Genomic DNA, 113,728 nt, shown 5'->3' with positions numbered 1-113,728 from the left:
GTCGAGCATCACGTCGCAGGCGTCCAACTGGGATCGCAGCAGGTATTCGTCCGGTTTGTGGCCCTGCGCCTCCATGTCGCCGGGCCCGCAGACAACGGTGGGGATGCCAAGGGCGTCAAAGAAACCGGCCTCTGTCCCAAAGGCGACCTTGGTCAGCGTCTGGGTACGGGCAAGGCGCTGGACAAGGCGTGTGACGTCTGTATCTGGCGGGGTGTCGAGGCCGGGATAGGTGGTGACCTGCTCCAGCGTAATCGCCGCGCCGTGGGTGGTGGCGATGTCGTCGGCAAGGGTCTGGATACGCGCCATCAGGGCGTCCGGCGCATCGGCAGCAAGGTGGCGGAATTCGAACAGAACTTCGGCCCGGTCGGGGACGATGTTCAACGCGGTGCCGCCTGACATCTTGCCCACATGGACGGTGCTGTAGGGGATCGCATAGCCGCCGTCCCGCGCGCCGTGTTTTGCCAGATCGTCCTGCATGGAGCGCAGCCCGGCCACCATATCGGCCGCAAGGTGCAGCGCGTTGGTGAAACGCGGGGCCAGCGCGGAATGGCCTGCCTCGCCGTGACAGATGGCGCGGATCGCGCTTTTGCCCTTGTGGCCCACAGCAACCTGCATCGAGGTCGGCTCGCCCACGATACAGGCGCGGGGCAGGCCGATGGCCGGTTGCAGCGCGTCGATCATCCGGCCGATGCCGACACAGCCGATTTCCTCGTCGTAGGAAATGGCCAGTTTCAAAGGTTCGCGCAGGGTGCGCTTGGATGCCTTGTCGGCGCAGGCCAGCATCGTCGCCAGAAAGCCCTTCATGTCGGTGGTGCCGCGTCCATAGAGGCGGTCGCCTTCGACGGTCAGGCGGAACGGGTCGCGGGTCCAGTTCTGGCCCTCGACCGGGACCACATCGGTGTGGGCCGACAGCAGGACACCCGCGCCTGTCGGCCCGATGCTGGCGAACAACCCGGCCTTGTCCTCGACCGGGTCGGGGACGCGGGTGACGGCAAAGCCGCGTGATTTCAGGAAGTCCTCGACATAGGCGATCAGCGGCAGGTTCGACCGCGCGCTGACCGTGTCGAACCCGATGAGCGTGTCGAGAATCTCAAGGCTGGTTGTCATGGCACCAGCGTTTTCAGCGTTTCCAGAACGACATCAGGGTCGGTCTGTGGGTTCACGATACACAGGCGGAACACCATCTCGCCGCGCCAGCGTGTCGGCAGGCACAGCAGCGCACCAGAGCGGCGATGCCCTTCGGCCCATGTGATCATGGCCTCTTCGCTCATGCCACTGGGGCGGAACAGGATCACCGTCAGTTGCGGGCCAAGCAGCAGGTCCAGCCCTTGGATGGCGGCAATCCCCTGTGCAATCTCCTCTGCCACCTCACGCGTGGCGGCGATGGCCTGCGTGTAGGCGCGAGTGCCATGTGTCACCAGCGCGTACCACAGCGGCAGGCCGCGCGCCCGCCGCGTCAGGTGCAGGGCGTAGTCTGATGGGTTCCAATGGGTCTTGTCCACGGTGTCCAGATAGACCGCCTGCTGCCCATGTGCCGCCGCGCCGTGGCCCGCGTCGCGGTAGATCAGCGCGCAGCTGTCATAGGGCGCGAACAGCCACTTGTGCGGGTCGACGATCAGGCTGTCGGCCCGTTCGATCCCGTCGAACGCGGGCCGCATGACCGGATCGGCCAGCGCCGCGCCGCCATAGGCCCCGTCGACATGTAACCACAGGCCGTGCGCCTTTGCGAGGTTCGCCAGCCCCTCGATGTCATCGACCGCACCGCAATTGGTGGCCCCGCCGTTGGCGACGATGGCAAAGACATGCTCGTCCATGTGGGATTTCGCGGCCTCGCCGGACATGCGTCCCGATGCGTCCGCAGGCACAAGGATCACCTCCACATCCATGATCCGCGCAACGGCGGTGATAGAGCTATGCGCCTCGGACGAACACAGGATGGCGCGGCGGTCGCGGCGTCCATGCGTGCGACGGTGCCATTCGCGTGCCGCGTGCAGCGCCGACAGGTTGCCCAGCGTTCCGCCGGCGACAAACACGCCGCCCGCGCTGTCCCCCCAGCCCGCAAGATCGGCAATCCAGCGCAGCGCCTGATTTTCCGCATGGATCGCGCCTGCGCCGCCGTCCCAATTGCCCGCAAAGATGCCCGCCGCGCCAAGGGCCGCGTCGAAACTCAGCGCCGCGCGGCTGGGGGCGGAGGCGACAAAGGACAGGCTGGTGGGATGCCCGAAAGGCCGGGTCGAGGGCACGATTGTGTCGGTGAACAGGCCGAAGGCGGCCTCTCCGCCAATGCCGTCTTCGGTGATCGACCCGCCAAGGATCGGCTCCAGCGCGGCAAAGGCCTGCGCGCCGTGTTTCGGGTCGGGGCCTTCGGCGATGCGCCGGGCGGTCCAGCCAAGGATCTGATCCGTTGCGGCGGGATCAAAGGGAAACGGGTCTTTCATTCCGCGGCCAGCCCGGTGATTTCACGGCGGAAGGGCAGGGCGTCGCCGATGTCCTCGCCGTCCAACTCACGCGCATAGCGGTGGCCCGCGTAGGTTGCCCATGCGATGGGGCCGGGGGCCTCGGCGTCGCCGATGATCTTGACCGATTTGATACCCGCATCGGCCCAATCACCCCGCCGCGCCATCAGATCAGTATAAAGCGCGTTGTTTTCCAGTTTGGAGGTGGCCACGACGACCGCGTCACAGCCAATCTCTGTCAGGCGATCCGTGTAGGTGCAGTTGGTCACGACATGCCCTTTGCCGATGGCGGTGACGCCCCGGTTCAGCACAATCTCAACCCCCATTTCGGCCAGCCGCCGGTGGATCGTGTGCTGTTCCAGCGTGTTCACCGTCCAGTCAGACAGATAGGCAGAGGGCGTGACGATGGTGACCTCACAGCCCTCCTGCCGCAACAGTTCAGCCAGAACGCCGCCCATGTAGTAGTGATCGTCGTCGTAGATCACCACATGGCCAGAGGGTCGCTGCCCGTCCATGATATCGTCAGGCGTGTAGATCGGCGTGGTGGCATCCATCGGGAAGGGCACCACATGCTGGCGGCCAACCCCGTCGCGCCGCCACTTCGCTCCAGTAGCGATGCAGATGTTCTCAAACCCAAACTCAAGGATGCTGTCGGCGTCCAACGCGCTGTCGAAATAGGTCTGCACGTTGGGTTTCTGCCCGATTTGGTATGCGCGGTAATCCGCCACGCGGCCCCATGCAGACAGGCCCGGCAACAGGCGTTCGCGCGCCACGCGCCCGCCGACCGCTGTGCCCGCCTCTGCCAGTGCCACGTCATAGCCGCGTTCAGCCAGGGCGCGCGTCGCCTCCAGCCCTGCCGGTCCAGCGCCCACCACCAGAACCGACTGGCTGTCGCCCTTTGTGTTCATCCGTTCCGGGTGCCAGCCCTTGCGCCATTCCTCCATGAATGTCGGGTTCTGGGTGCAGCGGCTGATCGACATGGTCATGTCGCCGGTGATGCAGATGTTGCAGCCGATACATTCGCGTATGTCCTCGATCCGGCCTTCTTCGATCTTTTTCGGCAGGAATGGATCGGCAATCGAGGGCCGCGCACAGCCGATGGCGTCCAGCGTGCCGCTGCGGATCATCCGTGCCATCACGTCCGGTGAGGTGAAGCGCCCCACACCCACCACCGGCTTGTCCGACAACTCGCGGATACCACGCACCAGCGCCTCTTGCGCGCCTTCCTCCTTGAAGCGCGACGGGCCGGAACAATCCTCCCACGTGCCGTGCGCCAGATCCCAAAGGTCCGGCAGATCCTTGTTCATCTCGACGAACTCACGCACCTCGGCGTTGGAAAAGCCAAGGTCGCCAATGGTCTCATCCAAGGACACGCGCAGGGTGATGCCCATTGTGTCACCCACTGCGTCGCGCATGTCAGCGATCACTTCGCGCGCAAATCGGGACCGGTTTTCAAGGCTGCCACCGTATTCATCGTCACGCATATTGGTCGCGCGCGACAGAAAGTGCTGGAAAATGCCAAAGCCATGCGCGCCATACAGGCAGATCAGGTCAAACCCGCCTGTCTTGGCGCGTTTGGCCGCGTTCACGAACCAGCGGCGCAGATCCTTGATCTCATCCTTTGACAAGGCGCGCGCTTGCATCGGGTCGTTGGTAAAGGTGCGGATCGGGCCGGGGGACACCGCGCGCGGCACCTCTTTGGTGTACAGGTTCGGGCCGTTGATTCCGGAATAGGCCAGTTGAATGCCCGCCAGTGCGCCGTGTTCCTTCATCTTGTCGGCCATGCGCGCCAGCATCGGGATGTCCTTATCCTCCCACAGGCGCAGCTCGATAAAGGGTGTGATTTCAGAGGTATGGTGCATCTCACACTGTTCGGTAAACACCACGCCCCAGCCACCTTGCGACTTGATCCCGCGCATCGCGGCGGCGGCAGAGGGATCGCGATAACCGCCGCCATTGCAGTGCGGCACTTGATAAAAGCGGTTCTTCGCGGTGACAGGGCCGATGGTCAGCGGCTCGAACAGGATATTGTAACGGGGATCGCGCAAGGTCTGCTCCATGATGTTTGGGCGGAGGATACCCATGCCGGGGCCGCCCGAAAGTCCGCCCTGCGAAAGCGTGGCTTAGGCAGGCACTAAGGTCAGACCATCGGCTCGCCACCGATGCGGGCCAGCTTGCCGCTGCGGACAAGATCGGCACCATATTCGATAAAGGCCCGCACCGCATTTGACCGGTCGGCATCCTGCGCGGTCAGGAACCCCATGCGCAGGGACCGCACGTTGCCTGTGATCGGCACGCAGCGCACCGGGTTGCCGTCGGGGGATATGTCACTCAGGGGCCGCACGTTGGCGATGGAATAGCCAAAGTCATTGGCGACAAGGCTGCGCATCACCGCCATGTCGCGGGTGCGTTCGGCAATGACGGGCTTGCCGCCCGCCTTGTCGAAGAAGGACAAGAAGTAGTCGGCGCTGAGCGGCAGGTCCAACAGGACCATCGGATGATCTTTCAATTCCTCGATGGTGACCGCATCCCTGTGCGCCAGCGGGTGCCCGGATCCCATCAGCGCAATGGGGGGCAGGCGCACAAGGCCGGTGAATTGCAGGTCGGCTGGCAGGTCCAGATCATAGGTCAGGGCGATGTCGATCTCTGACCGGCGCAGGGCGCTGAACAGCTCAACCTGATTGAGTTCGGCCTGCCGCAGACGAACCTCGGGGTACTGCGCCTCAAACCCGCGACGCAGACCCGGCAGCACCAGTTGCGCAAAGGTCAGCAGGCAGCCTATGGCCAGCGGCCCGCGCACCTTACCCGCGATGTCGCCTGCAATGTCGGTCAGGGCCGAAGCTTCGCGCAGGACCAGCCGCGCCTGTTCCATCATCTGCCGCCCACCTTGGGTCAGCGACAACCCCTGTGCATGCTGGCGCACAAACAGCGGCAGGCCGAATTCCTGTTCCAGCTGGGTGATCGCGGCAGAGATCGACGGCGAAGAGACATTGATCCGCTCCGACGCACGCGCAATGCTGCCCGCCTCGCCAACGGCAACGAAGTATTCCAATTGCCGGAGGGTGTACCTCAGCATCCTGTGTCCTTGAACGATTGGGTCGCTCAAGCTTTGTCCTTGATGGTCAGGGCGCGCAAGGGGCAGACACTATTCGTCCCCCGGAACGCCGTAAGAGGGCGCTTCGCGCGGGTCGAGCGCGCGCTGAATATAGGCATCCAGTTGCGGCTTGTAGATGTCCCATGCGGTGGCGACGGCCTCGATTGGGCAATCCTCGGTCCAGTCGATGCGCAGGTCGGCAACCGGCCAGCTGACCTTGTCCACCAGCAGCATACCCGCCGAATGCACTGGCCCCGCCTCGCCGCCCGCCGCCAGCCCGGCGCGCATGGCGGCAACCAGACGGTCGCCAAGATGCCCCTTGGAGTCCTCGAATGCCGCCACGATGGCCGCCGGGACGCTGTCATTGGCCAGCATATTGCCGCCCGAGGCCACATCCCGGCCCTGCGCCTGCGTCCAGATTCCCAAGGAGTTCGGCCCGGAATGGATCGCCGTTTCCCCCTGCCCGTCGACCGCCAGCACCTGCCGGTATTCGATGAATTTTCCGCGCCGTTGTACCTCGGCCACCGCCTCTGCCGCACGCATCCCGCCCTGCATCAGGTCCAGCGCCAGCGGCCCCAGCGCTGGGTCGGTGACATTCTGCGAGGCCACGGCCCCAACCCCCGCCCGCGCATAGGCGCAGCGCGCCGCCACGGCGGGGGAAGAGGATGAAATGGCCAGCCCGAACATGCCGGTGTCCGCGCAGCGCGCGACAAGCGAAAAGGTCATGACATTCCTCCGTGCTTCTTCTTGGTAAAAGTACTCAAAATCCGCACTCTCAATCCGGGATCACGGCTGTGGCGTCGATCTCGACCAGCCACTCGGGCCGCGCCAGTGCCTGCACGACCAACCCTGTCGAGACCGGATGCACGCCTTTGATATACTCACCCATCGTCCGGTAGACCGCCTCGCGGTGGCGCACATCGGTGATGTAGACCACCACCTTGACCAGATGCTCCATCTGGCCACCCGCCTCTTCGATCAATTGGCGGATGTTTTGCATGACCTTGTGGGTCTGCTCGGCCGGATCATGACTGTCGAGGTTCCGGGCGGTGTCCAGATCCTGCGGGCATTGCCCACGCATCCAGACGGTGCTGCCACCCCGCGTCACGACCGCCTGACAGAGGTCGTTATCAAGGTTCTGTTCCGGGTAGGTGTCGCTGGTGTTGAAGGTTCGGATGCGTGTGTGGGCCATGTCAGTCTCCGGCGGCGTCCTGATCGGCGCCCTTGGAGGCGTCGATCCGGGACATGAGGTATTGCGCAAAGTCGTAGTTGGGGCGTTCGAGGTGGCTCAGGTGGCCCGGTTGGGCGAGATCCGAACACAGACCGCGATAGACCTTTTCGGTACAACCTCGATCCTCGATGTTGACGTCATCCAGCAGGGTCTTGAGCGCGGTAAAGTTCTCCTGCGCGTCGGGATCATCTGCGTAGTCGTCCGACATGCCGCCGCCAAAGCGGATGTGGACCTGCCCCGGTCCCTTTGGATGCAGTGACAGATACCAGAAATACCCCGGTGTCAGCGTGATCATGAGGCTGGGGTAGATCGCCAACAGGAAAGTCGTGCGCCGCTCATCCCCCTTCAGGCGGTCGTTCGACGGGTGCGCCATGGCGATCCGCAGCTTATCGTCCTTGAGGATCGTGTGATAGTTGAACGCCGCGTGCCCCGGTGGGCAGATCATATCCTCCAGCCGCGACAGCCCGCCGATGGTGCCCGCATGGCAGACCGGCAGGTGGTAGCTTTCCATAAAGTTCTCGGCCAGCACCTTCCAGTTGGTATCCCAGACGTGCTCTTCGTAAAATGCTTCGGTGTAGTTGGTCATGTCGTAGCCAGCGACCATCGCCTCGACCTCGGCCAGCTTTTCGGCCACCGGCGCGGCGTTCGGGTCGAGAGAGACAAAGACCCAGCCCAGCCATTCCTCGCACCGGACTGCGGGCAGGGTATAGGCGTCCTTGCAGAACCCCTCGTTCAGCGTCATCGCGGGCGCGCCGCGCAGCCTGCCGTCCAGATTGTAGGTCCAGGCGTGGTAGGGACACACGATGGCGCGCGTATTGCCGCGCCCCTGCAAAAGCGTCGACATGCGATGCAGGCAGACGTTGCTGAGCGCGCGCAGTTCCCCCGCGCGGTCACGCAGGACGACAATTGGCTGACCGGCCAGTTCGCAGGTGACATAGTCGCCGGGGTTTTGCAGCGCGTCCGCCCGCCCGATGCAGTACCAGTCCTTGCGGAAGATATGCGCCAGTTCCTCATCGACAAAGGCCTGCGTGGTGTAGACATCCACCGGCATCGCGCGGGCGCGCTCAAACGGGACAGAGGTGTTCTGACGCAGTGCCTCGACGGGGTCGATATGATCCTTTGCCATTAGACATGCTCCTTGGGTGAACTGCGCCTGTTGGCGGTCTGGCCAAGAATGCGGCAGGGCGGCGCGGTTGGAAAGCAAAGCTGTGTCTTATCGATGATTAGCGCACCCCTAAGCGGGATTAGCCTGCCCGAAAGCAAGGCTTCATGATTGCCTAGTTTCGACGCCTCCCTGCCCGCGCCTAGGGTCCCCGGCAGTGATGGATCAGAGGACCTTGGGTATGGAACGCACGGATACGGTGGTGGTTGGCGGCGGACAGGCTGGCATCGCGATGAGCGAGCATCTGGGCAAGCAGGGCATTCCCCACATCGTGCTGGAGCGTGACCGCATCGCCGAACGCTGGCGCACGGGGCGCTGGGATTCACTGGTGGCCAATGGACCGGCCTGGCACGACCGGTTTCCGAACCGCGAATTTGCCTGCGACGCCGATGCCTTTCCCCACAAGGAAAGCGTTGCCGACTATTTTGTCGCTTATGCTGAACAAATCGGCGCGCCGGTCCGAACGGGCGTTGAGGTGCATGAGGTAGCGCCCTTGGAGGCGCGGGCCGGGTTCCGTGTGGCCACTTCTGACGGAGAGATCGAGGCGCGGCATGTGGTGGCCGCGACCGGCCCGTTCCAGCGCCCCGCGATCCCGCCGGTGGTTCCAAACGATGCTGGACCGATGCAAATGCATTCCAACGCTTATCGCAACCCCGACCAACTGCCCGACGGCGCGGTTCTGGTGGTGGGCGGCGGGTCGTCCGGCGTGCAGATCGCCGAGGAACTGTTGAAGGCGGGTCGCAGGGTCTACCTGTCGCTCGGGCCGCATGACCGCCCTCCGCGCCGCTATCGTGGGCGCGACAATGTCTGGTGGCTGGGTGTGCTGGGCAAGTGGAACGCGGATTCGCCGGGGCCGGGGACCGAGCATGTGACCATCGCGGTCAGCGGTGCTGAGGGTGGCCAGACCATCGATTTCCGCAAGCTGGCGAACCGGGGCATGATGCTGCTGGGGATGACGTCAGGCTATGAAAACGGCAAGGTCCGGTTTGCGCGGGATCTCAAGGAGAACCTCGACAAGGGGGATGCCAACTACCTGTCGGTACTGGATGAGGCCGATGCCTATATCGCCCGTCACGGGCTGGACCTGCCAGAAGAACCCGAAGCGCGGGTTATTCCCGAAGATCCCGACTGCGTCACCAACCCGATCCTTGAACTGGATCTGGCAGAGGCGGGCGTGGGCACGATCCTATGGGCGACGGGCTATGCGTTCGACTTTAGCTGGATCAAGGCAGATGTCTTTGATGAGCGGGGTGGACCGATCCACCAGCGCGGCGTCTCACAGGAACATGGGCTGTATTTCGTTGGCCTGCCGTGGCAGACCCGGCGCGGGTCGTCGTTTATTTGGGGGGTCTGGCATGATGCCAGATTCATTGCCGACCAGATCGCCATTCAGCGCAGCTACATGGCCTATGAGGGCTCAGCACGCCGGGTGACAGAGGATGCGTGACGCAGGATGAAGCTGGCAGTCTATCAGGGTGCGCCAACGGACGGCGATGAGGCCGGGGCCTTTGCCCGGATCGAACGGTGCCTTGCGGCGTCGGCGGCGATGGGGGCCGAACTGGTGGTGTTCCCCGAGTTGTTCCTGCCGGGTTACAACCGTCCAGACCTGCACCCTGAACGCGCACAGGCGCAGGGCGGCGATTGGGAGAAACGTCTGGCCGCGATGTGTGGCGCGGCGGGATGCGGTCTGGCCGTTGGCTGGGCGGAGCGGGATGGGCAGGACGTCTATAATGTGGCCAGTTGCTTTGACCGGACGGGCCATAAGCTGGCGCATTACCGCAAGGTGCAGCTCTTTGGTCCGATGGAACGGTCGGTGTTTCGACCGGGTGACGCCTATGCCCTGTTCGATCTGGGCGGATACCGCGCCGCCTTGTTGATTTGCTATGACGTGGAATTTGCGCATCATGTGCGCGCACTTGCCGACCAAGGCGCTGAGGTGATCCTTGTCCCCACCGCCAACCCCGCCGGGTTCGGGAATGTGTCGGATCTGCTGGTTCCCGCACGCGCGATGGAGATGGCGTTGACCGTGGCCTATGCCAACTACCACGGCTCAGAGGCGGGGTTGGCGTTTGGCGGGCGGTCGGTGATCGCTGGGCCGGATGGCAATATCCTTGCCAAGGCGGGGCCGGGAGAGGCGCTGTTGATCGTCGACCTTGCGGCGACAAAGGCGGTAGACGAAAACCTGCTTAGCACCCAGCAGCAGGACAAGCGCGATCTGCCCTGATGTGCGGTCAATCCGGATGAGATAAAACTTTCAGAAGAACTCTGGCAGGTAAAGGGTCGGGTCCAGAAAGACTTGTCCGTTCTGCATCCGGTCCGGTGCCTGATGTGCCTCGACCATCATGGCGATGGCGATGTTACTAAGCTGCTCCAATGGGGTGCCCACGATCAGCGAGACATAACCATCATCCATCGCCTGCTGGCTTTCCGGTGTCCATTCGTTGGCCACCATGGCGGTCTGACCCGGAACGCGTTCCTCTCGCAGCGCGGCAAACGCACCTTCCACCCCGCCTCCTGCCAGATACAGCCCGACAAGATCGGGGTGGCGTTCCAGCAGGTCAATCGTCGCCTCATAGGTCAACTGCCGGGTATCGAGGTTGATAAAGGTGTCGAGGAGCGTAAAGCCGGGGGCATTCTCGCGGAAGTGCGCGCGGAATCCGGTCTCGCGCAGTTCATGCCCATGCCATCGGTTGCCGCCTACAAAGAGTGCGATCTTCCCTTGTTCTCCGGCAGCAAAACTCAAAGCGTGCGCCGCTCCGCGACCAATTTTCAAGTTGTTGGTGCCAATGTAACTTCGGCGGGTTCCTTGCGCGAATTCTGAGAGCAGAGCAAAGGTTGGAACGCCGTTTGCGGACAGTCGGTTGACCGTTTCGGAAACGGCTGGGTGATTGACCGCAACAGCGGCCAGAACATCCACCCGGCTGGCCATGCGGTCAAGTTGTGCCGCTGCATCGCGCGGGGCTGCGGATGCGGCAAACTCCAAAACCAACTTGACCCGTGCTGTGGTGCAGTCTGCGGCCGAGCGGACAAGGTGATCGGCGAACCCGCGATAAAAGGACTGCTTTTCCTTTTGGAGCAGGACACCGATCCGCACTTCGGGCAGTAAGGCCGTGGCCTGCTGCGACATCAGAGTGTGCCCATGATAGCCGATCCGCGCCGCCGCCTCGGCGACCTTGAGCGCGGTTTCTTCGCGCACACCGGGCGCGCCCGCGACCACCCGGTTGACCGTGGCGATGCTGACTCCGGCTTCCTGCGCCACGTCACGTAATGTCGGTCGATTGGCCAAGACGTACCTTTGATAGTTTCAGATCATTGTTTGCTGCGCTGTCTGATACCTCAAGAGACGTTTTGTGTCTGTGGGTATGGCGCATGATCGGGTTTTTCGTTTCATTGCACCACCGACAAATGGACCGGGGAGGGCGCGAAATGGCAAGAAGGGACTATTCACTGCTGGGCGAGGACGCGCGGCGTGCTGTCCAAAACGGACTTGCCGCCGCCGAGTGGTATCACACCGACATTCCGCGCAAGGAAATGAAGGCGCTGATGCAACGTGCCGATCAACCGGCGATCCGCGACACATTTGTCCTGTTCGGATGCATGGTGGCCTTGGCCGGTATTGGTATTGCACTCTGGCCGTCGTGGTGGTCCGCCCCCTTCTGGCTGGCATACGGCGTGCTGTATGGGTCGGCGATGGATTCGCGCTGGCATGAATGCGGGCACGGCACAGCGTTCAAGACGCGCTGGATGAACGACTGGCTGTATCAGGTGGCCAGCTTTTGCATGGTGCGCAACCCCGTCACATGGCGGTGGAGCCATGCCCGCCACCACACCGACACGATTATCGTTGGGCGCGACCCGGAGATTGTCGCCATGCGGCCCCCGGCACTTTTCCGGATCGCTCTGAATGTCTTTGGTATCCTCGATGCGTGGAACGGCTGGGCGCGGATGCTGCTGAACGCCTCTGGCCGGGTGCATCCCGAAGAGGCGGATTACATCCCCGAACAAGAGCGGCCCAAGGTTGTGCGCATCGCCCGCATCTGGGTGGCCATTTACGCCGTCACGATTGGATTGGCGCTGTGGACAGGGTCGATCCTGCCTCTGATGGTCATTGGCCTGCCCCGGCTTTACGGCGCGTGGCATCATGTGATGACAGGCGTCCTGCAACACGCGGGTCTGGCTGACAATGTGACGGACCACCGGTTGAACTCTCGCACTGTCTACATGAACCCGATTTCGCGCTTTGTTTACTGGAATATGAACTATCACGTCGAACATCACATGTTCCCGATGGTACCCTATCACCGCCTGCCCGACCTGCATGAGGCGATCCGCCATGATTTGCCGACACCCAGCCCCTCGATTCTGGCGGCCTATGCCGAAGTGATCCCGGCGCTGCGGCGGCAGCTGGCCTACGAAGACTACTTTCTGAAACGCGATCTGCCGCCTCGGGCGAAACCCTACCGCGAGGATTTTCATGTCAGCGCGCTGGGCGTCCCGGCGGAATAAGGAGAGACATCATGCCTTGGATTGACGCCTGTGCCACCGATGACATCGACCAAGAGGACCTGATCCGCTTTGATCACGATGGCCGCACCTTTGCGCTCTACCGCAGCCCAAACGACGAGTATTTCTGCACCGATGGCCTGTGTACACATGAGCATGTGCATCTAGAGGACGGGTTGGTGCAGGACTATGAGATCGAATGCCCCAAGCACAACGCGACCTTTGACTATCGAACGGGGGAGGCATTGCGCGCCCCGGCCTGTGTCAACCTGAACACCTACCCGACACGGGTCGAAACCGGACGGGTCTGGATCGAGGTCTGAAAGCGCAGATTGATAAAGTCAGCTTCGTCCGCTTCGCAACGTCACAACCGCCCCGAACAGCGCTAGGCACACGATCAATGTCAAGGACAGGGTCGCGGGGATGCGGGGATAGAGGGCGGCTTGCGCGGTGCTGGGCGGGACAACGACCTGAAAGATGCTGCGGTTCAGCGCAGCTTCGCGGTTGGCCTCTGCCTGCGTTGCAATCGCCGTTCTGACCGCCTCGCGTGCCAGTTCTAGGTTCAGGGAGGCGCGTTCATATTCCATCAGCATGTTGTTGAGCGGCGTCGGAGAGGTGCCGTCCGGTGACACCAGTTGCGCGCGTTCCTTGTCGATCTGTGCGGCGATATGCGTGGCCAGCGCGATCAGCTTTTCGGTCTGGCGGCTGTCGCCGACTCCGGCGATCTGGGCCTTCTGGATGTCGTTGTCGATCCGGTAGGCCTCATTTTCGAGTTCCTTGATCCGGGCATATATATTCTCGACCCGGTTCTTGGGGTCGACGTCCTGATATTTCAGCTGCAAGGCAACCAGCGCGGTCTGCGCGTCCTGCACCTGTGTTTCGGCAATCCGGCGCATATCGGCGGCGTGGGATTGGCGTTTGTCGAACAACATCTGCCCCAGCCGGGACACCTGCGATTCCGCGTTTCTCAGCACGGCCTCAGACACCAGAATGGCCTGTTCATGGCTGTCGGCGCGCACAAACAGGGTCAGTAGGCCGCTTTGCACATCGACCGAGGATTCGACGAAACGGTCGAACTGCATCCGTTTGCTGACCGACAGCACCGGGATCGTGCGCAGGCGGCGGATGGGGTCGATTGCGTCACTGCTGAGTTCGGTGACGATGCCGATTTCCTCTTCGAGAGAGTCCATCAGCGCCTGACTGTTGATGTAAGTGTCGGCGCGGAACACTTCTTGCAGGTTGGCGGGTTTTTCAAGACCGCCCAGCAGCCCCGCCTGCACGCCCGATCCGGAATTGCCGGTCTTGGTGATGGCGATGACAGAGCGCGCCTCAAAAAGCGGCGTGGCCACGAACATCAGGTAAGCGGCGACCAGCAGGACGGGCAAAATGACGATCGCCCCGAACAGGGCCCAGGTCTGGGGAACTTTCAACCGGCGTTGTGGCCGCGTGGTGGCGTGGGCGGGTATCGGGTCGTCTGACGGGACTGACTGTAGAAACACCATCGCGGCGGACTTGGGGTCTTCTGCCACAGCCGGGGCGTCTGGTACTTTGGCGACAGGCGGCGGCTGCTGGCGCGCCGCTGTGTCCGCCGCCGCGATGGCCGCGCGCTTGTCTTTCCAAGCGGCTATTCCTGCGTCTTCTTTCGCTGCCGGGTTCGACATGTCACACCCTCAAATAAGCTCGGATTGGTTGGTTTTCTGCAGGTCCAGCGCGTCCTGCGCCACGTTCAGGTCATCGCAGGGCACAAGGCGTTTGTTGATCAACACGTAAAACCGGTCACAATACTGTTTGAGTTGCCGCACATTCCGCGACAGGAACACCAGACCGCCGTCGGACAGGCGCTGCGTCAGGATCTCGTCACATCTCTTGCGCTGAAACGGCTCACCCACGGTAATGACCTCATCGGCGATCCACATGGCCGGACCGGGGACGGAGACGGCACAGGCATAGGCGAGGATCGCGCGCTGGGTCGGGGTCAGGTCCTGCATCATCTTGCGCGGCAGGCCGGGGATGCCGGAAAACTCTGCGCAAAAATTTACGGCGGCGTCGGTCGGCATTCCGACCAGACGTTCAAAGATATGCAGGTTGTCGCGAACGCTGAGCGCGGGATGCAGGAAGCCGGCAAATCCGATGGGCCAACTTACACGGCCCTCGCGGTGAATTTGTCCCCGGTCCGGCTGGTCAATACCCGCCAACAAACGGGCGAGAGAGGACTTGCCGGTGCCGGGGGACGCCAGAATGCCGACACGTTCGCCGCGCCGGAACGTGGCGGATGCGTCGGTCACAATCGGTTCACGCCGGAAGAAGCCCGGCTTGAGGATGCTGACCTGATCAAGCGTTATCATAGCCGCCCCCGCATGATGCGCCGCTTGGTGGCGAACCGCTCCAGCGGAAGCGAAATCAGGAAAAAGGCAGCAGCGACGACGATCGGATACCAGACATTGGAGAAATGTGACGTAAAGCCAAGGAAATAGCCCTCACGCAGGATTTCCGTCACATGCAGGAAGGGGCTGTACCACAGGATGTCGCGCACCGGGCCGGGAAGCTCGGCGGCGGTGTAAAAGACCCCCGACAGCCAAAAGAACGGGCGCAGGATAAGCGGCACAGACCGCGCAAAGGTGTCGCTGAGTTGCGCGCCGATGGCCACGAAACGCCCCACTCCGCAGCCCAACATCCACGTGATCGCCAGCGCCAAAATGACAGTGGGCAAGGCGTGCGGAAGCGCGGCTCCAAAGAAAACTGTTACTGTCCCGAAGATCAGCAGAGCCGACACGATCAGGTTGAACCCTTCCAGCAGCATCGAGGACCAAAGGATGTCATCGTTGGACACGGTCGCGAAATAGCGCATGTAGCGATGCGCACTCAGCACCCGGCTAAGGGCGGTCACGGTCTGGCGGAAGGCCACATAGGGCAGGATTCCGGTGGCCACAAAGATCGCCAGTCCCGCGTCGATGGGTGGGGTCCGCTCTAGATAGACAAACAGCCCGACAATCAGGGCGATCCAGACGGCGGGCGTGATATAAGCCCAGAGATAACCCAGCATACCACCCGCAAAACGGGTTTTCCGTTCGCGGTTCAGCAGGACCATGATCCTGCCAAAGGTGCCCGGAGGCGTGATATGCGGAGCGGCGATCATCATTCAGACCCGATAATAATCCCGATACCAGTTGACGAAGTTGCGGATGCCTTCGGCCACCGGCGTATTGGGGCGGAAACCGGTCAAGGCCTCCAGCAGATCGGTATTGGCCCATGTCGCCGGAACATCCCCCATCTGCATGTCCATCATGTTCTTGGGAATCTCCCTGCCCAGCGTCTTTTCCAGCTCTGTGATGAACTCCATCAGCGGCACCGACGCGCCGTTGCCGATGTTCATCGTGCGGAAGGGGGCGACCGGGCTGAGGCTGTCACCGGGGATGGGTGTTGTGCGGCCCTCGACCTGCGGTGGGGGCGTGTCGACCAGCAGGCGGATGGCGTGAACCAGATCGTCGACATAGGTAAAGTCGCGCGCCATCTTGCCGTGATTGTAGACGTCGATCGTCTCACCGGCGAGCGCGGCGCGCACGAACTTGAACAGTGCCAGATCGGGGCGGCCATAGGTGCCGTACACGGTGAAGAACCGGAACATCGTCGTCGGGATGTGCCACAGGTGCGCATAGGAATGCGCCATCGACTCATTTGCTTTTTTGGTCGCGGCGTACAGCGTCAGGGGCAGGTCGGTCTTTTGCGTCTCTTCAAAGGGCATCTGGGTGTTGCCGCCATACACCGAAGAGGTCGACGCCATCAGCAGGTGATCCACTTTGGCCTCCCGTGCAGCCTCCATCAGGTTGAAGGTGCCGGTCAGGTTGGAGTCGATATAGGCACGCGGATTTTCAAGGCTGTAACGCACGCCCGCCTGCGCCGCGAGATGCACGATGGCATCCGGTTGTGCCTCTGCCACCGTCTTGGCCAGCAGGTTATTGTCTTCCAGCATCCCGATCTGCGCGCGAAAGTTCGGGTTCTTTTCAAGGATCGCGTGCCGGGTCTTTTTCAGGTTCACATCGTAGTAGTCGGTCAGCCCGTCATAGCCGACGACGGAAAACCCCTCATCCAGCAGATGCTTTGCCAGATGAAAGCCAATGAACCCTGCGGTTCCGGTGACGAAGATCGTTGCCATTCAGTGTGCCTGCTCGATTGTATTGAAAAGGTCGGTTGTCCTGTTCAGGATCGTTTCGACCGAAAAGCGATCTGTGGAATGGGCCATCGCCGTGGCCCCAAAACGCGCCAGCCGGTCGGGGTCCGACAATAGCCGTTCCAGTTCTGTGTCCAGTTCTTGTTCGGGGATCTCATTCGCATCGGATAGGATGACACCGGTCACGCCCTGTTCGACAACCTCATCGGTGCCGCCGGCGGGCGTGGCCAGAACCGGCGTCCCGACAAGCTGGCTTTCGATCAGCACGTTGGGCAAGCCCTCCATCTGGGCAAGGTGCATGAGCAGATCCGCGCGGTGCATGTAAAAGCCAACGTTGCTGCGGATACCTACCGCAAAGACGCGGTGCGAGAGGCCCAGCGTTTCGATCAGCGCCCGCGCCTCTGGCAACAGCGCGCCGTCGCCCAGCATCACAAAGCGCGTGTCGTCATGTTTCGTCAGGTAGCGCGCGGCGGTTTCGATCCATTGGAGAGGGCGTTTGTTGGTGTCGAAACGGAAGACGCCCAGCACGGTTTTGGTGCAGGGCTCTGTCTGGCTGAGGATGTCATACCACAGCGCCTTGTCGGTTTCGTCCCCGTCCGCCGCCATGACATTGACCGCGTTGGGGATCACCTGAACTGCGCCGGGCGAAAGCTTTAGCCATTCCTCATAGGCGGTCGCCGCTTTTTGGCTGTTGGCGGTGAATGTGACATGCGGCATCCGCGCAAGGGCGGAGTACAGCACCGGCAATTCCTCGCGGAAAAACGTGGGGCGCAGGTTGGGGGGCAGCCCGCGAAACGATGTGACGATGCGCGGGACACCGGCCAGAACGGCGGCGATGGCGGATTGAATGATACCACCGTCCTGCCAGAGGTACGCCACGTCGGTCTGGTGCGCGCGGAAATGGCGGATCAACTGGCAGGTATAGCGCTGCACATCCGGTGCCAGAAGATCGATCAGCTCGGCCAGTTCGTCAGAGATGTCTTCCAGTTCGGCAACCGCGATCTGTCGTTCCTCGGCCAGAACGCGGACCGGCACGCCCGCGTCATTCATCATCGGGCGATAGAAATCGGCCCCGGTGGCCGGATTGGCGTGTTTGACCCAAACCTCGGGTGAGGGGCTGGCGGTCTGCGTGCTGCGCTCTTTGAACGCGCAGGCAATGCGGGTCATCTGACGCTCGGCCCCGCCGGTGCCCAACTGCCCGCTGAAAAAGACGATGCGTTCGGGACATGCGTTCTGGCGCGGCGACGGCGCCCGCGCAAAGATCTCATCGATCACCGTCGCGGAATGCGACAGATTGAATTTGGCCATCATGCCTGCTTTTTGCTCAACTTTGGCGAGCATTTCTTGAGATGCTCTGCCCATACGTTCGCGGGCATAGACGCCTTTGGCAACCTCTGCAGCATCGATATATCGCGACTGTTCCAAAAGTGCCTTTATGTAGTCCATTCGAAGGGCCCGATCACGGGGGTGCAACACGGACAGGGTTTCCCAAAGCTGGTCAAGCTCTTCCCAGGCCTTGAGTTCCACAAGACCGGGCAATGCGATACGGGCCTGAGACAGCGTGCGCCAGCAATCGGGATACAGGCGCGCGATATGGTCGATGCCGTCGTCCACGCGCCCGTCGCGGCGATACCACCGCATCAGCATCCGCAGGGCCAGCGCGTCGTCGGGGTAGCGGCCTTGCAATTGGTCCCACAGGGACCGCATGTCACGTTCCGTGCGGGTTCTTTCCAGCAACAAACCACAGGCCAGCGCAATGTTCTTGTCGGCGCGGTAGTCTTTTAGCACCGGTTCCAGACGCTTGAGGATGTCCGCTGCCATTTCGGCCCGGGTGATGTTGCGGGACAAGTCAAAGATTTCTTGCGACACGCCGTCCGGCAACGGTTGACCGTTCCCGGAGAAGTCCCGCTGGTCCGCAAGCGTTACCATCGGTTACACCTCGGCGTGCAGTCTGCGCCGAACGGTTTCGGCTTCGGTCTTCAGTTTCGGCGTCTTCTCATCGGCTAGCCCGATGATCTTGCTGGCAGAAGTTTCGGCAAGAGCGTTGTTCCCGGTCTTGACCGCCGCACGCATGAGCAAAATCCACACATTGATCTTGGTCGGCATCTGATGGACTGCCGAAAGACCAAATTCGATAGCTTGGGCAAAGTTACCCTGATCGTATTGCACCCGGGCGCGCCAGAGATCGTATTCCGGCAGCGGGATCGCAAGCGCCGCAACCTCGGCCTCCAAGGCGGATAGAGCGTGCCAATCCCGCGCCTTGCCAGCCGCGCGGTACCGGGTCACGAGGTCGATCTTGGCCGCGCGCAGGGCTTGGCGGATGGCTTGATGTCGTGGGTCGGCTTGCTGTACGGCGGTCAGCGCCTGTACGCGCTCCAACGGCAGTTGCATGCGAGCGGCCTGTTCTGTCCAGCGGTCGAGCAGGGCAATCAATTCCTTGTCGCGTAGGCGGTCCAGGTCGTGCAAGTCGCGCCAGCGGGCGATGATTTGTGTGGCCACTTTGACGCCACGACGATTGGCGACCGAGGCGGCGATACGGGCTATGTCCGACGCGCACTGGCTGCGAAAGATCAGGGTCTTTATCGGAGCATCGACGTGTTCCAGCGCCGTCTCGATGGACTCCACGGAAAAGCGCATCTGGACCTTGCTCAACTGTGCGGGTTCCAGCGTTTCGGACAGATCCATCTGTTGCGAGACGACAAGGTCCGCCAACACCTGTGAGGCACGTTCTGCGGTATGGTGCTGGCGGCAGGCCTCGACGGCGAAAGCGGCGGCACTGGCCGTATCGCCGACAGCCGCCGCGCGCAGGGCCACATCGGTCAGAACCTGACAGGGCAGGGCGACGAAATTATCGTTCACATCCGTGGCCAACAGTTTGGCGGTCTCGAACAAGCCCAGAGTGCCTGCCTTGTCAACGCTCGCAGGGATGTCCAGCGCGTCCACCGAAGAGGTCGCTTTGGCAGACAGGTCGGCATGGAATTCCGCCTGCGCAGCCTTTTGGGCGCGACGCACCTTCTTTTGCAACGGGCGAAAGTCAGCGGTCGTGTCAGACAGGGCCAACAGGCGGGCGGTTGCGTCCGCGTATTGGCCAGCGGCGCAGGCGGCCTCGATCTGCGCCCGGAAGGTGTCGGGCCGTGCAGTGCCGCCGCTGACGGAGGCATCCGTCCGGGGGGCGATGAACCGCTTTATCCAGTCATCCATGACCGCAGTGCTGAACGACGTGGTGAAGTGCGCAAGGCTGGTGCTGTCATCCTCGATCGCCGCAGGCTGGCCGAATTCGGCCATCAGTTGCGTGGGATCATAGAGATCAAGCCCGGCGTTCCTGACCTCTTCGCCGACCAGATTGATGAAGGTCGCGCGGGATTTGATGGGTTGACCGTCCGGTTTGCAGGCATTGACGTGAGACACAAACACCACATCCGGCAACAGGCGCGACAGGGTCTGAATATCTTGAGCAAGTCTTTCACGCGTCACGTAGGTCAGCTTGATCCGCGACAGGACGGCAGAGTCGGCGCGCTGCGCGTCCGTGGCCGACCATGTCTTGTTCACGAAAGTCGCCGTTTTGGCGAAGTCGCCGCACTGGGCGGTGTCCCAGAAGGCCTGCATCCGCAGCGGATCGGCAAAGAAATCGGGGAATGTCGACTTGAGGTAGTTCAGTTGGACGGACACACCGTCGATGGTCAGTTCCTTGGCGGAGGCCAATTCGATCACGTACAGATCGGACGGTGTATGGGTTTCGGACGACAGCGTTGCGAGTTGATGGGACCGTGACACAAGCGGCCAGACATCCTCCGCAATTGTCACCTCACCCCGCAAAAAGCGTGCCAGTTGCACCGCTTCGGCGGGCGAGTGGCAATACCCATAACTCCGGGTCAGGTTCAGACGGATGCCGCGCGTGGATTGGCCCAGACGCAGCGGCGTCGCAATCCGGCACGAGCCGATCGGTGTGATAGTGAACATCACTTCGCGCCCCCGCGTTTGTCCGTTTATAGTGACCAGTAGGTCATACCTTCGGGTTTATCCGACTTCCGGTGAACGCCTTTGACATCCATCAGGACGCCCCCATCGCGGATGCGGCTCAGGAAGTTCCGGTCGTTCAGGTACTCCCGGTGGGCGGTGGCAAGGACCATCAGGTCCAGATCGGCCAGCTCTTCGGTGTCGCACAGGGTCACGCCATAAGCCTCTGCTTCGTCCTGATCGCAGTGCGGATCGTGTACCAGCAACTCGATGCCATAGCCGCTCAGCATCTTGATCAGGTCCAGCGCCTTGGAATTGCGCATGTCGGGCACGTCTTCCTTGAAGGTGATGCCGCAGATGGCAACGCGCTTGCCCGCGATAGCGCCCCCTTGTTTGAGCAGGAACCGTAGTGCCGCATCGGCCGTATGACGCACCATCGCCTCGTTCGTGCGACGTCCGGCCATGATCAGCTGCGGGGTGTGTCCCACCTTTTCCGCCAGCGTCGCCAGGTAGTAGGGGTCCACGCCGATGCAGTGTCCGCCAACAAGGCCGGGCGTCATCGCGACGAAGTTCCATTTGGTCGAGGCGGCCTCGATCACGTCATGGGTGTTGACGCCGATCTTGTCGCAAATCATCGACATTTCATTCATCAGGGCGATGTTGATGTCGCGCTGTGTGTTCTCCAGCACCTTCGAGGCTTCGGCCACCTTGATTGTCGGTGCGGCGTGCAGGCCGGCCTCGATCACGGTCTCATAGACGGCGCGGACCCGTTGCAGTGTGGACGGGCTGTCGCCGGAGATGACCTTGATGACATTGGTTACGGTGTTGACCTTGTCGCCGGGGTTGATCCGCTCAGGGCTGTAGCCAAGGCCAAAGTCCTCACCCATCTTCAAGCCGGACAGACGTTCAAGGATCGGGGCGCAGATTTCTTCGGTGGCACCGGGATAGACGGTCGATTCAAAGACCACCACGTCGCCCTTTTTGAGGTGCGGTCCGACGGTCTCACAGGCCGAGGTCAACGGGCCCAGATCGGGTTGGCGGGCGTCGTTGATCGGTGTCGGCACGGTGACAATATAAAAGGAGGCGTCTGAGATGTCTTTCAGGTCCGTGCTGGCCCGCAATCCACAGCGGCGCAGCAGCACTTCATCGACCTCGTTGGAGGCGTCATAGCCGCGAGCGATCTCATCCACGCGTCTCGTTGAGATATCAAGCCCTTGTACATGCTTGAACTTTCCGGCCAGTCGCACCGCCAGCGGCAGGCCGACATAGCCCAGCCCGATGACGGCGATGTTTTCGAAACTCGCCTTCGTCGGGGCGTTGTCCGCGACAAGATGGATCGCCGGTTCGATCCGAGTAACCCGTGCGCGCCGGTCAAGGCGGGCGTTCTGCAGTGTTGTGGAGACCATGAGACTTCATCCCTTAACGTTCTGTTAATGAAGATGAACAGCAAATGTGGCGAAAATTGGGGCCAATGTTGAAACATTGGGGCCGGCAGCGCCGAAGTGTTTCCGCTGCGGGAACAGTCACCTTGGAATGACGGGATTTTGGGCGTGTTTGGCCGGGTTGGGACCCCAACGCCTAGGGGCCGTAACACATCAGAGCCCCACATATACCCCAATAGCTTCATAAGCCAAACACATTCTCAGGGTTAATAAAGGCTTAATTAACCATCCGACGTATGAACGCGTGGTTTGAAACGGTCGGGCCAAATTGGATCGGTGGTGCAATTTTGCATCACTCCCCATGCCTGCCCGACCGTGGCTAGCCAACCGTGCGTCCCCAATCAGGAAAGGCACGTCATGTTTTCGTTTCACTACCCTGCCAGTGGTGTTTTTAATTTGTACGGTTCGTTTAACTACAAGGTCAGCTTCCAGTGGCCCTCTTCTCAACATGGAAACTGTGCCGATCAGTCGCTGCAGATATTTCAGCGCGAGACCGCGGACTATACGAAAAAGTCCATCTCGGGGAAGTTGCCGACGGACCTTCAGTTTGACGAAGACACAGCCGGGAATGTCGACCTCTCGGATATCAAGTTCAACAGCATCGCCAACAAGTCAGAAACCCTCACTCTGGAGTTCAAGACCGGGGCGGGAACCTTTGATGCGACGGGCACACAGAAAGTTACTGTGACCGGCACCGGGACCGGCACGCTTTACCTGACGGGCACCCGCAAAGATATCACGGACTACCTGAATGACGCGAACGCGGTGACCTACACCGGCGCGCAGGATGACTTTGGCGACAATGCAGCGACGATCTCTTTGCGCGCTGCGGTCGACGGCGACCTGATCGACCTTGGGTCGATGAATGCCGACATTGCCGATGTTACCGACGACTTCATGGGGACGCCGCAGGACGATACGCTCAGCGGTGATCGCGGGATGAATGCCATTGTCGGGCTGGCCGGAGATGACAGTCTGAATGGTCTGGGTGGTAATGACATCATCCAGGGAGACGCGGGTGACGACACGATCTCTGGTGGTTCGGGTGCGGACACGCTGAATGGCGGGGCCGACGAAGACGTTCTGTTTTACTTTGGATCGGTCGGCGGGGTCACCGTGGACCTGAACGAAGACGGGGCAGGGTTTCAGCAGGCGTCGGGTGGCGATGCCGAGGGTGACATCATCTCTGGCTTTGAGCACGTCTATGGTTCTGAGCATGCCGATGTGATCACGGGCAATGCGGGGCGCAACATCCTGTTTGGCTATGCGGGTGACGATGTCATCAACGGTCTGGACGGTGACGATGTGATCCGGGGTGGTCTGGGTGCCGACACGCTGGACGGCGGTAACGGAAACGACTGGGTCCGCTACGTCGAGTCGGCGTCCGGCGTTACGGTCAATCTGACGGTGGGCTGGGACGGCTTTCAGTCGGCCTCTGGCGGTGATGGCGAAGGCGATGTTCTGTCCGGGTTCGAGAATATCCAAGGATCCGATTTCGGCGACGATCTGACCGGCGACGCGGGCAAGAACTACATCCTTGGTTTTGACGGCGATGACATGATCGACGGCGGGGCCGGCAACGACACGATCCGTGGTGGCGAAGGGGCCGATACACTCGAAGGCGGCAGCGGCGCTGACGTGCTGCAATACACGGACTCCGCAGGCGGCGTAACGGTTGACCTCAACGCCGATGCCTTTGGGATGCAACAGGCCTCTGGCGGCGACGCGGAAGGGGACGTGATTTCCGGTTTCGAGCATGTCTATGCCTCCAACCACGATGATATGCTGACCGGCAACGCCGCCCGGAACATCCTTTATGGCTACGACGGGATGGACACCCTCAATGGCGGTGAGGGCAAGGACGTTCTGCGCGGTGGTGACGATGCGGACAGCTTTGTCTTCAACTCGGCGCTTGTTGCCGCGAACGAGGACCGGATCATCGATTTCGTCGCCGGCGAAGATGTGTTGGTTCTGGACAGCGCCGTGTTCACGGGCCTGACCAGCGGTACGTTGGATGCGAGCATGTTCGTTGCCAATGCCGACGGCGTGGCCACAACTGCCGATCAGCGCATCATCTATGAGACCGACACCGGCAAGGTCTACTACGACAGCGATGGCAGCGGCGGCGCCGAGGCTGTGGCCTTTGCCCAGCTTTCCTCATTGCCGACGATTGGCGCGGACGATTTCCTGATCGTGTAAAACGGTCTGCCGGGCGATCCTTCTCCCGGGACGTCACAAAAATGGCGGTGCGATTCTTCCGCGCCGCCATATTCTATTTATTGCATATCTGAATTTGGACCTGTATTCATCGGGCATTGAAATCGTCGGTCCATGCGGGGTTTTCCGTTTCGGGGCGATGTCCCGGCGCGGGGTCTGCGCCGCCGAAAGGGGAATACCCGATGCCCAAATTCATCAAGTGGTTCGCGCGCGCGCTGGCTGTTTCCGTTCCGGTGGCGCTGGGCGTGGTGACTGTTGCCTATTCAGACAACCTTCGGAAACCGCCCGCCATCAAAGAGACATCGCGCCCCACCGTGGCCGTGCGCGTGGTGACATTGGCCCCGATAGAGGTGGTGCCGCGCGTGACCGGGTTTGGAAGTGTCGAGCCCGCCCGGGAATGGCGCGCCGTTGCGCGGGTCGATGGCGAAGTGGTCGAGGCGGCCCCGGATCTGGCAAACGGCGAGGTCGTGTCAGAGGGTACGATGCTACTGCGGTTCGACGATACGGATTTTCAGCTGTCGCTGGCCCAGATCGACGCGCAACTTGGGGCCCTTGTGGTGAAGGACCAGACGCTGGGGGCCAGCCTTGGCATCGTGACCTCCGATCTGGAATTGAGCCGCGCCGAACTGACCCGTCAGGAAACGCTGGTCGAGCAGGGGGTGGCGACACAGACCCGGCTGGACACGGCGCGCAGGGCAGAACTTGCGGCGCGCGCCAAGGTTGTCGAGGTCGAGAACCAGTTGTCGCTCAACGCTGCCGAACGTGAGGTGCTCAAGGCGCAGCGGGCCGTCATCGCGCGATCGCTGGCGTTCACCCAGATCAAGGCCCCTTTTGACATTCGCATCGGCGAGGTATCGGCGGAACTTGGGCAGGTTGTGACACGGGGCCAGACGCTGGTGACCGCCGAGGGCATCGAGGCCGCAGAGATAGCCGCGCAGTTTTCGCTTGGGCGGATCGGGCCGTTGTTGCGCACGATGGACGAGGGGGCCACCGTTCGGGATCTCAAGGCGCGCGTGCGACTGCCTGCACCGGGGCACACGGTGATGTGGAACGCCACTGTGGATCGCGTGGGCGAGGCCATTGACGCGCGCACTCAAAGCACGGTGATCGTCGTGCGGATCGACGCGCCCTATGCGCAGGCCGAGGCGGGCAAGCGTCCGCCCCTGCGGCGCAATACCTTTGTCGAGGTCATCCTGACAGCGCCCAAGCGCAAGGCGCTTGTCGCGCCGCTGGACGCGGTACGTGGCGGTAAGGCCCTGATCGTTAGCGCCAAAGGCACGTTGGAGGCGCGCGCCGTGACCGTGGGATACACCATCGGGGACATTGCGATTGTGACCGAGGGTCTGTCCGAAGGCGACAAACTGGTTGTGACCGATCCCGCCATCGCGGTGCCGGGTATGGCGGTCAAGCCGGTCGAGGACAAAAAGGTGTTGGCCCAGATCGCCGCCGCGGCCTCTGGCAAAGGCGGCAAGTGATGATCCGTCTCTTTGCCGTTCACCCGACAGCCGCCAATATCCTCATGCTGGCGCTGTTGATCCTCGGACTGGCCGCGCTGCCGACGCTTCAGCGCGATACGTTCCCTCTGACCCCGCCGTCCGAGGTCGAAATTCGGATCGCCTATCCCGGCGCTTCACCCGCCGAAGTCGAGAGCGGCATCTGCAAAGTCGCCGAAGACCCGCTGCGCGCCGTCGAGAACCTGACCGAACTGTCCTGCCTGTCGCGCGACAACATGGCCGTGATCACTGCCGAAATTGTCGAAGGTGAGGACATGACCCGCTTTCACAATGACCTAAAGGCGGCGGTGGACGGCATCGGGCAATTCCCGGATCGGGCCGATGATCCCGTGACCCGCGTGGTGGAACGGGTGGCCTCTGTTGCCTCGATTGCGGTTACCGGGCCGGAAGACCCTCATGTTCTGTTGGCCTATGCCAATGCCTTGGCGGAGCGGCTCAAGGCCGATCCGGCGATCACGCAGGTCGACATTTCGGGGTTTTCGGACCGCGAGATTGTCATCTCCTTCGATACGGCGGCCTTGCAGCGGCACGGGTTGAGCATCGCTGACATTTCCGGGCTGCTGACCCGCGACAGCCTTGACGTGCCCGCCGGCACACTGGAGGGCAGGCAGGGCGATGCGGTGGTCCGGTTTCTGGGTGAAAAACGGCGTATCGCCGAATTTGCCCGCATACCGCTGACTGCATCGGCAAACGGGGCCGAGGTCACGCTGGGTGAAGTGGCGGATATCACGCTTGATTTCAGCGACCCGGCGCAGGCGGCCTATTTCAACGGCGAACGGGCCGCCATCGTACAGGTCAACAAGAGCGCCGCGCAGGACGCGTTAAAGGTCAAGGCGGCGTTGGACAGGGTCATGGCGCAGGCGCAGGCCGATGCTCCGGGCAACATCGCGCTGGCGATCTCGCAGGATTCCACGATGAACATTCGGGACCGCCTGCGGATCATTGGCGAAAATGGCGTGCAGGGCCTGGTCCTTGTGTTAGCCGTGATGTGGCTGTTCTTTGGTTTTCGCTTTTCGTTTTGGGTGGCGATGGGGCTGCCGGTGTCCTTTTTGGGCACCATCTTTGCGATGCAACTGTTCGGCTATACCATCAACATGATGACCATGGTGGCCTTGCTGGTGGCCATCGGCCTACTGATGGACGACGCCATCGTGATCTCGGAAAACATCGTGCGGCGGCGGCAGGCGGGCGAAAGCGCGATGGAGGCGGCGGTGAACGGTGCCCGGCAGGTGGCACCGGGGGTGGTGTCCTCTTTTTTGACCACTGTCATGATTGTCGGACCTCTGGCCTTCATGACGGGCCGCATTGGCGAGATCCTCAAATTCATTCCAATTGTTCTGGTTCTCACCCTGATCGTCAGTCTGATCGAGGCCTTCCTGATCCTGCCCAACCACATGCACCACTCGCTGTCCGGCGACCTGCGTCCCAACCGGGTCAGCCGCGCCGTCAATGGCGGTTTTGAATGGTTGCGTGACCGGATCGTTGTACCGCTGTCCGGGGTCAGCCTGCGGGCGCGATATTTGACGCTGGGGCTGGCGGTGTTTTTGGTGCTGCTCTCCGTCGCGCCTTACACCGGGGGATTCATCAAGTACCAAAGCTTTCCGGTGCTCGAAAGCGATACCGTCGAGGCGCGGTTGCTGCTGGTTCAGGGCTCACCTCTGGACCAGACGGAGCAGCGCGTGGCCAAGGTGGTCACTGCGCTGGAACAGCTGAATACAGAGATGTCACCGGACCAGCCAGAGGGTCAGCCGCTGGTGCAAAGTTACACCGTGACCTACAGCGCCAACGCCGACTCGCCGGAAACCGGCGCGCATATGGCGACCGTCAGCGCCAAGCTGCTGCCCGCCGGGGTGCGCGTGACAGAGGTCACGCAGATCATCGACCGCTGGAAAAAGCTGGTCGGCCCGCTGCCGGACATGGCAGCCTTTCGCGTGACGGACAAAGAGCGCGGGGCAGGGGGCAAACCCATCGACATCCGTTTGCAGGGCGACGACCTGACCCAGCTGCGCGCCACGGCCAAGGAGATGGGCAAGTTCTTTCGCGAGTTTCAGGGTGTGCGCGATGTGACCTTTGACCTTCAACCCGGCAAAACCGAATACATCATCACCCTGCGTCCCGCTGCGGCCTCGGCCGCAGGGGTGACGGCGCAAATGGTCGCCACACAGCTGCGCGCCGCCTTTCGCGGCGATACCCCGCTGGAGGTGCAGGACGGGCTGGGCACGCTGGACATTGTCGCGCGCCTTTCCGCGTCAAGCCGGATGAGCCTGCAGGACATCCTAGACCTGCGGATACCCGCCCAAGACGGCGCGCTGGTGCCTCTTGTCGCGGTGGCGGACGTCGAGGTCGGTCGCGGCTTTGCCTCGATCAACCGGGTTGATGGTCAACGCACCGTGGCCGTTCAGGGCGCGATCAACCCCGCCGTGGCCAACGCACGCGAGCTGATGGCGGCGCTGAAGGCGGACTACCTGCCGCAACTGGCCGAAAAACGCCCCTCTGTGTCGGTCAGCATTCTGGGTGAGGCCGAAGACACCGCAACAACCGGGTCGTCGCTGGGACGCAATATGGCCATCGGCCTGATCGGCGTCTACCTGATCCTGTCCTTTCAGTTTCGCAGTTTCGTCCAGCCCATTGTGGTTATCGCGGCAATTCCTCTGGGACTGATCGGGGTGATGTGGGGGCACATGGCGTTGGGCCTGCAAATATCGCTGCCCAGCCTCGTCGGTCTGGCGACTTTGGCGGGGGTGGTTGTGAACGACTCCATCCTGCTGGTGGCTTTCATGAAAGAGCGCGTCGGTGATGGCGAAGACATTGTTGCGGCGGGACAGGCCGCTGTGCGCGACCGTTTCCGCGCGATTTTTCTGACATCTCTGACGACTGTAGTGGGTCTGGGGCCGCTGTTGTTCGAGCAAAGCACGCAGGCGCAGTTTCTGCGTCCCATCGTGGCCAGCCTGGCCTTTGGCCTGACCGGCGCGACGCTGCTGGCACTGTTCGTCAGCCCGGCGGTCTACGCGATCCTGCACGATTTCGGACTGGCCAGAGCATCGGATGGGAATGCGTCCGGCGGATCGCTCAGGACGGAGGTTTGACTTTAGGCGGAAAGCGGTTTGCGCAAGAGCCTCTGAAACCGGTGTCTCGAAACAGCATGTTTGGGTCGCCGGGGAAGGTCGATATGTCCGGGGTTATCCCGGGGCTTGGGCAGATGGCATTCGGCCTACCGGCGTGCCATGGGGGCGAAGCCGGCGACAACTGGAAGACACACACCTCCCGCGTGGTTGGCATGTACATGCACATGAGTGTCGCCAAACCGGAATGGCCTCAGTAGCGGCCTACGCCCGGCCGGCGGGCACGTCATTCAGGTGCAAACGACAACTTCGGTTCCCCAGTTTGTGCATTGTGACTGCAGGTCGGCGGGCAGGGATTTGTCGGTAAAGAAAACATTCACGCCGGAAAGCGAGGCGATCCGGGCCGGGGCGCTGCGCGCAAACTTTGTGTGGTCCGCAACAAGGAAGGTCTTGCGTGACTGGCGCAAGATGGTCTGGCTGACGCTGACCTCTCGAATATCGAAATCCAGCAGGTCGCCGTCGCGATCAAGGGCGGAACAGCCGATCACGGCAAGATCGAACTTGAACTGACGGATCGTCTCTGCGGCCAGATTGCCGATCAAGGCCCCATCGGCACGGCGCAACTGCCCCCCTGTTACAAGGATCTCGCAGGTCGGATTGGCCACAAGGATATTGGCGACATTCATGTTGTTAGTCACCACCATCAGGTTCTCATGGTGGAGAAGCTCCCTTGCGACGGCCTCTGTCGAGGTGCCGATATTCAGGAAAAGCGAAATACCGTTGGGAATGCGCGCCGCGCAGGCCCGCGCGATGGATTGCTTGGCTGCGGGGTTCAGCGAGCGGCGCTCTTCATACCCGATATTGGTTGTCCCAGAGGGCAGGACCGCGCCGCCATGCACCCGTTCCAGCCGACCGGCCTCTGCCAGATCGGTCAGATCGCGGCGGATGGTCTGGTGCGTGACGCCAAAGTGCTCTGCCAGATCCTCGACCGTGACCTTGCCCTTGCGACGGGCGAATTCAAGGATCTCTGGATGGCGAAAGGTTTGTGACATCGGTTGGTGTGTTCTGACTGGTTGTTAGCGGGCTTGGTCTTGGCGTTCAGGGGGCATCACCTGAAATTTGGTTCAGATACAGTTGCGGGCGCGATCCTAGATGGCAACCGGAAACGGAAGGTTGTTCCGCGTATCGCGATGGATTTTCTATATTCGAAAATGGGAATGGTTCGAGTTTCGCTGAAAATTCGCCAAAACGAAAAGAAACGAACATTTTTGTATTGCGCGGTGTGTCGCGGGTTGTCATAAGACTGTCAGTGCGGACCTGGGGGAGATTCGCGTCGTGCACCCGGCAAACAGCGATACAATTGACCTCTTTATCATTGGGGGCGGCATCAACGGATGCGGAATTGCGCGGGACGCCGCCGGGCGCGGTCTTAGCGTTGCCCTGGCAGAGATGAACGATCTCGCTTCGGCTACGTCGTCATCCTCGACCAAACTGTTTCATGGTGGGCTGCGCTATCTCGAATACTTTGAGTTTCGTCTTGTCCGTGAGGCGCTGATCGAACGTGAGGTATTGCTGCGAGCGATGCCGCACATCAGCTGGCCGATGAGATTTGTTTTGCCATATCATAAAGATATGAGGTTTGAGTCGGATACGCCGACATCAAAGCTATTGAGCCTTTTTATGCCGTGGATGAAGGGGCGCAGGCCCGCTTGGCTGATCCGGCTGGGCCTGTTCATGTATGACCACCTTGGCGGTCGTAAAATCCTGCCGGGCACCACGACAGTGGATCTGACCACCTCGAAAGAGGGCGCGCCGCTACAGGACCGTTTTGCCAAGGCCTATGAGTACTCCGATTGCTGGGTCGAGGATTCCCGCCTTGTCGTGCTGAACGCCCGCGACGCCGAAGCGCGTGGCGCGCAGATCATGACGCGCACCAAGGTTGTCAGTGCAACCTGCGAAGATGGTCTTTGGCGCGTGGAAACGCACGATACCGAAAGCGGTGCATCGCGAACCTTTTTCGCCAAGATGCTGATCAATGCCGGCGGCCCTTGGGTGGGTGACATCATCCAGACCAAAGTGCGTCTGAATTCTCGCGAAGGCGTCCGGCTGGTCCGCGGCAGCCACATCGTGACCCGCAAGCTGTATGACCACGGCAAGTGTTACTTCTTTCAGGGTACCGATGGGCGGATCATCTTTGCCATTCCATATGAGACGGATTTCACCCTGATCGGCACGACCGATGCCGACCACGCCGATCCATCGCAAAAGCCCGAATGCTCGCCCGAAGAGCAGGACTATCTGCTGAACTTCGCCAACCAGTACTTCAAGGATCAGATTGGCCGGGGCGATATCGTCTGGACCTATTCCGGCGTGCGCCCGCTGTATGATGACGGGGCGAGCAGCGCCACGGCGGCCACGCGGGACTATACGCTGAAGGTCGATACAAGTGGCGGCGCCCCTTTGCTGAATATTTTTGGCGGCAAGATCACCACCTACCGTCGGCTCGCAGAAAGCGCGTTGGAGAAGGTTGGGGAGCATCTGAACCTTCAAAAAGGCAAATGGACCGCAGGCGTCCCTTTGCCGGGAGGGGATTTTCCGGTGGACGGGGTGACAAGCCTGGTTGCCGAACTGAAGGCCGCTTTCCCGTTCCTGTCGGATTTCTGGGCCCTGCGTCTGGTGCGGGCCTATGGCACGCAAGCAGCAAGCATACTGGGCGATGCCAGAGAGTCAGGTGATCTGGGCCGCGATTTCGGAGCGACACTGACCGAGGCCGAGATCGACTGGCTGATTGATAATGAATTCGTGCGTACCGCAAATGATGTCGTCTGGCGGCGCAGCAAGCTTGGGCTGCGCCTGACAGCCGAGCAAATCAGCACACTTGATGACTGGATGGCGCATCGACGCCGAGCCGCCGCCGTCGCGGTCGTGGATTGAGGAGGAGGACGCGATGACGTTGGAACTGCGGGGCGTTTCAAAGATCGTGGACGGTAAAACCCATATCCACCCCACGGATCTGACGCTGGAAAATGGCACGATGAACGTGCTGCTTGGACCGACCTTGTCGGGCAAGACGTCCCTGATGCGCCTTATGGCGGGGCTGGATGCGCCCAACAGCGGGCAGGTCTTTTGGCAGGGCGACGATGTCACAGGCATGCGCGTTCAGGATCGCAAGGTCGCGATGGTGTACCAGCAGTTCATTAACTACCCGTCCATGACCGTTTACGAAAACATCGCCTCGCCGATGAAGCTCATGGGCATCGACAAGGCCGAGATTGACCGCCGCGTGCGCGAAAGCGCCGAGTTGATGAAGCTGACCCCGATGCTGACCCGCAAGCCGCTGGAACTGTCCGGCGGGCAGCAGCAGCGCTGCGCGCTGGCGCGTGCGCTGGTCAAGAATGCCGGTCTGGTTCTGCTGGATGAACCGCTGGCCAACCTTGATTACAAGCTGCGTGAGGAATTGCGGGTCGAGATCCCGAAAATCTTTGAGGCGTCCGGCGCGATCTTTGTCTACGCCACGACCGAACCCGAAGAGGCGCTGCTACTAGGCGGCAACACCGCCGCGCTTTGGGAAGGACGGGTAACACAATTCGACCTGACGCCGCGCGTTTACCGCCAGCCGGTGGATGCCACGACCGCGCGCGTGTTCAGCGATCCGCCGATGAATTTCCTGCAAATCTCCAAGACGGGCAACCGCATCATGTTCGGTGACGGGCAGAGCGCCGAGGCAGTCGGAAAGCTTTCCGAGTTGGCGGATGGCCGCTACACTGCCGGGTTCCGTCCAAACCACCTTGAGATCGGCAAACACGCCGCTGACGCGGTGGAGTTCAAGACCACACTGAACGTGACGGAACTGACCGGGTCGGAAACCTTTGTGCATCTTGACCACCACGGCGAACGCTGGGTTGGCCTGATCCACGGCGTTCACGACCTGACGTTGGGCGCGCCGCTGTCGGTCTGGCTGGACCCGCGCCATGTCTACATTTTCGGCGAAGACGGCAGGCTGGTTGCACCAGCGGCCTACGCGCTGGCCGCCTGAGGGGGATACCGATGGCCAAGATCACACTCGACAACCTCGCACATTCCTACTCACCCGCGCCAAAGTCCGAAGATGATTTTGCGCTGAAAGAGCTGAACCACGTTTGGGACGACGGCGCGGCCTATGCGCTGCTGGGGTCCTCGGGCTGTGGAAAGTCCACGCTGCTCAATATCATTTCCGGGCTCCTGCAACCCAGCCAGGGCCGCATCCTGTTTGATGACAAGGACGTAACCCACGCGCCGACTGCGGAACGCAACATCGCGCAGGTGTTCCAGTTTCCGGTGGTCTACGACACGATGACCGTGCGCGATAACCTTGCCTTTCCGTTGCGCAACCGGGGCAGGGATGAGACCTATGTGGCGGAGCGCGTTCAGGAAATCGCCCGCATGATCGGCATGGAAGAGATGCTGAACAAGAAGGCGCGTGGTCTGACGGCGGATGCCAAGCAAAAGATCAGCCTTGGCCGGGGCATGGTGCGTAAGGACGTGAACGCGCTGCTGTTCGATGAACCGCTGACTGTGATCGACCCGCACATGAAATGGGAACTGCGCACGCAGCTGAAAAAGCTGCACCACGATTTCGGCCACACCATGATCTACGTGACCCATGACCAGACAGAGGCGCTGACCTTTGCGGACAAGGTGGTGGTGATGTACGATGGCCGTGTCGTGCAGATCGGCACGCCCGAAGAGCTGTTTGAGCGGCCAGAGCATACCTTCGTGGGCTATTTCATCGGCTCGCCGGGCATGAATGTGATCCCGGCGCAAATCGACGGCAACAAGGCCTACATCAACGGCTCACATGTGGATCTGGCCAGCGGCTACGCCGCGCTGGATGGCAAGGTAGAGATCGGTGTGCGGCCCGAGTTCGTGCACCTGAGCCAGACCGATGGTCTGCCGGTCAAGGTGCGCCGGGTCGAAGATGTCGGTCGGCACAAAATCATCCGGGCCGAGTTCTTTGGCCATGACATCAACATCATCGCTGGCGAGGACGACCACGTCAGCGCCGACATGAACCGGGTCAGCTTTGATGCGGCGCATGTGAATGTCTACGCCAACGATTGGCGCGTCGCGCCAACCGGACCGGTCGGGGAGGCCGCGTGATGGAAAAGACAGTCAACCAAAAGGCATGGTTCCTCGTCCTGCCGGTCCTGCTGCTGGTGGCCTTCTCAGCGGTGATCCCGCTGATGACGGTGGTCAACTATTCCGTTCAGGACACCTTCGGGAACAACCAGTTCTTCTGGGCGGGCCTCGAATGGTTCGAGGAAATGCTCGCGTCTGAGCGGATGTGGGATGCGCTGGGGCGGCAGTTGATGTTCTCGGCCATCATCATCGCCATCGAAGTGCCATTGGGCATCTTCGTGGCCCTGAATATGCCCAAGTCGGGGTTCTGGTCGTCGGTCTGCCTTGTGCTGATGTCGCTGCCTCTGCTGATACCGTGGAACGTGGTTGGCACGATCTGGCAGATCTTCGGTCGCGTCGACATTGGTCTCTTGGGCTATACGCTGGATGCGCTTGGTATCAACTACAACTACACGCAGGACACTGTGGCCGCATGGATCACCATCGTGGTGATGGATGTCTGGCACTGGACCTCGCTGGTGGCACTGCTGGCGTTTGCCGGGCTCAAGTCGATCCCCGACGCCTACTATCAGGCGGCCAAGATTGACCAGGCGAGCAGATGGAAGGTGTTCCGCTACATCGAGCTGCCCAAGATGGCGGGCGTGCTGATGATCGCCATCCTGTTGCGTTTCATGGACAGCTTCATGATCTACACAGAGCCGTTCGTTGTCACCGGCGGTGGCCCGGGCAACGCCACCACACTGCTGTCGATTGACCTTGTGAAGATGGCGCTGGGGCAGTTCGACCTTGGACCGGCGGCGGCGTTCTCGCTGATGTATTTCCTGGTGATCCTGCTGGTGAGCTGGGTGTTCTACACCGTGATGACCACTCTTGAGAAGCGGGAGACCTGAGCCATGACGGACATGTCCGCAAATCAATCCTCGTCCCGCGGGGTCAGCCTGCCCAAGGTCAACAGCCGCGCCGTCGTGATGACGCTTTACCTGTTGTTCCTGCTGCTGCCGATCTACTGGCTGCTGAACATGAGCCTGAAGACAAACACGGAGATACTGAACTCCTTCACGCTCTGGCCGCGCGACCTGACCTTTGACAACTACGCGACGATCCTCACCGATCCGGCGTGGTACATGGGGTACGTGAACTCGCTGATCTATGTGGTGATGAACACGGTGATTTCGCTGGCTGTGGCCCTGCCTGCTGCCTACGCCTTCAGCCGCTATCACTTTATGGGCGACAAGCACCTGTTCTTCTGGCTGCTGACCAACCGGATGGCCCCGCCTGCGGTCTTCGCCTTGCCGTTTTTTCAGCTGTATTCAAGCGTGGGCTTGTTCGACACGCATATCGCGGTGGCGCTGGCGCATTGCCTGTTCAACGTGCCGCTGGCGGTCTGGATCCTTGAGGGGTTCATGCGCGGCGTGCCCAAGGAAATCGACGAGACGGCCTATATCGACGGCTACGGATTTGGCCGGTTTTTCGTCAAGATCTTCATGCCGCTGATTGCCAGTGGCATCGGGGTCGCGGCCTTCTTCTGCTTTATGTTCTCATGGGTTGAACTGCTGCTGAGCCGCACGCTGACCACCGTCGACGCCAAGCCCATCGCCGCGATCATGACCCGGACCCAAGGGGCCAGCGGCATCGACTGGGGTGTGCTGGCCGCCGCTGGCATCCTGACCATCGTGCCCGGCGCGCTCGTGATCTACTTCGTCCGCAACTACATCGCCAAGGGCTTTGCCCTCGGGCGGGTATAATCCGGGAAAAGGGAGGAACTCCAATGGACTGGATGGCATGGACCTGGCCGACCGCAATCTTCTTCGCCGTTATCGCCACGCTGCTGATCACCTTCACCTTTCTGGCGATCAAGTTCCCGGAAACGCCGCGCACCGGCATTCTGCGGATCGAAACCACGCGCGGTGATCGCCTGTTCATCACGCTTCTGGGCTCGGCCTTCATCAACCTGGCCTGGCTTGGCCTTGTCGGTGTGCAACAGCCGCTGGCCCTTATTGTTTGCCTGATCTACGCCGCTGCGGTTTTTCGCTGGGTGTAGGTCGGACTGCGTGTCCGGGAAAGGAGGAGCCCGGGCACCAAAGTGAACTTCCTCAATAAAAATGGTTCCAATGGGAGGATACCAATGAACCTTAAACTCAGATCCACAACAGCGGCACTGCTGATCCTTGCGGGTCCGGCATTTGCCGACATGGACGCGGCGCGCGCGTTCCTGGATGCAGAGATCGGCGATCTCTCGTCCCTGCCGCGCGCTGCGCAAGAGGCGGAGATGCAGTTCTTCGTCGACGCAGCCAAGCCCTTTGAGGGCATGGAGATCAAGGTTGTCTCCGAGACCATCACCACGCACGAATATGAATCGCAGGTTCTGGCGGCGGCGTTCACGGCGATCACCGGCATCAAGGTCACGCATGACCTGATCGGCGAAGGTGACGTGGTCGAAAAGCTGCAAACGCAAATGCAGTCCGGTCAGAACATCTATGACGCCTATGTCAACGACTCCGACCTGATCGGCACCCACTGGCGTTATCAGCAGGTGCGCAACCTGACTGACTGGATGGCGAACGAAGGCGCGGACGTGACCCTGCCGACGCTGGACATGGACGATTTCATCGGCCTCAGCTTTACCACCGGGCCGGATGGCAAAGTCTACCAGATGCCAACCCAGCAGTTCGCGAACCTTTATTGGTTCCGCTACGACTGGTTCAACGACGAAAAGAACAAGGCCGACTTTATGGACCAGTTCGGCTATGAGCTGGGCGTTCCGGTCAACTGGTCGGCCTATGAGGACATCGCCGAATTCTTTACTGGTCGTGACCTCAGCCACATGGGCGTGGATGGCGACATCTTCGGCAACATGGACTACGGCAAGAAAGACCCCAGCCTTGGCTGGCGCTACACCGATGCGTGGATGTCCATGGCTGGCATGGGAGACGTCGGTGAACCCAACGGCCTGCCGGTCGATGAATGGGGCATCCGTGTCAACGACAAGTCTCAGCCGACCGGGTCCTGCGTGGCGCGCGGCGGGGCGACCAACTCTCCTGCGGCGGTCTATGCTGTGACCAAGGCAATCGAGTGGCTCAATGCCTATTCGCCCCCCGCAGCGGCAGGCATGACCTTCTCCGAGGCAGGCCCGATCCCCGCACAGGGCAACGTGGCTCAGCAGATGTTCTGGTACACCGCCTTTACCGCCGACACGGTCAAGCCCGGCCTGCCGGTCATGAACGAAGACGGCACGCCCAAGTGGCGCATGGCACCCTCGCCGCACGGCGTCTACTGGAAAGAAGGCCAGAAGGTCGGCTATCAGGATGCCGGGTCTTGGACGCTGATGAAATCCACGCCCGAGGATCGTGCCAAGGCGGCCTGGCTCTACGCCCAGTTCGTCACCTCCAAGACCGTGGATGTGAAGAAGTCCCATGTGGGGCTGACCTTCATCCGCGAATCCACCGTGCAGCACGACAGCTTTACCGAGCGTGCGGACAAGCTGGGTGGCCTGGTCGAGTTCTACCGCTCGCCCGCCCGTGTCCAGTGGTCGCCCACCGGCACCAACGTGCCTGACTACCCCAAGCTGGCACAGCTGTGGTGGCAGAACATCGGTGACGCCATGTCTGGCGCAAAGACACCTCAGCAGGCCCTCGACGCACTCTGCGCCGATCAGGAAAAAGTGCTGGAGCGTCTGGAGCGTGCAGGTATCCAAGGCGATATCGGTCCCAAGCTGAACGAAGAGCGTGACGCCGAATACTGGTTCGCCCAGCCCGGTGCGCCCTACGCCAAGCTTGCCGAAGAAGACGAAGAGCCCAAGACCGTCAGCTACGATGAGCTGATCAAGTCCTGGCAATAAGCGTTCCTCCCCGGTCGGGGCCCTTTGGGGCCTCGGCCACCTTCATTAAGACCTTGCCAAAGCCCCATCCGGCGCACCCCTTTCGAATTGTCAAAGAGATGCACCCGCCACCGACAGAGGCGCAGGCTTTGCAAGAATTTGGCTGCTTTTAGATGCGGCGACCTTCGGAATCGAACAGCATCGCATCGTCATCCGTCCAATCGACACCAATACGATCACCCTCTGCCGGGATCGGGTGTGACGCGTCTTGGCGCGCGGTGATCTGGCTGCCATCTGGCAGACGGCAATGGATCAGCGTCTCGGCCCCCAGCGCCTCTGTATAGGCGACCGTCGCCTGTAGACGGCCCTCTTTGCCCAATGACAGGTGCTCTGGCCGGATGCCAAGGCTGGTTCCTGCGGAGAGACCGGGCACCAGTCCCCCATCAAGGAAATTCGTCGGCGGGGACCCGATGAACCCGGCCACAAAGGCGGTTTGTGGATTGGCGTAAACGTCGAGAGGTTTGCCGATCTGGTCGGCAACACCGCCGTTCATCACCACCATACGATCGGCCAGCGTCATCGCCTCGACCTGATCATGGGTGACGTATAGCGCGGTGACGCCCAATTCACGCTGCAACGCCTTTATTTCCAGCCGCATCTGAACCCGTAGCTTGGCGTCGAGGTTGCTCAGCGGTTCGTCGAAAAGGAACACGGCGGGTTTGCGTACGATGGCACGGCCCATGGCAACGCGCTGTCGTTGCCCCCCGGACAGTTCGCGCGGCTTGCGCCTCAGATACGGCTCCAACTGCAAGAGTTTGGCGGCGGCGGCGACACGGTCCTCGATCTCTGACCGGGCAACCTTGGCGATCTTTAGGCCGTAAGCCATGTTGTCAAAAACTGACATGTGCGGGTAAAGCGCGTAGTTCTGAAACACCATCGCGATATCGCGTTCCATCGGCTCTTGGTCATTGACCACATTGCCGTTGATGCACACCTCGCCGGATGTGATGGTCTCTAGGCCCGCAACCATGCGCAGCAACGTGGACTTGCCACAGCCCGATGGGCCGACAATCACGATGAACTCGCCGTCCGCAATGTCCAGATCAACGCCGTGGATGACTTCGGTTTTGCCGAATGATTTCCTGACGTTTTGAAGCGTGACAGTCGCCATTATTTCTCACTCTCCACCAGTCCGCGCACGAACAACCGCTGCATGCCCACAACCACCAACACCGGCGGGACCATCGCCAGAATCGAGGTCGCCATGATCACCGGCCAGTCGGCAATGTCATCGCCACTTGGGAACATCTGTTTGATACCCATGACAATTGTGTTCATTCCCGGGTCCGTCGTGATCAGCAGCGGCCAGAGATATTGGTTCCAGCCATAGATGAACAGGATCACGAACAGGGCCGCGATATTTGTTCGGCTCATTGGTAGCAGGATGTCAAAGAAGAACCGCATCGGCTTGGCCCCATCGACCCTTGCGGCCTCGGCCAGTTCATCCGGGACCGTCATAAAGAACTGGCGGAAGAGGAAGGTCGCGGTGGCCGATGCGATCAGCGGCAGGATCAGGCCCTGATAGCTGTTGAGCATCTTGAAGTTCGCGATCACCTCATAGGTGGGCACAATCCGTACCTCGATCGGCAGCATCAAGGTCAGGAAGATCAGCCAAAAGAACAGCTTTCGCAGCGGAAAGCGGAAGTAAACGATGGCAAACGCCGACAACAGCGAGATCGCAATTTTCCCCAGCGCAATGCCCATCGCCATGATCAGCGAATTCAGCAACATGGCTGCGACAGGCGCATTCACCCCGGATTTGAGGGCGCGCGAGTAGTTCTCAATGAACTGGTCGCCGGGCCAGAGTGGCATCGGAGGGCGCACGATTTCTGGCTGCGTGACGGTTGAGGCGACAAACGCCAGCCAGATCGGAAAGAAGATGAACAGAACGCCGATGATCAGTCCCAGATGGGTCAGCCAAAGACCGATGCCGCGCTTTTCCACCATGCCGCTTGTCTGGGCCATCAGTAATGCACCCTGCGTTCGATGAATTTGAATTGCACCACTGTCAGGATCGACACCAGCACAAGCAGCACAACCGATTGCGCCGCAGACGAGCCCAGATCCTGCCCGACAAACCCATCGGAGAAGACCTTGTAGACGAGGATCGTCGTCGCCTGTTGCGGCCCGCCGCTGGTGATCGTGTGGATGACGCCGAAGGTTTCAAAGAAGGCGTAGATGATATTCACGACCAGCAGGAAAAACGTGGTGGGCGACAAGAGCGGGAACACGATGGTGCGAAAGCGCGTCCAGAATTGCGCGCCATCTATGGCGGCGGCCTCTATCACCGATTTCGGAATGGCCTGCAGGCCCGCAAGGAAGAACAGGAAGTTATAGCTGATCCGGCCCCATGCAGAGGCCACGACAACAAGGCCCATCGCCTCGCCCTCGTTCAGGACATGGTTCCAGTCATACCCCAAAGTGCCAAGATACCAGGACACGACGCCGACGCGTGTGTTGAACATGAACAACCACAGCACACCGGCCACCGCCGGGGCGACCGCGTATGGCCAGATAAGCAAAGTCCGATACGCGCCCGAGCCTTTGATCAGCCGATCCGCCAAAAGCGCGAGGTACAGCGCGACCCCCATGGAGACGAGCGTGACGAGGATCGAAAAAACCGCTGTCGTCACAAAGGACGCGCGGTAATACGGATCGCCAAACAGGTACTCAAAATTCCCCAGACCCACCCATTGCATCGACAGGCCGAACGGGTCGGGAATAAAGAGCGACTGCCAGATCGCCTGCCCTGCGGGGTAGAAGAAAAAGACAGCCGTGATGATGATCTGCGGCAGAACCAGCAGGATCGGCAACCAGATGCCTTTGAAGGTGACGCGCTTTTCCATGTCTTGATATGGCTGCCCCGGCGGACCGGGGCAGCCGTTCTCCGATTAACGCGAGGCTTGCTCGAACCGGCGCAGCAGCGCGTTGCCGCGTGTCACGGCACTGTCGAGCGCGGTTTGCGCGTCCTTGTCACCGGCCCAGACGGCTTCCAGCTCTTCGTCGATGATGCCACGGATCTGATCGAACGACCCAAGACGCAGACCCTTGGAATTGGCGGTCGGCTCTTTCGCGGTCATCTGGATCACGGCGATATCGGTGCCGGGGTTTTCATCGTAGAACCCGTCCATCCGGGTCTTTTCGCCCGCTTCGGTGGTGATCGGCAGATAGCCGGTGTCCTGATGCCACTTGGCCTGGATTTCCGGCGAGGACAGGAAGTTGAGGAAGGCCGCAACGGCCTTGTAGTCCTCGTCGCTCTGACCCTCCATCACCCAGAGGGAGGCACCGCCGATGATGGTGTTCTGAGGTTCATCCACCAGCGCGGACCAATAGGGCAGGGGGCGCACGTCAAAGTCGAACTCTGCCTCGGCCTTGATCCCGGCATAGCCTGCCGAGCTTTCGGTGAAGAGCGCACATTCCCCGGCGCGGAAGTTTGCGCCACCTTCGTTGCGGCGACCGGCGTAGATGAACTTGCCGTCCTTCGCCCAGTCCCCCATGGCCGAGATATGCGCAACCTGTACTGGGCCGTTGAACGCCAGTTCAGTGTCGGTGCCGCCAAATCCGTTGTCCTTGGTGGCAAACGGCGTGTCATGGTAGGCGGACAGGTTTTCGAGGTGAATCCAGCTCTGCCATGCGGTCGTCATCGGGCAATCGACGCCCGCCGCCTTCAGTTGGTCCAAAGTCGTGCCGACGTTTTCCCAAGTGGACAAATCGGTGTCGGGGTCAATCCCGGCTTCTTCCAGCTTGTCACGGTTCACCCACAAGACCGGGGTGGACGAGTTGAACGGCAGCGACAGCATGTTGCCATCGGGCGACGTGTAGTACCCTTTGACAGAGCCGATGTATTTCGACTGATCGAACTCTGCACCGGCGTCGGCCATCACCTCATAGACCGGCTTTACCGCGCCTTTGGCCCCCATCATCGTGGCGGTTCCGACCTCGAACACCATCAGGATATCGGGCTGCTCGCCCGCGCGGAACGCGGCGATGCCTGCGTTCAGGGTTTCCGAATAGTTGCCCTTGTGGCTGGCGACGACCGTGTAGTCGCTTTGGCTGGCGTTGAAGGTTTCAACCTGTTCGGCGACCAAATCGCCCAAGCGACCGGTGAAGGCGTGCCAGAACTCGATCTCTGTCTGAGCGAATGCAGCCTGCGCCGAGCAGAGAACCGCGGCGGTCGCGATGGCGGATGTTGTATGTCTCATCAGTCTTCTCCCTAAATTTGACAAGTCGTCGATGGATTTTGTGGTCCCGCTGTTCTTCGCGGTTTTTTGTAACGATCTTACGTCAGGATCAGCATTTTCGTCATGGCCGGTCCACGACGAAATCGGGAATGATTCCAGCCCGTTGTATGGCGTTTTCCACATTCATACCGGCAAAGAACCCGTAGTTGGCGATCAAGGCGGATCTTATGCCGCTGGTCTGCGCGCCCAGAATGTCGGTGTGCAGACTGTCACCAATCATGACGACACGCGATTTGTCGATAGGGCCTAGCCGGGACAGCGCCAGATCGAAGACATCCGGAAAGGGCTTGCCGTAAAATGTCGGCACGACGCCGACGCGATCCGCCAGTTGGTGGGCGAAAAAGCCCGGCTCTTGCGAAAAGCCGCTTTCGCGCGGGGCGACGATATCGGGGTTGGCGACCAGAACCGGCCTTGGCCGTGTCTTTAGCGCATCCTCCAGCAGGGCCTGACGGGTCGGGGTCCACTGGGCGCTGCCCATCAGCAAAAACCCATCAACCTCATCGAACACGCGGGCCTCATCCCCCAGAGCAGCCATGTCGAGCGGGCCGAGGTCGTCGAACACCGAACGCGCGGGCGCCATGACGCCCCACCGCTTGATGATGTGTCCGTTCATCGCCGCCGCCAAGGCGGTGCGGCTGGTCACGATATCGGGCAGGTCGAACTGGTAGCCCAACCGGCGATATTTTTGCAGCAGGTCGCTTGCGGGAAGGCTGGCGGCGTTTGAGACGACTGATACGGATTTACCCGCCGCTCTCAGGTCCGCGATACGTTCGGCGGTGCCGGGAATGGCCGTCTCACCAATGTTCAGAACCCCGAAGGCGTCCAGAAGGAAGACATCGAATTCATCGGCAATCTCGGCAAGCGTTGCGACATGCCGGGTAGGTGGGGCTGGCGGAACAGGGCTTGGCAGACGGGGCCTGACCGCTTCATAGGCCGCAAAGGCCTCTTCTGCTGTCAAGCTCATCATATGATCGCGCCCCGAACCTTGGCCGACACCCATTCACTGATGACAACGGCGGCAAGGATCACCAGCAGGATCAGGCTGACCTGCGGCCATGCCAGCACGTTCAGAGATGAGGACAGTTGCAAGCCGATGCCGCCCGCGCCGACCAGACCCAGAACAGTCGATTCACGTATGTTGATGTCCCACCGGAATACGGCCACGCCTGCAAAGGCGGGCATGATCTGCGGAACGATGCCGTAGGCCATGACCTGCCAGCGCGACGCGCCTGTGGCGGTGATTGCCTCGACCTGTCCGTGGTCGATCTCTTCGATCGCCTCATACAACAGTTTGGCGCAAAACCCGATGGAGCGGATCGCGATGGCAACAACGCCTGCAAATACGCCGGGGCCGATGATAGCGATCAGCAAAAGCGCCCAGATCAGCGAATTGATGGATCGGGTCGAGACAATGATCAGCAGGGCGATGGGCCGTATAAACAGCTTTGACGGCGTCGTGTTGCGCGCGGCCAGAAAGGCCACCGGCACCGACAGGATCAGCGCGATGATCGTGCCCAGCGTCGCAATGTTCAGCGTGTCCCAGATTGGGCGACCCAGCTGGGTGATGTACTCCCACCGGGGGGGCGTTGCGCGGGTCCAGATATCGTTGGCAATCCGGGGAGCATCCCACACGAAAAACCATGTGGTGGCTTCGGAAATCCGTTGCCAGCAGACCATAAAGACCGCCACGCCTATCAGCCAGCCGAACCAGCGCAGCAGGCTTTCGCGTCTGCTGCGGCGTTTCCAGATCTGTGCGCCGTCCTGTTCGAATACCGGCATTACTGAACCCTCGCCCGGATGACGCCTGACAGGTATTCCAGCGCCATGACGATCACGATGATGAGGATCAGGATGGCCGCCGCCGTGTCATATTCATAGCGGTCGAAGGCAGTGTTCAGCGTCGCACCGATCCCGCCCGCGCCGACAAGGCCAAGGATTGCGCTTTCACGGAAATTGATATCGATCCTGTACATCGACAGGCCGACAAGACGGGGCATGACCTGCGGCTGGACCCCGTAGTTGATGTATTGCATCCAGCGCGCGCCGCTGGCTTTGACGGCTTCGGCCTGAACGCGATCCATCGACTCGATGTCTTCGGCCAAAAGCTTGGACAGGAAGCCGATGGTCGCAAAAGACAGCGTCAGGAAACCGGCCAACGGGCCAAAACCGAAGATCGCCACAAGCAGGATCGCAACGATGATTTCCTGCAAGGCCCTGCTGACTGCGACAATGCCACGACACACCAGATAGACCGGCATCGGCGCGATGTTTCGGGCGGCGCCAAGACCGATGGGAATGGAAATGGCGATCCCGACAACAGAGGCCGCAACGGTCATCACGATGCTTTCCAGCAGCCCTTCCCAGATGTCGCTGGAGCGTGAGACAAAATCCGGTCGGGTAAAGGACAGCACAAACTGCCACCCCCGGTCGAGGCCCGCATAAACGCGCCCCCAATCCACCTCAATCGTAAGGAAAGCCGCGATCAGATAGGCAACAAAGCCCACCACAAGAGCCCACCGCAATTTTGGGTTGGTGACAAACGGCGGCTTGCGCCAGCCTTTGCCCAGAACATCGTCAAGCTCTCGATGGCTCATTCTGCAGCCTCGATATCTTCGTCGTCCTCGACTTTTTCGATGGTCGCTTCCCAGTCTTCTTCGCCGTAAATTTCGGTCAGCTTGTCACTGGTCAGCCCGGTCGGCGGGCCGTCAAAGACGATTTCGCCGAACCGCAGCCCCACGATGCGCGGCACGAACATCTGCGCCAGCGCCACGTCATGGATGTTGATGATCGCGGCCAACCCCCGTTCCTGACAAAGCTCGGTGATCAGGCGCATGATCTGGCGGCTTGTCTTGGGATCGAGCGATGCGGTGGGTTCATCCACCAGCAGCAGCTTGGGGTTCTGGATCAGGGCGCGGCAAATGCCGACGCGCTGGCGCTGACCGCCCGACAGTTCATCGGCGCGCTTGTCGGCCATGTGCAACAGCCCCACCCGGTCGAGCAGGCGAAAGGCCTCATCCACATCCGACTGTGGAAAGCGACGCAAGAAACTGCGCCAAAAGCCGACGTAGCCAAGGCGGCCTGACAGCACGTTTTCCATCACCGTCAAACGTTCGACCAGTGCATATTCCTGAAAGATCATGCCCATGGACCTGCGCGCCTTGCGCAGCGCGGAGGTGCCTAGCTTGGCAAGATCGGTGTTTTCCAGCATCACCTCGCCGCTGGTGGGTTCCACCAGCCGGTTGATGCAGCGGATCATGGTTGATTTACCCGCGCCGGACGGCCCGATCAGCGCCAGAACCTGACCGGCGGGCACCTCCAGATCAATCGCCTTCAGCGCCTGATCACCAGTTTTGTATGTCTTTGTAAGTTTTTGAAGGCGCAGCATTCATCGACCCTTTGCCGGGGTGCATGGCAGGCCCCGTGCGGGACCTGCCACATTGAAGTTGGGCTTACTGACAGGCGTAGGAAACGCCGTTTGCCGCGTCGATCTTGCGGATGACTTCCCAGAATTCCTGGTAGGTCATCTCAAGGAACTGGCCCTCATTCGACTTTTCGAATTCAGCCTGTAGCGAACTGCCCTCCCACTCAAAGCTGAAGAAGGCGTTGCGGATCTTGTCCTGCAATTCGGGCTTGAGGTTGTAGACGGTGCCAAAGCCGGTCGTGGGGAAGGTCTGCGACTTGTAGATCGTCACAACGTCGTCTTCCTTGATGACGTCGCGCTGGATCATCCGGGACTTGACCGAGTTGGCAATGGAGGCCGCCATGTAGTCCTTGTTGGCGACACCCAGGATCGAGTTGTCGTGCTTGCCCGAGAAGACAGGTTCAAAGTCACGATCGGGCAATAGATCGAAATCGCCCTTCAGAATAGCAGACGGCGCTTTGAACCCTGAGTTAGAGGTGGGCGAGGTAAAGGCCAGCTGCTTGCCTTTGAGGTCCTCGACCTTTTCGATCCCTGAGCCGGGATAGGTGATAATTTCCATCTCATAGCCGAAATTTCCATCAAGCGACGCCATGATGGTGAACGGCCGGAAGCCCGCGCAATTGACGGCTAGAGGGTTGGAACCGGTGTTGAAACCCGCGATATGCAACCGGCCCGAGCGCATGGCCTCGATCTGGGCGGCGTTGTTCTGAACCGGGAAAAACATCACTTTTTTGCCGGTTTCAGCCTCAAGGTGGTCAAGGAAATCCGACCACGCGGTTTTGTAGACGGCGGGGTCTTCGACCGGGGTATAGGCAAAGATCAGCGTGTCGGGGTCGATCTGTTCCGCCGAATCGGTCGGGATGTCGGCGATCAGGTCACCGTCCACATCGCAAAACCGTTCGTCCAGATCGCCGCGTGGACAATCCTGCGCCGAGGCGGTCGTGCCCATCGAAAGAAGCGCAAGTGCAGACGCGCCCAGCAGAAGTTTGAAATTGAATGTCATGTTTTCCTCCCAGATTTGCGGCCGTTGGGGCCGCCCTTTTTTTGTCTTTTCACTCTTGGTCAGCGACCAGAATGGTCACATCGGCCCCATCAAGGGCAGTCAGTAGGTCCCCTTTCGGCTTCCTGTCGGTGACAACCGTATCCAACTCGTCAAGCGATCCAACCAGCGCCAGACCTTTGCGGCCAAACTTCTGGCCGTCGATCAATAGATGTCGTCTAGCGCCCTGTCGCAGCATCATGCGTTTGACCGACGCGAATCCCCTGACGGTTTCGGATGGACCTTCTTCGGACAATCCTGATGCGCCGATCATACAATGATCAACATGGAATCTTCTCAGGAACTCCAATGTCTCGGCTCCGACCAGTGCGGATTCCGCGGGCAGGTATTCGCCCGGGCACAACAGGACTTCGGGCGCGCCATGTCCCAGCGTCATGGCAACCGGGATCGAATTAGTGATGACTGTGCAAGGCGTGCCCAGGTAGGCCAGTGACCGCGCCATCTGGATCGTGGTGGACCCGGAATCGATCATGACGGTTTGCCCGCTCTGCACCAGTTTGGCGGCCTTCATGCCGATGCGGGCGCGCTCTTCAATCAATGCGTTGGTGCGTTCATCCAGACCCGGATAGTGACCTTGCGACGGGGCTGATGCGCCGCCATGCGCCCGGCTGATCAACCCGTCATCGGCAAGCGTGTCAAAGTCACGGCGGACCGTCTCAGTCGAGACCTGAAAACGGTCGGCCAATTCGCTGATCCGAACATGCGGGCGCAGCTTGAGCTCCAGCAGAATTTGACGTCGGCGTTCGGATTTCTTGATCCGGTCCGAAGCCACTTTCTTTTTTCCCTCTGATGTCGAGGTTTCCACCATGCGCCCCACCGACTCGCGATCTGCCATCAGGATTGTGGTGTTTCGGGCGTTATTGCAATAATTTTTGTTGCATAAGCAGCATTCTGGTGCTGATGTTTTTGAATAGATGCCATCGGGCGCAGGGTCGTGCCCGTGGTGGAAAGGAATGAAAGCTGACCTTGGTGCTGATCCTTTGATCCTTTTGTCGGTAAATCTGGCTGCTGCCGTGGCCCTGTTGCTGTGGTCGGTCCGGTTGATCCGGACCGGGGTGGAACGCGCGTTTATGCCAGAGTTGCGGCGTCATTTGAAAAGTCTGTCTCACCGCCCCGTTTCGGCCGCCGCAGGGGGCAGCATCGCGGCCATGCTGTTGCAAAGCTCGACAGCCGTCGCCTTGATCGGTGGTGGTTTCGTCGCGTCCGGAATGTTGGCCCCGCCCTCGGCGCTGGCGCTGCTTCTGGGGGCTGATCTGGGCTCCGCCGCGATGGCCAGAGTGCTGATGTCGCCAGTCGAGGTGGTTATTCCATTCCTGCTGTTGATCGGCATTTTGACGTTTTTCAATGCACGGTCCCGCAAGGTGAAGCAGGTCGGACGGATCGTAACCGGCTTTGCGCTTGTTCTTGTCTCGCTGCAAATGATCCGCACCGCCACCACCCCAATCGGCGAAAACGAAATCGTCCGGGCCACCGCCGCCTATTTTGCCAACGATCTGCTTAGCGCGTTCCTGATCGGTGCGGTCCTCGCATGGATCATGCACTCCAGCCTTGCGGCGATACTGACGTTTGCCACCTTTGCTGCCTCGGGTCTGATCGCCGCCCCGGTTGCCGCCGCGCTGGTTATTGGCGCAAACCTTGGCGGTGCTGTTGTGCCTTTTGTGCTGCTTTCAGCGGCCCCAAGGCCCGCGCGTCAGGTTGTTGTCGGAAACCTGCTGGCCCGTGGGGCCATGACCCTGGCTGCGCTTTGTCTGGTTGTTTTTGACATGCTCGACCTGTCGCGCCTTGGTCCGGATGCCGGTCAGCAGGTTGTGATGCTGCATATCCTGCTCAACGCGACTTTGGTGGCCATCGGCCTTGTGGGGCTGCCGCTGTTAATTCGGCTGTCCGAGGCACTTGTCCCGGCAGCCAGAGTCGATGCCGATACAACCGTTAGCGCGCTTGACCCGAATGCCTTGGAGAACACGGATTACGCTCTGGCTTGTGGGCAACGAGAGTTGTTGCGCATGGCCGAAACCGTTCAGGCCATGCTGATCCCTATCATGGGGCTGTTTCGGGAGTGGAACCCGCAGGTCGCGCAACTGATCGAAAAACGCGAAGATGCGGTTGACCGGATGCACTTTGAGACAAAGATCTACCTGTCGAAGCTGCGCGACAACAACGGTGCCGGGGCACAGTCACAAAGCTCGATTGAACTTGTGGCCATGGCGAACAATCTGGAAGAAGCGGCAGATAAGATCGCGGTCAACCTCTTGGCGCTGGCCAAGAAAATGCATGACGAGGCCGTTTCGTTTTCCGATCAAGGGCTGGCGGATCTTGAACAGTTCCATGATCAGGTGGTCACCAACACGCAACTGGCTTTGAATGTCCTCACAACCGGCGACGCCGAAGCGGCGCGCCAGCTTGTCGCGGAAAAGGATCGTGTTCGACGGGAAGAGCAGCGGCTGCAAGCCCGTCACCTGAACCGCCTCAGAAAACAGCCCGCCGCAAGCGTCAAGACAACAAATATCCATCAGGAGACTCTGCGCCTTTTCAAACAGATCAACGCTGCGCTGTGCTACGTCGCCTATCCGATTGCGGAAAAGACCGGCGACCTCCTCAGCAGCCGTCTTGCCCAACCAAGATACGCTGCGGGTTCGACATGATAGGCGCGGAGGATCCGGCCCAGCAGATTGCCGCCCTTCCTGTCCGCCGGGACAAGAAAGGCAAGCTGCGTGTTCTGATGGTCACCTCACGCGATACCGGACGCTGGGTGATGCCAAAGGGCTGGCTGATGGACGGAAAGAAGCCGTGGCGCGCCGCCGAAATCGAAGCGATGGAGGAGGCCGGGGCGGTTGGCTACATATCCAACACCGCAATCGGCACCTACCATTATGTCAAACAGTTGGACGACGGCAAAAATTTACGTTGCCGCGTGACGGTTTATCCGATGATGGTGGAACATCTGAAACGGCGCTGGAAAGAACGGAAGGAACGTACGCGGCATTGGTTTTCGCCCAAAAAGGCCGCAAAACTTGTCGATGAGACCGAACTGACCGCCTTGCTGACCGAGTTGGCGAAACAGCCAGCCGATCAGCCGGGCATGAGGGCGTTGCTGAAGGCATCGTGAGGAAGTGCAGACAATAAGCCGGGAAAACTGGCCGATATTCATTTCTGGGAGGAAAGACATGAACAAGATTACACTCACATTGGCCGGATCGCTGATCGCGCTCTCGGCGTCGGTCACGGCGTCCTATGCGGACAAGCTGACGTTCTATTGCAGCGCGCAAGAGGACTGGTGCCAACTGATGGCCCGCAGCTTTGAGGATGCCACCGGCATCGACGTCAACATGACGCGCAAATCCTCGGGAGAGACCTTTGCCCAGATCCGCGCCGAAGCGGTGAACCCGAAGGGCGATGTCTGGTGGGGTGGCACCGGCGACCCGCACTTGCAGGCTGCCGAAGAAGGCCTGACCGAGGAATACATGTCACCCATGCGCGACCAGTTGCATGACTGGGCCATCCGTCAGGCGGAAAGCGCCGGAAACCGGACCATCGGCATCTATTCCGGTGCGCTTGGCTATGGCTACAACACCGATCTTCTGGCCGCGAACAACCTGCCGGAACCGGCCTGCTGGAAAGACCTGTTGAAGCCCGAGTACAAGCAGCACGTCCAGATGGCGAACCCCAACTCGTCCGGTACGGCCTATACGACGCTGGCCTCGATCATCCAGATTTTTGGTGAGGACGAGGGCTTTGAGTTCATGAAGGGCCTCCATGCCAACATAAACCAATACACCAAATCCGGCTCTGCCCCGATCAAGGCAGCGGGACGTGGTGAGAACACCATTGGCATCGTCTTTATGCACGATGCGGTGGCGCAGGCGGTTGCGGGTTTCCCGGTCAAGGTTGTCGCCCCCTGCGAAGGCACCGGCTATGAAATCGGGTCTATGTCGATCGTCAAAGGCGCGCGCAACATGGACGAAGCCAAAAAGTTCTACGACTGGGCCCTGTCGGTTGACGCGCAAAACCTTGCGCTGGAGGTCAACGCCTTTCAGGTGCCGTCGAACAAGGGTGCAAAAACCTCGGACAAGGCCCCGGACATGGCGAGCATCAAGCTGATCGACTATGACTTTGTGAAGTATGGGTCGTCCGATGAGCGCAAGCGCCTGCTGAAAAAGTGGGACGAAGAAGTCTCGGTCCTGCCGCAGTAACGAATGCGCACTCCTGCAAGTGAACGGACCACCCATCCGGTTTTGATCTTCTGGATCATCGCCGGGTGGGTCGGGTTCTGCATCCTGCCCTGGTATGGGGTCGAGGACGGTTTCTGGTCGTTTGAGTGGCTGATGAACGGCTATCCATTCGACGAAGACTTTGCCCCTGCCGCCTTTCTGATTGCACAGCGCGAAAAGCTGTGGCTCGCGCCTTTGGTGATCCCGTTGGCCTTGCCTTTGCTGGTGCTTGGTCGGTTGAAATCCGATCCCCTCTTTGCGCGTATCCTGATTATCGCGGGGGCGCTTGGATTTGGCTGGCTGATTGCCCAAGGCTTTGGCATTGGCATTCGCGGGTTCAATTTTGAATGGCTGGCCGCGCTGTTCGGGGATCTTGGCGACCGCCAGTTCGGGATGGGCTATGGCGCGATGATTTGCGCGACGGCTTTTCTGTTTCTGTTCACCCAAGGCATCGCGGCGCGGGGCGCAATCAATGGCGACGTCTTTGTCGTAAGCGCTATCGGCGGCGTCATCGTGATCGTTACCGTTTTCGTGTTCTTCCCCATCGCCAAAATGCTGTTCGCCGCCTTCGTCACCGAAGATGGCAGCTATTCCGTTACCGTGTTTTTCGCCAAGTTCCTCGATGACCGCCTGTGGGGGCTTGGCTGCCTCTGGGGCGCGCGTTGCGGGGTTGCGTGGAACTCGCTCTTTCTGGCCATTGCGGTGGGGCTACTCACCACTGTTCTTGGCCTTGCCTTTGCACTGGTCGTAACCCGGTCGGGGTTTCGCTACAAACGCGCGCTGCGGGCGCTGACGGTCCTGCCGATCATCACCCCGCCCTTTGTGATCGGTCTGGCGCTGATCCTGCTGTTTGGCCTCTCCGGGACCGTGACCGTCTACTTTGCCGACCTTTTCGGGCTACAGCCGACCCGGTGGCTATATGGCCTGCCCGGCGTGCTGATCGCGCAAACGCTGGCGTTTACGCCAATCGCCTTTCTGGTCCTGATCGGCGTCGTCGAAGGCGTCAGCCCCTCAATGGAAGAAGCCGCGCAAACACTGCGTGCAAACAAATGGCAGGTGTTCCGCACGGTATCCCTGCCGCTGATGCGTCCGGGTCTTGCCAATGCCTTTCTCCTTGGCTTTATCGAAAGCATGGCGGACTTCGGCAACCCGCTGGTCTTAGGCGGGAACTTCGACGTCCTGTCGACCGAGATTTTCTTTGCCATCGTCGGGGCGCAATACGATCAGGGACGCGCAGCGGTTCTGGCCATGGTCCTGCTGTTTTTCACCCTCTCGGCGTTTTACGCCCAGCGTGCTTGGCTGGGCAAAAAGAGCTACACAACCGTGTCGGGCAAAGGCGATGCAGGTGTGCATCCCCTTATGCCAAGCGGCCTTGCCATCCCGGTGATGGTTGTGGCGCTTGGCTGGGCTTTGTTCACGGCGCTGGTCTATGTCATGATCATCTACGGCAGTGTGGTCGACCTGTGGGGCGTCAACAACGCGCTGACGTTCAAACACTATGTCACCGCCTTTTCGGTCCGCTTTGAGGCCGAAGGCATCCGCTGGACGGGGGCCGCCTGGGATAGTTTCTGGACCACGATCATGATCGCCGCCATCGCCGCGCCGCTGACCGCCGCCGTGGGATTGATCACCGCCTACCTGCTGACGCGACAGAGCTTTGCGGGCAAAAACGCGTTCGAGTTCGGAACGATGTTGTCTTTCGCCATTCCGGGGACGGTGATTGGCGTCAGCTATATCCTTGCCTTCAACGTGCCGCCGATAGAGATAACCGGCACGGGGATCATCCTTGTGATCAGCTTTATCTTCCGCAACATGCCGGTGGGCGTGCGCGCGGGCATCGCCTCGATGAGCCAGTTGGATAAGTCGCTGGACGAAAGCTCCCTGACGCTGGGGGCCAATTCATGGCAGACCTTCCGCCGCGTGATCCTGCCGCTGTTGCGACCGGCAATCCTTGCCGCGCTGGTCTACAGTTTTGTGCGGGCGATGACGGCCATCTCGGCGGTGATCTTCCTTGTGTCGGCGGAATACGACATGGCGACCAGCTATATCATCGGGCGGGTCGAGAACAACGACTACGGCCTTGCCATCGCCTATTCCACTACGCTGATCTTTGTCATGCTGGCCGCCGTCGGACTGCTGCAAATCGTGGTGGGCCGGGTACAGATCGGGCGGCGCACCCATCACGGATCGGAGAAATCGACATGAGCGACGCCACTATCAGCAGCAAAGCCGCGCCCGTTCGGTTCGAAGGTGTGTCCAAGGTGTTCGGCAAGGATGTCGTCGCTGTCGACAATATCGACCTGCATGTCGAGACGGGGCAATTGGTGACGCTGCTGGGGCCGTCCGGTTGCGGCAAGACCACGACGTTGCGGATGATCGCAGGGCTGGAAATGGCGAGCACGGGCCGCATCCTGATCGGGGACCGCGACGTGACCAAACTGCCCGCGACCGACCGTGACGTATCTATGGTCTTTCAGTCCTACGCGCTTTTCCCGCACATGACAGTGCTGGAAAACGTCAAATACGGGCTGACCTTTTCCGGGTTTGATAAGGGTGAGGCGCGCAGTCGTGCGCTGCATGGTCTCGATCTGGTAGGGCTCAAGGGATACGATGACCGCCTTCCCAGCGAGCTTTCGGGCGGTCAACAGCAGCGCGTTGCCGTGGCGCGGGCGCTGGTGCTGGAACCTCAGGTGCTCCTATTCGATGAGCCGCTGTCAAACCTCGACGCCAAGCTGCGCCGTCAGGTGCGCGAAGACATCCGCGCCATCCAGAAGGACCTTGGTCTGACCGTCGTTTACGTCACCCATGATCAGGAAGAGGCACTGGCGGTTTCCGACCAGATCGTCGTGATGCGCAACGCGGCCATCGCCCAGATGGGCACCCCGCGCGAGTTGTATGAGGCCCCCAAAGACCGTTTCGTCGCTGACTTCATCGGTGAGGCAAACCTGATCGCCTGCCAGATCGTTGCTGTTGAGGGCGACATGGCGACCATCGAAATCGAGGGCTATCGCCATGTACTGCCGTCGCGCGGGCTATCTGTCGGCCCCGCCACGCTTGCGGTCCGGCCCTCTCGGCTGCGGATTGGCGACGATGAGGGCATTCATGCCACCGTCGCCAAGGCGACTTATGTGGGGGTGCGGATGGAGTACACGTTGGAAGGCGGCTTTGGTCAGGTCTTTGCCGTACAGGACGAGGTGGATGAACCGCTGGTGGTCGGTCGCGACGTGCGTATGTCCTTTGCCGGGAAAGGCCCCGTGCTGCTGCCGGAAAGCTAAGGCTTGTCCCGGCTGTTGTTTATCACCCATCCAGAGGTCACCATCGAGCCTGACTGCCCGATACCCGATTGGTCGTTGAGCGCGGTGGGGACGCGCCGCGCCCTTGCCTTTGCTGCCGCAGCCGCCTTTGCGGACGTGACCCACATCTGGTCCAGCAACGAGGCCAAGGCGCGCCAGACCGCGGCTCTTCTTGCCAAGCCCAGCCAGCTTTCGGTCTCTGTCGATAGTGGTCTGGCCGAGAACGACAGAAGCGCCACGGGCTTCCTCCCACCAGAGGCGTTCGAGCGGGCTGCCAACAGGTTTTTCGCGGCGCCGGATGAAAGCTACTTAGGATGGGAGCGGGCCTGTGATGCTCAAAGCCGGATTGTCGCCGCAGTGGGCAAGATCGTCGCGGAGCATAAGGGGGGCGATTTGGCCATTGTCTCACATGGCGCGGTCGGCACGCTTCTGTATTGCAGCCTCTGCAATCTTCCTATCGACCGGGCATACGACCAGCCATCGCAGGGGTATTATTGGACCTCCGACCTTCCCAGCCTGAAGCCGCGCCACGGCTGGCGGTCCATCGGTTGAGATCACGTCGGCCAGGCGTCATCCGCAATGGTTTTCAGGGCATCGAACACCAAAGGCGTTCCGACGACCACGCGGCCCCCGTGCGCGATCATCGCGTCCGCGTCCTGCGGCTCGATCCTGCCGCCTGCTTCTGCCACCAAAAGCTGCCCGGCCAGACAGTCCCATGCGTTCATGTGCTCTTCGAGATACCCCAATAGCCGTCCGGCAGAGACATAGGCCAGCGACAGCGCGCCAGAGGCGTTGCGGTGGAACATGGCGCCCTCGGCGACCAGAGCGGTCACAACGGGCAGCACGTTGCAGGGGGCGACGCGGTTTGAATACCCAACCGCGACGGTCCCGCTGGATAGTGGCACGCCGTCGGCCACCCGCAGGGGGGTGCCATTCAGGGTCGCACCGCCGCCGCGCACGGCCACGAAGGTTTCATCATGGATGGGATCATGGATCACTCCAACCTTCGTTTGCCCTTGGGACACACCGGCCAGAACGATGGTCCATGCGGGGATGCCGTTGACGAAGTTGGTCGTGCCGTCGATGGGATCGATGACCCAGACGACCCCGCTGGTGCCGGGCTTTCTGTCCTGCTCTTCGCCGACGATCCCGTCGTCGGGGAAGGCGGCGGAAAGACGCTCCCGGATGAGGATCTCGACGTTGCGGTCCGCCTCGCTGACCCAGTCCTGATCGCCTTTTTGATCCACGATCAGGCTGTCGCGATCGTTGAAATATCTGAGCGCCGCCTCGCCCGCGTCCCGGCAGATCTCGACCGCTGTGTTTTTCTTTGAAAGGTCCATCACTTCTTCTCTGTCGCCGGTGGATGCGGCCAAGTCGTCCGCATCGGCAGGAGATCAGGGTCGCTTCCGGTCTGTCAAGGCGGATCGATCTGGCCGGGCGTTTTGGGGCGGCGTGGGCGTCGGGGCGTTGTCCACATGTGGCGGGAAGGGTGACGTAGCGTCTTCAATGGCTTGCAGAGACAGTTTTAGATTTTGGTAATAAACGGGCCTGTGGCGGGGGCGGTTTTTGGGGAGGATTTTGGGGACTCGGTGTACTCCGGCCGGGTGGGATTTGGGGTGACTTGGGCGCTTGCGGCGGGGGTGCCGGGCTGAAGCCCGGCCTACGGATAACGTGGCGGGGGAACCCTGCCTTACGGTTGACGCGCGTTGGCAATCTTTGCCATGATGGGGCTCAGCGGAGGTGTTTATGGCGACGATGAACGTATCCTTGCCCGACCCGATGAAGGAATGGGTCGAGACCCAAGCCAAGACCGGGCGGTACAGCAATGCCAGCGACTATGTGCGCGCGTTGATCCGACGAGATCAGGACCGTGCGGCGGGGGTTGCCGAATTGCAGGCTTTGGTGGACGAAGGTCTGGCCAGCGGCCCGGCGGAGGACTTTGACATGGCTGATTTCCTGCGCCGCAAGCGGGCGGAGCGTGGCTAGGCCCTATCGCCTGACACCCGCAGCGCAGGCTGATCTGGACGCGATCTGGGACCATACGGTTGCCGCGTGGTCCATGGATCAGGCCGAGGCGTTTTTGCGCGGGTTGGAGGATGTGTTGCGCCTGTTGTGCGCTCATCCAGAGATGGCGCGGGAACGGTTCGAGACTACCCCGCCCGTCCCGTACACCCCTATCGTGAGCATCTGGTGATTTACCGGGTAGAGGCGGGGTTTTTGTCCGTTGTGCGGATTGTGCATGAACGGCAGCGGTGGCGGGGTGTGCTGGAGGAGGGATGAAGTGGGGAGTGGTGGGTTGGAAACCCACCCTACGCTTGCCAACAAAAATCAGCAAGTTCAGCACCTGTTATGTTAGACTTCTTAGCAGCTATTTCGGAGGAAAACGTGGCACGCACTGAATTCGCCATGGCGCTTGAAAGACGCATCAAACAGGCATATCGACACTCGCCTCATCGGCATGGTTGGCGCTTGCTGTACAGTCCGGAGGACGTACTAGATGGCTCGAAAGTCGCATTCATTGGGTTGAATCCTGGCGGTAGTTTCGAGAGCCCGGACCATGCCGAGTTCGCGATGCCCAAAGGCTCTGCCTACGTTGACGAAGTTTGGCCGAGTTCGTCACGATTGCAGCAAGAGGCACTCGCGCTCTTTGAAAGACTCGGGATAGCACCGGAGGCCGTACTTGCCGGTAATTTGGTGCCCTTTCGCTCGCCGGACTGGAAGTCACTGGCAGAGCGCCGAAAGGCACAGGCCTTCGGCGAGGAGATTTGGGGCGCAATACTTGATCGGGCGTGCCCCAGGTGTGTCGTGACGTTCGGTAGTGACGCCAACGATGCGGTCAGGGTGTTGCTAGGGGTTAGCAACCCTAAGTTCATTCCGGTGCGTTGGGGCGACATGACTGCCCAACGTGGTGAATTCGAACGTACTGCTTCGCATGGTACTTGGAGCGGCACATGGATAGGAATGCCGCACTTGTCTCGGTTCACTGTGATGACACGTCCCGCAAGCCGTGCTGCGATAAACGTTTTGTTCGAAGGGTTGTAAGCTACCCCCAACCCCCTCCTTGCACCTCCCCCCCCACCTCGCCTACTAAGATACTGACACATCAGGAGGAGGCTCCATGCGCCGCGTCGTCGTTACAGGGCTTGGGATCGTTTCGAGTATTGGGAATTCTGCGGATGAGGTTCTGGCCTCGCTCAAGGCGGGCAAGTCCGGGATCACTGCCAATGCGCAGATGCAGGAGCACGGCTTTCGCAGCCAGATCGCGGGGGCCATCAATCTGGATGTGGCCGAGCAGATCGACAAGCGGACGCTGCGCTTCATGGGGCCGGGGGCGGCCTATGCCTATATCGCCATGGGACAGGCCATCGCCGATGCGGGGCTGGAAGAGTCGGACATTGTGAACCCGCGCACCGGCCTTGTGGCCGGATCGGGCGGGCCATCGACCAGCGCCATGTTGACCGCGCATCAGACGGTGCTGAAAACGGGTGCGACCAAGCGGGTTGGCCCCTTTGCGGTGCCCAAATGCATGTGCTCGACCGTCAGTGCGAACCTGTCGACGGCGTATAAGATCAAGGGCATCAACTATTCGATCACCTCGGCCTGTTCGACCAGCCTGCATTGCATCGGCAACGCGGCAGAGCAGATCATGATGGGCAAGCAGGACGTGATGTTCGCGGGCGGCGGTGAGGAGTTGGACTGGACCCTGTCCTGCCTGTTCGACGCGATGGGCGCGATGTCGTCCAAGTATAATGACACGCCGGACAAGGCGAGCCGCGCCTTTGACAAAGATCGCGACGGGTTTGTGATCTCGGCGGGCGGCGGCATCCTCGTGCTGGAAGAGTTGGAGCACGCCCGCGCGCGGGGCGCCAAGATCTACGCCGAAGTGACGGGCTATGGCGCGACCTCGGACGGGGCGGACATGGTCGCACCCTCGGGCGAGGGTGGCGAACGGGCGATGCGGGTCGCGCTGTCGACACTGCCGGAAGGGCGCAAGGTCAGCTACATCAACGCGCATGGCACCTCGACCCCTGTCGGTGACGTCGGTGAGATCGAGGCGGTGCGGCGCGTGTTCGGTGAGGGGACAACCCCGCCGGTGTCGTCGACCAAGTCGATGACCGGCCACAGCCAGGGCGCGACCGGCGCGCAGGAGGCGATCTATTGCCTGCTGGCGTTGCAAAACGATTTCATCATCCCCTCGATCAATGTGCAGACGCTGGACCCGGCGTTGAAGCCTGCGGAGATCGCGACCGAACTGGTCGAGAACGCGGGGCTGGATTCGGTGATGACCAACTCTTTTGGGTTCGGTGGCACCAACGGGTCTATGGTGTTGTCAAAGTTTCATGACTGATTGCGCGGGTGGATTGCGATGACCATTGATCTGAAGGGCAAGCGCGGGCTTGTCATGGGTGTTGCGAACGAGCGGTCGATCGCTTGGGGCATTGCCAAGGCCTGTCATGAGGCGGGGGCGGAACTGGCCTTTACCTACCAGGGAGAGGCGTTCGGCAAGCGGCTGGAGCCTTTGGCGGCCAGCGTCGGGTCGGATTTCATGGTCGATGTGGACGTGACGGATGATGCGTCTCTGGATGCGGCGTTCGAGGAGTTGGCGCAGCGTTGGGACAGCGTGGATTTCCTTGTCCATGCCATCGCCTATTCGGACAAGAATGAGCTGACGGGGCGGTTCCTGAACACTAGCCGGGCGAACTTCAAGAACTCGATGGATATCTCGGTCTATTCGTTCATCGAGGTGGCGCGGCGGGTGCATCCGCTGATGACCGACGGCGGGACACTGCTGACGCTGACCTATCTGGGCAGCCAGCGGGTGGTGCCGAATTATAACGTCATGGGTGTGGCCAAGGCGGCGCTGGAATCGACGACGCGGTATCTGGCGAATGATCTGGGACCGGACGGCATCCGCGTGAACGCGCTGAGCCCCGGCCCGATGAAGACGCTGGCGGGGGCGGCCATCGGGGGCGCGCGGCGGACCTACAAGCACACCGGCCAGAACGCGCCTCTGCGGGCGAATGCCACGCTGGAGGCGGTCGGCGGCACGGCGGTCTGGCTGATCTCGGATGCGGGCGCCTGCACCACCGGTGAGATCGTCATGGTGGACGGCGGCTATCACGTGCTTGGCATGCCGCAGATGGAAAACCTGTAGGGGAGGCGGCGATGCGTCTGGTCTGGGCTCTTGGGATGGTTGCGGCGCTGGGTGGCTGCATGGAGGGCGCGGCCCCGGTGTCGGGCGGTGCTGGTGGCGGACAGGGGGCTGAGGCGCGCAAGCTGTCGACAGGGATGACACAGGCGCAGGCCGACGCCGTCTTTGGGCTGGACGCGGGGTATGAGCGGAACCCGGCGAACTGGGACGAGGCCTGTGTCAGCTATGCCTATGGCAGCGCCGAGGCACCGCGCTATGTCCACGCGGTTTTCCGGAACGGTCAACTGGTCCGGTCGACTGATGGCCACGGGGCGATCTGCGCCTACGGCGCGGCGCTGTAACGCGCTGACAGGAACCGCAGACGCGCCGGGACGTTGACCTCCTAAGAACTGGAGGTTCACATGACCCATAAGATCACCCTGCAAAGCATCGACACGCTGACCCATGACGTTCACCGGCTGACCTTTGACAAGCCACACGGCTATGCCCACACCCCCGGTCAGGCGACGGATTTCGCGCTGGACCGCGAGGGCTGGCGCGACGAACAGCGCCCGTTCACCTTTACCAGTCTGCCGGATGAAGACCGGCTGGAATTCGTGATCAAGTCCTATCCCGACCACAACGGCGTGACGGACCAGATTGGCAGAATGTCACCGGGCGACACTGCGCTGATTGGCGACCCATGGGGCGGGATCGAGGACAAGGGCGACGGTGTCTTTATCGCCGGGGGCGCGGGAGTGACGCCCTTTATCGCGATCCTGCGCAAAAAGCTGGAGGAAAACGGCACGCTGGAGGGCAACACGCTGATGTTCTCAAACCAGTGTGAGCGCGACATCGTCATGCGCAACGCCTTTGAGGCGATGCCGGGGCTGCGCTGTCACTGGACGGTGACAGAGGAAAAAGGCAGCCCGCTGGCGCGCGGATTGATTGACAGCGACATGCTGGCCGGTTTCGTCGATCCGCAAAAGGACATCTGCTATATCTGCGGCCCCGATCCGATGGTCGAGGCGATGCCCGAGGAACTGGCGCGGCTGGGCGTCGAGCACGATCAGATTGTGGTTGAGGATTTCGGCTGATTTTGCAGGGACGTCTGAGGTTCGACGATGATGGGCCGGGGTAGGATGCCCCGGCTTTTTCATGTCCCGCTCAGAACCACTGCCCCGGTTCCATCAGGCCCAGGTCCAGCAACTGGCGTGAATGCCATTCAAACGGTGTCGAGTTGTGCCAGCGAAAGTTCTTTATTTCGAAGGTGGAGCCGGGGTTGCTTTTCAGCGCCTTGGCGGTGCGGAAGCTGGCAATGGCCGCCGTCAGGTTGTTGTGCCACGGGCAGGCGTAGGTGTTGTATTCCTCGTCTGAAAACGTGTGGTCCTCACGCAGTTTCAGCCCCGGTTTGGCGCGGAAGAGGGCGATGCGGTCAATCTTGCGGCGGCTTTCGGGGACGTGTTCCTCATACCGCCAGCGCAGACCGCCGAAGAAATTCAACTGCCGTTCCTTTGGGTGGTTGTGGTTTTTCGGGTCGGGCCGGGCCAGCGCGTAATAGCCCGACCGGTCAAGCCAGGCATCGTCCAGCGACACCGCATTGGGGCACTGTCGGAGATCCCCGGCATAGAGGTCGACCACATAGGTCAACATGGCATCGCGCCGTTCCTCTGTGTGATAGGCCAGCATTTCGCCGACTGTCCGGCTTTCTGAAAAGGGAAAGAACAGGTATTCGGCGTTGTAGCAGTAGAATATCCACTGCCCCGGGGATTTGCGGATGACGCCATTGACGGCCCTTGGCAGGGCATTGTCCGCGCGCATGTCATGGGTGACGTGATGCACCTTGTCCGTCAGATCGTCGGGCAGCGGCAGATCGCGCGCGCCAAAGAGCACGACGGTGCCAAAGCCACAGTGCCGGTGGTGGCGCAGGGTGGTGTCCAGTTCCACCGCATCCTCGGCAAAGATCAGCGCGATGGGCCCGCGGCTGAGCGCATGGGCCCCTTGGGACAGGAACTGATCAAGGGTCTTGTAGAACATGCTCGGCCTCTGGTGGGGCTTTTACCGCAGAGTCGGTGAAAATCTCGTGCATTGCAAGGCGGGGGGATTCTGCGGTATCGCCAGCCCTTAAATCTGAGACAGGAGCGCGCGCAATGGCCCCGAAGAAACTGTATATCAAGACCTACGGCTGCCAGATGAACGTCTATGACAGCGAGCGCATGGCCGAGGCCATGGGCGGCGAGGGCTATGAGACGACCGCGCGCCCCGAAGATGCGGACATGATCCTGCTGAACACCTGCCACATCCGCGAGAAGGCGGCGGAGAAAGTGTATTCGGAACTGGGCCGCTACAAGGGGCTGAAGGCAGAGAAGCCGGATCTGAAGATCGGCGTGGCGGGATGTGTGGCGCAGGCCGAGGGGGCCGAGATCATGCGCCGTCAACCGATGGTGGATCTGGTGGTTGGCCCGCAAAGCTATCACCGGCTGCCGGATCTGTTGTCACGCACCCATAATGGCGCCAAGGCGCTGGACACGGATTTCCCCGAAGAGGACAAGTTCGACCACCTCACCGCGCGGCCCAAGGCCAAGCGCGGGCCGACGGCGTTTCTGACCGTGCAAGAGGGCTGTGACAAGTTCTGCGCCTTTTGCGTTGTGCCCTACACACGCGGGGCAGAGGTGTCGCGCCCGGCGGAGCGGGTGCTGACCGAGGCGCGTGATCTGGTAGAGCGCGGCGTGCGTGAGATCACCCTTTTGGGCCAGAACGTGAATGCCTATCACGGGCATGAGGGCGGCTTGGCTGGCCTGATCCGCGCGTTGGCGGAGATCGACGATCTGGCGCGTATCCGCTTCACCACCTCGCATCCCAACGACATGGATGACGCGCTGATCGCGGCGCATGGCGACTGTGACAAGCTGATGCCCTATCTGCACCTGCCGGTGCAGGCGGGGTCGGACAAGATCCTGAAACGGATGAACCGGAGCCACACGGCCGAGGACTATCTGCGGTTGATCGAGCGGTTGCGCGCGGCGCGGCCCGATCTGCATCTGTCGGGTGATTTCATCGTCGGCTTCCCGGAAGAGACCGAAGAGGATTTTCAGGCCACGATGGACCTGATTTCGGCGGTGGAATACGGCTCGGCCTTTTCGTTCAAATACTCGGAACGCCCCGGCACCCCGGCGGCAGAGCGTCCGCAGGTGTCCGAGGACGAAAAGGACGACCGGTTGCAGCGGTTGCAGGCGCTATTGACCAAACAACAGCGCATCTTGCAGGACGCGATGGTGGGCCGGGACGTGCATGTGCTGTTCGAAAAGCCCGGACGGATGCCCGGCCAGATGGTCGGGAAGTCGGAATATCTGCACGCGGTTCACGTCGAATCCGACGATTTCGGACCCGGCGATATTGCACGAATCCGAATCGTTTCAAGCGGTCCCAACTCTTTGAAAGGGGTTGTTGCGCCGCGCTAATGGCCCTCAAGAACCCCTTGTTTCAAAAAAAGGGTTCGGATTATCCACAGAAAAACAAAGCGTTTTCGGGAACTGTTTCCGATTTTGGGACAGTACACATAGCTTTTCGCTTCACAGGCCAAGCAGTTTTGCTAAAGTGTTGATTATAGTAAATTTGCGTGCGCCCGCTGCCATGTGGCGCACGCATTAGGGGAAACTTAAATCAAGGGACCAGGCTGTGGCTTATCGCATTTCCAAGGCCATCGGCGCGATGGCGCTTGCGGCCCTCGCTGGTCTGTCGGCCGTTGCGCCGGCAGTCGCCGGGGACGCTGACCAGAAGACACCATTCATCTCAACGCAGAACACCCGCACCATCAAGGGTGAGCAGTATATTCCCGGCATCTGGGTGGACCCGGACGGCTGTGAACACTGGGTGATGGACGACGGGGTAGAGGGTTATATGAGCCCGCATACCGACCGCAAAGGGATCCCGGTCTGCCGCCGGGCCAATACCTGCGGCGTGATGAACACCGATCAGTTCTTTGCCACCGACAGCTACCGCATCTCGAAACACGGTCAGGCGCGCATTGCCGATTTTTTCAAATCCGCAAACGCTGTTGGCTATGTCATCGCGGGTCACACCGACAGCCGCGCCTCGGATGATTACAACATCAAGTTGAGCTACAACCGCGCGCTGGCCGTGGCCAGAGTGGCCCGTTCGGTCGGAGCCAACATCACCGACGTGCGTGGCTATGGCGAACGGATGCCAGTGGCCAAGAACAACACCACGCAGGGCATGGCCAAGAACCGCCGTGTCGAAATCCTCTGCTTCCGGTAATCCAGAAGGGATCATGACAATGAACTTCGTTAAACCGCTTCTGCTGGTTGCCGCTGTCGCTGCTGTTGCGGCTTGCGACCCGGTCGGCCCCGACAAGAGCCGGGACCGCCAGTCCATCGACCGTGACGACCTGACCGGCATGAAGGCCGGCATCTGGGTCGATCCGAATGGCTGTGACCACTGGATCATCGACGACGGTGTCGAGGGCTATCTGTCGGCCCGTCTCGACAAATACGGCAAGCCGGTCTGCTCGGGCATTGCCCCGCCGACCATCGCCACCGGCGACTTCAAAGGCGGCTCGACCTCGATCATCGGCGACCCGCTCTGACCGGTCTCTGACCGCCACTTGTAGAACACAGGACCGCGCAGCATCTGCTGCGCGGTCTGTTTTTGTGGCGTTCACATGACAATTGGCGTCCGGGAGCGACCGAGACTTGCGTCCCCCCTTCGCCCCATGCACCATATCTAGCAGAAACACGCGTTCAGAATCGGAACGCCCTGCGCAGGAGACGGGTTTGACAGCGGGCACCTTGACCGAAGCGATCCTTGAATTCCCCGATAATCGTTTGTTGATCGATCTCTGTGGAGAGTTTGATCGCAACCTCACCGATATAGAGGCCCGGACCGGGGTGCAGATTCTGCGCCGTGGCAACCAGTTGGCGGTGCATGGCCCGGAGGACGCTGTGCCTGCCGTGGCCGATGTGCTGCGCGGCCTTTATGAGCGCCTTGAACAGGGGCGCGAGGTGGAACGCGGCGACATCGACCGCGCCCTTCGGATGGAAGAGGAAGAACCGGACGAACAGCTAGAGATGTTCACCGGCGGCAAGGTCGAGATCAAGACTCGCAAAAAGCTGATCGAACCGCGCACCGATGCGCAAAAGGCCTATGTGCGATCGTTGTTCGAAAACGAAATGGCCTTTGGCATCGGTCCGGCCGGAACGGGCAAGACCTATCTGGCCGTCGCCGTTGGCGTGAACATGCTGATCACCGGCGAGGTGGACAAGATCATCCTCTGTCGTCCTGCCGTCGAGGCGGGTGAGCGGCTGGGCTTTCTGCCCGGCACGCAGGAGGAAAAGGTCGACCCCTACATGCAGCCCCTGATGGATGCGCTGAACGATTTCCTGCCGGGCAAGCAGCTTGCCAAGATGCGGGAGGAAAAATCGGTCGAGATTGCGCCGCTGGCCTTTATGCGAGGGCGGACATTGTCCAATGCCTTTGTGGTGCTGGATGAGGCGCAGAACGCCACCACCATGCAGATGAAGATGTTCCTGACCCGTCTGGGTGAGGGCAGCCGCATGGTCATTACTGGCGACCGCACCCAGATCGACCTGCCGCGCGGGGTGCCCTCGGGGCTGGCGGATGCGGAACGGCTGTTGGGCCATGTGCCCGGCATATCGTTCAACTATTTCACCGCCAAGGACGTGGTGCGCCATCCGCTTGTCGCGGCCATCATTGAGGCCTATGAGGCGGACACGCAGGGCTAAGGCAAAGCCGTTGTTTCTGCGGGTTTTCCATTTCTCTGGGGGCCGGGGGCAGGGTCCGCGGCGCTGATCCACATGCTGACCGACACGATATTCGAGGATGATCGCTGGCAAGAGGCTGGCCTTGACCGGCTGGCCGAACCCGGGGCGGTGGCGGCGCTGTTGCATCTGGGACTGTCGCCGGAGGGGTATGAGATCGCCGTGCTGGGCTGCGACGATGCCCGAATCGCCGCCCTTAACGGCGATTTCCGGGACAAGCCGCAGGCCACCAACGTCCTTAGCTGGCCTGCCGAGGATCTGGCCGCCGATACCGATGGCGGCACGCCCTTTGCGCCCGAACCAGAGGAGGGCGAAGACGCGCATCATCTGGGCGATATTGCTCTGGCCTATGAGACCTGTGCGCAAGAAGCCGCCGATCGGGGCATCCCTATGGAGCAACATGTCACACATCTGATCGTTCATGGGGTGTTACATCTATTGGGCTATGACCATATGCGTGACCTTGACGCCACGCTGATGGAACGGCTTGAGGTTGAAATACTTGGCAATCTCGGTCTACCGGACCCATATGGTGAGGATGGCGCCCCAGAGGGGGCATGATGGAACGGATTGATGGGCGATAGCGAAGACTCGTCTAAGGCAGCGCAACGCGCGCTTGGATCGGGACAGATGAACGTACACGGGCCTCGGCACGGGTTCTGGCAAAGGATATTCGGACGGATCGGCGGAGGCGGCTCGCAAGACGGGACCGCGAAGCCTAGCACCACTCCGTCTGCCAACAGGCCAATTCATGGCATGATCAACCTTCGCCGGATGCGGGTTGAGGACGTGGCTATCCCCAAGGCTGAGATCATCGCCGTTCCAAATACGATCACTAAGGACGATCTGGTTTCTGTCTTTCGCGACAGCGGGCTGACCCGTCTGCCCGTCTATGACGGCACGCTGGATACGCCGGTCGGCATGGCCCACCTCAAGGACTTTGCCTTGCAGCACGGGTTCAATGGCACCGGTGGTCGGTTCAACCTGAAACGTCTGTTGCGGCCCTTGCTGTTTGTGCCGCCTTCGATGCCGATTGGCGTTCTGCTGACCAAGATGCAGACAGAGCGGCGGCACATGGCGCTGGTGATCGACGAATATGGCGGCGTTGACGGGCTGGTCACGATCGAGGACCTGATCGAACAGGTCATCGGTGAGATCGAGGATGAGCACGACACCGAAGAGGATCAGTACTGGACCCGCGAAAAGAGCGGTTGCTACCTTGTGCAGGCCAAGACTCCGCTGACCGATTTCGAGGCGGAACTGGGTTTGACGCTGACCGATCACGACACCATCGACGAAGAAGAAATCGACACGCTGGGCGGGCTGGTGTTCATGCTGGCCGGTCGGGTGCCTGCGCGCGGCGAAGTGGTGCCGCATCCCGTCGGCCTCGACTTTGAGGTGGTGGATGCCGATCCGCGCCGGATCAAACGGCTGAGGGTGCGGTCCGCCAACGCGGCGCGCCCTGACGGCCCCTCGGGCCATGCCGCGACTCCTGTTCCGGCGCAGGGGGCCCAATCCGCCAAGGTTGACGCGGGCCATGCCTGACAGCCGGTCGGCCGGTCGCGTGTCCGCGACCCAAGGGCGGTTGCCGGGCTGGGCGCGTCTGCCGCTGGCGGTGGCCGTGGGGGTGATCATCGGGCTGGGGCAGCCGCCCTATGACCTGTGGTATCTCGCCTTTCCGGGCTATGTGGCGGCGATCTGGCTGTTTCTTTCTACCGCGCGCGGCACGCAGTCGGCTGGCACCGGCTGGGCCGTCGGGCTGGGTTATTTCGGCTTTTCCATGAGCTGGATTGTCGAGCCGTTTCTTGTGGATGCGGCCACTACCGGTTGGATGGCGCCCTTTGGCTTGATCGGGCTGGCCGGGGGGCTGGCGCTGTTCTGGGGGCTGGCGTTTTGGGTCTCGGGGCGGGCGCGGCGTCCGGCCCTGACGCTGGTGCTGGCGTGGAGCGCCGTGGAACTGGCGCGCGCCTATGTGTTCACCGGGTTTCCATGGGCTTTGGTGCCGTATTTCTGGCTGCCGGTGCCGGTGATCCAATGGGTTTCGGTGATCGGGCCGCACGGGCTGACGGTGGCGACACTGGTGGCGGCAGCGCTGCTGGCTGTCGCTTTGTCGCCCGGTGCGGGACGGCTGCGGGCGGCGGGGGCAGGCGCGGCGATGCTGGCGGTGCTGTTCGGCGGTGGCATGGCGTTGACGCCGGGAATGCAGGATCTGGACGGGCGGCCGCTGGTGCGGCTGGTGCAGCCCAACGCCGCGCAGCATGAAAAATGGGATCCGGACATGATCCCGGTCTTCATGGAGCGTAAACTGCGGTTCACCGCCGCCGCGCCCGAGACAGGACAGCCGCGCCCGCAGCTTATCCTCTGGCCAGAGACAAGCGTGCCCAACCTGCTGCGCCGGGCGGGGCCGGTGCTGGACCAGATCACGCAGGCGGCAGGCGATGCGCAGGTGATCGTGGGGGTGCAGCGCGCCGATCAGGCCGGATACTACAACTCGCTGGTGGTGTTGGCACCAGAGGGCGGGGTGAACGCGCTGTATGACAAGCATCACCTTGTGCCCTTTGGTGAGTACATGCCCGCCGCGGCGGTCTTTGCGCGCTGGAACATCGCCGGATTGGCGGCGCGGGCCGAGGGTGGTTATAGCGCTGGACCGGGGCCGCAGGTGATCAACCTTGGCGATCTGGGGACGGCGCTGCCGCTGATCTGCTATGAGGCGGTGTTTCCGCAGGATGTGAACGGCGCGCCGCTGCGGCCCGACATGCTGATCCAGCTAACAAATGACGCGTGGTTCGGGACTTGGTCAGGCCCCTTTCAGCATCTGGCGCAGGCGCGCATTCGCGCAATTGAGCAGGGGCTGCCCATGCTGCGCAGCGCCAATACCGGCGTGTCGGCGGTGATCGACGGCGCGGGGCGGGTGCTGGAGGCGCTGCCCTTGGGCGAGGCGGGTTATCTGGACGCGCCGCTGCCGCCGCCGATGCGACACACGCTGTATAGTCGAACCGGCGACCTGCCAGTCGGAATTGCGCTATTTGTCGCCATTGGCCTGCTTTGGGGTGCGGCGCGACGCATCGGTCGCACAGAATCCGATTGACCCTGCCAGCCGCGCCGCGTACGCGCATCGAGATAATAAGCATCCCGTCACAACGGCTTCCTGGCGTGACGGCGGCACCAATGGAGCATCTTTCATGTCACGTAACAACTATATCTTCACCTCCGAGTCCGTCTCGGAAGGCCACCCGGACAAGGTTTGTGACCGGATTTCCGACGCTATCCTTGATGCCTTTCTGGCCGAAGACCCGCTGGCGCGCGTGGCCTGTGAAACCTTTGCCACCACCAATCGCGTCGTCATCGGCGGTGAGGTCGGTCTGACCGATCAGGACAAGATGCCCGACTTTATGGCCAGCATTCCCGATATTGCACGGGCCTGCATCAAGGACATCGGCTACGAGCAGGACAAGTTCCATCACGCCACCTGCGAGATCACCAACCTGTTGCACGAGCAATCGGCGCATATCGCGCAGGGTGTGACCGGCGAGCAGGGCGATGAGGGGGCCGGTGATCAGGGTATCATGTTCGGCTACGCCACCAATGAAACCGAGGCGCTGATGCCCGCGCCGATCCAGTACAGCCACATGATCCTGCGCCGTCTGGCAGAGGTCCGCAAGGACGGCACCGAACCCGCTCTGGGCCCGGATGCCAAATCGCAGCTTTCGGTGCGCTACGAGGACGGCAAGCCGATGGGCGTGACCTCGATCGTGTTGTCGACCCAGCATCTGGACGAAAGCATGACCAGCGCCGATGTGCGCGCCTTGGTCGAGCCCTACATCCGCGAGACGCTGCCCGAAGGATGGATCACCGGCGACACAGAATGGTGGGTCAACCCGACCGGCAAGTTTGTCATCGGTGGCCCCAATGGCGATGCGGGCCTGACCGGCCGCAAGATCATCGTCGACACCTATGGCGGCGCAGCCCCGCATGGCGGCGGCGCGTTTTCGGGCAAAGATCCGACCAAGGTGGACCGCTCAGCCGCCTATGTGGCGCGCTATCTGGCCAAGAACGTGGTGGCCGCTGGCATGGCGGATCGCTGCACCGTGCAGTTGTCGTATGCCATCGGCGTGGCCAAGCCGCTGTCGATCTACGTCGACACCCACCAGACCGGCAAGGTTGAGGCGCGCGATATCGAACTGGCGATCCCCAAGGTGATCGACCTGACGCCGCGCGGCATCCGCACCCATCTGGAACTGAACAAGCCGATCTATCAGCGCACGGCGGCCTATGGCCACTTTGGCCGCGCGCCCGAGGCGGATGGCGGTTTCTCGTGGGAGCGCACCGATCTTGTCGAGGCGCTGAAAAAGGCGATCTGAGACCGGCCTTTCCGAGGTCAATCAGTATGGCACAGGCGCTCCCGTTGCGGGGGCGCCTTTTTCTTTGCGGGTGTGGGGGCTGGGTCGTGCTCTTGGTTTGGGACCGTTTTTCGTGTAAACTGTGGGGGTATTTCAACTCTGGCTGGTTTTAGATCCGTGGATAGTCGCATGCTGCTTTTCATTTTCATGGCCTGTGCCACCGCTTTTATCGGCTGGCTCTGGTGGTCTGACCCGCAGCCGATCCCGTTCACGACGAACCTTGCCAAACTGGCCTATGCCGGGCTGCTGGTGCTGGTGGCAGGGATGCTGGTGCGCGAGGTCGACAAGGTCTTTCAATCCGCCAAGCCGGGCATCGGCGGGTTTCAGTTCGCGCGTCAGGGGCAACCGGACGCGACCCGGTCCGAGGCGCTGCGCGCGATGATCGTGCAGCGGCACGGGCTGATCAACCAGAGCTTTCGCCGGGAGAATCTGCTGCGCGAGGCGCGGCTGGCGCGCGATGCGCAGGCGGGCGCGCGCGACGTGGCGCCTTTGCCCTTTGCCACCGCCTCGCTGGGGTTTTCGACAGAGTCGCTGAGCAAGCTGGAACTGAACGTGCAGGGCATCAACTTTGGCAAGCTGCTGGATTCGATGCGCCGCCGCGTGGCCCCGCCGAACGAGATCACCGGCCATGTGGTGGATACCGGCGACGGGCGCATCTCTGCCGTGGTGCGCTGGTCCAAGGCGCCGCGCAATGCGCATCAGCCTTTGGAGGACAACCGGCTGATGACCTTTGACGACATCCGCCGCGACAGCGATCTTGCGGCGCGCATCGCCTGCGCGCTGATCTGGGCGGAACTGGTGTCCGATCAGGATGGCGCGGTGTTCAAGATGCGGCGCGACCACTATTGCCTGTGGACCGAGGCGTTCCTGACTTGGCAACGGTTGCGCGATAAACGGGCGGCGGACCTGACACTGAACATCGACGATCTGGGCGATCTCGAACGCGCGCGCGACAATCTGAAACTGCTGATCGGGCAGTCGGTCGAATTTGCCGAGATCTATCAGTTGCACGCCAACCTGATCCAGCTGGACCCGACGCCGCTGCCGAACGATCCGGGCGCGATTGCCGAGGCGCGGGCGATCTATGCCGGGATGGGCCGGGGGCTGACGCTGGAAGAGGCGCGCCAGACCCTGCGGGTCGCGGCGGTGGCGCAGCCGGTGGTCAGTGCTGCGGAGCCGGTGGTGCCGCCGGTGTCGAGCGGCGATTTCCGCCCGATGCTGCCGGTGATCAACGGTCGCGTGCAGGCGGGGACGGTTGCGGCGGTTCAGGAGGTGTTGACGCCGCAGGCGGATGCGCTGGCGCAGGTCGCGGCGGCGACCGGGTTCCTGCGGCTGTCGGACGGTGATCAGCCGATGCGTGGCACCGGCTTTGTGGTGGCGCGTGACGTGGTGGTGACGGCGGATTTTGTGCCCGGTTATCTGCAGGCGCCGGGCATTGCGATGGCCGCCAACCTGACCCCCTTGCCGCTGTTGCGGATGGAGTTTTCGGTCGGGGAGGATGCGCAGGACGACCGCGACAACCGGGTCTTTGCGGTGCGGCAGGTGCTGTTGCGCGACAAGGAGGCGGGCCTGAGTTTCCTGCATGTGCCGGGGCTGGCCGCCGCCGGGATCGGGCCTGCGCCCTTGGGGGACGGGGTGCCCGGTGACGGCGCGTGGCTGGCGGTGCTGGGCTATCCGGTCAACGATCCAAGGGTGGCAGGGATCGAGATGCAACCGGGCTGGCGGCCCTATATCAAGCGGTTGATGCCGGGCACGCGGGTGGCGGTCGCCTCGGCCTGGGCGGATTATCCGCAGGCCTTTGGCCATGACGCCACCACGGCGGGCGGCACTGCCGGGGCTCCGGTGATTGATCTGGACACCGGCACTGTCATCGGCCTGCACCTTGGCGGCGGATCCGGCACGCAAGAGCGACGGCGCGGCTTTGCGGCCCCGTTCTCGACCGGGATGCTGAGCGCGGTCATTGCGCCGCTGGAACGTCGCTGACGCCGTTTCGTGGAGGCGACGGGCGGTAGGCATCTTGCACCACGGCAGCGAGGCGGGTATGCGCTGGCCGCCATGACAACATCGAACAAGCATCCCGACGCCCCTTGGCGGAACTTTTACGGCCGTATCCGGGGCAAGACCCTGCGGCCCAAGCAGGAAGAGTATCTGCAAGAGGATCTGGACAAGCTGTCACCGGGTCCGGTGGACTGGGAAGAGAACCCGGAACGCACCCCGCTGGACCTGAAGTCGGTATTTGGCGACGCGCCGGTCTGGCTGGAAATCGGCTTTGGCGGTGGAGAGCATCTGGTCCATCAGGCGGTGCAGAACCCCGGTGTCGGGTTGATCGGCGCGGAGCCTTTCATCAACGTCGTGGCCATGCTTCTGGGCAAGATCCGGGATGCGGGGGTGCAGAACCTGCGGGTCTATCCCGGCGACGCGCGCAACCTGTTTGACGTGCTGCCGGATCAGTCGGTGTCAAAGGCGTTTCTGTTGTACCCCGATCCTTGGCCCAAGAAGAAACACCACCGCCGCCGGTTTGTGACGGCGGAACACCTAGAGCCGCTGCACCGGGTGTTGAAACCGGGGGCGGAGTTCCGGGTGGCGACGGATATCCCCGACTATGTGCGCCAGACCTTGATCGAGGTGCCAAAGGCGGGCTTTGAGTGGCTGGCCGATGGACCGGCGGACTGGCGCGATCCCTGGGGCGACTGGCATTCCACCCGGTATGAACAAAAGGCGCTGCGCGCAGGCCGGGTGCCGCATTACCTGACGTTCCGAAGGACGTAAAAGGGCGGGGGCGTGCTGCCGAAGGCCGTCTCGCTGCGGACCCTTCCCGCAGAAGGATTTGACCCCACCAAAAGACGGAGTGCGGTCAGAGGGGCGCGATCAACTCCGCGCCTTTGGCCCGGTTGGAGTTCACCGCCGGGTCAACGCGATAGAAACTGAGCGCGTCCTCTGGTGCCGGTGTCATCAGCGTGGCTGCGCCGCGCCCTTCCTCACCCAGCCATTTGGCCCAGTTGTCCGGGGCCAGCACAACCGGCATACGGTGGTGGATCTTGGACATGGCCTGATTGGCGGCGCAGGTGACGACGGCGCAGGTGCGAAAGGCCTGGCCGTCGCGTTCCCAGTCCTGCCAGACACCGGCAAAGACCAGAGCGGAGTCCTGTGAGGGATGGATGTACCACGGCAGGCGGTTGCCGTTTTCGTCCTTGGTCCATTCATAAAATCCGGTGCAGGGGATCAGACAGCGCCGTTCACGGCAGGCGGCCTTGAAGGCGGGTTTCTCGGCGATGGTTTCCGCCCGCGCGTTGATCAGCAGCGGGCCGCCGTTGGGGGCCTTGTACCAATGCGGCAGGAACCCCCAGCGCATCGACACCAGCCGCCGACCGGCGTCCTCCATGACCACATGGATTTGGTTCGTCGGGCAGACGTTGTAGTTGGGCACTTCTGGCAGGTCGTTCGACGGTGCCGCCTCGAACAACTGGGCCATGGCGTCCGGGGGGAGAGTGACCGCAAACCGCCCGCACATGGGTCAGAGTCCGAAACGGGAGTAATGCAGCAGGCCCCAGGCGGTCAGTTCGCGTTCCAGCCGCCCCCAGAGATCGGCAAAGCGCAGCGGGTCCATCTTTGTGACTTCGCGGATTTCGGCAAGGCTGCGGCGGTTGTTGATGGCGGCCATCAGCGGCGCGCAATCGCGCGGAATGCGCATCTGCACATCGGCCTCTTTCAGGGTGATCGGCAGCGGGCGACCCTGCGCCACCGCCTGTGCCGGTTTGCGCATGTCGCTGGTGGGGGAACGCGGGATCAGGCTTTGCCTTGATCCGCGCGCGATGGGGCGGTCCTCATCGGCGGGCACAAGATAGCCAAGGTGCTTTTTCATCGTGCCGCGCAGCTTTTCCGCCAAGGCCATGGCGGTGGCGTCGTCCATATCCTTGGGCCGGTCGGTGATGCGCGCGAGATCATAGAGGCCCGGCGGCAGCAGCGATTGCGTTTTCCAGCCCGTCCGCTCCAGCGTGCTCAACAGGCGGGGGATGTCAAACGGCGTGTCCTGACCGTGCAGCAACAGGTCATAAAAGCCCGCATCGCTTTGTTTGTGGTCGGTGACATTGCCGTTGGCGGCAAAGGGGTGGCCCTTGTGCAGGTTGCCGACGAGTTTTTTCGCCTTGGCCAGGCGCGCCTGCGGGGCCATGCCGTCGAACAACGTGCCAAAGGCCTCTTGCAGCGCATAGATGCCGGAGCGGCCATAAGGCGCGTAGACCATGAACCCCATACCGCCACCGGGGGCAACGGCGGCGCGGAGCGCGGCAAAACCCGCATCCGGATCCGGCAGGTGGTGCAGCACCCCGCAGCAGTCGATGTAGTCAAAGGGGCCATGATCGGGCGCATCCAGCAGGCTGCCGGTGAGAAAGGTGATGCCGGTCAGGCCGCGCGCCTTGGCCCGCGCCTCTGCGATTGCGCGCGAGGCTTTGGACAGGTCCAGATAGGTGATCTCATAGGGCGCGCCCGCACTGGTCATCATCTGGGCGATCTGGATCAGCGCATCGCCGGTGCCGCCCCCCGCCACCAGCACGCGCAGGGTCTGCGACCAGTCGCGCTGGCCCTGAAACAGGTAGTGGTCCATTTCCAGCGGATGTGAGGGTGAGCCGGTGATCAGGCGCTTTTTCTCGTCCGCCGGGTCGCGTTCCGGGTAGGGATAGCTTTCGTACTGTTCCTTGACCGATACCATGCGTGCGTCTCCCTGAGGTTGGAAAACGGTTTGCCCAAAAGGGCGCTGGGGGACAAGTGTTAAGACGGGTCTTGCGGCAGGGCGGATCACCGGCGCTTGGCGATCTCCAGCCGGGTGTCGAGCAAGGCAATCTCACGGATCAGCCCGGCGCGGGCGGTGCGGTCATGCGTGTCGCGCAGGCGTGCGCGAAGGTCGGCCAGATCGCGGATCAGGGCGACCACCTCTGGCACCGCGCCGTTCTCTTTCAGGATGCGGGTCAGGACGGCGTTTTCCGGGTCGTCGCAGGCGGGCAGGGGCTGGCCCGCGCCTTCGAGTTTGTCGAAGGCCCCGTCGCGTTCTGCAGCCTGTATGCGGGCGTTTATGAGGTCGATCAGCGGGTGGTCCATGGCCAAAATCAATGCCACAAAACCGAAGGTGATGGAAGAAAGGTCGCGCCGGCGCTATGGCGGCGACAGCGCGAAGCGGCCTGGCCGTTCCAAGGTGCTGGAAAACGCTGCGTCACGGGTTTGATGCCGCCGCGTCCCTATCTCTTGCGCGAAGGGGCAAAGGCTCACAAACTGGTCGGCAATGAAAAAACGGGGAGGAGAGACGCCCATGACCTATTCGGGAATGGACGATCGCAATGCAATCGAGGCCGAGATACCTTGGGCGGAGCGGGATATTCCGCCGACGCTGTGGGGGCAGTTGGCGCGCACGGCAGGGCGACATCCCGACCGACCGGCGGTCAGCTATCAGCTTCTTTCCGGGCCGACCGACAAGGCCGAAACCCTGACTTGGGCCGAGGTGCAGGCGCAGACCGCGCAGGCGGCGAACCTGTTTCGCAGCCTTGGCGTGGGCGAAAACGACGTCGTCGCCTATGTTTTGCCCAACTGTAACGAGGCGATTGCCGCACTGCTGGGCGGCGCTGTGGCGGGGATCGTGAACCCGATCAACCCGCTGCTGGAGCCGGAACAGATCGCCTCGATCCTGCGCGAGACGGATGCCAAGGTGGTGGTCACGCTCAAGGCGTTTCCCAAGACCGACATCGCGCAGAAAATGGCCGAGGCAGTGCGCAACGCGCCGCATGTGCATACGGTGCTGGAGGTCGATCTCAATCGCTACCTGACCCCGCCCAAAAGCTGGATCGTGCCGCTTGTGCGGCCCAAGAACCCGGGCAACCATCACGCCGACATCAAGGATTTCCGCAAGGAAATGGCCAAGCAGCCCAAGACGCTGGCCTTTGCCGACAGCACGGCAAACCGGGTGGCCGCCTATTTCCACACCGGCGGCACGACGGGGATGCCGAAGGTGGCGCAGCACACCTACGAGGGGATGCTGTACAACGGCTGGCTGGGCGATACGCTGCTGTTCAATGAGACCGACAGCGTGATGTGCCCGCTGCCGCTGTTCCACGTCTTTGCCTGCCACGTCATCCTGATGGCGATGGTGTTTTCCGGCGCGCATGTGGTGTTCCCGACGCCTGCGGGCTATCGCGGCGAAGGGGTGATGGACAACTTCTGGAAGCTATGTGAGCGCTGGAAGACGACCTTTGTGATCACCGTGCCGACGGCGGTGTCGGCGCTGATGCAGCGCAAGGTGGATGCGGATATCTCGTCTATCAAGACGGCGTTTTCCGGCTCTGCCCCGATGCCGATGGAACTGTTCAAACGGTTCGAGGCCGCCTGCGGCGTGACAATCTGCGAAGGCTATGGGTTGACAGAGGCGACCTGCCTCGTCGCGGTAAACCCGGTGGATGGCGAAAAGAAGATCGGCTCTGTCGGGATCTCCTTTCCCTATACCGATATCCGGATCATCCGGATGGTTGAGGGTGAGCCGGTGGAATGCGGCGTCGACGAGATCGGTGAGATCTGCGTGTCCAACCCCGGTGTCCTTGCGGGCCGGACCTATACAGAGGCGGCCAAGAACGCGGATCTGTTCCACTATGGCACGCATCTTCGGACCGGCGATCTGGGGCGCATGGATGCCACCGGGTATCTCTGGATCACAGGGCGCGCCAAGGACCTGATCATTCGCGGCGGCCACAATATCGACCCGGCCGAGATCGAAGAGGCGCTGCTGGGGCATCCGGCCGTCGCCTTTGCGGGCGCGATCGGCCAGCCCGATGCGCATTCGGGGGAACTGCCCTGCGCTTTTGTCGAACTGGTGGCCGGGGCCGAGGTCACCGAAGAGGCATTGCTGGAACACGCGCGCATCCACGTGCATGAACGCGCAGCACACCCCAAGCACATGACCATCCTGCCGGAACTGCCCAAGACGGCGGTGGGCAAGGTGTTCAAGCCTGACCTGCGCAAACACGCGATCACGCGCGTCTACAATGGCGCGCTGGAAAAGGCGGGCTGTGCCGCGCGCGTGGTATCCGTGATCGACGACAAAAGTCGGGGTCTGGTCGCTCAGGTGCAGGCGAATGGCGCGACAGAGGCGGATATTGGCGCGATCCTTGGCGATTTTGTCCGACCGTGGGAGCCGGCAGAAGCGTAAATCGCGGTGCAGTAAACCGCTGTGCGTCAGTGAGATATGACAGGGTCAATGGGCGTCGGGGCAAACCCCGTCGCCTGTTCCAGCCGACGGGCGACCTGTAGCAGGCGTGCCTCACCCCGGGGCGGGCCGATCAGTTGCAGCCCCACCGGCAGGCCGCGCGCGTCGCGGCCCACGGGCAGCGACAGCGCGGGCAGGCCACACACCGTCGCGAGAAAGGCAAAGCGCAGCCAGTCGATATAGTCCCGGCTGGGGTGACCTGCGATCTCGGGCGGGTATTCGATCTCGACCGGCAGCGGTCCAATCCCGGTGACAGGCCCCGCCAGCACATCGCAGGTTTCAAAGACGTGCCGCATACCGTCGTAAAGGCGGGCGCGGATGAACTGGGCCTCGGCGATGTCATCGACCGTGAGCGCGCCGCCTTCGGCGATATTCTGGCGCAGCGTGGTTTTGTAGCGGTCGGATACGACGCTGGGCGTGGTGCGGAACCCGGTCCACATGCCCAGCCCGCGCAGGGTGCGAAAGGCGGTTTCCGTGCCGGTTGTGTCGGGCGCGGCCTCGACCACCGTCACGTCCGGCGCTTGCAGGCGGGTCAGGGCATCGGACAACAGCGCGGCCATTTCCGGCTCTACCGGGGCCAGCCCGCCAAGGTCTGGGGCATAGCCGATGCGGATGCTGCCCGCGTCAGAACGGCATGTATCCAGATAGCTTTGCGCGGGGGCCGGGAACGAAATCGGCGAAACCGCATCCCACCCGGCCATCGCATCCAGAAATAGCGCGCAATCCTCGACCGTGCGGGCCATTGGTCCCTCGACCCCGAAGGCGTTGAACCCGTCTTTTCCCGGGCTGGCAACAATGCCCGGGGAGGGGCGCAGCCCGACGATGCCGCAAAAGCTGGCCGGGGTGCGGAGAGAACCGCCCAAATCCGATCCCTGGCTTAGCCAGACCTCTCCTGCGGCCAAGCCCGCTGCCGCCCCGCCGGACGACCCGCCCGCGTTCATCGCCGTGTTCCACGGGTTGCGGGTGGCTCCGAAGACAGGGTTGAAGGTATTGGCGCCTGCGCCCATTTCGGGCGTGTTGGTTTTGCCGATCACCACGCCGCCGCAGGATTCCAGCCGCAAGACAGCAGGGTCAGAGGTCTGTGGCACATTGTCAGCAAGAGCAGGCGTTCCAAAGGTGGTGCGCACGCCCTGTACCGGCATCAGGTCCTTGATCCCGATGGGTAGGCCAGCCAGCAGGCTTGCCGGATCAACGGCGGCAGCGGAGTCGCGCGCGCGGTCCGGGCAAAGCGTGACGATGGCATTTATGGCGGGGCTTGTTGCAGCGATGCGCGACAGGCTGGCCTCTATCAGGTCCAGCGGGCTGACCTCGCGCCTTTTCAGCAGGTCAACCACAGCACAGGCGGTCAGCCGGCACAGGTCGGGCCCGGTGAACGGCGGGTCAGCAGCGGCCATTGGGCTGGGCGCAGAAGATGTCGTACAGCAGGCCGATCACCCGGCTCGTGTTTTCGTCTGCAAGGCTGTAGTAGATCGTCTTGCCGTCGCGCCGGGTTTGCACCAGTCCTTCTTCGCGCAGGCGCGCCAGCATCTGACTGACCGCAGCCTGCCGGATGCTCAGCAGGTCTTCGAGTTCGCCCACGGATTTTTCGCCAGACCCCAGATGGCACAGGATCATCAACCGGCCCTCATGCGCCAGCGTCTTGAGAAAGGCGGCGGCGTGTTGGGCGTTGGTTTGCATCTCCTCCGGTGGAGGCGGCAATTTTCTCAGGTCTTCCATGGGACTCGCGATTTGTTCTTTCACAACAATATAGACGCCCCTTTTCAGAATTGCGAGATCATGATTCGGTCGCCGGTGCTCCGCCCTGAAAGGCGTTGCCGTTTGCGTAATCACAAGGCGCATCCTGCATTTGCAGGTGCAAACCGTCGCCGGTGTAGGGATGCGCGCGGGCCAGATCCTCATCCACTTCGATGCCAAGACCGGGGGCCTGCGGGGCGGCGACATAGCCGTTGTCGACCTTGATCGCGCTTTTGATCAGGGCGGCGTGGAACGGGGTTTCGATGGTCTCGGCAATCAGCAGGTTGGGGATTGAGACGGAGAGCTGAATGTTCGCGGCCCATTCGATGGGACCGGCATAGAGATGCGGCGCCATTTCGGCGTTAAAGCTTTCGGCAAGTGCGGCCAGCTTGCGCATCTCCCAGATGCCGCCCGCCCGGCCCAGCGCCGGTTGCAGGATCTTGGCCCCGCCGGTGCGCAGCAGGGCGGCAAATTCGGCGCGGGTGGTCAGCCGCTCGCCGGTGGCGATGGGGATGCGGACGGCGCGGGCGACCTCGGCGAATTCCAGCAGGTTGTCGGGCGGAATCGGTTCCTCGAACCAGAGCGGCAGGTAGGGTTCCAGCGCCTGCCCCAGACGGATCGCACCTGCGGTGTTGAACTGACCGTGGGTGCCGAACAGCAGGTCGGCGCGGTTGCCCACGGCCTCACGTATGGCCTTGCAAAAGGCGACGGACATGGCGATGTCTCGCATGCCCGGCTGGTGGCCGCCGCGCATGGTGTAGGGGCCTGCGGGGTCGAACTTGACCGCCGTATAGCCGCGTTCGACACAGTCCAGCGCGGATTCTGCGGCCATCTCGGGCGAGGTCCAGAAGTCGTCCATGCCGTGTTTGGGCAGCGGGTAGAGATAGGTATAGGCGCGCACGCGCTCGTTCATCATGCCGCCCAGCAAGGCCCAGACTGGGCGGCCCCGCGCCTTGCCCAGAATGTCCCAGCAGGCGATTTCCAGCCCGGAAAAGGCCCCCATGACCGTCAGGTCGGGGCGCTGGGTAAAGCCCGAGGAATAGGTGCGGCGGAACATGCGTTCGATGTTCTCGGGGTTTTCGCCGTCGAAATAGCGGGCAAAGACGTCTGCGATTACCGCGCGCATGGCGTCGGGTCCGACGGATGCGGCGTAACATTCGCCCCAGCCGGTGATGCCGTCATCGGTGGTCAGCTTCACGAGGATCCAGTAACGCCCGCCCCAGCCGGGGGCGGGGGGCGCTGTGACGATGATGTCGAGATCGCGGAGTTTCATGGCGGGCCCTCCTGCGGGAGTGATGTTGGACGCAGAGACGGATTTTCGGCGAAAATCCGATTCACGGTTGGTCGAACAGGATCACGTTGCGGCGCGCGCCGCCACCCTTGGTATCGGCAATCGCCTCGTTGATCTGCTCCAGCGCCCAACGGCCCGAGACCAGCTCATCCAGCTTCAGCCGCCCCTGGCGGTACAGATCGGCCATCCACGGAATGTCACGCTGGATCACCACGTCGCCCATTTTGGAGCCGACCATCTGCTGACCCATAAAGGCCTGCACCACCGGCTCATAGGTGGCCATGGCACCGGAATGGGGCATTCCGATCATCACCATGCGCCCGCCCCAGCCGAGATAGCGCAGCGCCTGATCATAGGCAGGGATCGCGCCCACAGTCACTGCCACCACATCCGCGCCTCGGCCCATGATGTCTGTGGCGGTCTTCCACGGGGCGCTTTCGCTGGCCAGAACGCCGTCGGTGGCCCCAAAGGCGCGGGCGGTTTCCAGTTTTTCCTCGCTCATGTCGACGGCGATGATGCGGCGGGCCCCGCCGATGCGCGCGCCCTGAATGGCGTTGAGCCCGACGCCGCCGGCGCCGATCACCACCACGTCGTCGCCCGGGCGCATCTTGCCCGCGTTGATCACCGCGCCGATGCCGGTGATCACACCGCAGGCCAAAAGGCAGACCGCCTCTGCCGGCATATCTTGTGGCATGACGACGACCTGGCTTTGGTCGACGACCACCTTTTCAGCGAAGGCACCGCAGAACATCGCCGGGATCACCGGGGTTCCGTCGGGGCGGGTCAGCACCGGGTCGGAGCGACGGTCGCCGATGCAGATGGTGGGTTTGCCGCCCGCGCAATTGGGGCACGTGCCACAGGCGCGGATCAGGGTGACGACGACGCGATCGCCCTCTTTCAGGTCGCTCACGCCGCTGCCTAGGGACGTGACGTGGCCTGCGGCCTCATGGCCGTAGACGGCGGGCAGGTCGCCGCCCCACGCCCCTTCGGCATATGAGATGTCGGAATGGCAGATGGCGACCGCCTCCAGCGTGACCTCGATCTCTCCGGCGCCGGGCGCGCGGAGGTCAAGTTCTTCGATCTGAAGGGGCGCGTCGAAGGCGGTACAGACCGCAGCGCGAATGCGTGGCATGGTGGAACTCTCCCCGTGTTTGGGCTGACCCTGAGGATGGGCTTGGCCCGTCGCCCGTCAGAAACCGACATGATGCCTGTCGGTTACGGTTTTTTACGTTACGACAGGCGCGCGACGTCGCCAGACAAAAAGCATCAGCGCGGCTAGCACAAGGACCATCGCCACAAGGAAAGGCGCACCGGGCCACGGCGTGACCCTTTCAGGTGCGGTGGCGGTGGCGAAAACCTGAGCCATCAGCGCCGGGGCCACCATCATGGCAACCGCTATGGTCGAGGTCAGGACGCCTTGCAGCGCGCCCTGTTCGTCGGGGCCGACGCGCTGGCTGAGAAGGGCCTGCTGCGCCGGGGCATAGGTCGCGCCCAAAGCGGCGACAGGGGCGAAGAACAGGATCAGCGTGCCGTTTGTCACCATGCTCAGGGCGGCAAAGCCCAGCGCCGAGACGGCCAGCCCCATGGCGGCGGTGCCGCGTTCGCCCAAGGCCTGTAAGATCAGGCCCATCAGCCCGCCCTGAACGACGGCAAAGGAGACCCCGAAGATGCCCAGCGACAGGCCGATCATGGCGGGCGACCAGGCGAATTGCGCCTGCGCGAAAAACGACCAGATCGCCGGATAGGTGCCAAAGGCCACGTTGTACAGGAAATAGACCACCAGCGCGCGGCTCAGGCCGGGCAGGCGGTTGAGGGCGCGGAAGGCCCCGAACGGGTTGCTGCCGCGCCATGTGACGGGGCGGCGGTTTTCGGTGGCATGGGTTTCGGGAAAGGTCAGCGCGCCCAGCAGCACGCCCGCGCCGCAAAGCATCCCCGCCGCCCAGAACGGCGCGCGCGTGCCCAGTTCCGCCAGCACGCCGCCCAGCACCGGGCCAAGCACAAAACCCAGACCAAAGGCGGCGCTGATCAGGCCAAATCCGCGCGCGCGGTGCCCCGGCTCTGACAGGTCGGCAATGGCGGCGCTTGCGGTGGACTGCGTGGACGAGGCGAAACCGCCGATCATCCGCGCCAGCACCAGCATCCACAGCGTGTTGGCCAGCGCCAGAACAACATAGTCCATGACCATGATCGCCAGAGTCCCCAGCAGCACGGGCCGCCGCCCATAGGCATCGGACAACCGGCCCATGAACGGGGCAAAGAGGAACTGCATGGCGGCAAAGATGGTGCTGAGGACCCCGCCGATCAGCGCCGCATCGGACAGTGGCTGGCCGGTGACGTCCCGGATCAGGTCCGGGATAACGGGCAGGATCAATCCTATTCCCATGGCGTTCAGCGTCACCGTGGCCAGCAGGAACACGACTTGCGGGCGCATGGCGCTGTCAGGCCGTCAGGGCGGCGACAGCCGTGGCGAAATCGCGCGCCTCAGCCGGGGCGGTGCCCATCTGGGTGGCCGGATCGAACAGGGTTTGCGGCAGGTCGGGATGCGCCGCGCGGGCGACCTCGGACAGCGGGCGGCCGCTGGCGATGGCCTCTTTGCACAGCGTCTTGGACAGGGCCTGTGCCTCTGGCCGGGGCATGGTTTCGGCCAGTGCAAAGGACAGCGCCTCTGCCATCAGCAGCCCGCCGGTGGCGTCCAGCGTGGCCCGCATCGCCTTGGCGTCCGGACTCAGCGTTTCGGCAAGGTCCTGAGCGTGTGTCAGAGCGGCGGCGGAGCTGAGCACCAGTTGCGGCAGGCAGAGCCATTCTGTGAACCACGCAGCGCCGTCGCGCTGTTGGCGGTGCAGGCTGGCACCCTGCAAGGTTGCGTCCAGCCCCTGCGCGTGACGGGCCAGCGCCACCAGCGCCGAGGGGGCCACCGGGTTTTGCTTTTGCGGCATGGTCGAGGACGCGCCGGAATCGCCAAGACGGACCTCGGAGATGCCGCTTTGGGTGGCAAGGATCAGATCCTCGCCCATCTTGCCAGCGGCCAGCGCGGTGCGCGTGAACCATCCCGCGATGGACAGGATCGGGGTGCGGTCGCTGTGCCAGCTATGGCCGGGATCGCTCAGCCCCAACCCATCTGCCATCAGGGCGCGCAGGCCGGCCGGGTCCGACCCAAGGGCCGAGCCGGTACCGGCCGCCCCTGACAACGAGACACGCAGCGCGGTGTCGCGCAGGGCGGGCAGGGCGTTCAACGAGTCCATGAGGGGCCAGCCCCATGCGGCGACCTGCGCGCCAAAGCTGGTCGGAGTGGCGTGCTGGCCATAGGTGCGCGCGGCCATCGGGGTTGTTGCGTGGTCGGTGGCCAGCCGCGCCAGTGCGGTCAGGGTGGCGCGCAGGCGGTTCTCCTGCTGTGCCAATGCCTGCCGCAGGCGCAGCATCAGCCCGGTGTCCTGAATGTCCTGTGACGTCGCGCCCCAATGCAGATATTGCGCGTGTTCCGGCGCGCCTATCGCGGCGCGAAAGGCGCTGACAAAAGCGGGGGTGGTCACGCCGTTCTGGCCCGTCGCCTCGGCCAGTTGCGCCGGGTCGATCTGGCATTCGACGCTGGCACGCTGGATCGCGGCGGCGGCGGTTTCCGGGATCACACCCTGCTTTGCCTGTGCCTGCGCCAAGGCCGCCTCCACCAGCATCATGGCGCGGATTTCTGCACTGTCCGAGAACAGGCGCGCGGTGTCGCCGGTGGCAAAGAGGCGGGTCAGGTGGGCGCTGTCAAAGGGCGTGGCGGGCATGGGCGGTCAGGCTTTCACAAGGGTGTCGATGGCGCGGGCAAGCGCATCGGGCATGGAAAAGAAGGGCGAATGACTGCTGGGCAGTTCGGTCACGCGGGCGGGGTCAAACCGGGACGCCATCACGCGCTGAAAGGCAGGCGGGATGGCGCGGTCCTCGGCGCAGACGATATAGCTGCGCGGCAGCGCGCGGGAGTTTTCAGTGATTTCGACGGGCGTGGCAGAGGCCGCCGCCGACTGCGGGCAGATGTGATCCAGCGCGAAGGCGACCGCCTCTGGCGGGCAGTCGTGGTAGAAAAGGTCAGCGGACATATGCGGGTCAAAGGTAAAGCTGAGCCGGTCTTCGGCCAAGCGGATCGCGGGCAAAAGCGGCTGTTCGTCGGCCTCCATCCGCATTTGCGACAGTCCCATTTCGGGCCACGGATCATAGGCGCACAGGTAGACCAATCCGGCTATGTTCGACGGGTCCATCTCGGCGGCCAGTGTGATCGCGTAGCCACCCATCGAATGCCCGACAAGAATGGTTGGCCCGTCCAGCGCATCAAGGATCGCACGACCGTAGTCCTCTAGCGTGACCTCGTTCACCGGGGTCTGATCATCGCCATGAGACGGCAGGTCTATGGCGCGCACCTCGTGACCAAGCGCGGCCAGCGCGGGCAGCGTGTCGCGCCAGCACCATGCGCCGTGCGACGCGCCGTGGATCAGCAGGATGCGCGCCATCGTGTCAGGTCGCGCCTTGGGATTTGAGAAAGGCAGAAAGGATGGCTGCGTATTCCTCGGGCTTTTCCACGCATGGCAGGTGGCCCGCGCCCCGGATCAGTTGTTTTTGCGCGCCGGGGATCAGGTCGGCGGTCTCAAACACAAGGTCGGGCGGGGTCGAGCCGTCTTCGGACCCGGCAATGGCCAGCGTCGGCAGGCGCAGCCCGCTGGTGGTAGAAATGAAATCCGTACCGGAAATGGCGGCGGCGCAGCCGGTCCAGCCCATCGCAGGCGTGCGCAGGAACATGTTGCGCCATGCCGGGAACTCTGGGTCCGCATGGAACGGTTTGGAGAACCAGCGATCCATCGTCGGGTCCACGACCGAGGCGAGGCCACCCGCGTTCACTGCCGCGATCCGGTCGTCCCACATGTCGCGGGTGCCGATCTTGGCCCCGGTGTTGGACAGCACCATGGCACGCACCAGATCCAGCCGCTTGGCCGCAAGGCCCTGCGCGATCATCCCGCCGATGGACAGCCCGACAAAGACCACGTCTTTGAACCCGGTATGTTCCATCAGCTTTTCGGTATCGGTGACCAACGCGCCCATGCTGTAGGGGCCGTCTGGCACATCCGACAACCCGTGCCCGCGCTTGTCAAAGCGCAGGATGCGCAAGCCCGCAGGCAGCAGCGGCAGGATTGCGTCCCAAAGGCGGAAGTCGGTGCCAAGAGAATTGGCAAAGACCACCGGCATCCCGTCCTCGGGGCCGGTGACGCTGTAGTGCAGGCGCAGGTCGCCGAATTGAGCCAAGTGCATTTGGTCGTGCCTCCCTTTGGCGTTTGGTTTAGCGCGTGGGGGCGGTCGGCAAAAGGGACCTTTTCGACATCCCCCTTGTCAGCGTCCGTAAAGCGTATCGAGGGGCAGGATACCTCCGCGAATTCCCTCTGAATCGGCGCGTTTGGCCGGGATGGAGTTGAGATTGGCGTCAATGAACTGACCAAACTCAACATCATATCCGCCGACGATAAAGCCGCCCGGCGCAGGCGTTTTTGTCATCTCAACCCGGCAGTATTGTTGCGACCCGGCGCTGTGCCAGCCGGGCACCCAATAGCCAAGACCGCTGAGCACAGCGAAATAGGTTTCAGGGCGATTGCCGTGCGGTGGAAGGGTGCGGCGCTTGTGGATCGTGAGGTCCTCTGGACCCAGAGTGGTTTTGGCCTCGGCAACTTGGACCAGTTCGTCGAAGTCATACCCCTGCGAGACGAAACTGTGACGGTAGGTCAGCGTATGGCTGTTGGCGCAGATCCGCCGTGTGAGGGCGTCCAGAGATGCTTCGGTGTCGGGAAAAACGGCTGTTCGCTCTGGGTCCGGCCAGAGTTCTATTCCAAGGATTCGGGCCTCGCCCACCGTTTTGACATGGCGCATCTGGTCGGCTGGCGTTCCGAACAGCAGCGCCAGCAATTCCTGTGGTAACGCCGGGTCGAGCGCGTCCGCATACATGTAAGAGCGGTCGGACAGAAGCTTGGCCACCCGAAGTGCGACGCCAAAAACCTCGGCATCCGAGGCGGCGGACCCGGTCCCGTCGCGGATGAAGGGCGAGTGGAAGCCAAGCCGCGCGCCCGGTTCCAATTGGCGGCTGATATAGGGACTGTTGGCCCCGAATGCCTCTCCGAACATAAATAGAATGGCGCAGGACGAGAGGCACTCATCGCCTGAGCGGACTCGGGTTCCGCCGTAATAGGCGTCCCGCGACACCTTGATGAAGTCGAGTACCTCCGCCAGCGAGCCGCCGGGGCTGTTGAGGCAGATCCGCGAGAAATAGCCGTCGAGCAGGCCACGCTCCAGAGCGCCAGTCAGGTCGCCTTTTTCGATGACGCCCTCGAATTCCAAGGCGCAGTCACCGGGCGAGGCCGGGTCGAGTGTTCGCCAGGTTCCGGCGTGTGCGGCGGAAGCCACGGTCAAAAGAACACAGACGGCGAGACAGCCAAGACGTGCGGACATGAAAAGGGCCTGTCAGTTGAAAACGACAGGCCCAGAGTGCCGGGGGAAGGCCCCGCGGCGCAATCTTTTCCTGACGCTCAGGCGATCTCGACCAGTTCGATGTCGAATGTCAGGTCCTTGCCAGCCAGCGGGTGGTTGGCGTCCAGCGTCACGACCTCTTCGGTCACCGCGACCACGGTCACCGGCAATACCTGACCGTCGGGGGCCTGCACCTGCAACTGGGTGCCAAGATCCAGCGGGATATCGGCGGGGATTTCCGTGCGTGGCACATCCTGACGGGCGTCGGGATTGGTCGGGCCATAGGCCTCGTCGGCGGGCACGGCGACGGTTTTCTTGTCGCCTGCGACCATGCCGGGGATCGCCTTTTCCAGACCGGGGATGATCTGACCTTCGCCGACAGTGAATTCCAGCGGGTCGCGGCCTTCGCTGGAATCGAATTTTGTGCCGTCCGTCAGAGTGCCGGTGTAGTGAATGCGCACGGTGTCGCCGGATTTGACCTGCGTCATGGGGGAACCTCGATGTTTGGGGGGGTGATTTGGTGAGGCCGGGGGCGTCCCGGGTGCTCAAGATTTGCAATAAACTATGCGTCCGGCGCCTGTATTGCAAACGGTTGTCTGTGCGGCGTCGCCCGGATCGGGGTTTTCGGCGGTCGCGACCCGTGTCAGGGTGCCGCAAAATCCGGAGAGGAGGGCGATCATGGCGATCAAGGTCTGCGTGTTCGATGCCTATGGCACTTTGTTTGACGTGGCGGGGGCCGCGCGGGTCGCGTCCGAGGAACCGGGGCGCGCGGCGCTGGCCGAAGTCTGGCCGCAACTGGCCGCCGATTGGCGCGCCAAGCAGCTGGAATACAGCTGGCTGCGGGCGGTCACCGGCGATTACGTGCCCTTCTGGGAGGTCACCAAGGACGGTCTGGACTGGGCGATGGAACGCGCCGGGCTGGACGATATTGAACTGCGTGAGCGGTTGCTGTCGCTCTATTGGGAACTGCCTGCCTACCGCGAGGTGCCGATGATGCTGGCGCAATTGCGTGCCAAGGGCATCGGGGCCGCGATCCTGTCGAACGGCAACAAGGACATGCTGGACGGCGCGGTCGACAGCGCCGGGATTGGCGAGTTCCTGCAGGCGTTGTTGTCGGTCGAACAGGTCGGCATCTTCAAACCCGCGCGCGCGGTTTACGACCTTGTGGGGCAAGAGTTCGGCTGTGCGCCTGATGAGGTGCTGTTCGTGTCCTCCAATGGCTGGGATGCGGCGGGGGCTTCGGCCTACGGGTTCGTTACCGTCTGGGTGAACCGCATGGGCCTGCCGATGGACCGGCTGATGGCGCAACCGGCCCATGTCCTGAGCGATCTGACCACCATACCGGAGCTTGTCTGATGCCGCGTTTTACCACTTCTGACGGGTTGTCGCTGTTTTACCGTGATGAGGGCGAAGGCCTGCCGCTGCTCTGTCTGGCAGGGCTGACACGGGACGGGCGCGATTTCGATTTCATGGCACCGCATCTGGAGGGCGTGCGCCTGATCCGGCTGGATTACCGTGGCCGCGGGCAGTCGGACCGGGGGCCGCATGAGACCTATCAAGTGCCCGTCGAGGGGCGCGACGCGATGGAACTGCTGGACCATCTGGGGCTGGACAAGGCGGCGGTGCTGGGCACCTCGCGCGGCGGATTGATCGCCATGGTGCTGGCCGCGACGGTCAAGGACCGCCTGCTGGGTGTGGCGCTGAACGACATCGGGCCAGAGATTGCCGAGACCGGGCTGGAGGTCATCAAAGGCTATCTGGGGCGCAAGCCGCCGCAGAAGACACTGGCCGAGGTTGCCAAGCGGCGGGCGGAACTGATGACCGGCTTTGTCGGCGTGCCGGAAAGCCGCTGGCTGGAAGAGGCCGAGCGGCTATTTGTGCAAACCGATGACGGGCTGGAACTGCCGTACGATGCGGCCCTGCGCGAGGCGGTGCTGGGTGGCGGTGCGCAACCCGCCCCGGATCTGTGGCCGTATTTCGATGCGTTGGCGGGGCTGCCGCTGTGTGCCTTGCGGGGTGAGAATTCAGACCTGCTGACGCCCGCGTGTTTTGCCGAGATGCAAAAGCGCCGTCCGGACATGATCGCGGTCGAGGTCAAGGGCCGGGGGCATATCCCGTTTCTGGATGAACCCGAGGCGCTGGACGCGCTGCGCAAGTGGCTGGGGATGCTGAAGTAGCCGGGGGACGGGAGCGGCGCTCTTGCCCCCTGCGGGGGCAAGTCGCCCCGCCCACCGTCCCCGGCCGCAAGACGCCTAGTCGGTCAGGTTGAAGACCCTTGAGGGGTGCAGTTCGCCCGCCTTGTAGCGACCTACGGCCAGCGGGCGGCCCTCGAAAGAGGCCCATGCCTCGTCGCCGTATTCGACGTCGCCGGGGATTACCATACCGGGGTTGCCGTTGCGCAGGCGGGCGGCCCCCTGTGCGGTACAGTGCAGTTCCGGCAGATCGGCAAGGCCGATTTCCAGCGGCAGAATATGGTCGTCCAGTTCCGGCGTGCGGGCCATTTTCTCGATCGCCTCCAGAGTCAGGCCCTGTTCCGCCTCGAACGGACCGGACCAGACCCGGCGCAGCCTCAGGACGTGACCGTTACAGCCCAGAACCTTGCCCAGATCGCGGGCGATGGAACGGACATAGCCGCCCTTCCCGCAGGTCATTTCCAGTTCGGCGGTGTCGGCATCGGGGCGGTCGGTCAGCAGCAGTTCCTCGACCCAGAGCGGGCGGGCGGCGATGTCCATTTCCTCGCCGTCGCGGGCGCGTTTGTAGGCGCGTTCTCCGTCGATCTTGACGGCGGAAAACTGCGGCGGAACCTGCATGATCTCACCGACAAAACCGTGCAGCGCCTCTTTGATCTCATCGTCGGAGGGGCGCAGGTCGGATGTGGCGATCACCTCCCCCTCGGCATCGTCGGTGTTGGTGGCCTGCCCAAAGCGCACGGTAAAGCGATAGGCCTTCAGCGCGTCGGTGATATAGGGGACCGTCTTGGTCGCCTCTCCCAGCGCCACGGCCAGCACGCCGGTTGCCTCGGGGTCCAGCGTGCCCGCATGGCCAGCCTTTTTGGCATCCAGTGCCCAGCGGACCTTATTGACCACGGCGGTCGAGGTCATGCCCGCCGGTTTGTCGACGACCAGCCAGCCTGAGATGTCGCGACCCTTGCGCCTGCGTGCCATGTGATACCCCTGAATGATTAGAAAGGCGGCGAGGTAGCAAGCGGGCGGGGGGCTGTCAATCGCAGGTCGCAAGCGGATCAGCCGATGGTCCCCGGCGGGCCAGTGCGGTCAGCGTGGTATGGAATGGGCGCATGGTCGCGCCGCCAGAGCGGCGCGCGCCCTGTTCAGGTCCGCACACCTGCGAACCGTTCTTGCCACTCTTCGCGTTCGGCATCCGTGATCTTGCGGAAGGTCACCTCTGGCACGTCAAAGGCGTGACCTGCGGGCAGGGCGGTCAGTGCGGCCTCGACGTCATCGGGCCAGTCGGCACCTTCGGCGTGCATCGCGGTCAGCAATTCGGCAGAGGCGTCCGGAATGAACGGCGCAGAGATCACTGCGTAGAGCCGGATCAGGTTCAGTGCGAGGCGAATTTGCATGGCTGCCTGCTCTGGATCGGTCTTGAAGGTGGACCACGGCGCGACCTCTTGCAGGTATTCGTTGCCCAGCACCCATGCCGCGCGCAGGGCGGCTGCGGCTTTGCGGATCTCGACCGTCTCCATGTGGGTCTCATATTCGCGGACCTTGGCGGTCAGGTCGGCGATCAGCTTGGCCTCTGCCTCACCGGGGGTGCCGCCCTCCGGCACCGCCTCAGAGAACTTCGAGCGGCAGAACTTGGTCACGCGGCTGGCAAAGTTACCCAGCACGTCAGCCAGATCCTTGTTCACGCCCGACTGAAAGCTTTCCCACGTGAATTCGCTGTCGGAGGTTTCCGGCACATGGCTTAACAACCACCAACGCCAATAGTCGCTGGGCAGGATGTCCAGCGCCTGATCCATGAACACGCCGCGCCCGCGCGAGGTGCTGAACTGGCCGCCGTCATAGTTCAGGTAGTTGAAGGACTTGATGTAATCGACCAGCTTCCACGGCTCTGCCGACCCGAGGATCGTCACCGGGAAGGACAGGGTGTGGAAGGGCACGTTGTCCTTGCCCATGAACTGGGTATAGCGCACGTCATCCGCGCCCTTGTCGGTACGCCACCAGCGCGCCCAGTCGTCACCCTTGCCCGCGTCGACCCATTCCTGCGCACAGGCGATGTATTCGATGGGGGCGTCGAACCAGACGTAAAACACCTTGCCCTCCATCCCGGGCCAAGGGTCGTCGCCCTTTTGCACCGGAACGCCCCAGTCGAGGTCACGAGTGATGCCCCGGTCCTGCAAACCGTCGCCGTCGTTCAACCATTTCTTGGCGATGGATGTGGTCAAAACCGGCCAGCCGACACGGGTGTCGATCCATTCCTCGATCTGGTCTTTCATCGCGGACTGGCGCAGGTACAGGTGCTTGGTGTCACGCATTTCCAGATCGGTCGAGCCAGAGATGGTCGAATGCGGGTTGATCAGGTCAACCGGGTCCAACTGCTTGGTGCAGTTGTCGCACTGGTCGCCGCGTGCCGAGTCAAAGCCGCAGTTGGGGCAGGTGCCCTCGATATAGCGGTCGGGCAGGAAGCGTCCGTCCGCCTTGGAATACATTTGCGTTTCTGACACTTCGCGGATCAGGCCCTGCTCATCCAGTACCTTGGCGAAATGCTGCGTCAGCTTGCGGTTCTGGTCCGACGACGAGCGCCCAAAGTGGTCGAAGGACAGGCGGAACCCCTCTGCCAGTTTGGCCTGAACCTCCCACATCTCGGCGCAATACTCCGCCACCGGCTTGCCCGCCTTGGCGGCGGCCAGTTCGGCGGGGGTGCCGTGTTCGTCGGTGGCGCAGAGGAACAGCACCTCATGCCCGCGTGCGCGCAGGTAGCGGGCGTAAAGGTCCGCAGGCAACTGGCTGCCCACGAGGTTGCCCAGATGCTTGATGCCATTGATGTAGGGAATGGCGGAAGTGATGAGATGTCGTGCCATGATCTGCGCGCTTGTCCGTCCTGAGGTTTGGGCATGGTTTACCGACCCCGGGGCCGAGAGGCCAGAGCGTGTTGCAAAACGGTCCGGTGCGGTGGCTCAGTTTTTCTTGTTGGCGCGTTCGCGGGTGTTCGACAGCAGGCGGCCCACCATAAAGCTGGAGCGCGGCGTATAGATATAGCGGGTGCGGGTGTCCGAGGACCGGCGGCTTTGCATCCGGATCAGGCCAAAGACCACAAGGAACGCATGGCCCAGGGCGATCATGACAAACAGCGCGGGCGGGCCATACCACTCGATCAGCAACGATGCGATCCACGGTGCGGCGATGGCCCCCACCGCGTACCAGAACATCAGCGCCGCCGAGAGGGCGATGCGTTCTTCGGAGGCGGCAAAGTCATGAGCGTGGGCGGCGGCGATCGAGAAGATCGGAAAGGTGGTCAGCCCGAACAGCGCCGCCGTCAGCATGATGCCGACCGTGGGCAGGCCTGTGGTGGTGGCGGTCAGGATGCAACTGCCGATGGCGGCGACGGACAGCCAGATCAGCACCCAGCGCCGGTCATAGCGATCCGCCAGCCAGCCCGCCGGATATTGCGCCAGCGCGCCGCCCGCCACGAACGACGCTAGGAACAGCGCGATCTGCCCGGTCTGAAGCCCGACGCCGGTGGCATAGATCGGCCCGACCATGCGGAACGATGCGCTGGACAGCGCGGCGACCAGCACGCCTGCCACCGCCAAGGGCGAGCGCGCCCATGCAAGGCCCGGTGTCAGGCGGGGAGCCTTTGGCGTTTCTGGTGGGCGCAGGCGGGACAGCGTCAGCGGCAGCAGCGCGGCGGTGCAGAGCAGCGCCAGCAGCGTGTAGCTGACGTAATGCGCGGGCGGCAGGACGGAAATCATCAACTGCGCGCCCAGCGATGCGGTGATGTCGGCCAGCCGGTAGGCCCCGGTGGCACGGCCCCGGTTTTCGTTTGTCACCTTGGCGTGCAGCCATGCCTCGATCACCGTGTAGCAGCCCGCCACACAGATCCCCTGACCGATCCGCAGCGCGGCCCATGCGTAGGGATTGTCTGTCAGGATGTGGCCAAGGATGCCGATGGTCCCCAGCGCGGTGAACGCGGCAAAGGCGCGGGAATGGCCTACGTTGCCCATCAGGCGCGGCGCCCACCAGCAGCCAATAAAGAACCCGGCGAAATGCGCCGACCCCAAAAAGCCGATCTGCGCGGTGGTAAAGTTCAGCGACAGGCCCGAAAGCGCATCGAGGGGCCCGACGCTGCCCGAGGAAAGCTGGAGCAGGATGACGGACAGAAAGAGGGAGGCAAATGAAATGACCAGTCGCATGGCCCTGTTCTGCGCCTTTCGAAAACGGAAGTCAGGTGGCCTTGCGACATAAATTTTGTCGTTTCGGTCTTTTTCCGGGGTTGTCAGGCGGTTGCAGGGTCGGCCCAGTGGGTCAGCCGGTTGTCGGCCAGTTGCCAGACCTTGGGCGGCAACATCCGCGCGCGCAGGCGTTCGATCCGCCATGCGGTTCGTCCGGGGCCATGCGCGGCGTCACAGCGAAACCGCGTCTCGACGCCCGGCGCGCCGCCCGCGCCCGGCGTCAAAAGCAAGCCCAGCGGGCGGCACAGCCCGGCCTCGGCCCCGGATTCGGCGGCCAGATGCAGACGGCGCACGGGGGTCATGGCGGGCGGTTCGGCCAGATCGGCGACCACCACCGGCGCGGCCCCGCTGCGCAGTGCCTCTTCCATCGCCCAGAGGCTGTCGTCGGGCCGGTCGGTGGCGGCAAAGATCACCTCACCCGGGGACAGGATGCCTGCCATGCCGCAGGGGTTCAGCTGATCGGGACTGTGGCGGCGGGTGATCCAGATCACCGGCCCCCCCGCCTGCGCCGCGACATGCAGCGCCAGCGTGCGCCGCGCCTGACCGCACAACTCATGCACACGGCTGAGCGGCAGGACAAGGTCCCGCCACAGCACCAGCGCGGGTGGCGGCGCATGGGGACGGCGGGACAGAAGGGCGGGAGCAGTGGCCATGGTCATGGCCGAATCTTTAGCATGTTCCACTTTTGTTCTCAAGATTTGCAATGCCGCGGTTCCAACATGTGACACCCGACGCGCGGCCCCCCTTGCCATCCGGGCAGGGGGTGTCATCTTGCGCCCAAAGCAAACAGATGACGGGACGATCCCATGAAAATGAACCCGCTGGGCCGAAGCGGCCTGCAGGTGTCCGAGCTTTGTCTTGGCACGATGATCTTTGGCAACCAGACGCAACCGGCGGAAGCGTTCCGCCAGATTGATCGCGCATTGGAGGCGGGGATCAACTTTATGGACACTGCCGAGATGTATCCGGTGAACCCGGTGCGGGCCGAAACCGTGGGCCGGACGGAGGAGATCATCGGCGACTGGAATGCCGCGTCGGGGCGGCGGGGTGAGTGGATCTTGGCCACCAAGCATTCCGGCGAGGGCAGCTTTGCCCGCGATGGGGCGCCGATCTCGTCCAAGACGATCCGTGAGACGGTTGAGGGCTCATTGAAGCGGCTCAGGACCGACTACATCGACCTCTATCAGTTCCACTGGCCGAACCGGGGCAGCTATATGTTCCGCAAGAACTGGCACTATGATCCGGCGCAGTCGGGGTGGACGCTGGCGCAGGTGATCGCGGACATGGAGGATTGTCTGGGCGCGCTGCAGGAAGAGGTGGAGCGCGGCACGATCCGCGCCTTTGGCCTGTCGAACGAAAGCGCCTGGGGCACGCAGATGTGGCTGGAGGCGGCCGAGCGTGTGGGGGGGCCGCGCGTGGCGTCCATTCAGAACGAGTATTCGTTGCTCTGCCGTCTGGCCGATACGGATCTGGCCGAGATGATGATCTATGAGGATGTGGGGCTGCTGCCGTTCTCGCCTTTGGGGGCGGGCTTTTTGACCGGCAAGTATCAGGGCGGGGCCGTGCCGGATGGGTCGCGGATGAGCCTGAATGAGGGCATGGGCGGGCGCAAGACGGACCGGGTTTTTGCCGCCGTGGACGCGTATCTGAAGGTGGCCCGGGACTTTGAGATTGATCCCTCGCACATGGCGCTGGCTTGGTCGGCGCGGCGGTCTTTTGTGGCCTCCTCGATCTTTGGCGCGACGACTTTTGAGCAGCTGGAGCATCTGTTGGGGGCCGTGGATGTGACCCTTTCAGAGGAGCTTTTGGCGGCGCTGGATGAGGCGCACAAGGCGCATCCGATGCCCTATTGATTTGAGGGTTTTGAGGGCGTGTCCACGCGTGGACACGCCTGCGCCTGTGGAAAATCAATGGGTTACAGAGACGTTTTTAGGTTTTGTTAAGCTAGTGGGCGTGCCCGGAACAAGTGGAGAGCAAAGACTGAGGAACCACGCGGTGTTCCATGTTCCACGGAAAACGACCAACACCGGAGGCCGGGCGAACCCCGCCCGGCACATCCCTTGTCGCCTATTTCATGACCATGCAGGTCAGAGCCAGAACTCGTCGCCCGGCACATAGTCGATCTGCTCCGTGGGACCGGTGGGATCGTCACTTCCTTCGGCGATGCTTTCCAACATGGCTCTGATTGCGGCTTCGCTGGGCGGTTCCAGATGGGCCAGCAAGGCGGACTGAGCGATGCGATTCGCAAACTCCTCGATGGTGAACACTGCCTCCGCGGGCGCGGTTGCCGCGCGCCCCTCGACCAGATTGAAGTAGCTGTCGAGTTCTTTGAACTTAAAGGTATCTTCAGGCATCTTCTTCCTCCTCGAAATAGCCCCTGAACGCGGGACCGACTGCAACCGTAACGAGAAAATCGTCAGTTCCGAACTTACAGGAACCAAGCCGAATCGCCCATGCGCAAGATCAATTTCGCCCCCGCGCACGTGGTCAGACCCAAGATTTTCTGGGAAGGTCATCCGCCCGTGGGCGTGCGTCGGCATGCGACCGCGCCCCGGAAACGTTGATCGGCGGACCCATTCTGCAGCGGATCGAACGAGACATCCTTCGGCAAGCCGGACACCCGCATGTCACACGTCAGAGGAGAATGGGCCTTGTCGGCTCACCGGGTGTCGTCCGTGCAGGGAATGATTTGGAATGGGGTTGTCCGGGCGTCCGGCATGAACGGCATATCCAAACAAGACGCGCCGACAATCGAGGCCGTCGTGTCCGGACATCATGGACGGCGGCCATTGGGCATGCGGTCTTGCCCGAAGTTTGCCGCGAAATGCGGTTGGAACGACAGCCAGACTATCCTTGCCACGCGACGGGCACTTCGGTGCCGAACCGGGCATGGCAAAAACCGTACTGCGGTTCCAGTGCGCGCTTGAAGGCGGCCCGGGCCGCTTCGGGCATTGGAGTCGTTACCGTGGTCACGTTCGACCGAGCACCGCTTTGCGCCGACTGGTAGGGAACCCCGACAAAATCGCACAACCTGCGGAGCAACGGCTCTTGCTCCAGCGTTTCCGTGAACTGGTACAGCAAGTCTTCGGGCGCAAAACAGCCGTCCAGCGCGGTCACGATGGCGCGGTAATCCCCGCGCGCTAGAACCGGGACCGAGTTTAGCGCGCTTTGCCAGACTTCGGCAGCGTCCTTGACAAGGGTTTGCTGCTGCATGTGACGCAAATGCGACCACAGCCGTTCTACTGGATCACGCATCACGAACAGCACTTTGACGCGCAGATCCTGCACCTCGCAGAACCTTCGCATCCAGTCGAAACCTTCCGCGCCCATGGCTGAATAGGCCGGTGTCACGTCACACAGCACCCGGGTGTCCGGCCCGCTGATCCGCGCAAAATGGCCGAAATAGGCGTCGTCGTCATAGATCATCTGCACCCGGTCCACCGCCGCCCGGATCAACGGTTGTGTCTGCAAGTGATTGGTCAGATCGCCCTTCTGCGACAGATACAAAACCATCCGCTGAATCGCGAGTTGGTCCATGTTGCTTATCGCGTTCCGGGTGAACCTGCGGTTGAAGAAATGCAGTTCCTTCAGGGGCGATGCCGCGACAGATGGGAAACCGGAGAGGTAGTCATGCAGCCAACTCGTCGCGCATTTCGTACCGCCGACGCAGATCAGGCAGGTCTTGCCTGCCAGATCAGGATACCGCCGCAGCGCCGAAAACTCAGCCGTCATCTCGCCCCCTTGGCCGTCGCCCAAAAGCAGCCTCAGGCTACCACAGGCGGCGGCCACGTATCGCTACCCCGAGGTTAAGATGTTCAGTGAATATCCGCACCCCGTTTTGCCAAGGCATTCATATGAACAAACGCGCAGATATCACGGCTCTTTCTGTCCAAACCCAACGAAAGCCCGCCATTCCATTCTCAACCGGGTCCCACCTACCCCCCAATCCGAGCCTCCAGCGCCCGCAAATGGTCGGGCAAGGCGCGGGCGGTGATGCTGGCTTCTTTGACGAGGTGGTCAAAATGCTGGGTGATGGCCTCGACCCGGTTGGTGTCGCGGAAGGCGAGGTAGTTGCGGCCAAGGTAGATCACCGCCAGCAGCGGGCCGAAGACGGTCAGCGGCGCAGAGTACAGCCGTCGCGCGTCGAACAGGTAGAACCGCAGCCGGGGGTAGAGCGACTCGCAGTGACCGGCGAGGCGCAGCAGTTGTTCGCGCCTGATGTCCGCGGAGAGGCCCGCGTAGTAGCCGGTTCCGGCGGCGAAGGAGTCGACCTCGAACAGCGGCAGGGCGATCTCATAGTCGGACTGCGAGCGGCGCATCCAGTTCAGCCGGTCCTCGGACGCGTTGATCGCCTGTTGCGTGGTCTTGCCCAGATGGGGGGCGTATTCCCAGTCCAGCAATTCGCGCGTTTTGAGCATGTCGGGCAGGGCGGGGGGAACGTAGCGGATCTTGTAGCCCTCGGCCTCACGGTGCCAGTCAAAGATCTGTTCATCGACCAGCGCGCGGGGGGCCTCTGTCAGGGTCATGGAGTTGGCGAGCAGGTCTGCTGCGCTTTCGGGACGCTCCGACAGGCCCAGCAGCCAATCGGCCGAAACTCCAAGCGCCTGCGCGCAGGCCCCGATGAGATGCGCGTTGGGCAGCCGCGCGCCGGTGTCCTTGAGCAGTTGCGAAACGGTGGAGCGGTCCACCCTGACGGCGCGCGCCAAAGCGGTTTGATTCGAGCCTGCCTTGGCCATCGCCTCTGACAGGCGGGTGCGGAGCAGGGCGGCGCGGGCGCGTTTGTCGAGAATATCACTCATCTGGTGATTATTATCACTTTTGCAGAGAAATGTGAACCATACACAGAGTGCCCAGCCGCTCACGCCGCCGTTACCGTGGTCCTGAGGTTAGAAAAATCAGGAGGTTGTATGGAAACGCGGGCGCGCACATTGGTGAAATCCATCCTTTGGACGCTGTTGGGTCTGGTGGTCATGATTGCGGTGGGGTTTGCCTTTACCGGATCGCTGATCGTGGGCGGCGGCATGGCGGCAATCAACGCCGCGCTGGGGTTTGTGACCTACCTTTTGTATGAGCGCGTCTGGGCAGGCATCCGCTGGGGCCGTCATGTCTGAGCGGTTGCGCGGGCTGGAATGGCCGACGCTGGTGCTGCTGGCGGGGTGCTATGCGCTGTGGGCGTTGGGGACGACGGTTGCGGCGGCTTTGTGGCTGCCGTTGGGGATGGGGATGGTGGTTGTGGGGGCGGCGCTGCATTCGTCGCTGACCCATGAGATGCTGCACGGCCATCCGTTTCGGTCGCATTTCTGGAACGCGGTGCTGGTGTTTCCGGCGCTGTCGCTGGTGGTGCCGTACCTGCGGTTCAAGGACACGCATATGGCGCATCACTGCGATGCGATCCTGACGGACCCTTATGACGACCCGGAGAGCAACTTTATGGACCTCAAGGTCTGGGGGCGGTTGCCGCGCTGGGGGCGGGCGCTGTTGCGGGTGAACAACACGCTGGCGGGGCGGATGCTGTTGGGGCCGTTGATCGGGACGCTGGGGTTTGTGCTGTCGGATGTGCGGCGCGGGGATCGACGGGTGGCGCTGGGCTGGCTGTTGCATGTGCCTGCGGTGGGGGTGGTGGTCTGGTGGATGGCGACGGTTGGGCAGATGCCGGTCTGGGCCTTTCTGGTCAGCACATATGCGGCGCTGTCGGTGCTGAAGATCCGCACCTTTCTGGAGCATCGCGCGCATGAGACGGCGCAGGCACGGACGGTGATCATTGAGGATCGCGGGGTGCTGGCGCTGCTGTTTCTGAACAACAACTTTCATATCGTGCACCATATGCACGCGATGGTGCCGTGGTATCGGTTGCCCGCGCTGTACCGGCAGAACCGCGACCGATATCTGAGCCGGAACGGGGGCTATCGCTATGCCACGTACGGCGAGGTGTTCCGGCGCTATTTCTGGCGCGCCAAGGACCCGGTGCCGCATCCGCTGTATCCCAAGGGCTAGGCCGGTTTTGCGGTTGGGGAAAGGGTCCGAGCGCGCGCGGCGGCTTGCATCCGGGGGGCGACTGACCCTAATGGCGCCATGGATTTATGGATAATTGCCACGCTCTGCGCCGCCACGTTTCAGACGGTGCGATTTATGCTGCACAAGGTGCTGGCGGGCGGCGCGCTGAGCGCCACGGGCAGCACCTTTGCGCGCTTTGCCTATGCGATGCCCGCGGCGGCTGTGGTTCTCACAAGCTACCTATGGGTCACGGGTGCCACGCTGCCGCTGCCGGGGGCGGATTTCCTTGGCTGGGCGGTGATCGGCGGGCTGGGGCAAATTCTGGCCACGGTTCTAGTGGTGTTGTGTTTCCGCGAGCGGAATTTTGCGGTGGGCATCACCTTCAAGAAAACCGAGGTGATCCTGACCGCGCTGCTGGGGCTGGTGGTACTGGGAGAGGTGATCTCGGCCGCCGGGTGGCTGGCGATCGGAATCGGGTTGGTGGGCGTGCTGATGCTGTCGCGCACCCCGGATGCGGTAGGGCTGTGGCGCGGGATGACGAGCAAGGCGGTGGTCCTTGGCGTCGGGTCGGGCGTGTTCTTTGCCATAGCGGGGATCGGCTATCGCGCGACGACTTTGGCGGTGCCAAGTGACGATCCGGTGTTGCGGGCGGCGGTGTCGCTGGTCTGTGTGACCTTGTTGCAATCGGTGGGGCTTGCGCTCTGGCTGCGCTGGCGCGAGCCGGGGCAACTGACGGCGGTCTGGGCCGCGCGCGGCAAGGCGGTCTGGCTGGGGCTGACGTCGATGGCGGGGACGATGGGGTGGTTCACCGCCTTCACCTTGCAAACGGCGGCCTATGTCTATGCGCTGGGACAGGTGGAGTTGATCCTGTCGCTGGCCGCCTCCGTGCTGTTTTTCCGCGAAAAGGTGACGGCGCGGGAACTGGCCGGGATTGCTGTGCTTACGGTGTCGATTGTGGTGCTGGTTCTGGTCCTGTGACCGCGTGCAGCGGCGTGCGGGACAGCGCGTCGCGCAGCACCAGCGTCACGGTGGCGAAACTGACATAGAGCAGCAGATACCACGACCCCATCTTGGACAGGTGGACAAGGTCGAGCGTGTCCTGCCCCTTGTACAGCCATGTGCCGGTGTTGGTTCCGACGTTCTCGGCGATCCACAGAAAGATCGAGGTCAGGAAAGCGGCGACGGGCAGCGGCATCCAGCGCCGCGTGCGGTTGAGGGTGAACCACACGCGGGTGCGCGCAAACAGCAGCACGCTGGCGGCCATCAGCACATAGCGCGCGTCGGGCAGATAGTGGTGGGCGAAAAAGTTGACGTAGATCGCCACCGCCAGCGCGACTGTGGTCCAGTACGGCGGGTAGGGGGCGAAGGTCATGTCGAAGATGCGGATGACGCGGGCCATATAGCTGCCGACAGCGGCGTACATAAAGCCTGAGAACAGCGGCACGCCATAGAATTTGAGCAGCGCCGGTTCGGGGTAGGCCCAACTGCCCGCGTTGACCTTGAACAGTTCCATCGCGGTGCCGGTGAGGTGGAACAGCAGGATGACCTTGGCCTCTTGCAGGGTTTCCAGCTTGAAGACCAGAAAGCCGATTTGCAGGCAAAGCGCATAGAGGAACAGCAGATCATAGCGGTGCAGGGGCGCGTCGTCCGGCCAAAAGCGGTCCGTCACCAGCAGACCGCCCAGCATCAGGAAGCCAAACAGGCAAGCCCATCCCTGTTTGAGGATGAACATCAGCAGGTCGGCGAGACCTTTGGGAAGATGCGCGCGGGTGAAATCCCCCAGCGCGCGTTCGATGCGGCGTGTTGTGGTCATGAGGGTCTTGATACGGTGGCGGGCCGTGAGGGCCAGTCAGGATTGCCTGACCTTTTTGCGGGGGGCGACCCGGTGAAGTAGGGCGGGCTTTCGAGTATTTATCCTGACGTTGCCAAGGTTCGAGAGGGTGGAGGGGGCGCTGCCCCCGCTCCTTTGGAGCCCCCCGGGATATTTTTGGACAGAAGAAACCGGGGTGTGGGTTTGCGGTTTTCAGGGTTGGCGCGGGCCGGCGTAGTCGGTGTCCGAGACCTTTTCCAGCCACTCGGCGGCGCTGCCGTCCTGTGCCTCTTGAATGGCGAGGTGGGACATGGCCACGTCCGGGGCCGCGCCGTGCCAGTGTTTTTCGCCGGGCGCAAACCAGACCGTGTCGCCGGGGCGCAGTTCCTGCACAGGTTCGCCGTCTTTCTGGGCAAGGCAGAGACCGGTGAGGATGTGCAGCGTCTGGCCCAGCGGGTGGGTGTGCCAAGCGGTGCGCGCGCCCGGCTCAAAAGTGACGATCAGGGCGTTGACGCGGGCCGGTTCCGGGGCGGCGATCACCGGGTCAAAGCGGACCGTGCCGATGAAATAATCGGGGTTCGGCGTGACGCTGGGGCGAGAGCCTGCGCGGTGGATCAACATGGAGGGGCCTTTGCGTTGGGAGCTGATGACCGGCAGACTAACCGAAGCGCGGGCTTGTGTAAGCGGATTGTGACAGCTAGCGTTTGAACTGTGTTCAGGGAGGTGCGCGTCATGGCAGGCAAGGTGGCCGCGCGAAAGGCGGCGCTGCGCGAAAAGCTGGTGTCACTGGCTGAGGCGCACATTGCCTCTGGCGGTTTGCGGGCGCTGAAGGCGCGCACTCTGGCGGAGGAGGCAAGCTGTGCCGTTGGCGCGATCTATACCCATTTCGAAGATCTGAACGCGCTTGCGCTGGAGGTCAATGGACGCACCTTTGCGCGGCTGGGCGCGGCGATTTCGGCGTCGATCGACGGCCACGACGGCAGCCCGCATGAGCGTCTGGTCGCCGTGGCGCTGGCCTATCTGCATTTCGCCGCCGACCAGCCAAGGTTGTGGCGCGCGTTGTTCAGCACCGATTTATCCTCGGACGGGCCGGTTCCGAAATGGTATCTGGATGCGCTGGGCAAGCTCTTTTCGCACATCGCGGACCCGGTGTCCGACCTGTTCCCGCGCATGGAGCCGCGCGAATTGGATCTGATGGTGCGGGCGTTGTTTTCCTCTGTGCATGGTATCGTGCTGTTGGGGCTGGAAAAGCGGATATCCGCAGTTCCCATCGACGGGATAGAGCGGATGATCGCGCAGGTGTTGGTGCAGGTTGGAAACCCCCGGCCTGCCTGAGCGCACCCAGCCCGTATCGCGCTGCGACCACATCAAGGCAACTGACGTCGAGGATATCCTGTTGGGATGCGACGCAGGGCAAGTCCGCGCCGTGATCCTAAAGACCGAGGTCCAGCAGCGCCTTGCGCATGACCTTGGCATCGGCGTCGATGCCAGCCCAGTATTTGAGGCCGATCACGCCCTGACCGACCAGCATGCCCAAGCCATCCGCGGTCTTGCAGCCGCGCGCCTGCGCCGCCTTGAGAAACTTGGTCAGCGGCGGGTTGTGGATGCCGTCGGCCACGACCATGTCCGCCGTCAGGCTGTCGTGGTCGATGTCCGGGGTGGCGTCGACATGCGGGTACAGTCCGATGGAGGTGGCGTTGACGACAAGGCCGGTGCCTGCCGGGACAGAGTAGGTGCCGTCCCATGGCTGATACTCGGCGCTTGCCGGGGTCTTGTCGGTGATCAGGCGGGCCACCGCCGCGCCGCGGTCGTGGCTGCGGTTGACGATGGTGATATGGGCGACGCCCGCCAGCGCCATCTCGACCGCGACGGCCCGTGCCGCGCCGCCCGCGCCCAGCAGCACCGCGCGCTTGCCCGCAGGGTCGGTGACCTGGGACAGTGCCCGGACAAAGCCTTTGCCGTCGGTGTTCTCGCCGACCAGCCGCCCGTCGTCCTGCCGCACGACGGTATTGACCGCGCCGATGATCTCTGCCGACTGGCCCAGCCCGTCGAGATGGTTGATCACCGCCACCTTGTGCGGGATCGAGCAGTTGAACCCGCGCCAGCGCATCGCCCGCGCGCCCTTGACCGCATCGCCAAGGTCCTCTGGTGCGACTTCGCAGTTGATGTAGCGCCAGTTCAACCCGTGGTGGCGGTAGGCGGCTTCGATCATCGCCACGGTGGGGTTTTCGCCTGCGGGCATGGCAAAGGACCCGGTCAGCGGTTGCAGGAAATCGTGGGTCATGGGGGTCTCTTTCTGTGTCAGGCGGCCTTGTGTGCGGCGATGGTGCGGCTGAGATAGGTGCCGACCCGCAGCGCCTGTGCGGCGACGGTCAACGCGGGGTTCACGGCGGCGGACGACGGAAAGCACCCGGCATCCACGACGTAGAGGTTTGGATGATCATGCGCCCGGCAAAACGGGTCGAGCGCAGAGGTCGCCGGATCGTCGCCCATGCGGACGGTGCCGCATTGATGCGAGGGGGCCGTGATGCCGAAGGCATGGCGCAGGACAAGCGGAAAGCCGATCCGGCGCAGCACTCTGCGTGCGTGGCGGACAAAACGGTCATGGGCGTTCAGGTCTGCCGGGTGCCATGTCACTTCGGGCGTGCCATCCGGCAGCAGCCGGACCCGATTGCCAGCCAGAGGCGGGTCTTCGGACATGATCAGCCAGTCCACACTGTGCCGCCCCAGCCAGTTGGAGGCGGCGCGGGGCGTGCGGGGATAGGTGGCGCGGATCATCGGCCCCTTGATATTGCCCAGCATCTGGATATTGCCGCGCGCCAGCGGATCACCGTCGATGCCGTGATAGAAATCGTTCACCGACAGGGTCTTGGGGAAGTTCGTGTCGTTGACCGTTCGCGGCAGGACACCCATCAGTCCGGTCAGGTGGTGGTTCATCAGGTAACGCCCGACCACGCCAGAGCGGTTGGCAAGCCCGTCGGGACAACGCTCAGAGGCAGACCGCAGGAGGATCAGCGCCGAATTGATCGCCCCGGCGCTGAGGACAAACAGCGGGGCGGCGATCCGGCTGACCACGCCGTCGCTGTGGACCTCGGCGGCGACGATCTTTTGACCCTCCGCATCGTGGAACAGGCGCGTCACCTTTGCGCCGGTGCGGATCTGCACATTCGCATGTCCCTGCAAGCGGCTTAGCACCCGCGTCTCGGCATCGCCCTTGGCCCCGAACCGGCAGCCGAAGGCGTCGCAGGTGCCGCAGCGCTGGCATTTGCCGCCGGGACCGTAGTCAATCGCTGCGGGCATTTGGAACGGTCTGAGCCCGGCCTGCGACAGCCGCTCTGCCATGCGTCCGATCAGCGGTTCGTGCGGCACCGGGGCGTGGTCGTAGCCGCCGCTGCGGGGCGGGTCGGTCGGGTCTTGTCCGGCCAGCCCGCGCACGCCGAACAGGCGCTCGGCCTCTGCGTAATGCGGTTCCAGATCGGCATAGCGGATCGGCCACGCGGGCGAGATGGCATCCTCATGCGCCGTTTCGGCAAAGTCGCTTTCGCGGAACCGGAACATTGCGGTGCCGTAAAACTTGGTATGGCCGCCGAGGTAATAGTATTGGCCGGGGCGATAGCGGCGCCCGGTCTCGTCCTGCCACTGCTCGTGGGTGCGATAACGATTTTGCACAAAGACCGCTTCGGCGTCAGCCAGCTCTGGCTCATTGGGGAGCTGCTCTCCACGTTCGAGGATCAGCACGCGGAGACCGGCGTCCGCCAGTTTCAGCGCCACTGAAGCGCCGCCTACGCCGCTGCCGATCACCAAGGCGTCGGGGTTTTCAAAGGTTGCGTGCATATCCTCACCTCTTTTCGAACGCCAAATTATCGGTGCGCGGGGCGTTGCGCCATTCCCGAGTCCGGTGAATTCTTGTACGATCACCGCATTCCTTGCAGGGGGGCTGTCATGCGACCGTGGTTCGAGGCGGTGACCATACCGGACGGGCACTCCTGTCTGATTTACGACCGCAGGCTGCCGGAGTTCGCCTTTAACTGGCACTACCACCCGGAATATGAACTGACCCTGACACTGGGCAGCCACGGCACGCGGTTCGTCGCCAGCGACGTGGCGCCCTATGCCGATGGCGATCTGGCGCTGATCGGGCCAAACGTCCCACATGCGTGGCAGTCGCATAGGCTGGCAGAGGGGGCGACAGAGCATCGCGCCATTGTCTGCTGGTTCACCGACGCGTGGATTCGCACGCTGCTGGACCTGATGCCGGAACTGGGCGTGATCGGCCCGTTGCTGCGGGAGGCGCAAAACGGCCTGTTGTTCGGGGCGGACACCTCGACGGCGATGAAGGCGCGGATGCTGCGGCTGTGCGACCAACCGCAGCCTGACCGCGCGCTGGGTCTTGTGCACCTGCTGCTGGCTTTGGCGCGGGCAAAAGATCGCACCACCCTGTCGCCGGGGGCCATCACGCCGTCGGACATGCCGCGCGACAGACGGCGGATGGAGCGTGTGCTGGCCCATGTCCATGCCCAGTTCGACGCGCCGATCAGACTGGCCCCGCTTTGCGAGATTGCCAATGTCACCGAAAGCCAATTGCAGCGCATCTTCAAGCGCAGCACCGGGTTGTCGGTCAGTGAATATGTCACCCGCCTGCGCGTTGGCCGTGCCTCGACCCTGCTGAGCCGCAGCGACCTGCCGATGGCGGATATCGCCGAGAAATGCGGCTTTCACGATGCGGCCTATTTCGCGCGAAAGTTTCGCGCGACGACCGGACGTTCGCCGACGGCCTACCGTCGGGAGTTCCAGTCTTCGGGGCCCGCGCTGCCAATCGGGGCCTTCCCGATGCGGAGTGACCGGACAGAATGAGGCTGCCCCTGTGATGGTTCTGTCGAGGCGGTTGCCGAACCGCCAAATGCCACTGCGCCTTGTGTCTCAGGTTGTGATCCGGCGCGTTCTGGTCACAATACGTCGAAGCCAAGGGCACGAAGGGCCGAACGCGCGTTCGGGGCAATGACAGGATGTGGTGTGTTTGGGTTCCTTAAATCGGTCTTGGCCAAGCCAAAGCAAAGCAGACTGGCGCAGGCCCTGACCCGTATCGATACGGCGGCAGAGGCGTTCCGCAGCGCCGCCGAGACCTGTGGCCCGCCGCAGTCGCAACTGTTCTGGCGGCTGGCCGGGGCCACCTCTGATCTGCGCAACCGGATCATGGCGGACCCTGCGCAGATCACCCCTCTGAGAAAGCTGATCTTTTTCTTCATTCCGAAGATGTCAGAGCTTTGCACCAGATGGGCCAGACTGGCCGCGTCAAACCCGCTGGAAGCGCCGGATCACCGCGCGCTGGAAGAGTTTCAGTCCTATCTGGCCTTGATCCGGGCCGCTGAACAAAGCTGTCTGTCGCAGCAATACGGTGATCTTCACGCCTCTATGGAGACGATGGAACAGCAACTGGACAGGCACGGTTCGTGACCCGGCGGGCTGATTTCTCGACCATGTCGTTTTGCCACCCGTGGCGCAGCTATCAGGCCCGGCTGCTGGCCGAGATGGATGACCACCTGAGCGATGAGAAACTGCATTTCGTGGCCGCTCCGGGTGCGGGAAAGACCGTGCTGGGGCTAGAGATCATCCGGCGTTTGGGGCGCAGGACGCTGATCCTTGCCCCCAGCCTGCTGGTGCGTGACCAGTGGATCGCGCGGCTGGTGCATGACTATCTTGGCGGCGCGGTTCCCGACTGGATCGACACGGACATTACGTCGGATGCGCCGGTTCGGGTCAGCACCTATCAAAACATCCACACCAGCAGGACAAAACAACTGCCGCCGTTTGACCTGCTTTGTCTGGATGAGGCGCATCACCTGCGCCGTTCGTGGTGGCGGACCCTGACCCGGCTGGCGGAGCGCAACGCCTGTATGACGCTGTCGCTGACCGCGACGCCGCCTTATGATGTCAACGCCTCTGAATGGGGAAACTACACGGCGCTGTGCGGTCCCGTGGATGCAGAGATCTCGGTGCCCGAACTGGTGCGCAGCGGGGATCTGTGCCCGCATCAGGACCTTGTCTATCTGGCACCCGCCGCCAACGGACAGGTCTATCAGGACAACCTGGAGACCGAGCGCGCGCTGTTTGTCGATCTGGCAGGGGACGGCACGCTGATCGACCGTCTGCGCGCCGATCCGTGGATCGTGGAGACCGGGTTGCACGTCCATGCCATTCTGGAAAACCCGGTGCGGTTCAGCGCGATACTGGTTTATCTGCGCCACAACGGCTGCCCGGTTCCGCCCTATGCCAAGCGTGTCTTGCAGGTGAACGATGCGGATTGGCCGATGCTGGATTGGGACTGGCTGCTGACGCTGTTCCGCGCGTTCCCGCAAGAGCAATTGCCGCCCGACCTGTTGGCCCGGCTGAAGCGCGCTGGCGCGCTGCGCAATGACAAGCTGACCCTGCCGCCGCCCGCCTTTGCCGACCGCCTGCGCCTGCTCAAGAACGATCAGGCCAAGCTGGACGCGATGCCCGAGATCTATGCCACCGAACGCGCGGCCAAGGGCGACGCGCTGCGCATGGCGATCCTGCTGGACCGGATCGGCAAGACAAACCTGCGCCTGCCCGACGCACCGCCAGAGTTCAACTCCTTGGGGGTGTTCCGGCACATGTTGGACAGGGTCGGCCCCACCCGGATGGCGGTTCTTACCGGGCAGTTCGCGATCCTGCCCGAGGCCTTGTCAGAGGGATTGGACGGACAGGCGGTGCCGGGGGCGGCGGGCTATGCCCTTGTCAACGGGGCGCAGCATGTCGCCGCGGTGAACCGGGCAAACCGGGCGTTTTCTGCCGGCGAGGTTCAGATCATCATTGGCACGCAGTCCTTTCTGGGGCAGGGCTGGGATGCGCCGGCGCTCAATGCGCTGGTCTTGGGCACCGGGTTGAAAAGCTTTGTGGCGGTCAATCAGTTGCGGGGCAGGGCGCTGCGCACCTTTTCCGAACGGCCTGAGAAGACCTCACATATCTGGCACATGGCCGTGGTGCCGCATCAGCAAGCCGAAGGCGAAGACGTCGACCGTCTGCGCAGCCGCTTTGAGTGTTTTGTCCGGCTGGACAGGGATGAAGGCGCGATCCATTCGGATTTCGATCTGGCAGAGGATGTGTCGGGCCAGAACACACTGGCCAAGACCCGCGCGCAGACTTGCGGCACGCTGGCCGCCGAATGGCAGGCTGCCTTGGTCACGCAGAACGGTCTGGCGGCACAACTGAGAACGCGCACCCTCCTGCCCTTGCGGCACAGGTTGCAGTCCCTGCCGGTGCCCGCGATGTCCTTTTGGGGGCGTCTTGCGCTGGAATTTGGCCGAGGGCCTTCGGTGACGCAGACCCGCAGGGTGATCGACCGCATCGCCAAGATGACAATCGCCAGCCTGTCAGAGCTTGGCGACCTGCCGCCTGTGACCCGCGATCTGGCCCCGATTGTTACCTGGGACGGGACCACGTGGCAGGTTGGGATCACCGGTTCATGCAAGCTGGACGAAGCGATCTTTCACGAGGTCTTTCAACAGATTTTCAACCCGGTTGACGGACCCCGCTACGTGATTTCGGTCCACTCCGGTCTGCTGCACAAGAGTTTTCAGTATTTCGCGGTGCCGGATCGGTTTGGGTCACACAAAGACCGCGCCACCGTTTTCTGGAGGAACTGGCAAGCCTACATAGGCCGAGGCACCTTGGTCTATACGCGCACCGTTGCGGGCCGGGGCGTGTTGCAGGCTGCCAGATTGAGCAGTTCGGGCCGGGAAACAAAGACCCGGACCCGGTGGCAGTAACCTGGGTGCTGACCGCCGCAACAGGGCGGGCGCAATCGCTAGTCCGAAACAATCCTCTGCTAAGAGGGGGCCGGGATCGGATGGACCCGTTTGGCGATCTGGAACAGCCCGGCGATGTAATCCGTCTGCGCATCGTCACGGCGCACGCCAAGGTTGATGCTTTTGTGCAAACCCTGCGGTCCGACGCGGATCGTGGTGATCGGCATGTCGGTCGCGTCTTCACGGATCAGCCAGTCTGGCATAACGCTGATGCCCCGCGCGGCCGCGACCAGTTGCAGCATCAGCTCGGTGCTTTCGACCCCGATCTGGCGCGCGGGGCGACAGTCGGCAGGAACCAGAAACCGGGAATAGATATCCAGCCGATCTGGCGTGACCGGAACGGTCAGCAGGTCCTCGCCCAGCAGGTCCTCCGGCACGATGAACTTTCGCCCGGCTAGCCGATGGCCGTCGTGCACCGCAAGCAAGAGTTCTTGGTCGAAAACCGGCGTGAAATGGAGGTCGGGCAATTTCACCGGGTCCGGTGTGACCAGCACGTCGATTTCATGGGCCTGCAATGCCGCGATGCCGTCAAAGCGGAACGCGGTGCGCACCTCTAGGTCGACGACGGGCCATGCGGCCAGATAGGGCGCGGTCACGCGCATGAGCCATTTTTCGCAAGGATGACACTCCATCCCGATGCGCATCGCGCCGCGCCTCCCGCGTGAGATGTCGGCAAGCACGCGTTCGGCATGTTCAAGTTCCGGCACCATGCGCTCGGCAAGGTCGCAAAGATACGCGCCAGCCTGAGTGAATTCCAGACTGCGCCCCTTTTTGCGCCAGACTTTGACCTGATGACGGTCCTCAAGCTTGGCGATCGCGTGGCTGACCGCCGACTGGCTGAGGTTCATCCGGTCCGCGGCTGCTGTGACGCTGCCGCTACGGCTGACTTCGCGGATGATGGTCAGGTGCTGGCGGTCGATCATTATGAATGTCCTGCATGGTTTGATGATTTCATACCATTTCCGCTCATGGGTTGTCTTTGCTAATTCCGGGTCCAGCCTATCCAACCCCCGAATACGGAGCCCGCCATGACCGCCGCCGCCAATACATCCCAATTCGATGAGGTCATCGACCGCCGGGCCACCAACTCTATGAAATGGGACGGGGGGCGGATGTTGCTGGCACCGCAAGAGGCCGCCGCCGATCCGTTGCCGATGTGGCTGGCGGATATGGATTTCCGCGCACCGAAACCGGTGCGTGACGCGCTTGTCGAGGCGGCGCAAAACGGTGTGTTCGGCTATCCCGCAGGGGCCACCAAATCCTATATCGCGGCGGTCACCGGCTGGCAGCAAAGCCGGTTTGGGTGGGAGGTCGCGCCGAACTGGGTTGTGCAGACCAGCGGTATCATCACCGCCATCAAGACCATCCTGCAGGCGTTTTCGACCCCCGGCGACAGCATCCTGATGCAGCCGCCTGTCTATGGCCATTTCCGCGATGACGTGCTGTTGAATGGCCGGTTTCCGGTCTATGCGCCGCTCACGCGGACCGAAGATGGCTATCGCTTTGACGAGACGGTGTTCGAGGCGGCGATCCGCCCGAATACAAAGATCTTCATCCTGTCGAACCCGCACAACCCCACCGGCAACGTCTGGACCGAGGCCGATCTGCGCGCGATGGGAGAGATCTGCGCCCGGCACGGCATCCTCGTCATTGCGGATGAGATTCATCAGGATCTGGTCATGAACGCCGCCTGTCGGCACATTCCTTTTGCCAGCCTGAGCCACGGTTTTGCGCAGAATTCGATCACCTGCACGGCCCCGTCCAAGACATTCAACCTGCCGGGCCTGCAAAGCGCGAACCTCTTTATCCCGAACCAACGCCTGCGCGATACGTTCAAGCGGCAATACGACCGCAACATGTTTCCGTTGGTGAACGTCATGGGCATGGTTGCAGCCGAAGCGGCCTATACACATTGCGCGTCCTGGCTGGATGAGTTGGTTGCCTATGTTCGGGCAAACCACCTTCATTTTGCCACGGCTGTCGGCGACTTGGGGGCCGGGCTGCGCGTCTTGCCGGCAGACTCGCTTTACCTTGGCTGGATGGATTGCCGGTCGCTGGGTCTGGATGCGGAAACGCTCAACCGGTTCATGTTGACCGAGGCCCGGCTCTGGCTCGACAAGGGTCAGAAATTTGGCGCCGAGGGCCACGGCTATATGCGCGTCAACCTTGGCTGCCCGCGCGCCACCGTTGACGAGGCCATCAAGAGGCTCGGGAGGGCCGTGGACGGGCTGAGGAAGGCGGCATAACCGCCATCTGCCGCGCCATCCGGCGGGCAGGGCTGGCCGCCTCAGGCAGAGGCAGCCGGCCCACGTGCGCCGGTCAGGTCCCGTAGCGCTGGGCGGTCAGACCGTCGAGCGGGATTTCCGGAGCGCGGTCAAGGACGACGTCGGCAACGGCGCGTCCCGACCCGCAGGCCATTGTCCAGCCAAGCGTTCCATGCCCGGTGTTCAGGAACAGATTGTCATAGCGCGACGGGCCAAGGACGGGCGTTCCGTCCGGGGTCATCGGGCGCAACCCGGTCCAGCCTTCGGCCTTGCTCAGGTCTCCACCGCCGGGAAACAGATCGTCGATGACATGGCGCACGGTGTCCGTGGCGTGCGGGCCCAGCCGGTTCGAGTATCCGGCGATTTCCGCCGTGCCCGCCACGCGAATCCGGTCGCCCAGCCGGGTGATCGCCACCTTGTGCGTCTCGTCCATGATCGTTGATTGCGGTGCCAGAGCGTCTTCGGTCACCGGCAGGGTGACCGAGTAGCCTTTGACCGGATAGACCGGCAGCCGAACGCCAATCGGGTTCAGCAGGCGCGGGCCGTAGCTGCCCAAGGCGCAGACATACCTGTCGCCAGTGATCCTGCCGGCCATTTCGGTCTCGACCCCGACCACTTTGCCGTTCTCGACGGCAATGCCCCGGATTGATTGGCCGTACTGGAATTCCACGCCCATCTCGGCGCATTTTTCAGCGAGCGCCATGGTGAACATCCGGCAATCGCCGGTCCGGTCGGCGGTCAGTTGCAAGCCCCCGACGAACTTTTCACGCACAGAGGCCAGCGCGGGCTCTGCGGCGATACATCCGTCACGGTCCAGCACCTCGAACGGTGAATCGTATTCGGCAAGAATCTCTTGATCGGCTTTCGAGGATTTGAGCTGTTTGGCGGTCCGAAACAATTGCAGCGTACCCAGCGCCCGCCCGTCGTATTCGATCCCGGTCTCGGCGATCAGATCGGGCATCACATCGCGCGAATAGTTGGAAATGCGCACCATCCGGCTTTTGTTGAGGCGATAACTGTCCTCGTTGCAGTTGCGCAGCATCTGCAAACCCCACCCCCACATGGTCGGGCTGATCAGCGGCCAGATGAACAAGGGGCGGCGTTTCATGAACAGCCATTTCAGCGCCTTCACCGGAACGCCCGGCGCGGCCCAGGGCGAGGTCATGCCATAGGAGAGTTCGCCCGCGTTGGCATAGCTGGTCTCAAGCCCCGGTCCGGACTGTCGGTCCAGCACGGTGACCTCGGCCCCGCCCTTTGCCAGATAATAGGCGGTGGTGACACCAATCACACCCGCCCCCATCACGATCACTTTCATGGCTGCACTCTCCGTCAGGTTTCAGCAGGCCGCAGTAACGATTATTTCGACCTTCAGTTCCGGGCGCGCCAGTCGCGCTTCGCCGCAGGCGCGGGCAGGGGCCTGTCCCTCGGGAACCCAGGCGTCCCAAACCTCGTTCATTTCGGCAAAGTCGGCCATATCCGCCAGCCAGATCACCGCCTGAAGGATACGGTCGCGCGAAGACCCGGCCTTGTCCAGCAAAGCTTCGACCCGGGACAGGCAGTCGCGCGTCTGTTCGGCCACGGTGGCGCCATCGCCGACCTGACCGCACAAATAAGCGACGCCGTTGTGTTTGACGATGCGGCTCATCCGGGGGCCGGTTTCTATCCGTTCGATCATCTCGTTCTCCTTGGTGGCGTATGGGCGGCTGTCGTTGGCAAGGGGCGTGCCCGAGGACCGTTAGACCCATGGGCGCGGGATCGCAGCCAGCTTGCCAAACAAGGTTGAACCCTAAAACGTATAGACGTTTCAACCCCTACCCATCATATCGACCGGCGCAGGATGGCATCGCACCGAAGCCATGCGTTGCAATGTTCATGGCCTGAGTTTTGGTAGCAAACCCTCCACGGACGCCCGATGGTGTCCTGTCGCCCCGAGTGGGAGAGCACAGAAAACCACCCGAATGCGGAAAGCTGCGGGGGGGGGGGAGGCCCAGACCTTGGCCCCGCTTGTCTGCCGATGTCCCGGTCAAGCCGTTATGGGTAAAGCGGGACGTGGTACTGCGCTGCGATCAATGGCTGCGTCCGCAATGTTCGGCCACGCAGACATCGGTTGCGACATCGGACATGCACGACGCCCGGACTACCCGCAAACCAACCCCATGTTCGCCACTCAGATCGGGTAGTGTGGCTGCCCGTCCTGCATCGTGATCCAACGCAGTTCGGTGAATTCATGCACGCCCCAGATCCCTCCAAACCGTCCATAACCCGAGGCTTTTACCCCACCAAACGGCATCTGGGCCTCATCGTGTACGGTCGGGCCGTTGATGTGGCAAATGCCGTTCTCGATCCGTTTGGCAACGGAAAGGGCCGCCATCGTGTCGCGACCGAACACGGCAGAGGACAGGCCAAAGTCGCTTTCGTTGGCGATGCGGACGGCCTCATCGACCGATCCGGCCCGGATGATCGCAACGACAGGGCCGAAACTTTCCTCTGTGTAGATGCGCATGTCCGGCGTGACATGATCAAGCGCCGCCGCATTCAGCATTGTCCCGTGACCCCCACCGGCGATCAGGGTGGCCCCCTTGTCCACGGCGTCGGCGATCAGGGCCTCGATCCGCTCGGCGGCCGCCTTGTTGACGAGGGAGCCCAGAGCGGTGTCGCCTTGGCGCGGGTCGCCTGCGCTCAGGCTTTGGACCTTGGTTGCAAAGGCCTCTACGAAACGATCGCCAGCCTCGCCCACAGGGATAATGCGCTCTGTCGACATGCAGATCTGACCTTGGTTCATGTAGGCACCAAAGCCCGCCGCCGCGACCGCCGCGTCGATATCGGCATCTTCCAGAAGGATCATCGGGGCCTTGCCGCCCAGTTCCAGCAGGGCGGGCTTGAGGTGGCGACCGGCCAGTTCGCTGATGATCCGACCGACGCGGGTAGAGCCGGTGAAATTCACGCGGCGGATCGCGGGGTGCTCGATCAGGGCCTCGACAATCTGCGGCGCTTCATCCGGATCGTTGGAGATGGCGTTGAGCACCCCGGCAGGCAGACCGGCCTCGGCCACCGCCTCGACAACCAGCGCGTGAACGCGGGGGCAGAGTTCAGAGGTCTTCATCACCACGGTATTGCCGCAGGCCAGAGGTGTCGCGATTGCGCGCACCCCAAGGATCACCGGGGCATTCCACGGCGCCATCGCCAGCACGACGCCCGCAGGCTGGCGGATCGCCATCGCGGTAGAGCCGGGACGGTTGGAGGGGATGACTTCGCCCTTGATCTGGGTCGTGAGTGAGGCCGCCTCGATCAGCATGTCGGCGGCCAACACGCAGTTGA

Annotated in this window: 106 protein-coding genes and 1 riboswitch (2 of these 107 only partly in view); of the genes, 50 read left to right on the top strand and 56 right to left on the bottom strand. The window is 62.4% G+C overall.

The features are described 5' to 3' along the window. The 7 genes from argE to VOI21_RS14745 form a co-directional block, all read right to left on the bottom strand. Positions 1-1,107, bottom strand: partial view of an acetylornithine deacetylase gene (gene argE, locus VOI21_RS14775; RefSeq protein WP_323770701.1) — the 5' portion only. It extends 24 nt beyond the left edge of the window; 1,107 of the gene's 1,131 nt are visible here — the first part of the coding sequence; the start codon lies at positions 1,105-1,107; its stop codon lies beyond the left edge, outside the window. Further along, complete coding sequence (locus VOI21_RS14770; protein WP_323770700.1) at positions 1,104-2,438, bottom strand: pyridoxal phosphate-dependent decarboxylase family protein; 1,335 nt, start codon at positions 2,436-2,438, stop codon at positions 1,104-1,106. The genes argE and VOI21_RS14770 overlap by 4 nt, the downstream gene beginning before the upstream one ends. After that, positions 2,435-4,504 (bottom strand): FAD-dependent oxidoreductase, encoded by a 2,070-nt coding sequence (locus VOI21_RS14765; RefSeq protein WP_323770836.1) that lies wholly within the window; start codon positions 4,502-4,504, stop codon positions 2,435-2,437. Before VOI21_RS14765 ends, VOI21_RS14770 begins: the two co-directional genes overlap by 4 nt. A gap of 92 nt (positions 4,505-4,596) precedes the next feature. Then, a complete protein-coding gene (locus VOI21_RS14760) occupies positions 4,597-5,532 on the bottom strand; it encodes a LysR family transcriptional regulator (RefSeq protein WP_323770699.1) in 936 nt (311 codons plus the stop codon). Between the two features lie 69 nt (positions 5,533-5,601). After that, complete coding sequence (locus VOI21_RS14755; RefSeq protein ID WP_323770698.1) at positions 5,602-6,276, bottom strand: DUF1028 domain-containing protein; 675 nt, start codon at positions 6,274-6,276, stop codon at positions 5,602-5,604. Positions 6,277-6,325: 49 nt separating this feature from the next. Continuing rightward, positions 6,326-6,742: a RidA family protein gene (locus VOI21_RS14750; RefSeq protein WP_323770697.1), complete on the bottom strand. Its 417-nt coding sequence runs from the start codon at positions 6,740-6,742 to the stop codon at positions 6,326-6,328. A gap of 1 nt (position 6,743) precedes the next feature. Further along, a complete protein-coding gene (locus tag VOI21_RS14745; RefSeq protein ID WP_323770696.1) occupies positions 6,744-7,907 on the bottom strand; it encodes an aromatic ring-hydroxylating oxygenase subunit alpha in 1,164 nt (387 codons plus the stop codon). Between the two features lie 211 nt (positions 7,908-8,118). Between VOI21_RS14745 and VOI21_RS14740 the strand changes: the two genes are divergently transcribed. Both VOI21_RS14740 and VOI21_RS14735 read left to right on the top strand, forming a co-directional pair. Then, entirely contained in the window at positions 8,119-9,390 is a 1,272-nt protein-coding gene (locus tag VOI21_RS14740) for an NAD(P)/FAD-dependent oxidoreductase (RefSeq protein ID WP_323770835.1), read from the top strand. A gap of 6 nt (positions 9,391-9,396) precedes the next feature. After that, positions 9,397-10,167, top strand: coding sequence for a carbon-nitrogen hydrolase family protein (locus VOI21_RS14735; protein WP_323770695.1), 771 nt, complete (start codon positions 9,397-9,399; stop codon positions 10,165-10,167). A gap of 30 nt (positions 10,168-10,197) precedes the next feature. Here VOI21_RS14735 and VOI21_RS14730 read toward each other — a convergent pair whose 3' ends face one another. Then, a complete protein-coding gene (locus VOI21_RS14730; protein ID WP_323770694.1) occupies positions 10,198-11,229 on the bottom strand; it encodes a LacI family DNA-binding transcriptional regulator in 1,032 nt (343 codons plus the stop codon). A gap of 140 nt (positions 11,230-11,369) precedes the next feature. Between VOI21_RS14730 and VOI21_RS14725 the strand changes: the two genes are divergently transcribed. Continuing rightward, positions 11,370-12,449 (top strand): fatty acid desaturase family protein, encoded by a 1,080-nt coding sequence (locus tag VOI21_RS14725; RefSeq protein ID WP_323770693.1) that lies wholly within the window; start codon positions 11,370-11,372, stop codon positions 12,447-12,449. An 11-nt stretch (positions 12,450-12,460) separates the two neighbouring features. Next, entirely contained in the window at positions 12,461-12,769 is a 309-nt protein-coding gene (locus VOI21_RS14720; RefSeq protein WP_323770692.1) for a MocE family 2Fe-2S type ferredoxin, read from the top strand. Positions 12,770-12,787: 18 nt separating this feature from the next. On the opposite strand, the gene VOI21_RS14715 is transcribed toward VOI21_RS14720, so the two are convergent. The 7 genes from VOI21_RS14715 to VOI21_RS14685 are packed head-to-tail and all read right to left on the bottom strand — an operon-like array spanning position 12,788 to position 21,977. Then, on the bottom strand, positions 12,788-14,107 hold the full coding sequence (locus VOI21_RS14715; protein ID WP_323770691.1) for a hypothetical protein: 1,320 nt from the start codon (positions 14,105-14,107) through the stop codon (positions 12,788-12,790). 9 nt (positions 14,108-14,116) lie between these two features. Next, positions 14,117-14,791, bottom strand: a complete 675-nt coding sequence (locus tag VOI21_RS14710; protein WP_323770690.1) for an ATP-binding cassette domain-containing protein — start codon at positions 14,789-14,791, stop codon at positions 14,117-14,119. After that, positions 14,788-15,585, bottom strand: coding sequence for an ABC transporter permease (locus VOI21_RS14705; protein ID WP_323770689.1), 798 nt, complete (start codon positions 15,583-15,585; stop codon positions 14,788-14,790). Before VOI21_RS14705 ends, VOI21_RS14710 begins: the two co-directional genes overlap by 4 nt. Then, positions 15,586-16,599 (bottom strand): SDR family NAD(P)-dependent oxidoreductase, encoded by a 1,014-nt coding sequence (locus VOI21_RS14700; RefSeq protein WP_323770688.1) that lies wholly within the window; start codon positions 16,597-16,599, stop codon positions 15,586-15,588. It abuts the gene before it with no gap. Next, a complete protein-coding gene (locus VOI21_RS14695; protein ID WP_323770687.1) occupies positions 16,600-18,543 on the bottom strand; it encodes a glycosyltransferase in 1,944 nt (647 codons plus the stop codon). Positions 18,544-18,546: 3 nt separating this feature from the next. Then, on the bottom strand, positions 18,547-20,574 hold the full coding sequence (locus VOI21_RS14690) for a hypothetical protein (RefSeq protein ID WP_323770686.1): 2,028 nt from the start codon (positions 20,572-20,574) through the stop codon (positions 18,547-18,549). Positions 20,575-20,600: 26 nt separating this feature from the next. Then, positions 20,601-21,977 carry a nucleotide sugar dehydrogenase gene (locus tag VOI21_RS14685; protein ID WP_323770685.1) on the bottom strand — a complete coding sequence of 459 codons (1,377 nt, stop codon included), beginning with the start codon at positions 21,975-21,977 and terminating at the stop codon, positions 20,601-20,603. A 564-nt stretch (positions 21,978-22,541) separates the two neighbouring features. On the opposite strand from VOI21_RS14685, the gene VOI21_RS14680 reads away from it, so the two are divergent. From VOI21_RS14680 to VOI21_RS14670, 3 genes are all read left to right on the top strand, one after another. Then, entirely contained in the window at positions 22,542-24,212 is a 1,671-nt protein-coding gene (locus VOI21_RS14680; protein WP_323770684.1) for a calcium-binding protein, read from the top strand. Between the two features lie 200 nt (positions 24,213-24,412). Further along, positions 24,413-25,705 (top strand): efflux RND transporter periplasmic adaptor subunit, encoded by a 1,293-nt coding sequence (locus tag VOI21_RS14675; RefSeq protein ID WP_323770683.1) that lies wholly within the window; start codon positions 24,413-24,415, stop codon positions 25,703-25,705. Then, the gene (locus VOI21_RS14670) at positions 25,705-28,830 is read left to right on the top strand and encodes an efflux RND transporter permease subunit (RefSeq protein ID WP_323770682.1); all 3,126 of its coding nucleotides are present in this window, start codon (positions 25,705-25,707) and stop codon (positions 28,828-28,830) included. Before VOI21_RS14675 ends, VOI21_RS14670 begins: the two co-directional genes overlap by 1 nt. Before the next feature lie 266 nt (positions 28,831-29,096). Here the strand turns inward: VOI21_RS14670 and VOI21_RS14665 are convergent, their stop codons facing one another. Beyond that, entirely contained in the window at positions 29,097-29,858 is a 762-nt protein-coding gene (locus VOI21_RS14665) for a DeoR/GlpR family DNA-binding transcription regulator (protein ID WP_323770681.1), read from the bottom strand. Between the two features lie 283 nt (positions 29,859-30,141). Here VOI21_RS14665 and glpD point away from each other — a divergent pair, with 283 nt between their 5' ends. The 7 genes from glpD to VOI21_RS14630 all read left to right on the top strand — a co-directional run bounded on the left by glpD (position 30,142) and on the right by VOI21_RS14630 (position 37,762). Then, positions 30,142-31,740 (top strand): glycerol-3-phosphate dehydrogenase, encoded by a 1,599-nt coding sequence (gene glpD, locus VOI21_RS14660; RefSeq protein ID WP_323770680.1) that lies wholly within the window; start codon positions 30,142-30,144, stop codon positions 31,738-31,740. A gap of 13 nt (positions 31,741-31,753) precedes the next feature. Then, the gene (locus VOI21_RS14655) at positions 31,754-32,842 is read left to right on the top strand and encodes an ABC transporter ATP-binding protein (protein WP_323770834.1); all 1,089 of its coding nucleotides are present in this window, start codon (positions 31,754-31,756) and stop codon (positions 32,840-32,842) included. A gap of 11 nt (positions 32,843-32,853) precedes the next feature. Further along, positions 32,854-33,945 carry an ABC transporter ATP-binding protein gene (locus VOI21_RS14650; RefSeq protein WP_323770679.1) on the top strand — a complete coding sequence of 364 codons (1,092 nt, stop codon included), beginning with the start codon at positions 32,854-32,856 and terminating at the stop codon, positions 33,943-33,945. Continuing rightward, positions 33,945-34,814 (top strand): sugar ABC transporter permease, encoded by an 870-nt coding sequence (locus tag VOI21_RS14645; protein WP_323770678.1) that lies wholly within the window; start codon positions 33,945-33,947, stop codon positions 34,812-34,814. Before VOI21_RS14650 ends, VOI21_RS14645 begins: the two co-directional genes overlap by 1 nt. 12 nt (positions 34,815-34,826) lie before the next feature. Continuing rightward, the gene (locus VOI21_RS14640; RefSeq protein ID WP_416358979.1) at positions 34,827-35,669 is read left to right on the top strand and encodes a carbohydrate ABC transporter permease; all 843 of its coding nucleotides are present in this window, start codon (positions 34,827-34,829) and stop codon (positions 35,667-35,669) included. Positions 35,670-35,692: 23 nt separating this feature from the next. Further along, positions 35,693-35,965, top strand: a complete 273-nt coding sequence (locus VOI21_RS14635; protein ID WP_323770676.1) for a DUF2160 domain-containing protein — start codon at positions 35,693-35,695, stop codon at positions 35,963-35,965. Between the two features lie 84 nt (positions 35,966-36,049). Further along, positions 36,050-37,762 carry an ABC transporter substrate-binding protein gene (locus VOI21_RS14630; RefSeq protein WP_323770675.1) on the top strand — a complete coding sequence of 571 codons (1,713 nt, stop codon included), beginning with the start codon at positions 36,050-36,052 and terminating at the stop codon, positions 37,760-37,762. 148 nt (positions 37,763-37,910) lie between these two features. On the opposite strand, the gene ugpC is transcribed toward VOI21_RS14630, so the two are convergent. The 10 genes from ugpC to VOI21_RS14580 all read right to left on the bottom strand — a co-directional run bounded on the left by ugpC (position 37,911) and on the right by VOI21_RS14580 (position 47,358). Next, complete coding sequence (ugpC, locus tag VOI21_RS14625) at positions 37,911-38,912, bottom strand: sn-glycerol-3-phosphate ABC transporter ATP-binding protein UgpC (protein WP_323770674.1); 1,002 nt, start codon at positions 38,910-38,912, stop codon at positions 37,911-37,913. Beyond that, positions 38,912-39,748, bottom strand: a complete 837-nt coding sequence (ugpE, locus tag VOI21_RS14620; protein WP_323770833.1) for a sn-glycerol-3-phosphate ABC transporter permease UgpE — start codon at positions 39,746-39,748, stop codon at positions 38,912-38,914. The genes ugpC and ugpE overlap by 1 nt, the downstream gene beginning before the upstream one ends. A gap of 17 nt (positions 39,749-39,765) precedes the next feature. After that, positions 39,766-40,647: a sn-glycerol-3-phosphate ABC transporter permease UgpA gene (gene ugpA, locus VOI21_RS14615; protein WP_323770673.1), complete on the bottom strand. Its 882-nt coding sequence runs from the start codon at positions 40,645-40,647 to the stop codon at positions 39,766-39,768. Positions 40,648-40,692: 45 nt separating this feature from the next. Beyond that, positions 40,693-42,003 (bottom strand): sn-glycerol-3-phosphate ABC transporter substrate-binding protein UgpB, encoded by a 1,311-nt coding sequence (gene ugpB / locus VOI21_RS14610; RefSeq protein WP_323770672.1) that lies wholly within the window; start codon positions 42,001-42,003, stop codon positions 40,693-40,695. A gap of 100 nt (positions 42,004-42,103) precedes the next feature. Beyond that, positions 42,104-43,009, bottom strand: coding sequence for a TIGR01459 family HAD-type hydrolase (locus tag VOI21_RS14605; RefSeq protein WP_323770671.1), 906 nt, complete (start codon positions 43,007-43,009; stop codon positions 42,104-42,106). Beyond that, positions 43,006-43,821 carry a phosphonate ABC transporter, permease protein PhnE gene (gene phnE, locus VOI21_RS14600; protein WP_323770670.1) on the bottom strand — a complete coding sequence of 272 codons (816 nt, stop codon included), beginning with the start codon at positions 43,819-43,821 and terminating at the stop codon, positions 43,006-43,008. The genes VOI21_RS14605 and phnE (VOI21_RS14600) overlap by 4 nt, the downstream gene beginning before the upstream one ends. Then, positions 43,821-44,636, bottom strand: coding sequence for a phosphonate ABC transporter, permease protein PhnE (phnE, locus tag VOI21_RS14595; protein ID WP_323770669.1), 816 nt, complete (start codon positions 44,634-44,636; stop codon positions 43,821-43,823). Before phnE (VOI21_RS14595) ends, phnE (VOI21_RS14600) begins: the two co-directional genes overlap by 1 nt. Continuing rightward, positions 44,633-45,427: a phosphonate ABC transporter ATP-binding protein gene (gene phnC / locus VOI21_RS14590; protein ID WP_323770668.1), complete on the bottom strand. Its 795-nt coding sequence runs from the start codon at positions 45,425-45,427 to the stop codon at positions 44,633-44,635. Before phnC ends, phnE (VOI21_RS14595) begins: the two co-directional genes overlap by 4 nt. 64 nt (positions 45,428-45,491) lie before the next feature. After that, positions 45,492-46,466, bottom strand: coding sequence for a phosphate/phosphite/phosphonate ABC transporter substrate-binding protein (gene phnD / locus VOI21_RS14585; protein ID WP_323770667.1), 975 nt, complete (start codon positions 46,464-46,466; stop codon positions 45,492-45,494). Positions 46,467-46,515: 49 nt separating this feature from the next. Continuing rightward, entirely contained in the window at positions 46,516-47,358 is an 843-nt protein-coding gene (locus VOI21_RS14580; protein WP_323770666.1) for a DeoR/GlpR family DNA-binding transcription regulator, read from the bottom strand. Between the two features lie 118 nt (positions 47,359-47,476). On the opposite strand from VOI21_RS14580, the gene VOI21_RS14575 reads away from it, so the two are divergent. The 6 genes from VOI21_RS14575 to VOI21_RS14550 are packed head-to-tail and all read left to right on the top strand — an operon-like array spanning position 47,477 to position 54,576. Then, on the top strand, positions 47,477-49,165 hold the full coding sequence (locus tag VOI21_RS14575) for a Na/Pi cotransporter family protein (protein ID WP_323770665.1): 1,689 nt from the start codon (positions 47,477-47,479) through the stop codon (positions 49,163-49,165). Continuing rightward, the gene (locus VOI21_RS14570) at positions 49,162-49,629 is read left to right on the top strand and encodes an NUDIX hydrolase (protein WP_323770664.1); all 468 of its coding nucleotides are present in this window, start codon (positions 49,162-49,164) and stop codon (positions 49,627-49,629) included. Before VOI21_RS14575 ends, VOI21_RS14570 begins: the two co-directional genes overlap by 4 nt. Before the next feature lie 58 nt (positions 49,630-49,687). After that, positions 49,688-50,713, top strand: a complete 1,026-nt coding sequence (locus tag VOI21_RS14565) for an ABC transporter substrate-binding protein (RefSeq protein WP_323770663.1) — start codon at positions 49,688-49,690, stop codon at positions 50,711-50,713. Between the two features lie 3 nt (positions 50,714-50,716). After that, on the top strand, positions 50,717-52,936 hold the full coding sequence (locus VOI21_RS14560; protein WP_323770662.1) for an iron ABC transporter permease: 2,220 nt from the start codon (positions 50,717-50,719) through the stop codon (positions 52,934-52,936). Next, positions 52,933-54,006, top strand: a complete 1,074-nt coding sequence (locus VOI21_RS14555) for an ABC transporter ATP-binding protein (RefSeq protein WP_323770661.1) — start codon at positions 52,933-52,935, stop codon at positions 54,004-54,006. The genes VOI21_RS14560 and VOI21_RS14555 overlap by 4 nt, the downstream gene beginning before the upstream one ends. A gap of 3 nt (positions 54,007-54,009) precedes the next feature. Further along, on the top strand, positions 54,010-54,576 hold the full coding sequence (locus VOI21_RS14550; protein WP_323770660.1) for a histidine phosphatase family protein: 567 nt from the start codon (positions 54,010-54,012) through the stop codon (positions 54,574-54,576). A 2-nt stretch (positions 54,577-54,578) separates the two neighbouring features. On the opposite strand, the gene VOI21_RS14545 is transcribed toward VOI21_RS14550, so the two are convergent. Next, complete coding sequence (locus VOI21_RS14545; protein WP_323770659.1) at positions 54,579-55,364, bottom strand: inositol monophosphatase family protein; 786 nt, start codon at positions 55,362-55,364, stop codon at positions 54,579-54,581. A 406-nt stretch (positions 55,365-55,770) separates the two neighbouring features. Here VOI21_RS14545 and VOI21_RS14540 point away from each other — a divergent pair, with 406 nt between their 5' ends. The 7 genes from VOI21_RS14540 to VOI21_RS14510 all read left to right on the top strand — a co-directional run bounded on the left by VOI21_RS14540 (position 55,771) and on the right by VOI21_RS14510 (position 60,252). After that, positions 55,771-56,010 (top strand): type II toxin-antitoxin system ParD family antitoxin, encoded by a 240-nt coding sequence (locus VOI21_RS14540; protein ID WP_323770658.1) that lies wholly within the window; start codon positions 55,771-55,773, stop codon positions 56,008-56,010. Beyond that, positions 56,003-56,218 carry a type II toxin-antitoxin system RelE/ParE family toxin gene (locus VOI21_RS14535; protein WP_323770657.1) on the top strand — a complete coding sequence of 72 codons (216 nt, stop codon included), beginning with the start codon at positions 56,003-56,005 and terminating at the stop codon, positions 56,216-56,218. The genes VOI21_RS14540 and VOI21_RS14535 overlap by 8 nt, the downstream gene beginning before the upstream one ends. Before the next feature lie 191 nt (positions 56,219-56,409). Further along, the gene (locus VOI21_RS14530) at positions 56,410-57,066 is read left to right on the top strand and encodes a uracil-DNA glycosylase family protein (protein WP_323770656.1); all 657 of its coding nucleotides are present in this window, start codon (positions 56,410-56,412) and stop codon (positions 57,064-57,066) included. Between the two features lie 76 nt (positions 57,067-57,142). Further along, on the top strand, positions 57,143-58,372 hold the full coding sequence (fabB, locus tag VOI21_RS14525) for a beta-ketoacyl-ACP synthase I (protein ID WP_323770655.1): 1,230 nt from the start codon (positions 57,143-57,145) through the stop codon (positions 58,370-58,372). Between the two features lie 18 nt (positions 58,373-58,390). Then, on the top strand, positions 58,391-59,179 hold the full coding sequence (locus tag VOI21_RS14520) for an enoyl-ACP reductase (protein ID WP_323770654.1): 789 nt from the start codon (positions 58,391-58,393) through the stop codon (positions 59,177-59,179). 11 nt (positions 59,180-59,190) lie between these two features. Beyond that, positions 59,191-59,517 (top strand): hypothetical protein, encoded by a 327-nt coding sequence (locus tag VOI21_RS14515; RefSeq protein ID WP_323770653.1) that lies wholly within the window; start codon positions 59,191-59,193, stop codon positions 59,515-59,517. Between the two features lie 60 nt (positions 59,518-59,577). Next, positions 59,578-60,252, top strand: a complete 675-nt coding sequence (locus VOI21_RS14510) for an FAD-binding oxidoreductase (protein WP_323770652.1) — start codon at positions 59,578-59,580, stop codon at positions 60,250-60,252. A gap of 70 nt (positions 60,253-60,322) precedes the next feature. Here the strand turns inward: VOI21_RS14510 and VOI21_RS14505 are convergent, their stop codons facing one another. Further along, the gene (locus VOI21_RS14505) at positions 60,323-61,192 is read right to left on the bottom strand and encodes a hypothetical protein (protein ID WP_323770651.1); all 870 of its coding nucleotides are present in this window, start codon (positions 61,190-61,192) and stop codon (positions 60,323-60,325) included. 113 nt (positions 61,193-61,305) lie between these two features. Between VOI21_RS14505 and miaB the strand changes: the two genes are divergently transcribed. From miaB to trmB, 10 genes are all read left to right on the top strand, one after another. Further along, positions 61,306-62,616: a tRNA (N6-isopentenyl adenosine(37)-C2)-methylthiotransferase MiaB gene (miaB, locus tag VOI21_RS14500; RefSeq protein WP_323770650.1), complete on the top strand. Its 1,311-nt coding sequence runs from the start codon at positions 61,306-61,308 to the stop codon at positions 62,614-62,616. A gap of 217 nt (positions 62,617-62,833) precedes the next feature. Continuing rightward, positions 62,834-63,433, top strand: coding sequence for an OmpA family protein (locus VOI21_RS14495; protein WP_323770649.1), 600 nt, complete (start codon positions 62,834-62,836; stop codon positions 63,431-63,433). Positions 63,434-63,452: 19 nt separating this feature from the next. After that, positions 63,453-63,761 (top strand): hypothetical protein, encoded by a 309-nt coding sequence (locus tag VOI21_RS14490; RefSeq protein ID WP_323770832.1) that lies wholly within the window; start codon positions 63,453-63,455, stop codon positions 63,759-63,761. A 187-nt stretch (positions 63,762-63,948) separates the two neighbouring features. Beyond that, complete coding sequence (locus VOI21_RS14485) at positions 63,949-64,917, top strand: PhoH family protein (RefSeq protein WP_323770648.1); 969 nt, start codon at positions 63,949-63,951, stop codon at positions 64,915-64,917. Between the two features lie 72 nt (positions 64,918-64,989). Then, complete coding sequence (gene ybeY / locus VOI21_RS14480; protein ID WP_323770646.1) at positions 64,990-65,514, top strand: rRNA maturation RNase YbeY; 525 nt, start codon at positions 64,990-64,992, stop codon at positions 65,512-65,514. Positions 65,515-65,526: 12 nt separating this feature from the next. After that, a complete protein-coding gene (locus VOI21_RS14475) occupies positions 65,527-66,498 on the top strand; it encodes a hemolysin family protein (protein ID WP_323770645.1) in 972 nt (323 codons plus the stop codon). Further along, positions 66,491-68,041, top strand: coding sequence for an apolipoprotein N-acyltransferase (lnt, locus tag VOI21_RS14470; RefSeq protein ID WP_323770644.1), 1,551 nt, complete (start codon positions 66,491-66,493; stop codon positions 68,039-68,041). Before VOI21_RS14475 ends, lnt begins: the two co-directional genes overlap by 8 nt. A 41-nt stretch (positions 68,042-68,082) precedes the next feature. Then, positions 68,083-68,129, top strand: a riboswitch (SAM-SAH riboswitch). Positions 68,130-68,135: 6 nt separating this feature from the next. After that, positions 68,136-69,314, top strand: a complete 1,179-nt coding sequence (gene metK / locus VOI21_RS14465) for a methionine adenosyltransferase (protein ID WP_323770643.1) — start codon at positions 68,136-68,138, stop codon at positions 69,312-69,314. 168 nt (positions 69,315-69,482) lie between these two features. After that, entirely contained in the window at positions 69,483-71,336 is a 1,854-nt protein-coding gene (locus tag VOI21_RS14460) for a trypsin-like peptidase domain-containing protein (protein WP_323770642.1), read from the top strand. Positions 71,337-71,408: 72 nt separating this feature from the next. Further along, positions 71,409-72,122, top strand: a complete 714-nt coding sequence (gene trmB / locus VOI21_RS14455) for a tRNA (guanosine(46)-N7)-methyltransferase TrmB (protein WP_323770641.1) — start codon at positions 71,409-71,411, stop codon at positions 72,120-72,122. An 85-nt stretch (positions 72,123-72,207) separates the two neighbouring features. Here trmB and VOI21_RS14450 read toward each other — a convergent pair whose 3' ends face one another. From VOI21_RS14450 to VOI21_RS14440, 3 genes are all read right to left on the bottom strand, one after another. Continuing rightward, positions 72,208-72,864, bottom strand: coding sequence for an SOS response-associated peptidase (locus VOI21_RS14450; RefSeq protein ID WP_323770640.1), 657 nt, complete (start codon positions 72,862-72,864; stop codon positions 72,208-72,210). Positions 72,865-72,867: 3 nt separating this feature from the next. Next, on the bottom strand, positions 72,868-74,061 hold the full coding sequence (locus tag VOI21_RS14445) for a class I SAM-dependent methyltransferase (RefSeq protein ID WP_323770639.1): 1,194 nt from the start codon (positions 74,059-74,061) through the stop codon (positions 72,868-72,870). 86 nt (positions 74,062-74,147) lie between these two features. Continuing rightward, positions 74,148-74,447 (bottom strand): DUF1992 domain-containing protein, encoded by a 300-nt coding sequence (locus VOI21_RS14440; RefSeq protein WP_323770638.1) that lies wholly within the window; start codon positions 74,445-74,447, stop codon positions 74,148-74,150. On the opposite strand from VOI21_RS14440, the gene VOI21_RS14435 reads away from it, so the two are divergent. Further along, positions 74,446-74,571 carry a hypothetical protein gene (locus VOI21_RS14435; RefSeq protein ID WP_323770637.1) on the top strand — a complete coding sequence of 42 codons (126 nt, stop codon included), beginning with the start codon at positions 74,446-74,448 and terminating at the stop codon, positions 74,569-74,571. The genes VOI21_RS14440 and VOI21_RS14435 overlap by 2 nt on opposite strands. 84 nt (positions 74,572-74,655) lie before the next feature. After that, the gene (locus VOI21_RS14430; RefSeq protein WP_323770636.1) at positions 74,656-76,539 is read left to right on the top strand and encodes an acyl-CoA synthetase; all 1,884 of its coding nucleotides are present in this window, start codon (positions 74,656-74,658) and stop codon (positions 76,537-76,539) included. Positions 76,540-76,565: 26 nt separating this feature from the next. Here the strand turns inward: VOI21_RS14430 and VOI21_RS14425 are convergent, their stop codons facing one another. The 10 genes from VOI21_RS14425 to VOI21_RS14380 all read right to left on the bottom strand — a co-directional run bounded on the left by VOI21_RS14425 (position 76,566) and on the right by VOI21_RS14380 (position 86,592). Next, entirely contained in the window at positions 76,566-77,990 is a 1,425-nt protein-coding gene (locus VOI21_RS14425) for an amidase (RefSeq protein WP_323770635.1), read from the bottom strand. Further along, a complete protein-coding gene (locus VOI21_RS14420) occupies positions 77,977-78,273 on the bottom strand; it encodes a metalloregulator ArsR/SmtB family transcription factor (RefSeq protein ID WP_323770634.1) in 297 nt (98 codons plus the stop codon). The genes VOI21_RS14425 and VOI21_RS14420 overlap by 14 nt, the downstream gene beginning before the upstream one ends. A 97-nt stretch (positions 78,274-78,370) precedes the next feature. Then, on the bottom strand, positions 78,371-79,603 hold the full coding sequence (locus VOI21_RS14415) for a mandelate racemase/muconate lactonizing enzyme family protein (RefSeq protein ID WP_323770633.1): 1,233 nt from the start codon (positions 79,601-79,603) through the stop codon (positions 78,371-78,373). A 61-nt stretch (positions 79,604-79,664) separates the two neighbouring features. After that, positions 79,665-80,753: an alcohol dehydrogenase catalytic domain-containing protein gene (locus VOI21_RS14410; RefSeq protein WP_323770632.1), complete on the bottom strand. Its 1,089-nt coding sequence runs from the start codon at positions 80,751-80,753 to the stop codon at positions 79,665-79,667. Between the two features lie 93 nt (positions 80,754-80,846). Beyond that, a complete protein-coding gene (locus VOI21_RS14405) occupies positions 80,847-82,052 on the bottom strand; it encodes a TCR/Tet family MFS transporter (RefSeq protein ID WP_323770631.1) in 1,206 nt (401 codons plus the stop codon). Positions 82,053-82,059: 7 nt separating this feature from the next. After that, positions 82,060-83,391, bottom strand: coding sequence for a lyase family protein (locus tag VOI21_RS14400; protein WP_323770630.1), 1,332 nt, complete (start codon positions 83,389-83,391; stop codon positions 82,060-82,062). 6 nt (positions 83,392-83,397) lie between these two features. Beyond that, complete coding sequence (locus VOI21_RS14395; protein WP_323770629.1) at positions 83,398-84,108, bottom strand: alpha/beta fold hydrolase; 711 nt, start codon at positions 84,106-84,108, stop codon at positions 83,398-83,400. Positions 84,109-84,112: 4 nt separating this feature from the next. After that, positions 84,113-84,901: a 3-oxoadipate enol-lactonase gene (gene pcaD, locus VOI21_RS14390; protein ID WP_323770628.1), complete on the bottom strand. Its 789-nt coding sequence runs from the start codon at positions 84,899-84,901 to the stop codon at positions 84,113-84,115. A 78-nt stretch (positions 84,902-84,979) separates the two neighbouring features. Then, on the bottom strand, positions 84,980-86,086 hold the full coding sequence (locus VOI21_RS14385; protein WP_323770627.1) for a hypothetical protein: 1,107 nt from the start codon (positions 86,084-86,086) through the stop codon (positions 84,980-84,982). Between the two features lie 77 nt (positions 86,087-86,163). Beyond that, entirely contained in the window at positions 86,164-86,592 is a 429-nt protein-coding gene (locus VOI21_RS14380; protein ID WP_094033412.1) for an FKBP-type peptidyl-prolyl cis-trans isomerase, read from the bottom strand. 190 nt (positions 86,593-86,782) lie between these two features. Between VOI21_RS14380 and VOI21_RS14375 the strand changes: the two genes are divergently transcribed. Both VOI21_RS14375 and VOI21_RS14370 read left to right on the top strand, forming a co-directional pair. Next, complete coding sequence (locus VOI21_RS14375) at positions 86,783-87,460, top strand: haloacid dehalogenase type II (protein WP_323770624.1); 678 nt, start codon at positions 86,783-86,785, stop codon at positions 87,458-87,460. After that, positions 87,460-88,281, top strand: a complete 822-nt coding sequence (locus VOI21_RS14370; protein WP_323770623.1) for an alpha/beta hydrolase — start codon at positions 87,460-87,462, stop codon at positions 88,279-88,281. The genes VOI21_RS14375 and VOI21_RS14370 overlap by 1 nt, the downstream gene beginning before the upstream one ends. Before the next feature lie 75 nt (positions 88,282-88,356). Here VOI21_RS14370 and truB read toward each other — a convergent pair whose 3' ends face one another. The 4 genes from truB to VOI21_RS14350 all read right to left on the bottom strand — a co-directional run bounded on the left by truB (position 88,357) and on the right by VOI21_RS14350 (position 93,175). Then, positions 88,357-89,268, bottom strand: a complete 912-nt coding sequence (gene truB / locus VOI21_RS14365; RefSeq protein ID WP_323770622.1) for a tRNA pseudouridine(55) synthase TruB — start codon at positions 89,266-89,268, stop codon at positions 88,357-88,359. A 164-nt stretch (positions 89,269-89,432) separates the two neighbouring features. Continuing rightward, positions 89,433-91,145 carry a methionine--tRNA ligase gene (gene metG, locus VOI21_RS14360; protein WP_323770621.1) on the bottom strand — a complete coding sequence of 571 codons (1,713 nt, stop codon included), beginning with the start codon at positions 91,143-91,145 and terminating at the stop codon, positions 89,433-89,435. Between the two features lie 96 nt (positions 91,146-91,241). Continuing rightward, a complete protein-coding gene (locus VOI21_RS14355; protein WP_323770620.1) occupies positions 91,242-92,477 on the bottom strand; it encodes an MFS transporter in 1,236 nt (411 codons plus the stop codon). An 83-nt stretch (positions 92,478-92,560) separates the two neighbouring features. Then, positions 92,561-93,175 (bottom strand): hypothetical protein, encoded by a 615-nt coding sequence (locus VOI21_RS14350; RefSeq protein WP_323770619.1) that lies wholly within the window; start codon positions 93,173-93,175, stop codon positions 92,561-92,563. A 147-nt stretch (positions 93,176-93,322) separates the two neighbouring features. Here VOI21_RS14350 and VOI21_RS14345 point away from each other — a divergent pair, with 147 nt between their 5' ends. Continuing rightward, positions 93,323-94,369, top strand: coding sequence for an aldo/keto reductase (locus tag VOI21_RS14345; protein ID WP_323770618.1), 1,047 nt, complete (start codon positions 93,323-93,325; stop codon positions 94,367-94,369). A 234-nt stretch (positions 94,370-94,603) separates the two neighbouring features. On the opposite strand, the gene VOI21_RS14340 is transcribed toward VOI21_RS14345, so the two are convergent. The 3 genes from VOI21_RS14340 to VOI21_RS14330 form a co-directional block, all read right to left on the bottom strand. Further along, on the bottom strand, positions 94,604-94,870 hold the full coding sequence (locus tag VOI21_RS14340; protein ID WP_323770617.1) for a hypothetical protein: 267 nt from the start codon (positions 94,868-94,870) through the stop codon (positions 94,604-94,606). Between the two features lie 493 nt (positions 94,871-95,363). Next, on the bottom strand, positions 95,364-96,248 hold the full coding sequence (locus VOI21_RS14335; RefSeq protein ID WP_323770616.1) for a sulfotransferase: 885 nt from the start codon (positions 96,246-96,248) through the stop codon (positions 95,364-95,366). A 203-nt stretch (positions 96,249-96,451) separates the two neighbouring features. Then, on the bottom strand, positions 96,452-97,315 hold the full coding sequence (locus tag VOI21_RS14330) for a helix-turn-helix transcriptional regulator (protein ID WP_323770614.1): 864 nt from the start codon (positions 97,313-97,315) through the stop codon (positions 96,452-96,454). 108 nt (positions 97,316-97,423) lie between these two features. Here VOI21_RS14330 and VOI21_RS14325 point away from each other — a divergent pair, with 108 nt between their 5' ends. The 3 genes from VOI21_RS14325 to VOI21_RS14315 all read left to right on the top strand — a co-directional run bounded on the left by VOI21_RS14325 (position 97,424) and on the right by VOI21_RS14315 (position 99,488). Continuing rightward, complete coding sequence (locus VOI21_RS14325; protein WP_323770613.1) at positions 97,424-97,627, top strand: DUF2061 domain-containing protein; 204 nt, start codon at positions 97,424-97,426, stop codon at positions 97,625-97,627. Then, positions 97,620-98,510, top strand: a complete 891-nt coding sequence (locus VOI21_RS14320; RefSeq protein ID WP_323770612.1) for a fatty acid desaturase — start codon at positions 97,620-97,622, stop codon at positions 98,508-98,510. Before VOI21_RS14325 ends, VOI21_RS14320 begins: the two co-directional genes overlap by 8 nt. A gap of 78 nt (positions 98,511-98,588) precedes the next feature. Next, positions 98,589-99,488, top strand: coding sequence for a DMT family transporter (locus VOI21_RS14315; protein ID WP_323770611.1), 900 nt, complete (start codon positions 98,589-98,591; stop codon positions 99,486-99,488). Here VOI21_RS14315 and VOI21_RS14310 read toward each other — a convergent pair. Beyond that, entirely contained in the window at positions 99,451-100,323 is an 873-nt protein-coding gene (locus tag VOI21_RS14310; RefSeq protein WP_323770610.1) for a DUF817 domain-containing protein, read from the bottom strand. The genes VOI21_RS14315 and VOI21_RS14310 overlap by 38 nt on opposite strands. Before the next feature lie 210 nt (positions 100,324-100,533). Beyond that, on the bottom strand, positions 100,534-100,941 hold the full coding sequence (locus tag VOI21_RS14305) for a cupin domain-containing protein (protein ID WP_323770609.1): 408 nt from the start codon (positions 100,939-100,941) through the stop codon (positions 100,534-100,536). Positions 100,942-101,052: 111 nt separating this feature from the next. Between VOI21_RS14305 and VOI21_RS14300 the strand changes: the two genes are divergently transcribed. After that, positions 101,053-101,655: a TetR/AcrR family transcriptional regulator gene (locus VOI21_RS14300; protein ID WP_323770608.1), complete on the top strand. Its 603-nt coding sequence runs from the start codon at positions 101,053-101,055 to the stop codon at positions 101,653-101,655. Positions 101,656-101,752: 97 nt separating this feature from the next. Here VOI21_RS14300 and aroE read toward each other — a convergent pair whose 3' ends face one another. Together aroE and VOI21_RS14290 are read right to left on the bottom strand one after the other, a co-directional pair. Continuing rightward, positions 101,753-102,604, bottom strand: coding sequence for a shikimate dehydrogenase (gene aroE / locus VOI21_RS14295; RefSeq protein WP_323770607.1), 852 nt, complete (start codon positions 102,602-102,604; stop codon positions 101,753-101,755). Between the two features lie 17 nt (positions 102,605-102,621). Beyond that, complete coding sequence (locus VOI21_RS14290) at positions 102,622-104,154, bottom strand: GMC family oxidoreductase (protein ID WP_323770606.1); 1,533 nt, start codon at positions 104,152-104,154, stop codon at positions 102,622-102,624. 108 nt (positions 104,155-104,262) lie between these two features. On the opposite strand from VOI21_RS14290, the gene VOI21_RS14285 reads away from it, so the two are divergent. The 3 genes from VOI21_RS14285 (at position 104,263) to VOI21_RS14275 (ending at position 108,107) form a co-directional block, all read left to right on the top strand. Next, positions 104,263-105,174: an AraC family transcriptional regulator gene (locus VOI21_RS14285; protein WP_323770605.1), complete on the top strand. Its 912-nt coding sequence runs from the start codon at positions 104,263-104,265 to the stop codon at positions 105,172-105,174. A 159-nt stretch (positions 105,175-105,333) separates the two neighbouring features. Then, the gene (locus VOI21_RS14280) at positions 105,334-105,774 is read left to right on the top strand and encodes a hypothetical protein (RefSeq protein WP_323770604.1); all 441 of its coding nucleotides are present in this window, start codon (positions 105,334-105,336) and stop codon (positions 105,772-105,774) included. Further along, entirely contained in the window at positions 105,771-108,107 is a 2,337-nt protein-coding gene (locus VOI21_RS14275) for a DEAD/DEAH box helicase family protein (RefSeq protein WP_323770603.1), read from the top strand. Before VOI21_RS14280 ends, VOI21_RS14275 begins: the two co-directional genes overlap by 4 nt. Before the next feature lie 59 nt (positions 108,108-108,166). Here the strand turns inward: VOI21_RS14275 and VOI21_RS14270 are convergent, their stop codons facing one another. Next, a complete protein-coding gene (locus tag VOI21_RS14270; protein ID WP_323770602.1) occupies positions 108,167-109,069 on the bottom strand; it encodes a LysR family transcriptional regulator in 903 nt (300 codons plus the stop codon). A gap of 105 nt (positions 109,070-109,174) precedes the next feature. Here VOI21_RS14270 and VOI21_RS14265 point away from each other — a divergent pair, with 105 nt between their 5' ends. Further along, on the top strand, positions 109,175-110,392 hold the full coding sequence (locus tag VOI21_RS14265; RefSeq protein ID WP_323770601.1) for a MalY/PatB family protein: 1,218 nt from the start codon (positions 109,175-109,177) through the stop codon (positions 110,390-110,392). Positions 110,393-110,465: 73 nt separating this feature from the next. Here the strand turns inward: VOI21_RS14265 and VOI21_RS14260 are convergent, their stop codons facing one another. The 3 genes from VOI21_RS14260 to VOI21_RS14250 form a co-directional block, all read right to left on the bottom strand. Continuing rightward, entirely contained in the window at positions 110,466-111,725 is a 1,260-nt protein-coding gene (locus tag VOI21_RS14260) for a D-amino acid dehydrogenase (RefSeq protein ID WP_323770600.1), read from the bottom strand. Positions 111,726-111,746: 21 nt separating this feature from the next. Then, positions 111,747-112,085, bottom strand: coding sequence for a RidA family protein (locus tag VOI21_RS14255; RefSeq protein WP_323770599.1), 339 nt, complete (start codon positions 112,083-112,085; stop codon positions 111,747-111,749). A 492-nt stretch (positions 112,086-112,577) separates the two neighbouring features. Next, positions 112,578-113,728, bottom strand: the 3' portion of a protein-coding gene (locus VOI21_RS14250) for an aldehyde dehydrogenase (protein WP_323770598.1). Its footprint extends 298 nt past the window's final position; only the last 1,151 of its 1,449 coding nucleotides appear in the window; the start codon falls outside the window, past its right edge; it ends in the stop codon at positions 112,578-112,580.

The organism is Antarctobacter sp., assembly GCF_034670325.1.
Taxonomy (GTDB): domain Bacteria; phylum Pseudomonadota; class Alphaproteobacteria; order Rhodobacterales; family Rhodobacteraceae; genus Antarctobacter.
This window is presented reverse-complemented; position numbering and strand designations above follow the sequence as displayed.

Excerpts from the sequence above, each read along its gene's own strand:
- VOI21_RS14690 (WP_323770686.1), bottom strand. The coding sequence starts at position 20,574 with ATGTTCACTATCACACCGATCGGCTCGTGCCGGATTGCGACGCCGCTG.
- VOI21_RS14260 (WP_323770600.1), bottom strand. The coding sequence starts at position 111,725 with ATGAAAGTGATCGTGATGGGGGCGGGTGTGATTGGTGTCACCACCGCC.
- VOI21_RS14575 (WP_323770665.1), top strand. The coding sequence starts at position 47,477 with ATGAAAGCTGACCTTGGTGCTGATCCTTTGATCCTTTTGTCGGTAAAT.
- VOI21_RS14670 (WP_323770682.1), top strand. The coding sequence starts at position 25,705 with ATGATCCGTCTCTTTGCCGTTCACCCGACAGCCGCCAATATCCTCATG.
- VOI21_RS14385 (WP_323770627.1), bottom strand. The coding sequence starts at position 86,086 with ATGTCCGCACGTCTTGGCTGTCTCGCCGTCTGTGTTCTTTTGACCGTG.
- VOI21_RS14325 (WP_323770613.1), top strand. The coding sequence starts at position 97,424 with ATGGAAACGCGGGCGCGCACATTGGTGAAATCCATCCTTTGGACGCTG.
- VOI21_RS14310 (WP_323770610.1), bottom strand. The coding sequence starts at position 100,323 with ATGACCACAACACGCCGCATCGAACGCGCGCTGGGGGATTTCACCCGC.
- VOI21_RS14650 (WP_323770679.1), top strand. The coding sequence starts at position 32,854 with ATGGCCAAGATCACACTCGACAACCTCGCACATTCCTACTCACCCGCG.
- VOI21_RS14420 (WP_323770634.1), bottom strand. The coding sequence starts at position 78,273 with ATGCAAACCAACGCCCAACACGCCGCCGCCTTTCTCAAGACGCTGGCG.
- VOI21_RS14330 (WP_323770614.1), bottom strand. The coding sequence starts at position 97,315 with ATGAGTGATATTCTCGACAAACGCGCCCGCGCCGCCCTGCTCCGCACC.
- VOI21_RS14340 (WP_323770617.1), bottom strand. The coding sequence starts at position 94,870 with ATGCCTGAAGATACCTTTAAGTTCAAAGAACTCGACAGCTACTTCAAT.
- ugpE (WP_323770833.1), bottom strand. The coding sequence starts at position 39,748 with ATGGTGGAAAAGCGCGGCATCGGTCTTTGGCTGACCCATCTGGGACTG.
- VOI21_RS14735 (WP_323770695.1), top strand. The coding sequence starts at position 9,397 with ATGAAGCTGGCAGTCTATCAGGGTGCGCCAACGGACGGCGATGAGGCC.
- VOI21_RS14510 (WP_323770652.1), top strand. The coding sequence starts at position 59,578 with ATGACCCATAAGATCACCCTGCAAAGCATCGACACGCTGACCCATGAC.
- ugpC (WP_323770674.1), bottom strand. The coding sequence starts at position 38,912 with ATGGCGACTGTCACGCTTCAAAACGTCAGGAAATCATTCGGCAAAACC.
- VOI21_RS14755 (WP_323770698.1), bottom strand. The coding sequence starts at position 6,276 with ATGACCTTTTCGCTTGTCGCGCGCTGCGCGGACACCGGCATGTTCGGG.
- VOI21_RS14710 (WP_323770690.1), bottom strand. The coding sequence starts at position 14,791 with ATGATAACGCTTGATCAGGTCAGCATCCTCAAGCCGGGCTTCTTCCGG.
- VOI21_RS14750 (WP_323770697.1), bottom strand. The coding sequence starts at position 6,742 with ATGGCCCACACACGCATCCGAACCTTCAACACCAGCGACACCTACCCG.
- VOI21_RS14395 (WP_323770629.1), bottom strand. The coding sequence starts at position 84,108 with ATGGCGCGCATCCTGCTGATCCACGGCGCGTCGCACGGCGCATGGTGC.
- VOI21_RS14745 (WP_323770696.1), bottom strand. The coding sequence starts at position 7,907 with ATGGCAAAGGATCATATCGACCCCGTCGAGGCACTGCGTCAGAACACC.
- VOI21_RS14725 (WP_323770693.1), top strand. The coding sequence starts at position 11,370 with ATGGCAAGAAGGGACTATTCACTGCTGGGCGAGGACGCGCGGCGTGCT.
- VOI21_RS14720 (WP_323770692.1), top strand. The coding sequence starts at position 12,461 with ATGCCTTGGATTGACGCCTGTGCCACCGATGACATCGACCAAGAGGAC.
- VOI21_RS14695 (WP_323770687.1), bottom strand. The coding sequence starts at position 18,543 with ATGGTAACGCTTGCGGACCAGCGGGACTTCTCCGGGAACGGTCAACCG.
- VOI21_RS14505 (WP_323770651.1), bottom strand. The coding sequence starts at position 61,192 with ATGTTCTACAAGACCCTTGATCAGTTCCTGTCCCAAGGGGCCCATGCG.
- VOI21_RS14405 (WP_323770631.1), bottom strand. The coding sequence starts at position 82,052 with ATGCGCCCGCAAGTCGTGTTCCTGCTGGCCACGGTGACGCTGAACGCC.
- VOI21_RS14320 (WP_323770612.1), top strand. The coding sequence starts at position 97,620 with ATGTCTGAGCGGTTGCGCGGGCTGGAATGGCCGACGCTGGTGCTGCTG.
- VOI21_RS14545 (WP_323770659.1), bottom strand. The coding sequence starts at position 55,364 with ATGGACCTTTCAAAGAAAAACACAGCGGTCGAGATCTGCCGGGACGCG.
- VOI21_RS14675 (WP_323770683.1), top strand. The coding sequence starts at position 24,413 with ATGCCCAAATTCATCAAGTGGTTCGCGCGCGCGCTGGCTGTTTCCGTT.
- phnE (WP_323770669.1), bottom strand. The coding sequence starts at position 44,636 with ATGAGCCATCGAGAGCTTGACGATGTTCTGGGCAAAGGCTGGCGCAAG.
- aroE (WP_323770607.1), bottom strand. The coding sequence starts at position 102,604 with ATGACCCACGATTTCCTGCAACCGCTGACCGGGTCCTTTGCCATGCCC.
- phnC (WP_323770668.1), bottom strand. The coding sequence starts at position 45,427 with ATGCTGCGCCTTCAAAAACTTACAAAGACATACAAAACTGGTGATCAG.
- VOI21_RS14415 (WP_323770633.1), bottom strand. The coding sequence starts at position 79,603 with ATGAAACTCCGCGATCTCGACATCATCGTCACAGCGCCCCCCGCCCCC.
- VOI21_RS14475 (WP_323770645.1), top strand. The coding sequence starts at position 65,527 with ATGGGCGATAGCGAAGACTCGTCTAAGGCAGCGCAACGCGCGCTTGGA.
- VOI21_RS14570 (WP_323770664.1), top strand. The coding sequence starts at position 49,162 with ATGATAGGCGCGGAGGATCCGGCCCAGCAGATTGCCGCCCTTCCTGTC.
- VOI21_RS14305 (WP_323770609.1), bottom strand. The coding sequence starts at position 100,941 with ATGTTGATCCACCGCGCAGGCTCTCGCCCCAGCGTCACGCCGAACCCC.
- ugpA (WP_323770673.1), bottom strand. The coding sequence starts at position 40,647 with ATGGAAAAGCGCGTCACCTTCAAAGGCATCTGGTTGCCGATCCTGCTG.
- VOI21_RS14440 (WP_323770638.1), bottom strand. The coding sequence starts at position 74,447 with ATGGACCACCCGCTGATCGACCTCATAAACGCCCGCATACAGGCTGCA.
- truB (WP_323770622.1), bottom strand. The coding sequence starts at position 89,268 with ATGGCACGCAGGCGCAAGGGTCGCGACATCTCAGGCTGGCTGGTCGTC.
- VOI21_RS14605 (WP_323770671.1), bottom strand. The coding sequence starts at position 43,009 with ATGATGAGCTTGACAGCAGAAGAGGCCTTTGCGGCCTATGAAGCGGTC.
- VOI21_RS14540 (WP_323770658.1), top strand. The coding sequence starts at position 55,771 with ATGGCGACGATGAACGTATCCTTGCCCGACCCGATGAAGGAATGGGTC.
- VOI21_RS14655 (WP_323770834.1), top strand. The coding sequence starts at position 31,754 with ATGACGTTGGAACTGCGGGGCGTTTCAAAGATCGTGGACGGTAAAACC.
- VOI21_RS14760 (WP_323770699.1), bottom strand. The coding sequence starts at position 5,532 with ATGCTGAGGTACACCCTCCGGCAATTGGAATACTTCGTTGCCGTTGGC.
- VOI21_RS14265 (WP_323770601.1), top strand. The coding sequence starts at position 109,175 with ATGACCGCCGCCGCCAATACATCCCAATTCGATGAGGTCATCGACCGC.
- VOI21_RS14640 (WP_416358979.1), top strand. The coding sequence starts at position 34,827 with ATGTCCGCAAATCAATCCTCGTCCCGCGGGGTCAGCCTGCCCAAGGTC.
- VOI21_RS14565 (WP_323770663.1), top strand. The coding sequence starts at position 49,688 with ATGAACAAGATTACACTCACATTGGCCGGATCGCTGATCGCGCTCTCG.
- VOI21_RS14770 (WP_323770700.1), bottom strand. The coding sequence starts at position 2,438 with ATGAAAGACCCGTTTCCCTTTGATCCCGCCGCAACGGATCAGATCCTT.
- VOI21_RS14435 (WP_323770637.1), top strand. The coding sequence starts at position 74,446 with ATGGCCAAAATCAATGCCACAAAACCGAAGGTGATGGAAGAAAGGTCG.
- VOI21_RS14335 (WP_323770616.1), bottom strand. The coding sequence starts at position 96,248 with ATGACGGCTGAGTTTTCGGCGCTGCGGCGGTATCCTGATCTGGCAGGC.
- VOI21_RS14430 (WP_323770636.1), top strand. The coding sequence starts at position 74,656 with ATGACCTATTCGGGAATGGACGATCGCAATGCAATCGAGGCCGAGATA.
- pcaD (WP_323770628.1), bottom strand. The coding sequence starts at position 84,901 with ATGCACTTGGCTCAATTCGGCGACCTGCGCCTGCACTACAGCGTCACC.
- VOI21_RS14460 (WP_323770642.1), top strand. The coding sequence starts at position 69,483 with ATGCTGCTTTTCATTTTCATGGCCTGTGCCACCGCTTTTATCGGCTGG.
- VOI21_RS14290 (WP_323770606.1), bottom strand. The coding sequence starts at position 104,154 with ATGCACGCAACCTTTGAAAACCCCGACGCCTTGGTGATCGGCAGCGGC.
- VOI21_RS14515 (WP_323770653.1), top strand. The coding sequence starts at position 59,191 with ATGCGTCTGGTCTGGGCTCTTGGGATGGTTGCGGCGCTGGGTGGCTGC.
- VOI21_RS14630 (WP_323770675.1), top strand. The coding sequence starts at position 36,050 with ATGAACCTTAAACTCAGATCCACAACAGCGGCACTGCTGATCCTTGCG.
- phnE (WP_323770670.1), bottom strand. The coding sequence starts at position 43,821 with ATGCCGGTATTCGAACAGGACGGCGCACAGATCTGGAAACGCCGCAGC.
- VOI21_RS14555 (WP_323770661.1), top strand. The coding sequence starts at position 52,933 with ATGAGCGACGCCACTATCAGCAGCAAAGCCGCGCCCGTTCGGTTCGAA.
- VOI21_RS14355 (WP_323770620.1), bottom strand. The coding sequence starts at position 92,477 with ATGCGACTGGTCATTTCATTTGCCTCCCTCTTTCTGTCCGTCATCCTG.
- VOI21_RS14270 (WP_323770602.1), bottom strand. The coding sequence starts at position 109,069 with ATGATCGACCGCCAGCACCTGACCATCATCCGCGAAGTCAGCCGTAGC.
- VOI21_RS14370 (WP_323770623.1), top strand. The coding sequence starts at position 87,460 with ATGCCGCGTTTTACCACTTCTGACGGGTTGTCGCTGTTTTACCGTGAT.
- VOI21_RS14300 (WP_323770608.1), top strand. The coding sequence starts at position 101,053 with ATGGCAGGCAAGGTGGCCGCGCGAAAGGCGGCGCTGCGCGAAAAGCTG.
- VOI21_RS14715 (WP_323770691.1), bottom strand. The coding sequence starts at position 14,107 with ATGTCGAACCCGGCAGCGAAAGAAGACGCAGGAATAGCCGCTTGGAAA.
- VOI21_RS14450 (WP_323770640.1), bottom strand. The coding sequence starts at position 72,864 with ATGTGCGGGCGGTTTGCGGTCACTCTCCCCCCGGACGCCATGGCCCAG.
- miaB (WP_323770650.1), top strand. The coding sequence starts at position 61,306 with ATGGCCCCGAAGAAACTGTATATCAAGACCTACGGCTGCCAGATGAAC.
- VOI21_RS14350 (WP_323770619.1), bottom strand. The coding sequence starts at position 93,175 with ATGACCATGGCCACTGCTCCCGCCCTTCTGTCCCGCCGTCCCCATGCG.
- phnD (WP_323770667.1), bottom strand. The coding sequence starts at position 46,466 with ATGACATTCAATTTCAAACTTCTGCTGGGCGCGTCTGCACTTGCGCTT.
- VOI21_RS14315 (WP_323770611.1), top strand. The coding sequence starts at position 98,589 with ATGGATTTATGGATAATTGCCACGCTCTGCGCCGCCACGTTTCAGACG.
- fabB (WP_323770655.1), top strand. The coding sequence starts at position 57,143 with ATGCGCCGCGTCGTCGTTACAGGGCTTGGGATCGTTTCGAGTATTGGG.
- VOI21_RS14685 (WP_323770685.1), bottom strand. The coding sequence starts at position 21,977 with ATGGTCTCCACAACACTGCAGAACGCCCGCCTTGACCGGCGCGCACGG.
- VOI21_RS14445 (WP_323770639.1), bottom strand. The coding sequence starts at position 74,061 with ATGGTATCGGTCAAGGAACAGTACGAAAGCTATCCCTACCCGGAACGC.
- trmB (WP_323770641.1), top strand. The coding sequence starts at position 71,409 with ATGACAACATCGAACAAGCATCCCGACGCCCCTTGGCGGAACTTTTAC.
- VOI21_RS14285 (WP_323770605.1), top strand. The coding sequence starts at position 104,263 with ATGCGACCGTGGTTCGAGGCGGTGACCATACCGGACGGGCACTCCTGT.
- VOI21_RS14410 (WP_323770632.1), bottom strand. The coding sequence starts at position 80,753 with ATGCCACGCATTCGCGCTGCGGTCTGTACCGCCTTCGACGCGCCCCTT.
- VOI21_RS14520 (WP_323770654.1), top strand. The coding sequence starts at position 58,391 with ATGACCATTGATCTGAAGGGCAAGCGCGGGCTTGTCATGGGTGTTGCG.
- VOI21_RS14400 (WP_323770630.1), bottom strand. The coding sequence starts at position 83,391 with ATGCCCGCCACGCCCTTTGACAGCGCCCACCTGACCCGCCTCTTTGCC.
- metK (WP_323770643.1), top strand. The coding sequence starts at position 68,136 with ATGTCACGTAACAACTATATCTTCACCTCCGAGTCCGTCTCGGAAGGC.
- VOI21_RS14700 (WP_323770688.1), bottom strand. The coding sequence starts at position 16,599 with ATGGCAACGATCTTCGTCACCGGAACCGCAGGGTTCATTGGCTTTCAT.
- ybeY (WP_323770646.1), top strand. The coding sequence starts at position 64,990 with ATGCTGACCGACACGATATTCGAGGATGATCGCTGGCAAGAGGCTGGC.
- VOI21_RS14705 (WP_323770689.1), bottom strand. The coding sequence starts at position 15,585 with ATGATGATCGCCGCTCCGCATATCACGCCTCCGGGCACCTTTGGCAGG.
- VOI21_RS14665 (WP_323770681.1), bottom strand. The coding sequence starts at position 29,858 with ATGTCACAAACCTTTCGCCATCCAGAGATCCTTGAATTCGCCCGTCGC.
- VOI21_RS14255 (WP_323770599.1), bottom strand. The coding sequence starts at position 112,085 with ATGATCGAACGGATAGAAACCGGCCCCCGGATGAGCCGCATCGTCAAA.
- VOI21_RS14645 (WP_323770678.1), top strand. The coding sequence starts at position 33,945 with ATGGAAAAGACAGTCAACCAAAAGGCATGGTTCCTCGTCCTGCCGGTC.
- VOI21_RS14380 (WP_094033412.1), bottom strand. The coding sequence starts at position 86,592 with ATGACGCAGGTCAAATCCGGCGACACCGTGCGCATTCACTACACCGGC.
- VOI21_RS14425 (WP_323770635.1), bottom strand. The coding sequence starts at position 77,990 with ATGGCCGCTGCTGACCCGCCGTTCACCGGGCCCGACCTGTGCCGGCTG.
- VOI21_RS14345 (WP_323770618.1), top strand. The coding sequence starts at position 93,323 with ATGAAAATGAACCCGCTGGGCCGAAGCGGCCTGCAGGTGTCCGAGCTT.
- VOI21_RS14580 (WP_323770666.1), bottom strand. The coding sequence starts at position 47,358 with ATGGCAGATCGCGAGTCGGTGGGGCGCATGGTGGAAACCTCGACATCA.
- VOI21_RS14560 (WP_323770662.1), top strand. The coding sequence starts at position 50,717 with ATGCGCACTCCTGCAAGTGAACGGACCACCCATCCGGTTTTGATCTTC.
- ugpB (WP_323770672.1), bottom strand. The coding sequence starts at position 42,003 with ATGAGACATACAACATCCGCCATCGCGACCGCCGCGGTTCTCTGCTCG.
- lnt (WP_323770644.1), top strand. The coding sequence starts at position 66,491 with ATGCCTGACAGCCGGTCGGCCGGTCGCGTGTCCGCGACCCAAGGGCGG.
- VOI21_RS14490 (WP_323770832.1), top strand. The coding sequence starts at position 63,453 with ATGAACTTCGTTAAACCGCTTCTGCTGGTTGCCGCTGTCGCTGCTGTT.
- metG (WP_323770621.1), bottom strand. The coding sequence starts at position 91,145 with ATGGCACGACATCTCATCACTTCCGCCATTCCCTACATCAATGGCATC.
- VOI21_RS14635 (WP_323770676.1), top strand. The coding sequence starts at position 35,693 with ATGGACTGGATGGCATGGACCTGGCCGACCGCAATCTTCTTCGCCGTT.
- VOI21_RS14375 (WP_323770624.1), top strand. The coding sequence starts at position 86,783 with ATGGCGATCAAGGTCTGCGTGTTCGATGCCTATGGCACTTTGTTTGAC.